This window comes from Streptomyces sp. NPDC052236 (assembly GCF_044548015.1).
In the GTDB taxonomy this organism is placed as follows: Bacteria; Actinomycetota; Actinomycetes; order Streptomycetales; family Streptomycetaceae; genus Streptomyces.
This window is the reverse complement of the sequence record NZ_JBIUBL010000024.1, coordinates 1-112,829: the sequence shown is the minus strand read 5'-3', so window position 1 is coordinate 112,829 and position 112,829 is coordinate 1. Positions and strand designations below refer to the sequence as shown.

The following is a 112,829-nucleotide window of genomic DNA, read 5'->3' as shown; positions in this document are numbered from 1 at the left end:
GATCGCCCGTCATCTGCCGCGGAGCGCCGAGGCGCCCGCGCCGTCCGCGCTCCCGCTCCCGGAGCGCGAGCCCGACATCGCCCCGCCGCCGAAGGCGGCGCGGCTGGACGGCCCGGAGGACGACACCCCGGAGGACGTCGCCGCAGCCCTCCGTGTCTGGTGGCGCCGCCACCAGGACGACGGCCTGTTCGAGGACGCCCTGCTGGACCGCCTGATTCGCCACGCCCACCGGGACCGCGAGGGGCTCGCGGCCGCGCTGCGGGCGGGGATCGCCGATCACCTCGATTGGTTCTCTCAAGCCGGGCACGAACCGTGGAACCTCCTGGGGGTGGCGGCGGCCGTGTGCGGGGTGCGGTGTCCGAGTAGCACGTCGATGTTCGACACCATGGTGGAGATTCGGGGCCGGGAGCTGGTCGGACGGGTCCAGAAAGGTGTCACAACGCCATTCCCTCTGGCCACCGCCACACACGACGACGGCACGGTGGCGGCGGCCGAACTCGTCGCACGGATCGCCGAGTACGAGCGACTGGAGGTCGAGCCCGGGCCGGTGGATCTGGCGCAGGCGCTGCTGCGGGTCGCCCCGGAGGACGATCCGGACGTGCGGGAGGCCGCCGACGCGCTGGCCTCGTCCGCGGGGCGCCGCCTCGCGGACCGGTTCCGGACGGGCGGACGGGACACGGATCCGGCCGCCTACCCCGAGCCGTTCGCCACCCTGCTGGCCGGACCCGGCCCCACCAAGGGGCGCAGCCCCGTCCATGCCCGCTCGGTGTTCCCCTGCCGCCCGGAGGACCTCCCGTGCGACCCGGACGTCCAGGCCGACTGGGCGTGGTACATCGCGCGCCGCAGCGGCGCGCGTATGGACTGCCGGGCCCTGGAGCGGCTTGCGTCGCTGCCCGGCCTCAAGGGCGAGGCGGTGCACCGTGCACTGGCCGTGGGGCTGAACGATGACCGCCGCGAGCACCGGGCGGCCGCGGTGGACGCACTGGTCGTCATTGTCTCGCGTGGGGAGTTGGACTCGGCTCGGCTGGCCGCGGCCCTCGCGGAGCTGACGGTGCCGGTGGCCTCCCGCCTCGCGTCCGGGCTGAGGGACGCCTCGGCGGCGGTGGGGGCGAGGGCGGTGTGGCCAGTGCTGTCGGGGCTGCTGCCGCGGCTGCTGCCGTCCGGCGCGCGCATCCACGGCCTGAGCGATCTGCTGGCGCTGGCGACGGACCTCGCCGCCCGAGCCGGGGCGTGCGCCGAGATACCCGGCTTGGCGGAGGTGGCGTCCCGGCCGCCGAAGTCCCGCCTGGTGAAGGAGGCACGCCGACTCCGCGGCGCCCTGGCCGGGTGACGGGCCGGGGGTGCTGTGGCGCCCCCTCCCGCGTCCTCAGTGGTGGAGGGACTCGCTCGTCGCCCCGGACTGCCGCGGCCGGTCCCGCCACTTCGCAGCTCCTCCATACCCGAACGAGGTCCTTTCAGGCAGCACACCCTCGAACTGCTGCCGCAGCCGCTCGGGGCACGGGCCATATCCGGCGATCGGCAGATATGGCCCCGTGAACTCCCATTCCTCGTCCGTCGGCTGCACTCGTGTCACGCCAGAAGATCTATCGGTCCGGGCCCCGCCGCGTGGGCGAACCCCAGGGATTGATCACGACTCGATAGGCGTTCTGACCCCGGCAAGCTTCAAGATCACCCGTTGCCCCTTTGACGCGTACCTGGTGCCGACGCCAATTGCGTCGGATGCGAATAGGCGACACTCGTCCTGGAGTCCAGTCCGGAGCCGTAATCGGGCGGTTCTACCAGGGATGTTGACCTCGGCACTGCACCTGACGGCACCTGGTCGACGGTTTGCCGCTGCTGCGGCCGGAGGAGCAGGTCTTCGAGGCGATGGTGAAGGGCTGGCGCAGTCAGCAGCTCGCCCGGAATCTCTCGCTCGGGTACGTCGGTGATCAGGAGCGTACGCTCCGGGCCTTCGCACGGCCCGAGCTGGAGGCGTTCTTCGATCACGCCGACGAGGAGGTCCTGCCTGTTCGGGGCAAGACCGAGGACATGAACGGCCCGGGACGCTCCTCGCCTCACTTCGTTGGCGTCGGCGCAGCTCGCTCGTCCTGCGCGACGACGAGGAGGACGGGGCCCCGCCGCACCGCACCAGCATCGACCTGGACGGAGGCGCGGCGGTGGTGCGTCTCCCCTGAGGCGCCACGACTGCCGCAACCAGGGTGGCGTGCCTGCCGCGCGCGCCGGAAAAACCAGGTGCGTGCGGCGGGCACGCCACCTACCGTGCCGTGCATGCGCGTCGTTTTCACTAAAGGTCCCGGTACGAGTTACGACATCGCCGTGCACCGCGAGACCGGTGCCGCGCTCGCCCCGCGCAACGGGCCCGGCGGGCATCCGTATCTCCCGCACGACCTGGTGCACTTCCTCGTCGAGGCGGAGGCGGGCATCAAGCTCGGGGTCTACGGGCGGCTGGCCGCCGGTGACAACGGCCTGTTCTGGCCCGCCGACCCCGTGGAGCGCGCCAAGGCCGCCCGGCGCCGCAAGTCGAAGCGGGTGAAGTCGTCCCCCCGGGCGAAGGCCGACATGGCCAGGTCGGAGGAGCTGGCGGGCATCGCCGTACCCGTGTGGGAGGTGCGGCACGGCCACGCGCGGGAGCTGCCGGCGTATGTGACGGCGGGGGAGATCCCCCCGGTGGTCGACCGGATCGTCTCCCGGTTCGACGACTGCACCGACCGCTGGCACACGCTGCCGGTCGGAGGTTCGCTGACCCTGACATGGTGACGCCGACTCAGCCAACCTGGCCCAGCTGCCACTCATCGGCCTTGGCGAGGACGACGAGGGATGGGGGAGCCTGGATGTCGCAGGTGTCTCTCGATCTGCCGGATTATTGTCAGGGGTGAGGCGCCGGACCCGGGAAGGCCTGGACGAAGGTTGGTTTCTGACGCGTGAGCAATTGCCGAGATCTCTGGATCGATAGCGATCTGCGGTATCTGACTTCCTCATCGTCGTGGCCGGGCAGGGTCGTCAGGCGAACTCATTGAGGAAGTCCGAGAGCAAGGTGTGCAGAGTTTCGGGCTGTTCCAGGTGCAGGTCGTGGCCGGTTCCGGGGATGCTGACGCCCACGGTGGCGGGTCGCTGACGCAGCATGTTGTCGGCTTCGTGCGGAGGGATGATGCTGGACTGGGCCAGTACGACCAAGGTCGGGCACGTGACTTGTCCCCAGTCCTCCCAGAAAGAACGCCGGGCGTTCTCCGCCAGTGAGCGGACCATCACGTCCCGGTCGAAGCGCGGCCACCAGGAACCGCCGCGTTCTTCCAGACCGGCCGCCCAGCCTTCGCCGACCGGTCCACCGCCGAGAAACTGTGCTGCCGCCTCGCGTGAGGTGAAAGGCGTCGGCCACGAGTCGAGCCATCCGCCGATCCGGACGGGACTGTTCGCATCCGCACGCCTGGGCCGGCTTCGATGAGTACGAGCGCGCGCACCCGTTCGGGGTGTGCGGCGGCAGTGAGCATGGCCGTGTGCCCGCCCAGTGATTGGCCGACCAGGACCGGCCGGCGCAACTCAAGCTGATCGATAGCGGTGATGACGTCGGCGACGTAGGCAGCGCGGGAGGTGTCCTGCGGGTGGCGTTCGCTGGCGCCGTGCCCGCGTTGGTCGAGTGCGACGACTTGATACCGGGGGCTCAGGCGCCGGGCCGTCGCATCCCACTCACCTGCGTGGCCGGCCAGGCCATGCAGCAGCACGATGGGCTGCCCCGGACCACCCCAGTCCCGGCAGGCGATTCGGACACCGTCTCGCACCACACTGCGCTCAGACCAGTTCACGCGGGATCTCCATGGGATCGGCTGGCCTTGATCATGCCGCAAGCTTCTCCGGGAGCTCGACCAGGTGGCCGCGTTCGAAGCGGGCTCCGGCGCGGACGAGCGCGACGAGGTGGGGTGCGTACACGGCCCACCAGCGAGCCTGGGCCGACTCGACCAGCTTGAAGACCATGGCCGGCCCGGCGGCCCACCTTCGGCGCCCTTGGTGACCTTCGTCCGCAGTCGCACGGTTGCGAAGGCCGACTGGAAGAACGCCAGCAGTTCGTCCTCGTCATCGGTGATCTGCTTGACAGCCTTGGGATACTTTGCGCCGTACTGCCGCGCGAACGCGACGACGGCCTTGCGGGCCGCTTCGTTGTCCTCGGCGTTGCAGATGTCCTGGATCGGGCGCTTGGCGGCGGGCTGCTCGGACTTCGCAAACGTGTCCAGGACATTGGCGGTTTTGTGTACCCAGCACCTTTGTTCGCGGGTGTCGGGAACACCTCGGCCAGCGCCTTCCAGAAGCCGAGTGCGCCGTCGCCGACGGCCAGGACCGGGGCGCGCATGCCCCGGTGGGCGCAGTCGCGCAGCAGGCCCGCCCATGCCTCCGTCGACTCGCGGTAGCCGTCGGCCAGGGCGATCAGCTCCTTGGTGCCGTCCGCCCGCACGCCCATCACCACCAGCACGGCGGCCTTGGCCTCCTCAGCATGTACGGGGTGGACTGGAAGGACCTGTCCCGACTGGCCGGCCACAAGCCCCTCCGTTTCCTGGACATCACCGGCTTGGACGACCTGGAGGACGTCAGCGCCCTGACCGGGCTGCCCGACCTCGCCGAAGTCCGCTTCCGCGACAACGCCGTCCTCACGGACTGCCGCCCGCTGCTTGACATGCCGTCCCTGAAGCGGGTCACGATGACGCGCCGGATGAACTCGAAGGCGTACTTCGGCAATCCCGATCCCGTCATGGTCGGACTCGAGGCACGGTGCCCGGTGACGAGCGCTACGAGCGGGTTGTGACTGTGCCTTTCGGTAAGACGGTGACGTTGCCCAGCCATCTGCAAGCCGTCAACCCCATGCCACCACTGGGCGAGACACACCCAGTCCTCGGGGCGTATGTCCGTCTCGGATTTCGGCAGCTCGCCTCTTCCCTCAATGCCACCTGGCAGGGCATCACGATCATGGCGGCAAGCTCCTCAGGACCGTTTAGCATGCCCAGGTTTGAGGAGATGGGTCTGTCACGTTTCGGGTTCTTCGGTGTACAGGAATTCGGGGCCGTAGGTCTTCCCGCTGCCGTCAGGCAGTTCGAGCGTCATCAGGGCCCGCGCCTTGGGGCTCATCCGGAACATGTGCCCCACGGCCGCCCGCACGTGTTGGGTGGCCGTGTTCGGATCGTCCGCCTGCCATGCCCTTTCCAGAGTCCGCAGCATCGAGCTGAATTCCGTGTTGAACGCGTCCAGGGCCTGCTGGACCTCGGGGCTGGGCACGTTTTGTTCGTCGTTGGCCCACCCGCCCTGGGGGACCCTGCCCATGGGGTGGGCTGGGGGCAGCGGGATCTCGTCACCCGCGTAGTCCCAAACGTCCGGAGATTCGGAGATCTTGATCAGTTTCTTGCCGTGGAACAACTCGCGGAACACGTAGAAGTGCGCCAGCTCTCCGGAATTTTCGGGGAAGGGGTTTTCGGGTGAGGTGGAGGTTCCCTCGCCCTGTTCTTTGATGATGTCGATGGCATCGCGGACTTTTTCGATCGTGCCGAGCGGGACGATGTCGTTTCCCTCCCCGTGGTGGGCCATGGGGAAGTCGACCTGCCGGGTGCCCTTGATCAGGTGTTGGTGCTTCTCGAACGCCTCTTCTACTGCGGTGTAGAAGGCGCCGATGGTGGTGAAGGACTCGGACTGGGCGACGGGTTGGTCCGGGCGCTCGATCTCGGAGAACATCTCGACTGAAGCCTTGCTCAGGCCCTCAAGGAAGACGATCAGCTCGGGCCGTACGCCACCCGGCAGCGGGCGTTCGTACTTCGGCACCACCTTCGGGTCGGCGATGACCGGAGATCCTCCGATGCTGGTGAGCATGTTGCACACCAGCCCCATGTGGGTCATCTCGTCGAAGATGACCCGCCGGATAGCGTCGTAGACCGGTCCCGAGCCTTCCCGGATCGACCAGAGGGCACTCGCGTAGGGGCCGATGGTCGCGACCTCGACCATGATCGCCTGCTGCAGGGCGTTCTTCAGCCACTCCTCGTCGCGGTCTGGCGGGAGGACCGCCATCAGTTCGACGATGGCGTTGCTTTCGTATGCGAGGATTTGGTTCACGCCGCACCCTTCTCATTCATATCTGGACCGCATTGCGTGGCATGAGGTACGTACGTTCACTTACCGACGGCGGCAATCTATGTCGGCCTGCGGTCCGGACGGCGGATGCGCCCATGTGGTTCACCTGATCGAGTTTGCCGTTTGCCGTGGGGCGTTACCTGTGTCGAGCCCACGGAAAGGGTGACGGCGGACAGTCCGCCGCGACAGCAGGAAGGAGCGCGAGATGATAGTGCGCTTCATGCGTGGCCCGCTCGGTGGCCGTGAGCTCGTGACCGGCCCGAGCCCGTGGGCGGGCGGCTGGTTCCAAGTCGGTGACGGCGACTGGACGCTGTACGTGCCGACGCACCCGGCGCAGTGCGGCGTGCTGCTTGTGGAGGAGTACAGGCCGACCCGGACAGCAGACGAAGCAGAACTGAGAGAGACAACAGGGCCCGCGCCTCCGGCGGATTCCAGGAGTCGTTGCAACACGTGGTTGGTTGATCAGGCCGCAAACAGTTTAGACAGACGCTCGGCTGGGGTTTCCCAGCCGAGCGTCTTGCGTGGGCGGCGGTTGAATTCGGCTGCGACGGCGACGTTCGACACTGACCTTCGTCGTTACAAGCTCCGTTGAACAGATCAAACTTCGCGCTCATGGCTGTGCGGAGGATTACTGGGGCCGGGATTTCGGCCTCCGGGGTGCCCTCTCCCTCCTGTTATCCCCTCCCCCTGGGGCAGCAGCGCCTCCAGGGCCAGCGGCTGGTGTGGGATGAGCCGCTGGTCGTACGGACCGTAGGGGATGAGTTCGCTCCACCACTGGGCGGCGGGGTCGTAGCGGGCATGGGCGATGGCGCCGACCAGGTCGGAGTCGCGGGCCTGGAGAACCCGTAGTGCGAACGCGGGGCCGTCGGGCAGGTGGGCGATCCCGTCGATCACGAGCTTGCCGAGCTCGGTGGACATGACGGGGCCCGTGCTGTCCGGGCGAGCCCGGAGACCTGCCGTACGGCGTCCGCGTACACGTTCACGGTCCGGGCCAGTGGGAGGCCGAAGTAGCGGCGCGGGCCCGTGTCCCATTCCACGAACATGTAGTACGGGACGATGCCCAGCTCCACCTGTTCCTGCCACATCCGGGCCCAGATGTCCAGGTCGTCGTTGACGTGCCGGATGACGGGGGCCTGGGTGCGCAGGACCGCGCCCGTTTCGCGCAGCCGTCGCAGGGCCGGCGGGCGAGTGCGGGGTGGAGCTCGCGGGGGTGTGAGACGTGGAGCATCAGGGCCAGGTGGCGGCCGGAGGCGACGACGCGTTCGAAGAGGCGGAGCAGGTCGTCGGCGTCGGGCGCGGTGAGAAGGCGTTGCGGGGAGAAGGAGGCGGCCTTGGTGCCGAGGCGGACGTACGGATGCGGGGGTATTTGTGTTGAAGTCCCCAGCCGTCGTTCGGCACGTTGAGCCGGAGCTGGCCGCCCGGGTGTGGGTTGAGCCGGTCGCGCAGGGTGGCCACGGTCGTGCGCAGCGGCTGCTCACCGGCCTTGTGCGCTGCCTCGACGGCGGCGGGCGTCGGTGAGCGCGGATTCACGTTCCCCGACCCCGGTACGGCCGGTCACGGGGGCGTCCATCGGTCGTACCCGGCCGTCGTGACCGGCTGGTTCCGGTTCCGGATCCGGATGCGCTTTGCGGGCGGAGCCGGCCCGGGTCCGACGGACCGGTCCGTTGCCGTGCGGAGCGCGGATGACGGCGGGCGCCTTATCCGGCGGCCGACGTGTCCGGGACCGTCTGCGACGGCGAGGTTACGGGTGGGGACGCCTCGTCGGTGCGCCAGCGCTGGGACCTGCGGATCCTGTCCTGCGGGACGGGCTCCAGAAGGATGATCGACCCCTCGACCCGGAGATCGGGCGTCACGGCGACTCCGGGCTCCTCAACGGAGGTGAGCAGGCCGTCGGCTGCCAGGTCGAACCGCGTGTCGCCGGACTCCTCGCCGTCCGGGCCCGTCGAGGCGCCACATGGGCGCAGTGCGAGGTTGCCGTTCAGCTCGGCGTGCAGGCACAGCCCCGGGTCCGCCCGGCTCCGCAGTCGGCCCCTGTCTTCCAGCAGCCACACCTGGGTCGCCGATCCCCCGCACTGCGCCGTCACCGCGGGCGCGCCCGCCACCGCGTTGGAAGCGGCTATGTCGAGGCACAGCCCCGTCCTGGAGTTCCGCAGCCGCGTGACCAGAGCCTCGCCCGCGCCGGGCGCCGCGGACGTGCCCGGTGACCGGGTGGGAGCGGCGGACGACCCGGTGGCGGGGGCGGAGGGGTTCCGCGTGGGTCCAGGCGCCGGACCACCCGTCTGTTCCCCGTCGTCACCGGTTCCGCTCAGGGCCATCGGGATCGCCACGATCACCCCGAGCAGCACCACGCCCATGGCGACGAGTAACGGCAACCGGCGGCGCCGCCGCCGTGTGGGCTCGGTCGCGGCGCCCGCGTGCTCCAGGACGGACTCCGACCGCGCGCGAGCCGACGCGATCGCCGGGCGGGCGGGCCGGGTCGCGAGGTAGTCCGCCGCGCGGAATCCCACGACGGCGTCGGCGAGCAGGGTGCGGAGCCGGTCCGGGGACTGGTCCAGTTGGTCCACCGCCGCCCCGCAGTAGGCGCAGCCGTCGAGGTGTTCGAGCACCTCCGCCGGCGTCCTCCCGGACCCGGGGCGGGAGTGGACGTCGATGAGTCGGTTGTAGCGGCGGCAGCGCTCGTCGGGCGCCAGGTCGAGGTGGGCCCGCACGCACTCGTCGCGCAGCAGGGTTCGGGCGCGCGCCGGGTTCAGCAGGGAGGGCTCGGCGTCGAGCAGGGACGCCACCGCCTCGATGTCCTCCGCCTCGACCTCGGTGTGCCACAGCAGCACCTGGGCGCGGTCCGGCAGGTTCCGGTAGGCACGCCGGAGCAGGTTCCTGTCTCCGGTCCCATGGTCCGTGGCGGACGCCGCCCGGTATGCGGGACGGGTTGCGCCGTCCCGCAGGTCCGGATGGAGGGACGAGCGCCTGTCGTCGGCGCTCCATTCCCGGGCGGCATCGAGGACCGCCGCGAGTAGCCGTGGCCGCCACGGGAAGCCGGCACCGGCGTGCGATGCCGCGTCCCCGTAGGTGTGGCGGAAGGCCTGCCCGGCGAGCCGCTCCGCGGCGCCCGGGCTCGGCCCGGTGCACAGCGCCGCGTAGTCCAGGACGGGTTTGCCGTGCAGCGACAGCAGTTCGTCGACCCAGGATGCCGCATCTCCTGCTTCCTGTTTCCCCGGCTCGGCCTGCTCGGAGACGAAATGCTCTCCGGGCCCGGAGGGGAAAACCTCTCCGGATGCCATTCGCTCTCCTCCGCCGAACGGAGGCTCCGTCGCGAGAGCACCATCCATGAAACCGGTCCCCCTCCCTGTTCCGTACCGTTGACGCGTCCGTCCGCCAGTCCGTACGTCCTGCACCATGACATGGTTCACCGCATCCGGGAGGCGCAGTCCCGGACGCTCTGCTACTCGGCCTTGACGGCGGTCAGGATGTTCAGGCCGACCGCCCGGCGGGCTGCCCAGATCGCGGCGAGCACTCCGACACCGCCGGCCATCACCAGGAAGAGGGCGATCCTCCAAGGCACGACCATCTCATAGCCGGTGATGGTCCCCTGGGCGAACGTCCCGGCCGCCCAGACGAGGAAGATGCCGGTCCCGATGCCAAGCACGGCACCGAAGAGGGAAATCAGCAGGGCCTCCCACCGGATTATCCGTCTGTTCTCGGCGCGATCGAGGCCGACGGCCCGCAGCATGCCGATCTCACGGGAGCGTTCCAGGACGGACAGGACGCGGGTGTTGACGACGCCCAGTACGGCGATCAGCACGGCCATGGCCAGCAGTCCGTAGAGGACGTTCAGCAGGAGGGTGACATCGGTACGGCCGCTCGACTGGGCGATTCGTCCGGGGTCTGGATGCTGATGACCGGGTTGTCGTCCAGCGCGTGGCGGATCGCCGAGCGGGCCCGGTCGCTGGTGCCGGAGGAGGTGCGCACCAGGACGCGGTGGCCCCGGTGTCCTGGACGCGGGCGGTCGCCGCCTCCCACGTCAGCTCGGCGGCTTCACGGGCCGGGCTCTGCGCGTGCCGGTCGTTCGGGATGTCCACCCGGCCACGGTAGTGGCCGCCCCCGGCGGCGGCCTCGCTCCGGGGCTGGGTAGCCGTACCGGCTGGGGCGAATCTTGTGGGGCCGTATGTCGAGCTGTCGTACATGGAAGATGTACGCGAGCGCCGTCGGCGTCCGCTGCTGGACTGTGTGACGGCCCGGTTCGAGGACGTGGCTCCGGTACGGCCGTTTCGCCGGGCGCATGGTGAGCGTCATTTCCCGGGCCGGCGCTGGTCGGCTACGACCGGACGGCATGTGGGCGCCATCGCCTACCACCTCCGGCACACCGAATCCTGGAAGGCACGCGTCAAGAGCTCATCGATCTCGAAATGGGATTGCTTGAGAGGGTGTCGACCGAGTTGTTGCTGACGATGCTGACAGGCTTTACCGGCAGCAGCGTTGAGACGTCAGGCATCTCGGACGAGGGTGTCAGCGTCAGCGCTGACTGAATCCCCGGCCAACCGGGGCCTTCGGCCGTGCAGTGCCACAAGGTGGCGGGCCAGGGGGAGTGCGGCGAGCAACGCCACGAGCGCGCACACGCCCCGCCAACCGCTCTGGCTGTAGGCGTGTACCCCGAGCCAGGAGCCCGCGCTGCCGCCCAAGTAGGCGCAGGTCATGTAGGCGGTGTTGAGCCTGCTGTGGGCGTCAGGACGCAGGGTGAAGACCCGGGCCTGGTTGGCGACCATGCCGCACTGCATCGCGACGTCGAGCAGCAGCGTGCCGAGGATCAGGGCGGTCAGACCCAGCGCGCCGCCCCGGGCCCCTACGGTGAGGACCGCGGCCGAGACAAGGACCCCCAGTGTGCAGACGAGGTTTACCGGATCGGGCCCCCGGTGGTCCACCAGGCGTCCGGCGAGCGGGGTGCAGAGCATGGTCGCCGCGCCGACCAGGGCAAGTATCCCGACCGCCTGGGCGCCCAGGCCGTAGGCCGGACTGGTGAGGAGGAGCGCCAGGCAGGTCCAGACGGCCGAGAACCCGGCGAAGATCGTCGCCTGGTAGAGGCAGGAGCGGCGCAGGTCCGGCTCGGTGCGGAGTAGGCGCAGCGACTCGGCCAGGAGCGCCGGGTAGGGCCGGCGCGCGGGCGGGGTGGTGACCGGTACCGCGAAGGCCAGGACGGTTGCGAGAAGCAGTACCAGGACCGCAGCCACCAGGTAGGGGGCCCGCCACCCCAGCCATTCGCCGAGCGTCCCGCTGAAGGTGCGGGCCAGCAGCATGCCGCCGATTGACCCGCTCAGCAAGGTGCCGATCACCGCTCCGCGGCGATCGGCTGCCACAAGCCCGGCCGCCAGCGGGGCGATGATCTGCGCGGCCACGGTGGTGACGCCGACGAGAGCGCTGGCGGCGACGAGGGTGGTGAGGGTGGGTGCGAAGCCTGCGGCGAGCAGGCCTACGCCGGTGAGGGCGAGCAGGGTCACGAGGAACGTACGGTGCGGGAGCCGGTCGCCGAGCGGCACCAGCAGGAAGATACCGGCCGTGTAGCCGACTTGGGTAGCGGTCACGACCAGCGCGGCGGAATCGGGGGACACCCCCAGCCCGGCGGCGACCAGGGGGCTGACCGCCTGAGGGAAGTAGATGTTGCCCACGGCCACGGCGCAGGTCACGGCCAGGATCAGGACCATTCGGCGGCTCATCTCAGTCCACCGGCCCGCCGGCGACGTAGATGACTTGGCCGGAGACGAACCCCGCCTCGGGGCTTACGAGGAAGGACGCGGTGTGCGCGATGTCCTCCGGCTGCCCCACGCGACCGACCGGGATGGATCGCGCCGCGATGCGCTGGTGCTCTTCGAAGTCGCGGCCGAGGCGCCGGGCCGAGGTTCTGGTCATGTCGCTCGCGACGAAGCCCGGGGCGATGGCGTTGGCGGTGATGCCGTGCTGTCCGAGCTGTAGGGCGAGCGATTTGGTGAAGCCGATCAGACCGGCCTTGGCGCCGGCGTAGTCGACACGGCCCGTGTCACCGAGCGCGGAGATGCTCGACATGTTGACGATCCGTCCCCAGCCCGCCGCCCTCATATGCGGGCCGATGGCACGGGTGACGAAGAACGGGCCGCGCAGATTGACTCCCAAGACCGTGTCCCACTGCTGCGTGGTCATCTCCGCGATGTCGGCATTGGGTCCGCCGACGCCGGCGTTGTTGACCAGCACCGTCGGCGGCCCCAGCTCGGCGGCGACCCGGGCGACGGCGGCGGTCACCGCGGCCTCGTCGGCGACGTCGGCGGCGACTGCTGTCGCTGACCCGCCGTCGCTCGTGATGGCCTCCACCGTGGCGGCGCAGTCCGCCTCGTCCAGGTCGATCACGCCGACCGCCAGTCCGTCGCGCGCCAGCCGTTTGGCCACTGCGGCGCCAATACCGCGTGCCGCGCCTGTGACAACCGCCGTGCGCTGCCCATGAGTTGTATGTGTCATGCGGCGAAGTCCACGGCACCGACGCCCCGGTGCCAATCGATGTAGCGTATGGCTTAATGATCAGCTTTGTGCTTGGCGTCGAGGACCTCGCGGACACGCGATTCACCGTCTCGCCCTTGAACGAGACCGTGCTCAGCCTGCGGGTCCTGCGTGATCCCGGCCTGTCCGCGTTGCACCTCCCGTGGCGCAGGTCCGTATCCGGCGAACTCGATGCGCTCGACACCGGCCTGCTCATGTCCCTGGTCGCGGCAAGGCACACTCTTCCCGACTTCCTGACCCCGCGGCCTGCGAGCTTCGCCCCGGCCTTCGATGAAGAACTGGCTGTCGTCCGCCAGACCTCTCCGGATCTGGTCCGCCGCGACCTGCTGGCCGCGCACGCACCGGACCCGCTTCCCGAAGCTCTGCACGACGCCACCGCTGCCGACGACGCGCCGGTCATCAGACTCCGCGGCGCCATCTGCGAGCTCTTGCGGCAGTACTGGGACGTCGCCATCAAGCCGATGTGGCCGCAGATGCAACTCTTGCTGGAAGCTGACATGACCTACCGTGCGCGGCGATTGGCCATGGGAGGCGCCCGCCTGCTGTTCGCCGACATGCACCCGAATCTGCGATGGCACAACGGCGTGCTGCACATCGACAAGATGATCGGCAGGCACCGCGTCGCGGCCTCCGGTCGAGGGCTGCTGCTGGTGCCGTCCGTCTTCGCTCACAAGCCGGCGCCTCCCGTCAGTCCAGAGGAACCGCCGCTGCTCGCATACCCCAGCCGTGGAGTAGCCACGCTATGGTCCTCGGCGCCACCCGTTGACGCGCCTGCTCTCGTGTCGCTTCTCGGTGCGCCAAGGGTGACGCTGCTCAATCTCCTCGCAGAGCCGCTGCCCACGATCGAACTCGCCCGCCGCCTCAGGGTGACCCCGAGTGCCGTGTCCCAGCACCTGCGCGTGCTGTATGCGACGGGTCTGGTCACCCGGGCCCGCAGCGGACGGCAGGTCCTGTACCGCCGTAGCCCTCTCGGTGACCAGCTGGCCGACCGGCGTCAGCCCCACCAACTCGCGACCTTTGGCAAAGGACATCAGCCGCTGCGAAAAGCAATCGGTCGGCATGGTCCCTGATTCGGGTGGGCAACGTGCGGCCTCCGGGCCGCATCCTTCTGGGCGTGATCGAATCCGGTCTTCTCCGACCGTCGCGTGCCTGCCCCGGGCGCATCGTGACCATCGACGTCGCCGAAGACGATCTCGCAGGCCAATCAGCAGGTCAAGGGCGCCCAGGTCCGTACGATCCACGTCCTTCCGCCCTCACCGTGTACGGCCACCGACAGCACAGTCATCGCCAGTCCGGAACCGGCGACCATGCCCGCTGGGCCGGTCCGGACGCGGGAGAGCGCGTCGGCCGGCTACCGCCGCGCCCTGGCCGCGCACCAGGCGACCAGCCCGGGCAGGAGAGACAACCCGGCAATCCAGGCCGCATTGGAGCGAAACCGCCCGAGGCCGAGCATGCGCCCCAGTGAGCAAGTCCGGGACAGCCCGCCGAAGGTTGGTGGCCCAGCGATGAGTTTCGGGGCGGGCTGGGTCAACGAGTACGAGGAAGACCGACGACAGGAACGACCATGGACACCGCAGAGACCCCCCAGAGGACCAGCATCACGTCCACCCCGTCACTGGCGGACACGGAACGACAGGCTGCCGGGGGGGAAGGTGCTGTGGCACTTCACCATGTCGCTGGACGGGTTCGTGGCAGGGCCGAACCATGCGATGGACTGGATGACGGGTTTCTCGTCCCGGCCCGGCCTCATCGAGGAGTATGCCGAGACGACCGGCACCGTGCTGGGCGGTCGGGACGGCTGGGATGCCTATCCCGATGCCGGCAACATCTACGGCGGCGCGTGGCAGGGTCCGCTCTTCGTCCTGACGTACCACCCTGAAGACGCGCAGCCCGCCGACGGCGTGACGTTCCTGAGCTGCGATGTGGCCGAGGCGGTCCGGATCGGGCTGGAGGCCGCCGGCGGCAAGAACCTTGAGGTCTTCTCGCCCACGATCGGGCGACAACTCCTTGAGCGCGGACTGATCGACGAGATCGACCTGCACATCGCGCCGGTGCTGCTCGGCGATGGGATCCGGCTGTTCGACAACCCCGGGGGCGTGCCTGTTCGGCTCGAGCTGCTCAATGGCGGCAATCGCTCAGCGGCGGTGAACCTGAGGTACCACCCGGTCGCGACCAGCTGATGGCTTTCTGAGCCAGTGGTGTCTGATCGCAGGTGTCAGGACGAGGTTGCCCTTCGGAAAAGCCGCCCGCGCCACCCGCACCGTCTCCACCGGGATCTCCTCCGGCTCCATCGGCTGCATCGACATCCTCCCCATACGACAACGCCGGCTCCCAAGACCACAACCAGGCCTTGGGAGCCGACGTCACGCGAGAGCTGGAATTAACCAACAGCGTCCCCCAACAGGAGCCCGGCCCTCACTCGTATGCGCTCGCACCAGCTGCGTACTCGCTTGTGTCAGCTGCCGGCGCAGTAGCTCATCAGCTGGTCGTGGTTGGCCTTGTACTGATCGTAGAGCGCGGCATTGTCGATCTTCAGCAGCGTCTCGTCATTGGCGCGCAGGGCCGGGTAGGTGTAGTTGTGGCTGCCGGTGAAGACCAGCTTCTTCCCGGACGCCCCGTCGTACACCCCGTTGATCAGCAGGTACTTGGAGTGCAGCCCGACCTTCGCGACACCGGTGCCGCGGTCCTCGTAGCACTCCACCCGCTGGGTCAGCTTGCCTGAGATGGTCGACTCCACGACGCTGCCCATCGCGCCGGGGGCGCCGTCGGCCGCCAGGGTGACGGCGCAGCCCGCGTTCTTGAGGGCGACGAGCTTCTGCGCGATGGCGTTACGGGTGAAGAGGTTGGCGGCCATCCGCACCTGGGTGCCGCCCGTGCAGCTGACGTTGTCGAGTATCAGCTTGATGGTGTCCGTGGAGGGATCGTTGTTGAAGTCGGTGCCCGCTGCTTCCTTACGAGGGAAGAAGTACGTCTTGTACGCGCCACTGGACGGGGTCTTGTAGTAGTGGCTCACGCCCGTCGAGGTTCCGTAGGCGAGCAGATCGGCGAAGTACGCCTGGTAGATGTCGTACAACCCGCCGTTGACGATCGTCACGGCATTGTTGAAGAGGTCGGTGCGCTGCAGGCTGGTCATATTGGCCGAGGCCTGCACGACGACCTTGTTGGCACCTCCCACCTGTGAGAACAGGAAGAACTTGTTGTGGTTGATGGTGCCGTCGTCGTCATTCGTCAGCACCCGGCCGCCGATGCAGCCGCGGCGGGCCGGACAGGCCAGTACCCAGGAGGACTTGGTCCGGTCGGTGCCGAGGCCGGCGACCAGGGCGTTGTACTCGCCGCTGTCCATGGTCACGGTGGTGTGGTCGACGATCACCTTGACAGCGACTCCGCGCTGCTTCGCGGCGACCAGCGCGGCACTGACCGTGTCGTCGGTGAAGGTGTACATCGAGACCGTGATCGAGGTGCCCGACCCGGCGTCTTTGATCAGGCTCACGATGTGGTCGCGGACCCTGCTCTGTTCGGCGGAGGTCCCGGCCGGGTTGTTGAAGGTGGCGGTTGTGGTGACCACCAGCGCCTCGGTCTCCGCGGACGCGGTGGCCGTGGAGAGAGTGACAGCGGACATCAACGCGGCGGCCAGACTTAGCAACCATGTGGTGGAACGGCGCAAAAGACTTTCCCTTCATGACGACTTACGGCGCATACATGACAATCAGAGAGGATCCTAGCCACCCACGCGCACACAGAGAGAGGGGGGCCGAGGGCCGGGCCGTGGAAGGGCCTCGGCGTCCGGCCTCCCTCTCGTCTCTTCACGATCTCGACTGCAGGGGAGCAAACTGTGCGCAATGCCGCGGTGACGCACGAGGGCGACCAGATCCGCTGGGTTGAGCTGCCGGGGCAGGAGCCATCACGCGTCTACGCGCATGGTCTGGGCGCCACTTCGCCTGCCTACTTCACGGAGGTTGCGGTTCATCCTCTGCTGGCCGGCCGCCGTTCGCTGCTGATCGACCTGCTCGGTCACGGCATCAGCGACCGGCCGACAGGCTTCGATTACACCTGGAGTCCCACGCGGATGCACTCGCCGTGGCCCTGACCTCCGCGGGCGTCACCGGCGCAGAGCTGATCGCGCACAGCATGGGAGGCTCGGTGGCCATCGTCCTGGCGGCCCGGCATCCGCACTTGGTCTCCCGCCTGGTGCTGGTCGACGCCAACCTCGACCCGATCCCGGCCACGCCCGCCTCTGGAGGCAGCAGCGGCATCGCCGCCTATTCCGAGCAGGAATTTCTGACGGACGGAGGGGAAGAGGTCCGCGACCGGGCCGGCTCCCACTGGTGGTCCACGATGCGCCTGGCCGGCCGTGACGCCCTGCATCGCAGCGCGATCCACCTGACCCGCGGCACCGTCCCCACCATGCGTGAGCTCCTGCTGGACCTGAAGATTCCCCGCACCTACCTGCTGCCCGAGACCGACGGCCCGCTCCCGGGCACCGACGCACTCACCGAAGCCGGGGTGTCCGTCGTCGCCATCCCGGACTGTGGACACAACATCATGCTGGACAACCCGGAGGCATTCGCCCGCGCCAGCGCTGCGGCGCTCGCGAACTGAGACCAGGAAAGGCCAGGCGGCGCGCCACATTGGAGCGTGACGTGGAGATGTCCGCACATGTTTCTTGTGTGTGATGACGAAGGAGTGGGCCCGTGCGGCCTCGTGAAGGCCGAGGTCGGCGAAGGATGCCGGGGCCTGGCCAACGAGTTCCCCGGTCAGGTCAGCGCCCCGCCGAGAAGGCCGAAGGATGACGCCCGCTTGGCGAGTGGTACGCCTGGCGAGAGGCGTGCCGACGGCAGTCGTCTCGCCGGATCTGCGTCGAGCACGCCAACGCCGAACACAAGCAGTGGCGCCCGCTGCAGCGGTACACCAGCCGCCGTGAACGCTTCGCACAGACCTGTCGCGCAGTCGCCAGCCTGTCTCCGACCGCGTCGGCCGCCGGGCCACCCAATGGCGGACAGGCACCGAACTCGTCCTCGCCCGCCCGGCCGCCGACTGATCACTCACCGGCCAAGCCGCCTGGACGCCACCCACCCGGACCTCGGGCGCGGCTGGGAGCGGGCATGATGCGGGGCCAGGTCCTACGCGGTCCTCGGCGCGGCCCGCATGCCGATTGCGACGTTGCCACCCTGGACTGAGAACCAAACGGACACTCCCGTGAGAAATCCTGATCAACGGAGTGAGAGGCAGCACCGTCGGTGAAACGGGGTGACTGTTCACGCGGCGGGCCGTTGATCCCGTTATGGATACATTTGGTTCGGGCGGGCGGGCCATCGTCCGCGCTGTCGCATCACTCCTGCTCCTCGCCGCCACGGCCGTGGCCGGCCCCACCGCCACCGCCACCGCCACCGGCGACAGCCACCCGCCGCCATCGGCGGACCCCGCCGCGATCCGCGAGTGGAACGCCATCGCGACCGACACCATCACCACCAATCTCGGCACCCGCCCCTCCGGGCAGGCCGTCATCTGGCACGGGTTCGTCTCGGCCGCCGTCTACAACGCCGTGGTCGGTATTGAGGGGCGCTACGCCCCGTACAAGTGGCATGCGCACGGGCTCTCCACCGCATCCCCCGAGGCAGCGGCCGTGACCGCCGCGCACCACGTACTGCTCACCTACTTCCCCGCCTCCCGGGCCCCGCTCGATGCCGCATACGCCGATTCACTCGCCAAGATCCCCGAAGGCGAGGCAAAGAGGCAGGGCGTGGCCTTCGGGGAACGCGCCGCCGACCATCTCATCGAACTGCGCGAAGGGGACGGCCGGTTCGCACCGGTGGAGTTCACCGCTCCGCCCGCGCCCGGCGTCTGGCGGCCCACCCCGCCCGCCTACCTGCCCTTCATGGACACCTGGCTCGGCAGGCTTCGCCCGCTGCTGCTCACTTCCCCGGATCAGTTCCGTCCGGGCGAGCCGCCCGCCCTTTCCTCGGCCCGCTACGCCGAGGACGTGAACGAGGTGAAGACCATGGGGGCGAAGATCGGCTCGTCCCGCACTGCCCTTCAGACCGAAACCGCCCTGTTCTTCGGGGGCGGTCTGGTGGTGCAGCTCCAAGAGGCGTTCCGGGACTACACCGCCCGGCACCATCTGGGGATCGCCGAGACAGCGCGGCTGTTCGCCGCGGGGAACGCGTCGGCGACCGACGCCGTTGTCACCGCTTGGGACGCCAAACTCCACTACGGATTCTGGCGGCCGATCACGGCTGTTCATCTGGCCGACACCGACGGCAATCCCGCGACCGAAGCCGACCCGCAGTGGCAGCCGTTGCTCGTCACACCACCGCACCCCGACTACATCAGCGGCCACGCCGCGGTCGCCGGCGCCGTGACCCAGACCCTGACCGGGATCCTCGGGACCACACGCCTCGACCTCAACATCTCCTCCGAGATCACCGGCACCACACGGCACTACGAATACGCCGATCAGTTCAACGAGGACATGATCAACGCCCGCGTCTGGTCCGGAATCCACTCCCGCGCGGCGGACACCGCCGGCTGCCGGGCCGGCAACCGCATCGGCGTCTGGACACTCACCCACTACTTCCAACCGCTGCGCCCGCCACGCCCGCAAGCCACGCCGCCGGTCCAGCCGACGTGCCCGCACGGCAGCGCGAGCTGACGAGTCCCGGCTCGACGCACCTGGGTTTCTGGGGCGCCTTCCACGAACCAACCCCGCGGGAGGGCCCGTCCACGGCGAGCCGGCGGGTCAAACGCTTAGCCGACGCCCCCGAAGACCTCTTCCAGGGGCAGTGGCAAAACCGCCCCACCGGCCTCGACGAATGCAAGCCCTACCTGGACGACCGCTGGAACCAGGGATGCGCCAACGCCTGGAAGCTGTGGGAGGAGATCGTGCCTTTCTGCTACAAGGGCAGCTACCAGCGAGTTCGCACCTACCTGCGGGAGAAACGTCTCTCGCCTGGACCGGTTTCCGCCCGGCCGCCGACCCCTCGGACGGTCTCCGGGTGGATTCTACATTGCCTTCTGATGGCTTCCGAGCCCTTCGCGGGTGTTGGCAGACCAGGCTTACGCCGCCATGAAGCGGCCCAGTTCGCGTGACTTCTGCTGAAGGGCGGCTGCCCAAGCCCCCTCACAGGAATCCGGGACCGTCGGGACCAGAACATCCTTGAGGCCGCCGACCTCGGCGAAGCCCGTCGGCTGCCATTTCACCTCGATGCCTGCTCGCTCCGCCAGGACCAGCACCGTGGCAACGAACCCCTCGGACAGGGCAGCCATGACTGCGTGACTCGTTTTCCGGTGCCACGCGAGCAGGACGTCGACGAACGTTTTGAACACGAGGGGGTCGATCTGGCACTCGTCAGCCTGCATGGGTCCGATGCCGGACGGCAGACCCAGTTCCGCTTGGTAGACGCTCACCTGACTCATGAACAGCCGGGATGCCCCGTTGGACGGGTTCCATAGGGTCTGGTCACCCATGTCGTAGTACTGGCTCAATGCAGCCCCTCCCTGCTGGTCATACCGGCCAGCGTCGACGGAAAGTGAGCCAGAACCCAGACTGACGAAGCGGCTGCCGCCCTTCTTGCTCTGACGGCTTGCAGAGCCGGGCTCAGCCACCGAACACCGCCTTGATGTCGTCGGGGTTGTAACCGGCGGCGTAAGTGCGCTGCAGTTCGTGCCGAGCTTGGGGCGCTTCCGCAGATCGTCTGTGGCGAGTACACCGAACCGAGGTTGGACGCCGTCACTCCCACTCCGTCTGAGGTTCACAAGGGCACGAGCGTTCAACGCTTTCACGCACTACAGAGTGCGAGCCGGTTGGCATGGTGCTGCTGAAGGGCTTGCCTGGAACTGAGGCCACGAGGCCAGGCGATGCGATTCCCTACACCCCCAAGGAGGACTGCCGTGCACATTGAGGACGCCCACAGCGAGGAGATCGTTCAAGCGCGGCAGCGACTCGACGCACTGGACATGCAGATTATCCGGATCGTCAAGGAACGGGCGTCGTTCTTTGCCCTGGTGCGGTCGGCGCGTACGGCAGGGGCGGATGCCGCACGGACAGCAGCCGGCGTGAGAGCGTGATCGTCACGCGTTATTGCGAAGGGCTCGGCCCTGTCGGTCGCGAATCGCGCTGAGCCTCTTGCGCCTGTGTCGTGGTGCTGATCCCGGCCAGGTGGCCAACCGCGCTCGGGAACCGTTCCGTCGTTCCTTTGTACCGACCTTCAACTCGTCATGCTCTGCAGCGTGTTGGATGCCCAGTGTGAGCGAATGCGGGTGGTGGCACGTACCCCGCCACCGCTGATCGCGGCCCTCGACTACCAGTCCCGAGACAGCTCACGAATCGTCCGGCGGCGCGTTTCGCACCCCTGGCTGCGGCTGGGACACGCAATTGGCCATTGACAGCACCTGCCGTTTCCGTTCAAACCCTCATTTCCTGTCTGGGAGATCATCCATGGCAGTAACCGAATCACCATGTGTCTGGCGCAACGATGCCCCGTACCCGCGGGATGCCTCTCTGGAGGTGTTGTTCTCTCGTCGTGTGGCACTGGCCGGGGACGATCCTGCGGTGGTGGACGGTGACCGTGTCGTCAGCTATCGGGAGCTCGACCGGATTTCCGGCGCTATCGCCCAGGCGCTGGCCGTGAGAAAACTTCAGCCGGGCACAGCCGTTGGTGTACTGGGGACCCGGTCGTGGGAGGCGAGTGCCGCGTTCCTGGGCATCCTGAAAGCTGGCGGCGTCTGTGTGCCCTTCGACGCACATTACCCGACCGCGCGGCTGAGCAGCATGCTCGCCGATGCGGGCGTGGACACCGTGATTCTGCTGCCGGGCCAGGCCCCGGTCACCGAAGCCGAGGCGGGTGCAGCCTGGCTGCCCTTTACCCGTCTGCTCGACCACCCCACCACCGATGTCCAGGTGGGGCGGCCACTTCGGTCGGCGCAGGACGGTGCCTATGTGCTGTTCACCTCCGGCACCACGGGCCGGTCCAAGCCCGTGCTCTTCCCGCACCGCGCGGTGACCCGCCTGGCCGGGGACGACGTCCCGTGGAGCGCAGGTGCCGACGGGCGGGTGCTGCAGACGTTCGGGCTGTCCTTTGACGGTTCGCTGTTCGAGACCTGGGCGACCCTGTTGCGGGGCGGATGTCTCGTCGTAGCCGACCGGGCCACCATGCTCGACACCGCCGCCCTGCGCTCCCTGCTGGCCGCCCAGCGCATCAGCCACGCGTTCATGACCACCAGCCTGTTCCATCACACGGTGCGGACCTCTCCCGATGCCTTCGCCCAGCTGGAGATGGTGCTGATCGGCGGCGAGGCCATGGACACCGGCCTGGCCCGGTCCGTGCTGGCGGCCGGCCCTCCCCGCTACCTGATCAACGGGTACGGGCCGACCGAGGGCGGGATCATGGTCAGCGCCTACCAAACACGTCTCCTGGCCCCGAACGCCGTCTCCGTACCCATCGGACGCCCGGTGGCCGGCAGCTCATGCCACGTGCTGCGCGCGGACCGTACCCCGGCACCGCCAGGAGAGGCGGGAGAACTGTTTCTCGGTGGAGACGGCCTCGCCCTGGAATATCTGGGTATGCCCGAGGAAACCGGGCAGGCCTTCGTGCACCTGACCGTCGACGGCCGCCGGGTGCGGCTGTATCGCAGCGGGGATCGGGCACGCTGGAATCAGGACGGCATGCTGGAGTTCCAGGGGCGCACCGACCGGCAGGTCAAGATCCGCGGCTTCCGTGTCGAACTGGACGCTGTCGAGGCTCAGCTGCGTTCCCACCCCGATGTCGCCGAAGCCGCCGTTCACCTGCGCGGTAACGACGGTATCGGCAAGGGCATCGCCGCCTACGTCACCCACTCTGATCCCGCGCGTCCCGCTGATCCTGTTCGTCTGCGCGCGTACCTGGCCACGCGCCTGCCCACGCACAGTGTGCCGGCGCCGATCACCGTGCTGCGGCAGTTCCCGCTCACCGCCAATGGAAAGATCGACTACGTCGCGCTGCGTGCCCTGACATCCTCCGACACCGATGACACGGCCCCGCAGGCCTCGGGTGACGATCTCGCGGCCCGTATGTGGAACAGCGTGCTCGGCACCACGGTCGGCCCGGACACGAACTTCTTCGATGCCGGCGGCAACTCGCTGCTCGCGGCACAGGTCGTCACGCGCACTCTGAAAGGCCTCGGGCTCGGGCCGCGCGCTTTCAGCGCAACCCTGCAGAAGCTGCTCGCCCAGCCCACCCTCGCCCACTACCGCACTGTCGTCGACGGCCTGAGCGACGGTGGCTCCGCCGATGGTGATTGCCTGATGGTCGACCACGAGCAGCAGGCCCGCGTGGAACTCGCTCCCGTGGCAGTCCGCCAGTCGCCCCCATCGCCGCGCAACGCCAGGAACATCCTGATGACCGGAGCCACGGGCTTCGTCGGCGCGTTTCTGCTCGAACGCCTTCTGCACCACAGCGATGCCGCAGTGCACTGCCCCGTGCGGGCCGCCACAGTTGACGAGGCAGCCGACCGGGTCCGCGAGAACCTACGCCGCCACGGCCTCCCGCTCCAGGACCTCGACCGGGTAAACGCCTTCCCCGCCGACCTGGCACAGCCCGACCTGGGCATGGACCCTGGCACTCTCAACCGGCTCGCACGGCGGCTCGACCTGATACTCCACAACGGGGCCCGCGTGAACTTCCTCTACCCCTACCACCGGCTGCACGACAGCAACGTCACAGGCACCCGCACCATCATTGACATCGCCGCGCCCCGTCGCATCCCACTGCACCACGTTTCCACCACCGCGGTCCTGGCCGGCAGCGGTGTAGGTGGTATCACAACCGTGGACGAGACGACCCCGCTCAGCCACCCGCATCTGATCAGCATGGGCTACGCGGAGACCAAATGGGTCGCCGAACGGATGCTGCAGCACACCACCGCCGACGGGCTCCCTGTCACCGTCTACCGGCCCTACGAAATCGCCGGACACAGCAAGACCGGCGTATGGAACACCACCAGTGCCATCTGTGCCGTCTTCGGCGCGATGACCGAACTCGGTCTCGCTCCCGACATCCCCCTGCCCCTGGACCTGGTTCCGGTCGACCACGTGGCGGAGACCATCGTCGGTACAGCCCTCCGCATGCCCCACCTCGGCGGAGTGCTGCACCTGACCAACCCCCGTCCGGCACACCTGACCGACATGGCCCGGCGCATGCGCGCAGCCGGCTACCCCCTCAACGACGTGCCCTACGGCCACTGGGTCAAGGCCATGCTCGACCACGTCGACCAGCACCCCCAGGCCCCGATCGCCCCGTTCGCCCCGCTGTTCGCCACCCGGGTCAACGGCAGCGACATCAGCATCAAGGAGATGTACTTCGACAACGTCTTCCCCGCCATCCACCGCAGCCGCACCGACGAGGTCGTACCCGACTGGCAGGCCAACTGCCCACCGGTTGACGACGCCCTGCTCGACCACTACATCACCTACCTGACCAGCCAAGGCTGCCTGGCAAGAAGGGAGCTTGTGCGCGAGGGGGTGCGTTGACCCCAACGTGGTGCACCGGCCCTGTCCGAGCTCTGGGCTGGACATAGGCCGAGCAGTGACATCGACTCCGGCACCACATCCCGGGCGGCTTGACCGCGCGAAGCATTTTTCAGCCGCACTGACCCCTGGAGATGGCCCCATGACAACAAGCGGCATCACACGTGCTCCCGGTGCACTTCCGGCCGTTGGGCATATGCTGCGATTGCTCCGCGATCCATTGGATTTCCTCACCTCGCTGCCGCGCCACGGTGATCTGGTGCGCATCGAGTTGGGACGTGTTCCCGCAATCGTGGTCTGTGCCCCGGAGCTGACCCAGCAAGTCCTCGTAGACGATCACACCTTCGACAAAGGCGGACCGCTGTTTGACCGGCTCCGGGAAGAAGTACTCAAGGATGGACTCGTCAGTTGCCCGCACAGCCGCCACCGGCACTACCGGCGGCTGATCCAGCCCACCTTCCACCCCGCCCGCCTGCCCGGATACGCACTGACAATGACGCGGCAAACCGCCGCCCTGGCGAACGTCTGGCATGACGGCGAGATCATCGACGTGCTTGCCGAGTTGGTCACTCTCACCAGCCGGATCCTGGTGGAAGCGATGTTCTCGGACGCGCTGCCGCCCAGGAAGCTCCAGCAGGCCATTGACGATCTCGCTACCATCAACCGGCGCCTCTACCGACGAGCGGTCATGCCTGCCCTCATGAACCGGATTCCCACATCGGGAAACCGCCAGTACCGCAGGGCACTGTCCAGCCTGCAGCAGACCGTGGGCAACGTCATCGACGACCGCAGGGCTTCACGCAGCGACAGGGGAGACCTCATATCAGCCCTACTGGGCAACTCCTCAGACGCCGAGAAGGACCTCGGTCAGGGCCTGTCGGATGCCCAAATCGCCGACCACGTCCTCAACTTCTTCATCGCCGGATCGGAGACAACCTCCAACGCCCTGGCGTGGGCCGTTCTCCTCCTCGGGCAGCACCCCCAAGTACAGGCACGAGTACACGCCGAGGCGGACTCGGTGCTGGCCGGATCACCAGCCACCCTTGAGCATCTGCCACGACTGGAGCTGGTGAACCGCGTCGTCAGCGAAACACTGCGAATGTATCCGCCGGCATGGATGCTGACACGAACAGTCACCACCGACACCAAGCTGGGCGGAGAACTGCTCCTATCGGGTACCGCCGTGATCATCAGCCCCTATCTCATCCACCACCGTCGCGACATCCACGACGCCCCTGACCTCTTCGACCCTGATCGATGGGCCAGCACAGCAACGGCGGGAACCACTCACCACTCCTTCATCCCCTTCGGAGCAGGTGCCCGCCAATGCATCGGTGACCAGTTCGGCCTCGTCGAGGCCGCCCTGGTTCTTGCAACCCTTTTCGCCCAATGGCACTTCGAGCCCATGCCGGGAGAACACCTACGCCCCTCCGTGGCATTCACCCTGCCACCGAAGGGCACGCGAATGCGCGTAACCGCACGGTGAGGCTGTGCCCCTGGCTGACTCCAAGAAGCACTGACCGGCTAGTAGTGCAACGACACTCCGTGATGGCCTCTGCGTTTGTAGTGGCTGATGCGGGCTCGGGCTTGGCTATTTCTTCGCCATAGGGACCAGGCGAGTCACCACGCGGTGTAGCCGCGGACCTGGTAGTGGTGGAGTCCGGTTTCGTTCTTCGCGGTCTGGAAACATTCCTCGACCATCCACCGGGCTCCTGCAATCCGTGCAGGTTCCTTCAGTGGGGTTCCGGCCGGGCAGAAGCAGATGTTTACTCGGGCAAGGCCGTCCACCGGGTCTTTGCCTCCTGCGGCCAGGAAGCCTTCTTCGAAGAGCACGTGCACGCGCTTCGCACGCTGGGGCGGCGTCCCGCGGAGCAAGATCCGCTACGACAACCTGAAGTCAGCCGTCGCCCAGGCGCTGGGGCTGAACCGTCGCGTCCAACGAGTCGTTCGGTGGGTGGACAAGGACGTTCACCGATCCCCGACTCTGCGCGGCCATCGTCGACCGCCCGACGTTCAACGGCACGATCATCGAGACCTGGCACCGACTCCTACCGGCTCGCCCCCACCAGGGCACGAGCTGAGGAAACCGCCAAGGCCGGCTGACCGCCCGAGGCGCGACTCGACGGCCCGCCTCAGGGCGGCCCCGGGAAGCAAAACAGCCGGCCGGGGCCAGCCCTGAGGCCCGGTCACTTTCGCCAGAACAGGTGGTGCGTCACCCCGCTCGGGCTGGGAACGACCTCCAGGTGGAACCGGTCGAGCAGCTCATCGGGGGACTCCCAGAGTCGTACTCCGGACCCGAGCTTCACCGGCGAGACCGCCACGTGCATGGTGTCGACGAGGTCGGCGTCGAGAAACTGCCGGATGGTGGTAACCCCGCCGCCGAGTCGGACGTCCTTGCCCTGCGCCGCCTCCCGGGCCTGCTCGAGGACCGTGGCAGGGTCGCCATCGACGAAGTGGAACGTGGTGTCGGAAAGCGTGAGCGAAGGACGCTTGTGGTGGGTCAGGACGAATACCGGGGTGCGGAACGGGGGCTCGTCACCCCACCAGCCCTGCCACTCATGGTCCTGCCAGGGCCCGCGCTGGGGCCCGAACTTGTTGCGGCCCATGATCTCGGCGCCGATGTTGCGTGCGTAGTCCCGCGTGAGGTAGTCGTCCAGGCCCCGGCTCCCCCCGGGGTCGGTGCGCATGGGCCAGCTGGCCGTGGCGCCGGCCCAGGCGAGCAGCCTCTCGGGATCGACATGACCGAACGGCCTCTCGAGGGTCTGGTCCTCACCGGCACCGATTCCGTCACTCGAGACGTTGAAGTTCTGGACTCTCAGTAGCTGAGCCACGCGTTCCTCCTGTGATGGGGCGATAACGGTGGTGAGACTCTCCGGGCCGGGAAAACTCATCGCTGCGTCCGTGACCGGTCAGAAATTGGGCTACCCAGTGTCCTGATCTGTGAGGTTTGCGCGGTTTGGGCAGAGCTCCTGTGGTGAGGGGGCGTCGCCCCTGCGGAGCCGTTCACCATCTGCTCGGACATGGAGGAGGCTTGAAGGAGCTGTCACAGACGGCGGGCGGCCCATGCAGTGACGTCGTGAACATTCAGGCCACCGTCGACCGCCACCTGACGCCCGAACCGATGGACAAACGCTGCCGCTTGAAGTGAACGAAGCCACCCCCCACAGCCGCCGCGCTTAGCGGAACCTATCCATAGGCCAGCCGCCGTAGAACCGTCGTGTCCGCTTCGGGTGCGAGGTGCCGGGACGGCTCACCGAAAGGGCACGAGCCGTAGGCGACCTTCTCGTTGAGGACACGCCGGCTCCTTCGGTACGCAGCGTTCCTGGCACCGTCCGGTGCCAGGAACGCTGCGTACGGCGTCGATCGGTGCTGCAGGGTGGGGTGACGCGCATACCCGCTGGGGTGCCGAACCTGCCGCGCTGGCGAGGTCAGCCCTCGAGGTGGGCGAGGACGGAGCGCACCGCGTCGTGCACGGCCTGACGGGTCTCCTCGGTGGGGTCCATCGTCTCGAAGCCGTGCAGGCCCTCCGGGACGTCGATCACCTCGATGTCCCGTCCGTGCGTCTCCGCGGCGGTGAGGAACTCCTCGACGGTCGCTGCGATCTCGACGCGTTCCCGCTCCACCCGGGTCAGCACAATCGGCAGCGGACCGGCGGTGGCCAGCGCGGCCGCAGGCCGGAAACGGGCGTCGGTCAGGCCCCAGTTCGGCAGCGGAGCGAGCACCGGGTACGACGCGGCCACGCAGCGCAGCCACGGCGGGGGCACCGCGATCCAGTCCGCCGAGATCAGCCCGCCGGCGGAGAAGAACCAGAGCGCGACGCGGTCCGGGTCGACGCGCGGGTCGTCGCGGACGCGTTCGACCGCCGCGGCGACGTCCTCGGCGGCCCGCTCGTAGTCGGCGAGGTCGTGCAGCCGGTGGTCCACCGTCACGCCGACCGCGCCCAGGCTCGCCACGTACCGGCCGTAGCCGATGAAGGCCGGCCAGTCGCGCGGGGTCGGCGTCACGCCGGCGGGCACGGGACCGCCGTGCACGAACACCACCGCGGGGCGGGGGCCGTCCGCTTCGGGCAGGTAGAGGTCGACGTGTCCCACTCGTTCGCGCGGCCGCTCCGGCACGTCGAGGAGGAACGGCCGCAGATGCGCCGGCCGCTCGCTCGCCGCGGGGTCCAGCCGGTACCCGTCCCCCGCAGCGGCCTTGAGCAGGACAGCGGCGAGCTCGTCCGGGGTGGAGAGCATCGGCCAGTGCCCGGTGTCGAGTTCGAAGAAGGTCACACGGCGGTCGAGGAGCGCCTGGAACCGGGGGTCGCCGAGCCCTACGAAGGCCTCGACCGTGGCGATGCTCGACCCGTTCCCGGTGCACAGGACGCCGGTCGTCGGCAGCTCGGCGCTCACGCCGGTCAGCCGGAGCGGCTGCCTGAGGGTGCCCAGGGGGTGCGGTGCGGCCAGGCGGGTCAGCCGGGCCAGCGCGTCGTCGGGGATGCCGGCGGTGCTGCCCCAGCGCTGCCAGTCCTCGTGTGCCGGGACAGGGATCCGCCAGTCGGCCCCGGCTGCGTCCGCCCCGTCGAGGAGCAGTTCGCGCAGCTTCTGGTCGGGGACCAGGTTGAGGGCGGGCTCGCCGTCCTGGGGGATGCCGGTGTCCAGGTGGACGATCCGGCCGATCCGGTCCGGGCGGCGGTCGGCCGCGCCGAGCACCGGGTGGATGCCGTAGTCGTGGCCGACGATCACCACGTCCTGAGCGTCCACGTGGTCGATCAGCTCGACCAGGTCCTGGACGTGGGTCTCCAGGTTCGTCCCAGGGCCTGCCAGGTGGCGGCGGTCGCCCAGGCCGGTGAGCGTCGCCGGATAGACCTCGGCCCCCGACTCCCGCAACCGGTCCGCGAGTTCCTGCCAGACCCAGCCGCCGGTGTACGTGCCCGACACCAGGATGAATGCCGTCATGAATCTCTCCTCGCGTTCTTCGGTGCGCGGGGCGCCGTACGGGCCGTCCGCGCTTGCCGATACCGTAGGAACTCCCCCTGAGGGAGGTTCAAGCCTTGTCGCCCGACGGCATGTGGAGCATCGGAGAGCTCGCCGAGCACGCCGGCGTCTCCGTCAAGACCGTCCGCTTCTACTCGGATCGCGGTCTGCTGCCCGAGGCCGCGCGCAGCGCCGGGGGGCATCGCCGGTACGGCCCCGAGGCGCTCGACCGGCTTCGTCTGATCCGCTCCCTGCGGACCCTGGATCTGCCGGTGCCGGACGTGGGGCGGGTCCTCGACCAGGAGGACGCCCTGGAGGACGTCATCGCGGGGCAGTTGCGGGCGCTCGGTTCGCAACTCGCCGCCCTGCGCTGGCGCGAGGCGGCCCTGCGCCTGCTGCGGGACTGCACCGCGCAGGAGCGTGCCGAGCGGCTGCGGCTCGTCGGGGCCGTGACCGCCCCACCCAGCACGGAAGCGCTGGCGCGGTTCTGGCGGCGCTGGCTGCCGCCGCGGCTCCCGGCCCGGCTGGTGTCGTCGATCCTCGAACAGACGGTTCCGCAGCCTCCGGAGGATCCGGACCCGGCCCAGGTGCTGGCCTTCGCCCGGCTGCACGCCTTTGTCTCCCGCCCCTGCGTCGGAAATGACCGCGGCCAGCCCGCGGCACACCGGCCGGACGAGGGCTACCGTCCGGTGGTGCTCTACGACGGGCTCGCGGAGGCGTACGCCCTGGCGGCCCCGGCCCTGCGGGCGGGGCGGCCGCCGGACGTGGGCGACGCGCTCGACTGCTTCGTCGCCGCGTATGCCCGCTCGCGCGGGGCGCGCGACACGCCCGCATTCCGGCATCGGCTCGGCGGCGTGCTCGCGGCGGACCCCCGTATCGACCGCTACTGGCAGCTCGTCGCCGAACTGGCCGGTCCCGCGTACCCCACGCCGGGCGCGGCTCACGACTGGCTGCTGGCCGCGCTGGACGGCGACATCGCGGGCTCCGCCGCCTGACGGTGGGGCTCCGCGCGCTCCTCGCCGTGCCGGGGCGGCAGATCGAGGCGGGGGAGGTGGGCAGGGGCGAGCGCCCGGAGGAAGTCTGCGGCGCCGAACGCCTCCCCGGCCGCGACCACGCCCCCCGCCGTCTCCGTCCTGCCCCAGCCGGAGTGGCGAGGTGCTGCGGACCTCACCCCCGCAGGGGCTGGAGGCCGCTTTCTTCGAGCGTTGCAGCGCCGTGCTGTGTCCGGCAGCCGTAGCGCGGCGTAGCCGGCGGCGGAGATGCCCGCGCACTTCATCGCCTTCGACGTCCTGCAAATTGAGGGCCGGGAGCTGCTCAGCGAGCCGTACGAGCGGCGCCGCGGGATCCTGGTGAAAATCTGTTCACCGAGCATGGTCTTGCGCCGCAGTGGACGTTGTGTCCGATGACGACTGATCCGGCCGTCGCTCAGGAGTGGCTGAGCTCCTGGACGGAGGTGCAGGGCGTGGAGGGCATCGTCATCAAGGGCTTGGGCCAGCGGTATGTGAGCGGTGCCCGCGGCTGGTTCAAGGTCCGAAACAGGATGAATTGCATTGGCCGCAACAGTCCGTAGACCCATGCCTCGACCGTTTCCGCTGGTCATCGCCGCTGCCTCAGGAGCGTCCTGAGCCGCCGCTGATGGCGGGCCAGCACCTTCGACCTAGACGCAACAATGATGCGTTTGATACAACGGCGGACATGGTCACTGAGGCACCCGGTTCGGTGCGTCTTGCCCTGGCCCCGAACGTTGTCCTTCTGGACCCGGAGCCAGCGGTTTTCTCTGCAATGAAGGAGGGTTGGGCGCGGCAACAGTCCGCGCGGTTTCTCCAGGCGTCGACGGTCCAGCCTCGGCTGCGCCTGATCCAACGGTTCGAGGAGTTCACGGGGTTGTATCCGTGGCAGTGGACTCCCGCCGATGGCGAGGCGTTCATCGTGCACCTTCGCAGCGGGTCCAAGCCGATCCAGTTGTCTACGGCTCGGGCGTACGAGGTGGTGATCGAGCTGTTCGTGGAGTACCTGCTGGACCGCCGCTATGGGTGGGTTGAGACCTGCCAGGACCGGTTCGGTCTGTCGCCGCAGGTGATCTTCCACGAGGGCAACTCCGTTCTGCACTCGGTGGAGTACGAAGGCGATCCCCGGCGTCGGCCTCTGACTTACGACGAGGTCCAGGCGCTGTTTGACGCCGCCGATGCCCGACCTCGACGCATTCACGGACAAGGTCGCAAGGGCACGCTCACCGCGCTGCGCGATGCTGCCGCGCTCAAGACGATCTACGCCTACGGCACCCGGCGGACCGAGTCCTCAAAGGTCGACCTGGTGGATCTGCGGCGGCACAGGAAGGCGCCGCAGTTCGGTACCGCCGGCAGCATGACCGTCCGGTACGGCAAGTCCTCCAAGGGGACGCCGCCGAAGCGGCGGACCGTGCTTCTGGTCCCGGAGATGGACTGGGTAGTGGACGTGCTCGACGAGTGGGTGCGCGAGGTTCGTCCGAGGCTTTCGCCGGGCCTGCACCCGGCCTTGTGGGTGACGGAGCGGGCTGGCCGGATGTCTCCCCGCTCGATCAACGAGGCGTTCGTGGCGGCGCGCCAGGATGCCGGCCTAGACGAGGATCTCGACCTGCACTGCCTGCGCCACATTGTCTCTGCTTAGTTTCCGTGTGGCGATTGGCTTCAACTGTGTTGTTGGCCTGGTGGTTTGGGCTTTGCGCTGAGCCGTGTGGTGTTTCTACTGTCAGCGCTCATGATCCTGAGCTTCTTCTCGTCCCGGGGCTGGGAGTCCTGGGACATCGAGCATCGGCCGTTGATCCCCGAGGGAATGCCCGTGCTCATCGACGACGACCTGCGCTTCGAGGACGGACCGGCTGCGCTGCGCCCGACGGCGGTGGTGAACCGGTGGCTGCGTGAACTCCCGGTCAGCGGGGCGCCCGCGCCGAGTTCATGGGAGAACTACGCGCGAGTCCTCAAGGAGTGGTTGGAGTTCCTGGCCGTACACGGGGTGGGACTGTTCGACTCGCGGGAGCGGTTGAAGGCAGGGCTGAGCCGGTACGCCGAGCATCGGGCGGCGGGGCCGTTGAAGGCCCGGTTCGCGGCGACGACGTGGGGCCAGCACATGAGCATCCTGTCGTTGTTCTACCGGTGGGCGATGCATGAGGAGTACGCGGCGGCCGAGCCGTTCACCTACCGGGCCGCGCGGGTCCTGTTCGCCGGGACCGGCCGGGAGGTGAAGGTGAATCTGGCGGTTCGCCGCACGCCGAAGCCGCACGTGACGATCAAGTACCTGGAGCCGGACTTCACCGAGCTGTTCCGCAAGGGCCTGCGTGGGCTGGCCCCGGACGGCTCGCAGGACACCGGTTTCCACGGGCGGGAGCTGACCCGCAACGGGGCGGTCGGGGATCACGCGCTGGCCACTGGGATGCGGCTGCAGGAGTTCACCTATCTGCTGCCCTGGGAGATCCCCGCCCTGCCGCCGGAGGCGACCGCGGTTCCGATCCCGTTCCCGGTGCCAGCCGGGATCACCAAGGGTAAGAAGTTCCGCACTACGTGGACCTCTTACGAGGCCCTGGCCGGGTTGCACGATTATGTCGAGTTGGACCGGGCCGCCACGACGGACGGCTCGCTCTGGCGGCCGCCACGACGGTGGGGCGAACCGCTGATGGTGACCGAGCCGGACGCCCGGGGCGGGCTGATCAACGGGGTCCGGCGGCCCTGGGAATCGCTGACTCCGGCCGAGCGGCGTCGTCTGGTCGCGCCGGAGGGCGGTTCGTGCCTGCTGGCGGTGAAGAACGGCGGCGGCCCGTTCACCGCCTGGGGCACGGTCTTCGAGCGGACATCCGACCGGATCCGGGCTCGCTTCGAACCGCGGTTCCCGCACGTCTGGCCCCACCGATGCCGCCACACCTTCTCCATGAGGACCCTGGAATACCTGGTCACAGGGCATTACCGGCAGGCCGCGAAGCTCGTGCGGGACACCGATGCCGACGCCGCTCTGGTCTTCTACCTGAGCAAGGCCGACCCACTGCTGGTGCTTCGTGATCTTCTAGGACATTCCACCGTCCTCACCACGGAAAAGTACCTTCGGCGCTTGGATACGACGCGCATCTTCCGGGAGGCATACGAGGGGGCCGGCGCCGCGGCCGGGCTGACCGACGACGCGGGCGCCGACCGGGAAGCCGCCGCCGAGTTCGACGACGACATCGAGGGCGGGGCTCTCTGATGCCGACCATGCTGATCGGCCAACCCCTGGGAGTCACCTGCGTGTTCAGCGATGGAAGCCGTGCGGCGTTCTCGCTGGACGGCTTGCCGAATCCGCTGCTGGCCCGGCAGTTGGCCACCGGCCTGGTGGATGTGATCCACCCGCACGGAACTGCGGATTCCGCGGGCACGGTCAACCATTACGTCCAGGCGATCCGGGGCATGGTGCGGACCCTGGCTGCGCAGGGTTTCACCGGTGGTCTTGACCAGCTCAAACGGGGCAGGCTGGCCGAGTATTTGATGGGATGCTCGGGCGGCCGGGAGGCGTGCACCCGCGCGATGGTCGAGGCGTTCGGTCAGGCCGGCGGTTCGTTGGCGGACGGGGTGCTTGAGCTCGCGGCCGGACGGAACTTCAACGTTCAGCCCAACCACCACGCCCTGCCTCCCTACTCGGAGAGCGAGTGGCAGCGGCTGGGCGACCTCTGCCGACGGCTCGTCGAGGAGTCGTACGCGGCCCACCGGCAGGCCCTGACCGCTGTCGCTCACGGACAGCATCCCGGCGAGGGCGGATGGACTCCCCAGAATCTTCGCTGGTTGCTGGCCACCGTCGGGCCGGTGAGCATCTCCGAGTTCGGCCGCAACGTCGGCATCTCGGCCGCTTTGGTCCACCGCCGCGGCGGTTTCCACGACGCGACGCAGGCCCTGTTCCCGCACCTGGAAGTGCTCATCGCCTACCGGCTGTTGTTCGGCATCTACTCCGGCATCGTGCCGGACGGCATCGAGGACCTGGTCACACAGGACATTGACTGGGCCGGGGACTCCACGATCCTGCTCTCCTACGTCAAGGGCCGCACTGCGGCCGAGAGCCTGAATCTGCCACGCAGGGCCGTGCGTCTGCTGGAGCAGTGGCTGGCCCACTCCACGCTGCTGCGGAGCTTCGTTCCGCCGGACGAGGGCCGCAAACTGTGGTTGGGCCTGAGCCGGGCCGGCGGTGACCGGCGGGTGAGGAAGTTCGACCGCGTCGCCATCCAGCGGTGGGTCCAGCGCCACCAGCTGGGCGGGGACGACGGAGAGCCCTTGAAGATCCACCGGTCCCGGATCCGCACCACGCACGAGGCGATGCGGGACAAGAGCACGTGGAACGGCAGCGGCCGGGCCACCATCGACCCCAACCACACCCCCGCCGTCGAAGGCGACCACTATCTGACGGCCGCAACCCCGGCCCAGCAACGTGCGGTCGAGGCCGTGATCGAAGACGCCCAGCATGACCTGCTACGCAGGTCGCATCCGCCGACGGTGATCACCGAGGAAGAGGCCGCCGCCCTGGCCGAGGGCTATCCGCAGCTCGTGGCGGACCTTGCCCTCGACGATGAGGTGATCGCCGAACTCGTCGGCGGACAGAGGGATGCGTTCACCGCCGCCTGCGGCGATCAGCTGTCCGGACTGCACGGCCCGAAGGGCAAACCCTGTCCGGCTCGCCCCTGGGTCTGCCTGTTGTGTCCCCTGGCGGTGTTCGCACCACGGCATGCGGTCAACCTGCTGCGGCTGAAGGCGTTCTTCTCCCGGCAGTGGCAGCAGATGCCCGCCGCCCACTTCATGGCGGTCTTCGGCCCCTATACCGCCCGCATCCAGCAGGTCCTGGACCGCTTCGATCCGGCCGTGGTCACCTCGGCCGCAGCCCATGTCACCGACCGGGACGACGAACTTCCCCTGCGGCCCGAGGAGATGACCGCATGAGCACAGCTTTCGATCCGGCCTTCGACGGACGCTCCGCCGTCTTTGCGGGCGCCGATGTCTGCGACGAAGCCGGGCTAGCCCTTCCGGACAACGCCGCTCGCCCCACGTTCGAGGACGGCATCTGGGACTTCACCCACGTCATCGGGCTGCCGACCCAGTTGAGCCCCTCGGTGAGGCGCTTCGACTTCACCCTGATCACGGACTCGCGTTGGCGACTGGTGGCCAAGGAACTGGTCCTGGCGATGCTCGCACCACGCCACCAGACGGTCGCCCCGTTGCCCCGCGCCTTCCGCAACCCGCTCCACGTCACCAGTTGCCGCGGTCGTCTCGACGAACTCGTCCGCTTCTTCAACTGGCTGGGCGAACGGGCGACCAGCAGCCTGCAGCAGGTCACCACCCGGGACTGTGAGGCATACCTGGCTCACCGCCGCTACGTGCTCGACGACGACGGAGCCGTGATCGGCGAGAACAGCCACGCGACCAGGAGATCCGCCGCCCAGGTCGTCGTCGACCTGGTGAACTACTGCGACCTGTTCACCGCCGACCGCGTCCCCGCCGGGCTGCGGCCCTGGGGCGGCGCCACCGCCTCCGCCGTCGCCGAGATGCCCAGCGGCCGAGACGAGAACAAGACCCAACCGGTCGCGGACGAGATCATGCAGCCGATGCTCGCGGCCGCCCTCTATCTGATGTCCACACTAGGTCCGCACGCCGTCGACCTGGCACACAAGATCCGCGAATCCGACCGCCACTCGGCCCGACGAGCACAAGGACTCCGGCGGGTCGGGCCCAAGAACCGCGTCCCGGTCCTGGAGCTCAGCGAAATCCTCGCCGAGTACACGCGAACGTGCACAGCCCTGCCCATGCTGGAGGACCATTACGTCGCGAAGCGCCTCGATAAGGGCTGGGCTGAGGACGACCCCCTTCTCCTGGTGGCCATGGGCACCCTCGCCCGCCGGGCTGGGCTGAGCCAGTTCTGCAATCCGTGGCTGCCCACCATGAGGCCGGCGCTGGAAGCCACCCTCGCGCAGGTCGGCGTCGAGAGACCATTCGGCCGTGATGTCGACATGGTCCCCGCGGCCGACGGGACATCGTCACTGCCCTGGACCCTGCCGGTGTCCCGGCTCCAGGCCGTCGCCCTGGTCGGTATCGTCCGCACCGCCGCGATCATCACCGCTGCCGCTATCTCAGGCATGCGTGCGAGTGAGCTGATGGAATTGCGCATCGGCTGCCGACGACCGCCCGACGAGGCCGTCCCGGGCCTGACCCGCTACCGGATCGCCAGCAAGATCGTCAAAGGGCAGCCGCTGGGCGGCACCAACGACGAGTGGGTCGTTATCGAGCCGGTCTATCGAGCGATCGAACTCCTCGAGCAACTGCACGACGCCCCGGCAGAAGGGGCTTTGCTGATCGGCAGGTTCTCCTTCAACGTCCGCTTCAAGTGGTTCAAGAACTGGGCCAACTCCGAGGCCGGGAGGCGCCTTGGCCTGGCGCCAATCCCCGGGGGGCCAGTCAACTTGCGGATGCTGCGGCGCACTTTGTCCCTCGAAATGGCCTACCGGCCCGGCGGCGTCCTGGCCACCAAGATCCACATGAAACATATCGCCGTGGCCACAACGGAAGGCTATGCCTCGCGCCCCGGCGGGGCCCAGGCCGAGCTGTTGGCCGAGGTCAACAAGCACGAGAGCGAGCGCAATCTCCAGCTGGTACTGGAGGAGTTCCGAAACTACCAGGAAGGCGTTCTGCCCGCCGGTCCCGGCGCCCGCAGCCTCACCGAGTTCTTCGCCGGCATCGACGCCCAACTCGACACCGCCTCGGCCACGGCCCCGAAAACCCAGCGCAACGACCGCGACGTCCTCAACCTCCTGACCAAACGCGCCAACGTCCTGCACCTCGGACCGGCGAACTACTGCTGGTTCACCGACCCTTCCCGGGCGCTCTGCCTCAAACTCGCCGGCACCCCCGCCGCGGACCGTCCGCTGATCGGGATGTGTGACTCCGCCCGCTGTCCGCAGGCCACCCACCATCCCGGCCACCGCCCCGTCTGGGCCGAGCACGCCGACAGAACAAAGATCTTCATCGGCCAACTCGGCACCACCCGCAAGACCGAACGCACCCGACTCCAGGCCGATTACGACCGAGCCCTCCGGGTCATCGCCGAGATCGACGCCGCCAGCGCCACCATGGAGGAGGAGTCCGCATGAGAATCTCCGCAGCCCAGCGCACGGAGAACGAGAACCGCATCCGGGCCGCCATGGACCGGCTCCTGCGCGGCGAGATCCCGCCCGGCGGAAAATGCGATATCAAGACCCTCGCCCGCGAAGCGGGCGTCGACCGCACCGCGTTCTACGGCACCCGCCCCTACGCTCACCTCCGCACCGAGTTCGAACGACGCCTCCAAGCACTCCAAGACGCTGGCGAGATCTCCGACCCCCGCGAGGCCCAGATCGCCCGGCTCAAGGCAGAGAACTCAAAGTTCAAAGAACGGCTGGCCCAGTCGGAACAGGCGATCGGCGAGCTCGCGGACTTCCGCACCCAGGCCCTGGCCCGGCTCGCCGCCCAGCATGACGAAATCGTTCACCTGCGAGAGTCCGCGGCCGGGACAAGCCGGGTGAGTCGCCTTCCCGCTCCGCGAACCACGGTGATCGGAACCTGCAGTTGAAGGGGGGACGACACTGGTGGGCGTCGTCAGCAGGCTGGCTGATGGACCCCGTGACTCTCGCAAGCAGTCACTCCCCGAACTACGCGTCAGGCGAAAGGTCTCACCTCCAAGCGGACCTCATCCCACAGTGGTGCCCATGCTGAACCGAGTAGCCGTCCTGTCCGACATTCACGGAGTCCTGCCCGCCCTTGAGGCCGTGCTCGCCGAACCAGAGGTGAGCGCTGCCGATCGCATCGTGCTCACCGGCGACATCACCGCCGGCCCTCAGCCCACCCAGGTCCTCGACCTGTTGACCAGTCTCGGCGACCGCATCGTCTGGATCAGCGGCAACGCCGACCGCGAACTCCTCGAATACCGCCGCGGTCAACGCGACTCGATCCCCGATCCAATCGCCCCATGGGCTGCCGAACAACTACGCGAAGAACACCTCGACCTTCTCAGTCAGTGGCCGCGATCACTCTCTCTGCCAGTGCGTGGCCTGGGGAAGGTGCTGTTCTGCCACGCCACCCCTCGAGACGATGAGGAAGTAGTCCTGGTCGACTCACGCCTCGACCGCTGGCGAGAGGTCTTCAGCGGGCTCGACAGCGACACCCGCACAGTGGTCTGCGGGCACACGCACATGCCGTTCGTTCGCCTCGCCCACGGCCGACTCGTGATCAACCCCGGCAGTGTCGGCATGCCCTACGGACGGGCCGGGGCCCACTGGGCGCTCCTGGGCCCCGGCGTCGAACTACGCTCCACGCACTTCGACATCGAGGCCGCCGTCACCCAGGTCACTCAAGACTCCTCTTACCCTGAAATCGCTGAATGGGCCGACTACTTCCTTCACGCGCGAGCTACCGATGCAGACGCCCTCGAAGCCTTCGGCCCACGGGACGGACGCAGTCACACACCATGACGCCTCCCGAAGGGTGTGATCTGCATCATGATCGACAGGGCGGAATGCAACACGGTCGACGGACTGCGTCGCGAAAGTATTCGCGCTGACCCGCCTGGTGAATCGCTACACGGGGGTGTCCGCACACGGCCTCTGCGGACACAAGGCACGGCTACGTCACGCATCTGACCGAGTTCGGCTACCCTGCCCGCTTCGTTCAAGTTCTCTTGAGTCCTCAGCAGTGTGTCCACGACGTGCAGCACGAGCCCGTAGTGAGCGGAGATCTGCCTGGTGGAGGTGGTTATCTACCGCCGTCTACCACGCACGTCTCCGGGAGGTTTGATGCTGGTGCAACGGGTGCTGATGCCCGACTCGACGCTTGAGTCGTGGACAGTCCTCGGCGGTGAGGGCGGCATAGTCGAGCCGATCGAGCGCTACCTGGCCTACCTGACCGACATCGAGCGGTCGCCGAACACGATCAAGGCATATGCCCATGATCTGAAGGACTGGTTCGTCTTCCTCGACCGACGCGGCTTGGACTGGCCCGAGGTCCGGTTGGAGGACCTGGGTGAGTTCGTCGCCTGGCTCCGACTGCCGCCCGCGGGCCGCGACGGCGGTGTCACGCTGCTGCCCTCGGCGGAGCATCACTGCGGGGTGACCACGGTCAACCGGAAGCTGTCCGCGGTCAGCGGTCTCTACGTCTTCCACGCACGTCACGGTGTGGACCTCGGAGATCTCGTCACCGAGCTGCAGCCGGTCCGGGCCCGGCGCACGGGCTGGAAGCCGTTCCTGTATCACCTGGCTGGCGGCCAGCCGGAGCGTCGCCGCACGATCAAGCTGAAGGCGCCTCGCACGCATCCGACGCTCCTGACCGCCACCCAGGTCCAGGCGATCCTGGACGCCTGCACTCGGCTGCGGGACCGGTTCCTGTTCGCGCTGCTGTGGGAGACTGGGATCCGGATCGGCGAAGCCCTGGGCCTGCGGCACGAGGGCCTAGCCGTGGCGGAAGGCGAGTTGACCGTCATGCCGCGCGTCAACGACAACCGGGCACGAGCCAAGTCCGCCTCTCCCCGCACCGTTCCTGTCGGTCCCGAGATCGTGCGGCTCTACGCCGACTACCTCCACGGCGAGTACGGCGACCTGGACAGCGACTACATGTTCGTCAACCTCTGGGGCGGCTCTTACGGGCGCCCGCTGACCTACGCGTCCGTCTATGACCTGGTGTTGCGGCTGCGGCGGGAGATCAGGGTCGACTTCGACCCCCATTGGTTCCGGCACACCCGAGCCACCCTGCTCCTGCGGCAGGGGGTGCCGATCGAAGTGGTCAGCACGTTGCTCGGGCATTCCTCGATCGCCACCACGCACGACATTTACGGCCATCTGTCCGTGGAGGATGCTCGCCGAGCCCTGGAGGTCGCAGGGTTCCTGACCGGCGGGGAGGTGAGCTGGTGAGCGACGCGATGTCTGCCGCTCCGGCCCCCGATGCTGGGCTGCTCGGAAAGCTGATGGCCGTCGTCCGGCCGGAGTTCCGCGTGGACGTGTTCATCCCCGCGCCGGGGGAACTGATCTTCGGGCTGGGGTCCTGCCGGGTCCCCGGATGCCCGCGTCAGCCCCGCACCCGTCAGCTCTGCCGAGGCCACTACTACCGCTGGCAGCGGCGTGGGAAACCGGACGTCGAGGCGTTCATCGCGGATCCCGGGGCCGACCCGGTCGGACGGTCGGAACTGACGGCATGTGCCGTCGCCGGATGCCGCTTCGGGGCGGCCCGGCAGGGCTTGTGCGTGCGCCACCACGGCTTTTGGGAGCGAGCGGGCAAGCCCAGCAAGAGGACGTGGGTGGCCAGCCTGCCAGCTGTCAACGACAGCGACCAGTCCCGCTGGTATGCCGTCGGCAGCCCCGAGATCGAGGAGTTCGTGCGCCGCTGCGAGGCCGCCGGGGACGACCGGTTCGACTACCGGCCGCTGAAGGGGAAACGGCAGCTGCGGCTGGAACTGCAATACGCGCTCCAGTGCCGTCACGACGAGCGGCAGGTCAACACCCACAGCTCGGCCGTCGCCCCGGTGATCCGGCTGGTCGCCGCCAGCGGCACCGCCTCGCTGCTGGAGTGGCCGATGCAGCGGTGGAGCGAGTACTACGCCACCGGACGCGGCTCCAGCCACAACCAAAACGGGCAACTGGCCTTCCTGCGCTATGCGTACACACACCTGGAGGACCTCGCTCACGGCGAAGGCTGGGAGAGTGAGTTCCCGCGCGATGTGTGGGAACTACGTCGGCTCGGCATCAAGGGCACCCGGGCCCGGCTGCGGTTCGACCGCATCCTCCAGCCGTGGCTACGCGAGCCGGCCAAGCGGTTCGTGCGCTGGCGGCTGAGCATCGGTCGCAGCGTCAACCAGGCCGTCATCGACATCCTGGCCCTCAACCGGTTCTCCGGATTCCTGGCCGATCCCCGTGTCTCCGCCGACGAGCTGGCCCGCGTGGACCGGGCCGTGCTGGAACGCTACCTCGCCGACCTGGCCCTCGACCCGCGCTCAACTCATTCCCGCGGCCGGGACATCGGCTCGCTGAACGCCTTCTTCCACGCCATGCGCCGCCACGGCTGGGACCACAGCCTCCCGGCGAGCGCGGCCTTCTACCCCGATGACTTCCCCCGCCCTGACAAGCGGCTGCCCCGTGCACTGGCTGAGCACGTGATGGCCCAGGTCGAACAGCCCGCCAACCTCGACCGCTGGCACACTCCCGCCGGCCGGGCGCTGACCTTGATCCTCATGCGCTGCGGACTGCGGGTCGGCGACGCCTGCCACCTGGCATTCGACTGCATCATCCGGGACGCCGACGGCGCCGCCTACATGCGCTACCTCAATCGGAAGATGAAACGCGAAGCCCTGGTCCCCATCGACGAGGAGGTCGAGGGCGAGATCGCTGCCCAGCAGCAGCGTGTCCTTGAGCGTTGGCCCGGCGGCGGCCGGTGGCTGTTCCCGGCGCCACGGATGAACCCGGACGGAACTCGGCCGCTGACCACGCACTCCTACCGGGGCCAGCTCGATCGCTGGCTGGAGCGGTGCGAGGTCCGGGATGAACATGGTCGCGCAGTGCATCTGACGCCCCATCAATGGCGCCACACTTTTGGAACCAGGCTGATCAACCGGGACGTCCCGCAGGAAGTCGTACGCGTCCTTCTCGATCACTCGTCCGGTGAGATGACCGCCCACTATGCCCGGTTGCACGATTCCACGGTCCGCCAGCACTGGGAGAAGGCGCGCAAGGTCAACATCAAGGGCGAGAGCGTCACCCTCGATCCCCAGGGCCCTCTGGCCGAGGCCACCTGGGCCAAGCAGCGGCTCGGTCGCGTGACCCAGGCCCTGCCCAACGGCTACTGCGGCCTACCAGCGCAACGAACCTGTCCGCATGCCAATGCCTGCCTGACCTGCCCGATGTTCGTCACAACCCCCGAGTTCCTGCCACAGCACCATGAGCAACGGCAGCAGCTGCTGCAGATCGTCTCCGCCGCCGAGGCCCGCGGCCAAGCACGCGTGGTCGAGATGAACCGCCAGGTTCTCGGCAACCTGGAGAAGATCATCACCGGTCTGGAAGACGACCCCGGACATCCGGAGGCGACCGCCGATGCGAGCTGACAACAGCCAGCACATCGTCGACGCCGCCCGCCGCCGCAGCGAGTACACCCGAGCCAAGGCCATCCAGGCCCTCCGCACCCTCGACGCAGCGGGCGAGCCGGTCACCTTCGAGACTGTCGCGACACAGGCAGGAGTGTCCCGGTCCTGGCTCTATGCCCAGCCGGACCTGCGAGCGGAGATCGAGCGACTACGGGCAGCACACCGCCGGGAACCCCGGTCGCCGGTTCCCGCACATCAGCGCACTTCCGATGCTTCGCTGCTGCGACGACTCGAAGCCGCCAACGCCCGCATCCGGCGGCTCACCGAGGAGAACCAGCAACTCCGCGAGCAACTCGCTCGTGCACTCGGCAAACAACGCGCCGCGACGACCCGCACCAACCCACAACGGGCAGGTGCAAGCAACCCTGCCGACGGTCACGCAGTTCCCCACCACCAGCGTCAACTTCCCCGCCCACCCGTTCGAGCTGATCGTGTCGAGTAGGCGGGTGCTCGGCGCGGCCCTGCGCCCCCGGCTACACCAACGGCAGGAGCGCCAGCGCCTCTTCCAGGTTGTGCTCAGCGATCCCCTGCATGAACGCCCGGTCAGGGAAGTCACCGTCGAGGAGACGCAGTGGACCGGCTACCAGCGACAGACGCATCGCGAGCATATAGAGGTCGAGGCGCTGCGGATCGAGACCGGGCCGGGCCAAAGCGGTGTACCACTCGCCGAAGCGGAGCTGGAGGAAAACGTGCTCCCACTCAACATCGAAGTACATCAGGCCCTCGATGTCGATCAGGGCAGGGTGACCGTCGCCGTCGACCAGGACGTGGTCGGGTCCGAGTTCTCCGTGGATCAGTCCGTATTCCGCGCGAGGGCTCACCCGATCGGCCAGTTCCTGCAGATGGTCGCGCAATGCCGTGCCGGCTGCCGCGATCCTGCCGTCACGCCCCGCTGCCTCCTCAAGGTCCCGCAGAGCGCGGTCGAGGACCCGTCGCTCGCACGAGATCTCGGATGCGGAGCCGCCCCGCTCCAACAGGTCCACCCTGCCGTAGTGCTGGGCCTGGTGCCGGTGCATCACCTCAAGCATCTCGGCGAGTTCCCCCAGGGCTTCGGCGGCGCGCGTGGGATCGGTTTCGAAGAGCGCTTCGAGCGTGCCGCCGGAGACATCCTCAACAACGGCGACGTCCGCCGGATACTGGCGCCGGCTGTCATCCGCCAGGAGTACCCGTGGAACCCGTGCACCGAGGCTGTTCAAGCTCCGCTGCGCGGTCAGGAACGGGACCAGCCCGGAGGCGGGCGCGAACGGGTCGGTCGGGTCGGCCTCGCGCGCGCCTGGCCAGAAGTTCTCAGCTTCGGCCCAGCTGTAGATGATCACACTCGCCGGGTGGCTTCCATCAAGGCGGACCCGGTACACCCCTTTCTTGCTTCCCCCGCGCAACCGGTCCACCGCGACAACGTGGCATCCCGCTCCCAGTGCGTCACGCACGAGCCCCGACAGGTCTTCGATATCCGCGAATTGCCGCATCCGCAAAACCTACTGAAGAGGCCGCCGCGCGTGCCACTGGATACCTCCTCCGCAGCCTCCGACTGCCGACGAATGGCCGACGCCCGGGAGACCCTCCAAGAGACCGTCGACAAGCAATCCCAGGTCGGTAACGATCGGCCCGTGCTGAAAGGCCCCCCAATGCCCTCATCAGCTACGTCACGGACAATGACCGCAACACAAACGCACAGTTCAACAGCCTGCCAGCCCAGCGAACTAAAGATAATACAGGAGCAGGTGGGCCACAGCCACGCTGCTACGACGGCCATCTACATGGGTGTCTCCGATGAGTACCGGAACCAGCTACTGGAGGCTTCGCTGAAGCGTCGGCTGGGTGACGACTGGGATCTTAAATGATCAAGAAGATGGGCTACGAGTGGTGTCTGCGGGCCACGATGGCCGAGCATCAGATGTTCCAGACCTCGGACCTGGTGCCGCTCCTGGCGGAACGCGGCGTGAGCTTGTCGCGTGAGCAGGTCTACCGCTTGGTGACGCAGCCGCCCCAGCGGATGAGCATGGACACCTTGGTCGCGCTGTGCGACATCTTCGAGTGCACGCCGAACGATCTCATCAAGCCGAAGGTGGTCAACGCACAGGTCAAGAAGACCGCGGACGGACAGGCCGAGCCACTGCCGCTCAAGGAGCGGCGTACCACGATCCGGCGCCCGGGTCAGCCGTGAGGCCACTGACACCGGACCAGATCCGCTTACGCGCCGAACTCTCCGCCGCCCGGGGACAGATCATCGCGCTGCTGAGGACAGCGGTGGGCGAATCCCTTGCCCCCGAACACGCGCAGGCCGTGGCGGAGGAAGCCCGGGCATGGCGTGGTGCTAACGCCTTTCGCCTGGTGCGCTATCTGTCCGACAGGCCCGACGCTTTGAGCATGCCCAGTAGCGACTGCCCGACCTGCGTGGTGCGTTTGCTGGCCGCGCTCACCGCCGCCGGGCACGGTGACAAGGTCGCCCTGGTGCCCTGCGGCGACTGCGGACGGACCGACCCGCTTCCCACCAACAACGGACCGGAGGGGCGACTGTGTTCACGCTGCGCCGGCCGACGTGCTAAGAAGCCCTGCGCCCGCTGCGGCAAAGTGGTCAGCATCTACGCCCGCCGACCGGAGGGCGGCATCTGCAATCCGTGCAGGAACAAGGAGCCGGATGCCAAGGAGGAATGCGCCGACTGCCGCCGGATGATGATCTCGTACCGGCGCCTGCCCGACGGCACCAGCCTCTGCCAGACCTGTGCTCCCAAGAACACTCAGACGTGCTGCCGTTGCGGACGACTACGCCGGGTCAACGCCCTGACCTCCGACGGGCCGGTCTGCGGCGGCTGCTACTCCAGCCCTGCCCGCCTGTGCGGTATCTGCGGACAGATTGTTCCCATCGTCGCCCGAGCCGACGGCACCAGGCCGGACACCTGCGACCGGTGCTATAAGCGACACGAGAAGACCTGCGCCATCTGTGAAAGGGTCCGCCCCGGCCACCACATCAACGGTGGCCGGGGCCCCTTCCACTGCGACACATGCCGCCCTCGCGAAGAGCGCGCCTGCGCCCTGTGCAGCCAGGTCGCGAAGGTCAAGGTCCTCTGGCCGCGAGGGCCGGTGTGCAACTCCTGCTACAGAACAGCCCTGTCGACCCCTGCACCGTGCGCCTCGTGCAGTCGGCATCGCATTCTGATCGGCCGGACGGCGGAGGGAGCCCTCCTGTGCAAGGCGTGCTCGCTGCCCGACGAACCGGTCGAGCGCTGTTCGGCCTGCGGTGAGCCGGCGGATCTCTACTCAGGCCACCGCTGCCCCCGTTGCATCCTGGCCGCCCGCGTGAGCGATCTGCTCTCCGCAGACGGCGCGAGCATGGCCCAGCCGCTCAAACCCCTCGCCGTTGTTCTGACCGGCGCGGAGAACCCCTACCGCGTCCTGCAGTGGCTGCGCCGAAGCCCCGCCGCCCACCTCCTGCGACGCCTTGCCCTCGAGCCCGAAGCACTGAACCACGACTCCCTCGACACGCTGCCACAACGGGCTGCCACCGCCTACGTACGCGGGCTACTCGTGACCGCCGGCATCCTGCCGCCACGCGATGAGAATCTCGCCCTGCTCACCAACTGGGTCGCACGGACCGTGGCCGAACTCCCAGCACGGCACGCCCATCTCATCCGTCCCTTCGCCGAGTGGCACATCATCCGCGACGCCCGCCGACGCTCAGCCCGCGGCCGCTACACCTACGCCGCGCACAAAGGCGACTGCGGCAACGTGCTCGCCGCCATCGACTTCCTGAACTGGCTCGACTCCCAACACCTGAGCCTGCGCCAGCTTCGACAGCGGCATTTGGACACCTGGGCGACCGACCGACCAACCCTGCGCTCCCGCTCGATCCCCTTCCTCCGCTGGAGCACCGCACGACGCCTCTGCCCGCCCGGTCTGAGCATCGATCGCCCCGCCTCGCAACTCCCCGGCCACTTCCAAGCCGAGGACGAGGCCCGAAACGAACTGCTGCACTGCCTCAACGACACCGCGTTGCCCCTGGACGTCCGCGTCGCAGCTGCTCTCGTCCGTCTCTACGCCCTTCCCCTGACCCGCATCGTCGAGCTCACCGAGGACCACATCAGCCGCGACGATGAGCACACCTACCTGACGGTCAACCAGCACCCATTCGTGCTCCCCCCGAAGCTCGCTCGTCTCATCGACGATCAGCTCCGCCACAGCATGCCCCGGCACAGCACCGCAGCCGAGCATAGGTACCTCCTGCCGGGCCAAAGCCCTGGACGCTCACGTAACCCCCTCGGCCTCGCCGATACCCTGAGACACCATGGTCTGCCCGCCCGCGCAGCCCGGAACACCGCCATGATGGACGCCCTGGTAGACCTGCCGCCCATGGTCATCGCCGACCTGCTCGGCATCCACCCCAAGACAGCCGAACGCTGGGCCACGCTCGCCGGCGAGAACTGGTCCGAATACTTGTCCTCGCTGACGTGACGGGGCCGGCGGGGAGGACTGCTCGGGGCAGCTCTACGAACGCTACGAGGACGCGGCCCGTCTCTTAAGTACACGGCGCCGCCGAAGGAGCTCGCAGAAACTCCGTCATCGCAGGTCAGGGTGTGCAGGCGCTGTCCGAGAAGATCTCGATCTTCACGCCGACTTCGCGCCGCTGCTGATCTGCTGGGTGAGCTTGAGCAGTTCTTCGACGTGTCGGCGTGGATCTCCTTGATCCGCTCGGTCAGCTCGACGTCGCGACGCCGCCGTTCGCAGGGCTCCTTCTCTGCGCGGCGCCAGCGGTAGTAGGTGGAGGAGGGGATGTGGAGTTCCCGAAGTACGCACTCGACTCCCAGGCGGGGATGCTCGTCGACGAGCGCCGTCACCTGGGCCGGGTCCGAGTTGCGCCGCGAAAAACGCCGAAGCCGTCCGCAGGACGTCGTTGGCCCGCTTGAACTGGGTGTTCTCCCTGCGCAGGGCCGTGAGTTCGGCGCGTTCGTCGCTGGTGAGACGGTCGTCGCGCTCGCCGGCGTCCGCCTCGGCCTGGCGGATCCAGCCACGCAGTGCCTCCGGGTGCACGCCGAGGTCGACGGCCAGCCTCTTGATCTGGGGCTTCGGCTCAGCGGTGCGATACATACGTACCGCACGCTGACGCAACTCGAGCGAGTATTTCCGGGGTGCAGCCATGGTCACAGGTCCTCTCATGAGTCCCATCTGACCTGCTGTCAACTTCCTCCGCATCCCGGGGAACCTCAGTTCGGCCTGGGACGGCTACAAGGGCCACTTCACCGAGACCTGCGACGCCCGGGAGACCAGCCGACCGCACCTGATCACCCACGTGGTGACCACGGACGCCACGGCCGGCGACCCCGTGGTCGTCGACGAGATCCACGACCGGCTCGACGCCAAGGGCCTGCTGCCGGGCGAACACCTCATGGACGCCGGCTACATCTCCGCGGAACTCCTGCTCACGGCGCCCAGCCAACGAGGCGTCCGCGTTATCGGCCCGGTCCGACCCATGACCCGTCGCACCGTCCAAGCAACCGGCTACGACAAAGCATCCTTCACCATCGGCTGGGACGCTCATCGGGCAATCTGCCCCGACAGCTCCCATAGCCGTTACTGGACCGAGGGCCTCGACAACAACCAGCGATCCGCGATCCGCATCCGCTTCGCTACCGAGACCTACGCGCCTGCCCCTCCCGCGGACAGTGCACCAACTCGACACGCTACGGTCGGCAGCTCACCGTCCGCCTGCAAGATCAAGACGCCGTTCTCGAGCACGCCCGCGCCGAGCAGTCCACAGAGGAATGGAAGGCCGTCTACGCGATCCGCTCCGGCATTGAGGGCACAATCCACCAGGCGGTCACAGCCACCGGCGCACGCAGAACCCGCTACGCAGGACTGGGGAAGACCGCCCTCGCGCACATCCTCACAGCCACCGCCGTCAACCTGCTCCGACTCGACGCCTGGTGGACCGGACAACCACTCGCCCCACTCGGACATCACACCTCGCTGCCCTCGACCTCGCCGCATAAGCAATTGGGCAACGGGGTCATCGATGGGTTCTACAACTCCCGGCGCATCCAGAAACTGCTCGGCTACCTCAGTCTGATCGAGTTCGAGGAGAAGCACTACGCCGACCAGGCAACGGCCGAACGAACGAATCCGAAACCCCGTCAACCCACCCTTACCGGCTGAATCACCACCCCCCGCACGCCGGGGGATCCTCAATCCGCAACTCAGCCCCAACACGGCCTGCACGACTCCGAAACGATCAACCGGGAATCAAGCCGGTGGATCCGGGCTGAAGCCCAGCCAGGGACAACTTGTCCGCGGTTAAAGTGGGCCTTCATCTGATTTTCGGTTCGGGCCAGGATGGGTGTGTCGAACAGGGGAGGTCGGACGATGGACCGGGCGTTGCTGGCGGATTTTCTTCGCGCGCGTCGTGAGGTGTTGCAGCCGGAGGATGTCGGGCTTCCTCGTGGGCAGCGGCGCCGTACCGGTGGGTTGCGGCGCGAGGAGGTGGCGGCGCTGGCCGGCATGTCGGCCGACTACTACAGCCGGATCGAGCAGCAGCGTGGTCCGGCGCCCTCCGAGCGGATGCTCGTCGCGCTGGCCCGGGCGTTGCGGCTCAGCCTGAGCGAGCGTGACCATCTCTTTTCCCTCGGCGGGATCGCGGCGCCCCGGCGGATCGTGCGTGATGACCATGTCGGTCCCACGATGATGCGGATCGTCGTCGGCCTCTCGGACGTGCCGGCCATCGTGCTGTCACGGTTCGGTGAGGCGTTGCTGCAGACGCGTCCGGCGGTTGCGCTGCTCGGTGACTTCACCCGGTATTCGGGTCTGTCCCGGTACCTGGTCTACCGCTGGTTCACCCATGACCCGCAGGTCCGCGGCTTGTACCCCGTCGAGGATCATTCGCTGCGGGGCAGGGTTTTCGCCGCGGAGATCCGGGACGCGTACACGGCGGACCCCACGGGGAAGGCCGGTGAGATCGTCGCGGCCCTGCTCGAGGCCAGTCCCGAGTTCGCGGAGGTCTGGCGGTTGCATGAGGTGGGGGTGACCCATCACCACGACCTCAAGCGCTACCTGCACCCCGAGCTGGGGGAACTGGAGCTCTACTCGGAGATGTTGATGGATCCCGAGCAGTGCCAACAGCTGCTGGTGTTCACCGCCACGCCCGGCTCCCCGAGCCATCACAAGCTCCAGCTCCTGGCCGCTGTCGCCCCTTAGCGGTTTTCGGCTCTCTCGCACCCCTGAGCATTGTTTCGAAGTCGAAGCGTGCTCCAACCACAAACTGATTCATATCTGAATCAGTTCCCGCATTGTGAAAGTTGAGGCATGCCATGAAGGCAGTGCGTTTCCACGAGTTCGGCACCCCGGACGTCCTGCGCTACGAGGAGATGGAACAGCCGGTCCCCGGGATCGGAGAAGTCCGGATCCGGGTGGCTGCGACATCGTTCAACCCGGTCGACGGCAACATCCGCGCCGGCTTCATGCAGGGCCCCATCCCAGTGGCTCTGCCCCACACCCCCGGCATCGACGTCGCCGGCACGGTCGACGCGCTCGGCGAGGACGCGGACGGCGTCGAGGTCGGTGACCGGGTTGTCGGTTTCCTGTCGATGACCGGCGCCGGCGCGGCCGCGGAATACGTCCTCGCACCGACTGGGATCCTGACGCGGGCGCCCACGAGCATTCCGCTGGCCGATGCCGGCGGGCTGCCGTTGGTCGGCCTCACCGCCTGGCAGGCCCTCTTCGACCAAGCCGGGCTGACTGCCGGCCAGCGCGTGCTGATCAACGGCGCGGGCGGCGCGGTCGGCGGCTACGCCGTACAGCTGGCCAAGCACGCCGGCGCCCACGTGATCGCCACGGCCGGGCCGGGCAGCAGTGAGCGTGTCAAGGCGGCCGGTGCCGACGAGGTCCTCGGCCACGGACTTCCCGAACTGGCTGAGCCGGTCGACGTCGTGCTCAACCTCGCGCCGGTCGACCCGGCGCAGCTGGCCGCGCTGACCGATGTGGTCCGCGACGGCGGTGTCGTGGTGAACACGACGGTGTGGATGCCCGCACCATCCGACGAGGAACGCGGTGTGCGCGGCATCGACCTCTTCGTCAACAGCGACGCCGCCCAACTGGCGCGGCTGGTGGCACTGGTCGACTCCGGCAAGCTGCGCGTCGACATCGCCCGGCGGGTGCCACTGGCCGACCTGCCGGCCCTGCACGCCGAAGCCGCCGCGAGCCCGATCTCCGGAAAGGCCATCGTCCTTCCCCCCGCCGCGCTCGCCTAGGCAGCATCACCCTTTGCAGCGTGCTGCCGTCAGCCTGCTCCCTGCGTGCGACGCGGGCCTGGGGTGCCCGGACAGGCCCGGCTGGACTGGCAGGCCCGGCTGGACTGTACGTCGAGGCGATCAACAGCTGTCCCTTCGACGGACGGTTCCGCGTCGCCAGGCCATGGGCGGCGCCGTCCCGCCAGCGATCTCCCGGATGACAGCGCGGTCATGACCGCGTTCGGCGAACGCGGAGCAGGCGGCCCCCAAGACAGCCGCCTCACTCGCCTCAGAATCCCGCCTGCGCCTGAGCCTGGGTCTGCGTCTCCTGATCCGGTTCTCCGCGCTCGCCGGCCAGGCGCACAGCCGGCCCCAACAGCCCTGAACCTACTCGTTCTGCGACGGCCATCAATAACATCGCCAGCCATCGGAGCACTTCATGAACCTCGAACCACTGACCCCCGAGAACACCACGATCGTCCTGGTGGACCACGCCGTCGGGTTCGCCAACGTGCTGCGGTCGCACGACACGGCGGAGCACATCAACAACGTGGTGGGACTGGCGAAAACAGCCTTGTGGTACGAAAGCGGCCTGGTCGTGACGAACGGTCAGCCCGGTAAGCCGTCCGGGCCGCTCTACCCGCAACTGAAGGAGACGATCGGGGACCACCCCGTGATCGAGCGGGGCGGCAACTTCAACGGCTTTCTGGACGCGGACTTCGCACGAGCTGTACGCGAGACCGGGCGCCGCAACCTCGCCATCGCGGGCGTGTCCACCGAGGGATGCGTCCTGCAGACCGTGCTGGGCGCGCTGCGCGAAGATTACGAGGTCTACCTGGTCGTGGATGCCACCGCGAGCCTGACAGCCGAAACCCACGCCGTCGCGGTCGAGCGCATGGTGCAGGCCGGCGCCTCCCCGATCACCTGGTTCTCCCTGGCCGGGGAGTTCACCGTGGACCACCGCGCCGCGACCGCACCCCACTTCCAGCGGTTGATGCGCGAGCACGTACCGACCATGGCCATGGGTGTCCAGTCCTATCTGTCCGCCCTCCAGCAGGTCGGGCCGGGTTCGGCATGAGGCATGTCGACCGGGGGCGGACGTCGGCCGGCCGACTGTCTCTGCTCACCGCCGTCGGCCCGTCCAGGGACAACTTGTCCCCTGATGAAGTGAGCCTTCATCCGCTCTCCCGTCCGCGCCAGGATTGCTTTGTCGAACAGGGGAGGCCGGACGATGGACCGGGCGTTACTGGCAGATTTTCTCCGCGCGCGTCGTGAGGCGCTGCAGCCGGAGGACGTTGGGCTTCCTCGTGGGCAGCGTCGCCGTACCGGCGGGTTGCGGCGCGAGGAGGTGGCGGCGCTGGCCGGCATGTCGGCCGACTACTACAGCCGGATCGAACAGCAGCGTGGCCCGACACCGTCCGAGCGAATGCTCGTCGCACTCGCCCGGGCATTGCGGCTCAACCTGAGCGAGCGCGACCACCTCTTCGTCCTCGGCGGGATCCCGGCGCCCCGGCGGATCGTACGTGACGACCATGTCGGTCCCACGATGATGCGGATCGTCGCCGGCCTCTCGAACGTACCGGCGATGTTGATGTCGCGATTCGGCGAGGCGCTCTTGCAGACGCCTCCGGCGGTCGTGCTGCTCGGCGACTTCACCCGGTACGCGGGTCCATCGCGGTACTTGGCCTACCGCTGGTTCACCGGCGAGGCGCAGGTCCGCAGCCTCTACCCCGTCGAGGACCATCCGCTACGGGGCAGGGTCTTCGCCGCGGAGATCCGGGACGCGTACACGGCGGACCCCACGGGGAAGGCCGGTGAGATCGTCGCGGCCCTGCTCGAGGCCAGTCCCGAGTTCGCGGAAATCTGGCGGTCGCGTGAGGTGACGGCGACCCATCACCACGGCTTGAAGCGCTATCTGCACTCCGAGTTGGGGGAACTGGAACTCTACTCAGAGGTGCTGGTGGATCCCGAGCAGTGCCAGACGCTGCTGGTCTTCACCGCCGTGCCCGGCTCGCCGAGCCAGGGCAAGCTGCAGCTGCTGTTCGCTGTCGGTCCCTAGCGGCAGGCGCCGCCCTCGCACCCTGACATGTCGCTTCGAAACCGGAGTGTCCTTCGACCTCCCAACGCTTCAAAACTGAAGCACATTGCACGCAGCGAACGTTGAGGTCGCCTCTCCCGGGCGGCGGTCGAGCCGGCTCGGCGTCGAATCGGCTCGGGGCTCCGAACGACCAGCTCAGACCCATCCGACCAAGAAGGCAGGACAGTCATGTCACTCAGTTTCGACCCCGAGTTCGCCCAGGTGTTCGCCGCCATGGCCGAGGCCATGGCAGGTGCCACCCCTCCGCCGGTAGGCGACGTCGCCGCGCGCCGCGCCATGTGGGAACCGATCATTGGTGCCGCCTCGGCGGCCCAACCGGTCCCGGCCGACGTCACGACCACCGAGTACTACGCGACCGCCGACGACGGTACGAAGATCACCATGCGCTGGTACGCCAAGACGGGCGCCCCTGCCGGACCGGCCGCGCTGTTCTTCCACGGCGGCGGCTACATCTTCGGCCACATCGACCTGTTCGACGGCCCCGTTGCCCGCTACGTCTCCGCCAGCGGGGTGCCGATGCTGTCGGTCGAATACCGCCGAGCACCCGAACACCCCTTCCCCACACCGGTCGAGGACGCGTACACCGCCCTGCTCTGGCTGCACGAACACGCCGACGAGCTGGGTGTCGATCCCGCGCGGATCGGTGTGATGGGCGACAGCGCCGGAGGCGGGCTGGCCGCGGCGCTGTCGATCCTCGCCCGGGAACGCGGCGGCCCGCAGATCGCGCGGCAGATCCTGCTCATGCCGATGCTCGACGACCGCACCACCACGCCCGACCCGCACATCGAGCCCTACCTGCTGTGGTCCTACGACGACAGCCGCACCGCGTGGCCCGCCCTGCTCGGCGACGCCGCGGGCGGCCCCGACGTACCCGCCACGGCCGCCCCGGCCCGCCTCGAGGACGCGAGCGGTCTGCCTCCCGCCTACATCGAGGTCGGCCAGCTCGACGTCTTCCGCGACGAGGGCCTCGCCTACGCCCTCAAACTCAGCCAAGCCGGCGTACCCGTGGAGTTCCACCTCCACCCCGGCGTGCCGCACGAGTTCGACTCCATCGCCTTCACCACCGATGTCGCCCGCCGCGCCATCGCCGACCGCGTACGCGCCCTCGCCTCCCTCTAGCCCTTCCCCACCCTCTTCGGCCTCTGATCCCTCTGCAGCAGAAAGTGCTCACCCATGACTGTCTGGACCCCCGTCACCGTCGGCGCCATGAAGCTGCCGCACCGGCTCGTCATGGCTCCCATGAGCCGTGACTGCTCCCTGGCGGACGGCGCTCCCAGCGAGCTCAATGTCGAGTATTACCGGCAGCGGGCCTCCATGGCCCTGATCATCACCGAGGGCACTCAGCCGTCCGAAGACGGTCAGGGCTACCTGCTGACGCCGGGAATGCACACCGACGCGCACATCGCCGGCTGGCGCAAGGTCACCGACGCCGTCCAGGCCGAGGGCGGCCGCATCGTCGTCCAGCTGATGCACGCCGGCCGTATCTCCCACCCTGACAACACCCCGCACCACCGCACGCCCGTCGCCCCCTCGGCCGTACAGCCCAAGGGCGTCATGTTCACCGCCACCGGCCTCCAGGAGATGCCCGTCCCCCGGGCCCTCACCGTCGACGAGATCACCGGTGTGGTCGACGAGTTCCGCCGCGCGGCGGCGGCAGCCGTCGCCGCCGGGTTCGACGGCGTGGAGATCCACGGCGGCAATGGCTACCTCGTCCACCAGTTCCTCTCCTCCAACGCCAACGAGCGTACCGACCGGTACGGCGGCTCCGTCGCCCACCGCATCCGCTTCGCCACCGAGGTGACGTCCGCGGTGGCCGCCGAAATCGGCGCCGACCGCACCGGCCTGCGCATCTCTCCCGGCAACCCCGACAACGACATCACCGAGCACGACATGCACGACGTCTACCAGGCGATGCTCAACGCCATCGACCCGCTCGGCCTCGCCTACCTGCACCTCATCCAGGGCCCCGACGAGGAACTCCTGCAGCACATACGCCGGCAGTGGACCACGGCGCTGATCGTCAACCGCGGCGGCACCCAGCTCGACAACCGCTTCGCCGACCTCGACTCCGCTCTGGCCGACGCCGTCTCGGTCGGCGCCACGGCACTGGCCAACCCCGACCTGCCCCACCGCCTCCGCACCGGCGCCCCGCTCAACGAGCCCGACCCGGCCACCTTCTACGGCGGCGACCACCGCGGCTACACCGACTACCCCACCCTCCCCATCACCACCACCACGGAGAGCTGAACCATGACCACACTCCTCATCGGCCCGGCCGACAAGACCGTCACCATCACCGTCCAGCAGCGGACCCGCACGGCACCCCAGGACGCCTTCCGCATCCTGGCGCCCATCGACCTCCCCACCGTCTTCCGCCCGGTGGCCCCGTTCCCCGGCGTCAGCAGCGTGAAGAACCAGACCGAGGCCTGGGACCACGCGGGCCCGCGAAGAAACCCGCAGTTCGACGACGGCTCCCAGGCCGACGAAGAACTCACCGAGTACGTACCGGGCTCCAGCTTCGCCTACCAGCTGACCGGCTTCACCAACGTCCTCTCCCGCCTCGCGGCCGGCATTCGGGGCGAGTTCAACGTCAACCCCGACGGTGACGGCACCCTCATCCGCTGGACCTACGAGTTCAAGCCGCTGCCCGGCCGCCGCTGGATCCTCGCCGGCCCCTTCGTCCCGCTCTGGCGCCGCTACATGGTGGCCGCCCTCGACCAGTGCGTCCACGTCATCGAAACAGCGGAAAACAGCGCGCAGGTGCAGCTCCGAGCCGGGTGACGGCCCGAAGCAGCGGCACCAGAGTTCCGACCTGGCCGTTCCGGCCGAGCTGAACTCGTAGGAACCCGTCCTCGAGGCCGGGCCTCCCACGGACTCCAGTCCCGACGATCAGCTCGGACGCGCCCCCGAGGTCCACGGCACGAGACCCGCGGCAGGGCCGGAAAGAGCGCCACAGCAGTGATGGACGCCCTGGTCCGGCGGATGCACGAGGTGAACACACCCATCGCCTCCGAGCACTGCCGGCATCCCGAGGTGGGCGTGCTGGAGCTGCCCTGACAGTGACTGGCAGACCCTGCTCGGGCCCGGAAGCTGCTGAACAGCCCCGGGCGCGGGCAGGCGGCCCGAAGTTCCGTGGCTCCAGCCCGCGAACGAGCCCATCCAGCAGATGTTTGGCTAGCCACATGATCGGCGTCACGTTTTAGGTGTCCAGCCACCTAATTGGTTTCGCCGGATCAACTCATCGAAGGAGACACAGTTATGAAGGCCATCGTTTTCGACACGTTCGGCGGCACCGAGGTCCTGCACGAGGCGCAGACCGAGATCCCCGAGCCCGGCTCCGGCCAGGTCCGCGTGCGTGTACAGGCGGTCGGCGTCAACCCGGTGGACGGAAAGATCCGATCCGGGATCATGGAAGCCATCTTTCCCACCACCCTGCCCGCCGTCCCCGGCGGGGAGATCGCCGGGATCGTCGACGCCGTCGGCGAGGGCGTCGACCAGCTGCAGGTGGGCGACGAGGTGCTGGGCTGGTCCGACACCGGCGCCTACGCCCAGTACGCCCTCGCCAGTGCGGCCGTTCTCGCCCTCAAGCCGGCCGGTCTGGACTGGACGCACGCGGCCGCCCTGCCGGTGGCGGGCGACGGCGCCGACCGGGTCCTGGACCTGCTCGGCGTCAAGGCCGGCGAGACCCTGCTGATCCACGGCGCGTCCGGCGCGCTCGGCACCGTCGCCGTCCAGCTCGCCGTCGCCCGCGGCGCCCGCGTCATCGGCACCGCCGGCCCGGCCAACCAGGAGTACGTGACCTCGCTCGGCGCCACCGCGCTGGTCTATGGAGAGGGTCTGGTCGAGCGGGTGCGCGCGCTCGCCCCCAACGGCGTGGACGCGGTGCTCGACGCCGCGGGCAAGGGCGCGCTGGAGGACTCCATCACCCTGCGCGGCGGCACCGACCGGATCGTCACCACCGCCGACTTCCGGGCCCGCGAACTCGGCGTCGTCTTCGCCGAGGGCCCGGCGCGGCGCTCGGCCGCCCGGCTGGCCGAACTGGCCCGGCAGGCCGCCGCCGGCACACTGGCGATCACGGTCGGCGCGACCTACCCGCTTACCGACGCGGCCAAGGCCCAGCAGACCAGCGACGCCGGCCACAGCCGCGGAAAGCTCGTCCTCACCGTCGGCTGACCTCCTCCCGCGGGGCCGGCCCCGCGGCCGCCCGCAACCAGCCGGTCCTCTCCATCTCCAGTCAGTCCGTATCCACGCGATATGCGGATACGTCGTGTGCGGCCCACACCGTCCCCTGCTCCGCCCATGTCCCCCTGTGTCCCTCCCTCACCGAAGGTGAACGCCCGCTTCACACGGGTGCGGTCGCACGCACAAACTCACAGCACCACCAGTCAAGTTCAGGCCTGCGAGTCAGAGCACCGGGATTCACTCTGGGGGGGCGAATCCCGACCCCTTGCTCCGCTCCGCAGGAGTCCGATTCCGCGCCGGCTTGAAGGCCGGAGTTTCCTTGGAGGTCTCCGATGACCATGGCCTATCTGGCGCAGCCCGAACAGCAGCAGAAGCTCGAATGGCTCGACGGGGGAACGTTCTCCGTGCTGCTCGACAAGGAAGCCACCGAGGGCAAGCTGACCGTGGGCCGCTTCGATGTCGCCAAGGGCGAAGCCCCGCCGTTCCACCTGCACACCCGCGAGGACGAGGTGTTCATGCTGATCAAGGGCACGGCCCTGGTGTGGTCCGGGGAGGAGGAACACGAACTGAGCGAAGGCGGGATCGTCTACCTGCCCCGCAACGTCCCGCACGGCTACCGCATCACCTCCGACCGCGCCGACCTTCTGATGATCGCCACGCCCGGCGGCATCGAGGGCATGTTCCGCCACGCCGGACGCGACCTCACCACCCCGCGCCCCGACGACTTCGAGATCCCCAAGTCCCTCCTGGCGGAAGCATCCGAACTCTACGGCGGTGTCATCCTCGGCCCGCCGCGCTGAACCGCTCACGGACCAGAGCACCCGTGCCGCGACAGCCGCCGCCCCCGGCTGCCGCCTGCTCTTAAGACGTCATCTCATTTGGTGAGTCTGCGGTAGCAGATGAGGGTGCAGGCGATGCTGGTGAAGGCCAGAAAGTGCTCGGCTTTGCGCTCGTAGCGGCGGTGCAGTCTGCGGCATCCGGCAAGCCAGGACATGGTGCGTTCTATGGTCCAGCGGTGGCGGCCCAGGCGGGTCGAGGACTCGATGCCTCTGCGGGCGATGCGGTGGCGGATGCCGCGTCCGCGTAACCATCGCCGCAGGTGGTCGTAGTCGTATCCCTTGTCGGCGTGGAGCTTTCCCGGTCTACGTCGCCGGCGTCCGCGCCGGGAGCGGATCGGCGGTATCCCCTTCACCAGTGGGATCAGCACCTGGCTGTCGTGCAGGTTCGCTCCAGAAATTCCGGCGGACAGGGGCAGACCGGTCCGTTCGGTGATCAGGTGGATCTTCGAGCCGTACTTGCCCCGGTCCACAGGATTCGGGCCTGTCAGCTCCCCCTTTTCAGGGCCCGCATGCTCACGGAGTCGATCGCGCAACGGGACCAGTCCAACTCGCCGCGGGAGCCGAGTTCGTCGAGGACCAGGCGGTGGAGCTTGGCCCACACGCGAGCCTTGGACCACTCGGCAAAGCGCCGGTGAGCCGTCGTTCCTGACGGACCGAACGACGTCGACGGAAGCTGCTGCCACGTGCAGCCCGACGTGGCCACGAACACGATTGCGGCCAGTACCTCCCGGTCACCATGCCGACGCCGACCGCCGCCCTGGGGCCGCGACGGTGCCTCTGGGACCACTCGCTGGAACAACTCCCACAACTCATCCGGCACCAGCCGCTCAACGATCGAAACCACGACCAACAGGCTACCGAACCAAATGAGATGACGTCTCAGTGAGCGGGAACTCGAGCAGGCCCAACGCTGAACTCGCTACCCGTATCCGGACCGCGATCCTCATCCGTCCCCGTCACTACGACCCGGCCGCCTGGCTCCGCGGAACCAGCCTGCTCCACACCAGACGCCGAACCGGTTGATCCGCATCGTCTGGTACGGCGGCAGCACGGCCAGATCCTCCGGTTTGATCTCCCAGCCCTCGGCGGCGAGCTGGCGCAGCACGTTCATCATGTCCAAGGTGGTGTGGAAGATGACGGCGTCGGTCAACAGGGTGGAGAACTTGATGTGCTTCTCCTGCTCGGCGGGGTCGTTGTCGCGGACCCGGCCCTCGTTGCCGAACCGGCACCAGGCGGAGAAGTTGTTGTAGGACTCGACGTTGTTGGTCGCCGCCGTGGTCCGCCGGCGTAGCTGCGGATCCGACAGGTAGCGCAGCTATCTGGCCGATGAGTCGTACCGCCGGCGCATCGCCCGGCAGTTGAACAAGGGCGAGAACCTGCACGCCCTGCGCCGGGAACTGGCCTACGCCGGCGAGGGAGCGGTCCGGCGCCGGCACCACGAGCAGCAGTCGGAGCAGATGTGGTGCCTGACGGTGGCCACCAACGCGATCGTTACCTGGAGCACCGAGTTATTACGGCCTGGTGGTGACCGCGCTGCGTCGTGCCGGCCGGCCCATCGACGATGAGCTGCTGGCGCACATCTGGCCCAGCCACCACGCCAACGTCAACTTTTACGGAACCCACTCGGTGGACATCGACGGCGAGTTGGCCAAGCGGGACACCGACGGCTACCGGCCGCTGCGGCTACCCAGGGCCGCCCGCGGCTGATCTGTGCTGTGGCTGCTCGCCTTACAGGCATGGCCAGCGAACTGCACGATGCCTACACCGGCCGGCTGCGTTCGTTCCTCAACAACGCACGCACCAGCATCGGACCCGGTTCCTTCGTCGTCCGCGGCCGCCGCGGTGGCGGCGATTCCACGACCAAGCCGCGGCGCCGATGACCCGCCTCGCCAACCGCGTCGTGCGCTCTGAACCCGCCCAGGGTCCGCTGCAGCTGCACCGCCTCGACCGCAAGACCGGGATCGCGTGCAGCCGGTGCGGCACCCGCAGCCAGACCACGGTAGTCGCCACCCTCGACGCAGACTGGACCAGGTCCCGCTGATCCCGAGGCCGACCACCAGGGCCCGCTGTCGCGATGTCGTGTTCTTGTCCATGGGATTGCGCGTGTGGGACAGCAGCACCACGCTGCCGTCCATCCAGGCGGCCGACCCGGAACGGGTCAGGCAGCACGGCCTGGAGATCGCTATGGCGGTGTCCCAGACGTTCTGTGTCCAGCGGGAACCGGTGGGCAAGCGGATCACCGCGGCCATCGAGCTGGCCCGACGACCCCGGTGGAGACCCGGCCGGACGGCAGCCCTCCTGACCCGAACCCGGCCAGCGTGGCGCCCCCTGGAGGACCGGCTTGAGTCCCGCCGAGCCGACGACAGCAGTCGGCGGTTACCAGACCCGCCGCGCAGCACCCGCATCCTTCGGCTCGGGTGGCGCCTGTCAGGGGGGCCAGGATCAGAGCCTGCCAGGGTTGCCCACTGCGCAGGCGAATACTGCAACTCTCGAATACCGACGCTTCACCAGTGCCACCGCCAGACCATCGAAGCCGTCATCGGCGCCGTCACCGGCACACTGCGCCGCCCGCAGCTGCTTGTCCTCCGGCGGCCTGCTGCGCGCGGTCGGGCGCACCACGCCGCTGAAGCCGGACGCCGCCCGCCGGCTCGCCGAGCACCTCACCCAGGCCGGTCCCGACCATCCATGGACCGGCGTGCGGTTCACCACTGCTTGGGGCAGCCGTGACGCCCTCGACCCGACCCTGGTCGTCCCCGACCTGGTCGCCGAGTTCAGCGCTGACACCGCCATCAACCGGGGCACCTGGCGTTACCCGCTGCGCTTCGTACGGCTGCGCCTGGACGTCACGGTGGCCGACGTGCCGCCCTTCGGGGAGAGCATGGCCCCTGCAGCTGGATGAACGGGGGCACGGCCGGTCGGATCGGCACCGGGTTCGGGACCGGGGCGGGTGCGCGTCAGCCGACCGGGTCGGTCGGCTCCGGCGACGGGGCGGGCGACGGCTGGGGGATCGCGGGCGGCTGTGCCGCCGGGGCCTGGGGGGTTAGCTGCTGAACTGTCGGTGCCGTGACCGTCGGCGGCTGGACCGCGGACAGCGGAAGCGTCTGCGCCGGGATCGTCGGCGCCGGGAGGACGCCCACCGGCGCCTGATACGTCGGCGCCTGCTGCTCGGCCAGGATCAGGGCGCTGGACGGGACGGCGGCGCGCATTTCGTGCAGGCCCAGAAGGGCGATGTGCAGATGCTCGGCGCCCTCGTAGGCGTCGTAGGCCAGGACGAGCCTGGCGCGCGTCTCCAGACTCTGCCAAGCGTAGCGTCTGCGGAGGTTCGTCATGTGGCGGGCGTCCGCCCGCAGGAAGGTCGACCCGGCCGAGAACCCGGCGGCCAGGAGGGCCAGGATGGCCGCGGGCACCCGCGCCCCGGCGGAGGCCAGACCCGCCGCGCCCGAGATGCCGGCGAGGACCGCCGCGGGGAAACCCAGGCTGAGATAGGCCGGGTGCCAGAGCTTGGCGCGGCGCTGCGCCCGCCGCGCACCGATCTGGGCCTCGGTGACGATCTTCTCGACTTCGGCGCGCAGCGCGAGCAACCGTGCGTCGCCAGCGGCACCCTGCACGGCTCCGGCGGAGGCGCTTTCGGCCACGAATCCCCCTGTCTGGAAAGGGAGTTGGAGGTCTCGGTCGGAGTGTAGGGGCTGTGCCCGGGTTGGCGACAGGGGACGCACCCGCGTCACCCGTAGAGGATCAGCCGCTGCCGAAGGTCCTGTGCCGGTGCACCCGGTACCGCTGACGACCTAGTGCCGTATCAGGCAACGTTCGCCTCGTAGTTGGGGACGTGGTTCACGCCGTGGGTCTGTCGGTGTCTGCCAGAATTGGCGGATGCTGAGCATCGGAACGATCGTGATGGGGGCCGCTGATGTGCGGCGGGCCGCGGAGTTCTGGAGTCGGGCACTGGGCTACGTCCCTCGCGATGGTGAGGTGAAGGACGACTGGGCGGTACTGGTGCCGGCCGATGGCTCCGGTGCCGCACTGGCCCTCGACCTCAGTACGACGCCCGTGCAGGAACACCCGAGAATTCACCTCGACCTCTATGCCGGCGACGCCGCCGATCAGGAGGCCGAAGTGGCGCGACTGATTTCCCTTGGCGCTGAACGCGTCGACTGGGACTCTTATCCGGACGACGCCGACTTCGTCGTGCTCGCCGATCCCGAGGGCAACCGCTTCTGCGTCATCGACACCAGTCACAGTTGACGGACACGGGGCCTCGGATGGCGGAGCGCGTGCGGGTGCGGGAGATCGACGGCGACGAGGGGCGGCGGCTGCTGCGGATCATCCGCCGCGGCACCGGTCGGTGGTGACCTGGCGGCGGGCCCAGATGGTGCTGCTGTCCGCGCAGGGCATGCCGGTGGCGAAGATCGCCGAGGTTACCTTCACCAGCGACGACCGGGTCCGGGATGTGATCCACAACTTCAACGCCGACGGCTTCGACTCCCTGTATCCGAAGTACAAGGGCGGGCGGCCGAAGACCTTCACACTGCCCGAGCGATGCGAGACCAAGAAGATCGCGAGGTCCAAGCCGGCCGAGCACGGCCTGCCGTTCTCGACCTGGAGCCTGACCAAACTGGCGGACTTCCTGGTCGCTGAGGGGGCTTCAACCTGAGGTAGACGACGACGGAGTGGAGCCAGGATCATCCTGGCTCCACTCCATGGTGCGGGCGTGTCACTGGAACTGTGCGAAGAACCGCCAGATCTCTCCCTTGGTCCAGGTGGCGACGCCGCTCTCGGCGGGGGAGCCGTCGACCGGACCGGGTCCGTGGCCTCCGTCGAACGCGGCCCACTGGACCGGGTACCCGGCACGGCAGCCCGAGTAGGTGGTGGTGATGTGCGTCCGGCTACCCGGCGCGGGCTCGCGCGGGCTCTGGGGAGTGCAGCCGTTGTTGCTGACGAATTTGTCGCGCAGGGACCGTCCTTGCCCGATGTTGAGGACGGAGTCGCTGATGCCGTGGATTCCGAAGTAGGCGCTGGGCTGGGTGCCGCCGCTGCACCCGCTGATCTGGCCGCCGGAGATGACCGCGACAGCCCTGAAGACGTTCGCCCGGGTGCATGCGAGTGCGTAGCTCATACCGCCGCCCCAGCTGAAGCCCGTGGCGAAACGCTGTGCCGGGTTGACGCAGAGGCCGCCCTCGATTCGCCGGATCATGTCGTCGACGAAGGTGACGTCCTCACCGCCCGAATTGGCCCAGCCGTTGCCGAGGCCCTGGGGGGCGACGAGGATCGCGCTGTTGTTCGACTGTTCCTGTTGGCCGTAGTAGGACCAGGCGGTCCCGCTCGTTCCGCCCGAGGAGACGTCGCCGGCGGTTCCGCCCCGCCAGTGGAACGCGAAGATCAGCCGGTAGGGGTTGCTGTTGTTGTAGTTGGCGGGAACCCTGAGAATGAAGCTGCGGCTCTTACCGTTGCTCTGAATCGTGTGCGTACCGCTCGCCAGGGTCGGGGCGCTGCCGCATCCGCCGCCGCCGCCACCGGACGACAGCTTGATCATCTGCCATTGCTGGTTGGCGCCGCTCCAGTCGGTGTACTGGACGACGTTGCCGCCGTCGGCGGTGGAGGCGCCCTGCACCTCCACGGCCTTGCCGCTGTTGCGGTTGATCAGCCGGACGTGGCCTGCGTCGGAGTCGGCCAGGCGGAACTGCTGGTTGGCCCCGTTGCCGTCGGCCCACTGCTGGATCGCGGCACCGTCGGCGGTCGAGGCGCCGGCCACGTCGAGAACCTTGCCCGAATGCCGGGCCTTGAGCCGGTAGAAGCCGCCGCCGGAGTCCACGAACTGCCACTGCTGGTTGGCTCCGTCGCTGCGCGTCCACTGGTTGACCCGCGCGCCGTCGGCGGCGGACACGCCAGAGACGTCCAGCGCCTTGCCACTGTTGCGATTGACCAGGACGTACGAGGCATTGGGGTCTACCGTCGCCGCCTCGGCGGGCGTCGGCTGCACCGCGACGAGCATGCCGGTCGCGAGGGTCGCCGCCACCACGGCGGCGATCCGGGACCACCAGCGATGTCTTTGTGGAGGGGCGGGGGAAGCCGCACCGTAGGTCTTCATCGGTTCACCCTTTCGCTGTTGTGACAGGTCAGGTGCGGGTCCAGCGTTGGTTGCTGCCGTTCGAGCAGGAGTAGAGCTGGATCAGGGTGCCGTTGGCGGTGCCGTTGGCGGCGGCGTCAAGGCAGAGGCCGGACTGGACGCCGACGATGGATCCGTCGGAGTTGAGGCGCCATTTCTGGTTGTCGCCACCCCAGCAGCTGTAGATCTGGACTTTGGCGCCGTTGCCGGTGCCGGCGGCGTCCAGGCACTTGTTGCCGTAGACCCTGAGCTCGCCTCCGGCGGTGGAGGTCCACTGCTGGTTGGTGCCGTTGCCGCAGTCCCGCAGGTTGAGCTGGGTGCCGTCGGTGGTGCTGGCGCCGGGCACGTCCAGGCAGCGGCCTGAACCGACGCCCTTGATCTGTCCAGAACCGGGCGAGGGGGTGGTGGCGTTGAGTGCGTTGAGGACGGCGGTGTAGGCGGGCTTTTTGCTTCCGTTGCCGTTGAACAGCAGCGGCGAGTGCTCCGGTCGCCAGGAGTCGGTGTCGCGCACACCCCAGACGGTGATGCCGAGGCAGCGCGGGACGGCCAGGCAGTCGTTGGTCACATTGGCGAAGGTCGTGCCCGAGGCGCCCTGGATGTCGAGTTCGGTGATGGCCACATCGACGCCGAGGGCGGCGAAGTTCTGCAGGGTGGTGCGGAAGTTGCTGTTGTAAGGGCTGCCGCTGTTGAAGTGCGACTGGAAGCCGACGCAGTCGATCGGCACGCCGCGCTGCTTGAAGTCTCGGACCATGCGGTACATGGCCTGGGTTTTGGCCCAGGTCCAGTCCTCGACGTTGTAGTCGTTGTAGCAGAGCTTGGCGGCCGGGTCGGCGGCGCGCGCGGTGCGGAAGGCGACCTCGATCCAGTCGTTGCCGGTGCGCTGCAGGTTGGAGTCGCGCCGGGCTCCCGAGTTGCCGTCTTCGAAGGCCTCGTTCACGACATCCCACTGGACGATCTTGCCCTTGTAGTGGGACATCACGCCGGTGATGTGGTTGTTCATCGCCTGGCGCAGCGGACTGCCGCTGAGGCTCCGCATCCAGTTGGGCTGCTGGGAGTGCCAGGCCAGGGTGTGGCCGCGCACCTGCTTGCCGTTCTGCACCGCCCAGTTGTAGACGCGGTCACCGGCGGTGAAGTTGAACCGGCCCTGCTGGGGTTCGGTGGCGTCGATCTTCATCTCGTTCTCGGCCGTCACCGAGTTGAACTCGCGGCCCGCGATCGTCGTGTACGCCGAGTCGTTGAGCCTGCCCGAGGCGATGGCGGTGCCGAAGTAACGGCCGCTCTGCGCCGCCGCGGCGCCGAGCGTGCTCTCGGCGGCGTGTGAGGTCTGCGGCGCCACCAGCACGGCGGCCGAACCGAGGACGCCGACGACCAGCGCCATACACAGACCGACGATCTTCCGGCGGACGGTGGGTGGGGGAATGGCATTTAAGCCCATGACTGAGCCTCCAGGACAGAAATCACGGAAGGAATTAGAGCGCGGCAGAATGAATTCGCGTTAGCGACGCCCGCGTCCATTGGCAAAGGACGCTCACTACCAGGGCGTAACGATCCAAGGCTGGCGCCCGGCACTTGCACAGACGGGCGACACCGCCTCGGGACTCAGTGTGGAAACCCCGCCGAAACATGTCAAGAGTTTCGAAAGGATTTCGAGAATCCTTCCCTCGAAGGTAGCCCAGTAGCGGCTTTCGGTGCACAAGGGTCATCGAAACTCTTTCGGTGAGGATGCCCGAGCTGGCTGCCGTTGAAAGCTCAGGCAAAATTAGATGATCACGTGACGTCCCCTGCCGTCTCGTGTTGGCTCCTGGACATCCATCACATTCACTTTCGGACAAAGAAAGAGGAACCCGGGCCGGGCACGGATGTCAGCGCCAACAAGTGGGCGCTGGATCTGAACGGCGCGCTCCTGAGGAGAGATCCCGCCATAAACGAGTATTTCCTTCAGTTCGCATCTCTGAGACGCCGATATCCGTCGCCCCAGAGCGGCCACCCCATTGAAGCTGGGAGGGTGACTTCACGTGCAATCCGTACACGGCCCGCGCAGATGGACGGTCATCGGGACCGCCGTCGGCGTAGCGGCGCCACGGGTCACCGGCGATGCCCGGGGCCGCCTTGAGCTGTCCGTGAACGGGACCCGCGCTGCCGTACCTGACTGTTCGTCGGGAACGACGTCCGGCGAGGTGGGGGCCTCGGTCAGCGCAGGACTGTGTTGAACTTCAGGGTGGGGTTGGCGTTCCGGAAGGGGGACTTGGCCTGCTCCGGCCACCACACGCCGGCCGCGGGATCGACGATGCCGTACTCCGGGTCGATGGTGCCGCCCGGGATGCTGCGGTTGTACTGGCCGTCGGACCGGCCGACGGTCTTGATCCACAGGTAGGCGTCGACGAGCGGGACGCCGGTGTTCGCGGTCGGGCGGTCGCCGATGCCGCGACCGGGAGTGTTGCACCAGGTCTGCGGGTCGCCGCCGTACTTGCCGGCGGGCGGGCTCCAAGCGCCCCGGCCGTTGCGGCTGGTGTCGACGACGAGGTGGGTGAGCTCCTGCGCGGGCGGGGTGCCGACGTTCTGCTGGAACCACAGGTAGGTCCAGTGCCAGGTGGACGGGTCGTCCACGTTCACGGAGTTTCCCGGCTGCCCGTCGTTCGGTGCTGCAGGGGAGTGGTACTGGCTCGCGCACCAGTCGGGGTGCCCCTTGGCCCAGTCCGGGCCCTTGGTGGCGAAACCACAGGCACTGGGAGACCCAGGTGCCGTAGTGGGTGGACAGGTCGGTGGTCAGATAGTTGGAGACGTTCAGCGAGAAGCCCTGGGTGCGGGTGACACCGGCCTGGAGGAGGCGTTGCGCGATGTCGCCGACGCTGCGCCAGTGGCTGTTGCCGGCGTCCAGGTAGACGACGCTGTTCGGCTGCCGCTCCAGGGCGTCGATCGTGTGGTTGAGGTCGGCGAAGCGTCCGGTGGTGATCGCGCCGGTGGGGTCGCTGTCGGGACCGCAGCCGGGGGGGAGGTTGGCCAGCCCGTCCGGTTCGAGGATGACGACGGCCTTACCGCGGCCGAGCCCCCGGGCGAAGGCGCTGATCCAGGCCTGGTACTCGGCGTCCGACTGCGCACCGCCGGAGGAGTACTGGGAGCAGTCGCGCAGCGGGATGTTGTAGGCCACCAGGACGGGAACCGTCCGGGTTCGCTCGGCGCGGCGTACCAGGTCGCGTACGCGAGATTCGACCTGGTCCGGATTGCCGTCGGTGAACCAGGCAGCCTCCGGCCAACTGGCCAATTCCGCCATGGACTTGGCGGCCTCGAAGTCCCGGTGGAGGAGGTCGGTGACGGCCTGGTGGGCCGCGTCGCTGCCGGGATCGACGTAGAAGCGGGTGTTTGCGGGAAGTGTGTGGGAGGCCGGCGCGGAGCTCGCCTCGGCAGAGGCCGGGCGGCGGCGCCGAGGAGCAGCGTGAGTGCGCTCGCGGTCAGGACGGATCGGTACAGGGGGATACGCACGGAGTTCCTTCGGCATGGGTGTTCGGTGTCGCGGGCCCTGGCGTTAGGACCGGGTGGGGGTCGGCCCGGCGCCAGGGCCCGGCCTTCGGCGAGGGAACGGGTCAGTAGCCGTAGATCATCTTGTAGGCGACCTCCGGCAGGAACTGTCCGGCCGAGGAGCCGGCCCCGACGCCGCAGTTGCCGTCGGACTCGCCGGGGATCTTGATCCACAGCAGCATCTCGGCACCGCCGCCGTGCTGGCTGGGAGTACCGATCCGGCGGCCGGCGGGGTTGCACCACTGGCCGTTGGAACCGTTGCCGTTGCGGCTGGTGTCGACGACGAATGGCTTGGTGTAGCCGTAGGAGCCCAGGGCGGAGTTGACCGCGTTGCCGTAGGAGGTGTTCTGGTCGGCGGTGAAGTAGTTGGAGACGTTCAGCACGAAGCCGTGTGCCCCGCTGACACCGGCGGCTGCGAGCTGCTGCGCCATGGTCGAGGCGCCGATCCAGCCGGGGTTCCCGGCGTCGAGGTAGACCCAGGTGTTGGGTGCCTTGGCCTTGAACTGGGCGATCGCGTTCTTCAGCATGGCGTTGCGCTCGGCGATCTGACCGGCCGTCATGCAGCTCTCGTGGCCGAGCGCGTCGGGTTCGAGGACGACGACGGCCGGGCGGCTGCCGATGCCACTGGCGAAGGCGGCGATCCAGGTGTCGTACGCGGCGCGGCTCCCGGCGCCGCCGCCGGAGTGACCGGCGCAGATGTCCCGGTTGGGGATGTTGTACGCGACCAGGATCGGCAGCTTGTCGTAGGAGTCCGCGCGGCCGACGTAGGCGCCGGCGGCCGTGCCGATGTCGCCGCTCCAGTTGCCGAACCAGCGGGCTGCCGGGGTGTTGGCGATGGACGTCCGGATCGCTGCCGCCCGCCCGTCGCCGGGGTTCGCGTTGGCCCACCGCAGGGCGGAGTTGTCGGGGTCGGCGTAGAAGCCGCTGGTCATGGTGGTCGGGTCGGCGGCGTGCGCCGGGCCGGCGTTGATCGCGGCGAGACCGGTGGTGAGCACACCGGCCAGCAGGGCGGATGCGGCTCGGACGGACTTGCGCATGGTTCTTCCTCCGGTGGGTGGGGGGCGGGGAAGTGGAAGCGCTTCCAGTTTTGACGTGAGTTGGACCGCGTTGATGGGATGATTGGGTCCGTCGGCAGGGTGTGTCAAGAGGTTGAACACGGCAGTGTCACGGTGGCTGGTATGGCGCGATAGGTTGGAAGCGCTGCCAAATCGAGACAAGGGCATCATCCGCGTGCAGGTCCGAAGTCGGGACGGTGCATGGGATCATGGCCCCTGTTCGCCGTCCGCGTGAGCCTGAGGAGCAGTTTTTCCATGGAGCCGCCACCCAAGCGCATGCCGACTCTCGACGAGGTGGCTGCACGAGCCGGCGTGTCGCGCACGGCGGCCTCCCGGGTGATCAACAACGCCCCGCACGTCAGCCGCGCCAAGCGGGAGGCGGTCCAACGGGCGGTGCGCGAGCTGGATTTCGTGCCCAATCCGTCCGCGCAGGCCCTGGCGACCCGCAGGGTCGGAGCGGTGGTGCTGGCGGTCTCCAGCGACGAGCCGGGGCTGTTCGCGGACCCGTTCTTCGCGGAGGTCATCGTCGGCGTCAGCGCGGCGCTGGAGCAGACGGAACTGGAACTGATCCTGCTGCTGGCCAACACCCCGCGCGGCCGGGAGCGGTTCGAGCGGTTGCTGCGCTCCCGCCGGGCCGACGGCGTCATGCTGATGGCGCTGCGCGGCGACGATCCGCTGGGACGCCTGGGCGAGGAGGTCGATCTCCCCGTCGTCTTCGGCGGACTCCCGCTCATCGGGGAGCCCACGTGGTACGTGGACGCCGACAACCGGGGCGGTGCCCGCCTGGCCGCCGAGCACTTCGCGCGTACCGGCCGCCGACGGCCCGTCATGATCACCGGACAGGTGGACGCCAGGGCCGCCGTAGCGCGGGAGCAGGGGTTCACCGATGGTCTGACGTTGTCCGGCCTGCCGCTGCTCGGGGTCGAGCCCGGGCAGTTCACCGAGGACGGCGGCGCCGAGGCGATGGAGCGACTGCTCCGGGCGCACCCCGATCCCGACGCGGTGTTCGCGGCCTCCGACGCGATGGCCATCGGCGCTCTGCGCACCTTGCGAGAACGGGGGCTCCGGGTGCCCGAGGACGTCGCGGTGATCGGCTTCAATGACCTGGCGAGCGCCCGGCACACCAGCCCGCCGCTGACCACGGTCCATCAGCCGGTGCGGGCGCTGGGGCAGGAGATGGCCAGGATGCTGGTCAGTGCCATCGAAGGACACCGCCCCAGCCCGCTGATCCTCCCGACCCGCCTGACCGTGCGCGAGTCCGCCCCCGACCTGCCCGCGTCGGCCTGATCGGTGGGCGCTTCCGTCAGGGTCGGCCCACGCCCGATCTGACCGGGTGCGCTTCCCACTCGTTTCCCGGCCATTGCCGCCTCAAGTCTTGACATCATCCCCTCGTGCGGCGGAAACTTCCCGGCGTGATCGCCTGGAAGCGCTTCCAAAGCCCAGGGGCCACCCTCTTCGAGCTCCTCGGTCTCTCCCGCTGGGAGGCTCCACGAGCCAACACACCGTCAGCATGCGAGCGCTCCCGCATGACCCCATCAGTCCAGGCCCCCGTCGCCGCATCGCCGCGAGCCGGCGAGCAGGAAGCCTCTGACGGACTTCTCCGCTTTCCCGCGGGCTTCCTGTGGGGCAGCCTCACCTCGGCGTACCAGATCGAGGGAGCGGTCGGCGAGGGCGGGCTTCTCTGGGGGCCAGCCCGGTGTGGTGTGACGTTGTGTGGGGGCAGTAAGTTGATCTTCTGAGGCTCGCTCTCGGGGGGTGTGGCTCCGGGTCAGCCAGGAACGACGGCGCGAGGCCGTCGACCGGGTCACCGCCCTGCAGTTCGACCGTCGCGGCAACCGCGTCTGGCGCAAAGCACAGGCAATGCTGGACTCCGAACACGTGCGGCGGGCCATTGGAGAAGTGGCCACGGCCTACGGCATCTGCCTGGAACCGCACAACGTCGCGGCCGGCGGGCAGAGTTGCCCGCTTCGCTTCCGCTGCGTCGGCTGCGACCACTTCCGCACTGACGTCTCCTACCTTCCCGACCTGGAGCGCTACCTCTCTGACCTGCTCCGCAGCCGCGAGCGGCTCATGTCGGCGTTCGAGGCCGACGACTGGGCCCGCAGCGAGGCCATACCCTCCGAAGAGGAGATCCGTCGCGTCCGCCGCCTGATCAACCGGGTCAAGGCGGACCTGGACGACCTGTCAGAAGAAGAACGCGCCCAGATCGAGGAAGCCGTCGCCGTGGTCCGCCGCGGCCGCGTGGTGATGCTGGGCATGCCCCGCGTCGGCCAGCCACTTCCCGATGTCAGGCCCTGGAGGCTGCCGTGATCCCCGCCATGCGCGACGGCCGTCAGGCGGACACCGACCGCCGCCGCCAGCGGGTGGCAACAGCGGTGAAGAACGCCGCGAAGAACGGCACCCCGATCAGCGTCTCGGCCATCGCCCGGCAAGCCGGAGTCGACCGCAGCTTCCATTACCGTCACCGCGACCTGCTCGAAATCGTCCACGCCGCCGAACTCGAACCGGCAGCCCAGGACCCGGCCGGCGGCTCGCCGGTCAGCCGGGCCTCGCTCCAGGCCGACCTCGCCAACGCCCAGGCCCGCAACACCCGCCTGGCCGCCCGCGTCCAGCAGTTGGAGAAACGGTTGTCGCAGGCGCTGGGAGCTCAGGCATGGCAGGAGTCCGGACTGGGAGCCCCGATGGACATCGACGAACTCCAACGAAAGATCACCAGGCTGGAGCAGCAAAACGTCGAGCTCACCGCCAAGTTGGAAGAGGCTCGGTCCGACCTTGATGCCGCACGAGCGGCCAACCGGGACCTTACGAGAGTTCTGAACCAACGCGGCTGAGCTCGGAGACGAGGCGATCCGGTCACCACGGTGGCCGGCCCTCGCCCGTGTCAGCGGATTCGGCCGCCTTCCGTGACCAGCCATTCGCCGGTTTCCCAGTCGGACGGGCCGTTTTCGATCTGATAGCACAGGTCGAATCGGATATCCAGACCCGGCCAAGGGCTGAGGACTGGTACGACGCGGAAGATCTCCTCAAGCTCAGGGAACGTGATCCCTTCGGGCTCGGGAAACATCTGCTCCAGTTCTGCGCGGGTCAGGTCGGTCCAGAGCGCAAACTGCCACTGGGTCTGCGTCAGCCACTGGTCGTAGACCAGCTCGAACCTGGGCTCGCGGCCGACGACGAAGTCACGGATGTCGCCGAGGAGTTCATCCGATGTCGATGGAAGGACGAACGGCCAGTCCTCGCCGGTGGGATAGCGGTACATGGTGGACGCCGAGGCGAGTGCGGTCGTGAGGTCGCGCCACTGCTCGGGCGAGGTGGCACAGGCGGGCACGTTCACGCCCGTGTGATCAACGCGCTGGACGTGCCCGGCAAGGCGGCGGGTCAGGTCCGCCATCTCGACCTGGGCCGGCAGGGCCCGCGTCTCGTGCGTGTCAGCGTCACCCCACATACCGATGGAGTGCCCTGTGTCGAGTGCGATCTCAGGCGCACGAACGTTGGCCAGCTCAAATATCGTCACGGGACGGGCTTCGGCGGGCTGCGGTGGGGTGAGGGTCAGGCGGTCACCCACCCTGCCGGCCGTGCCCGCAGAACCGGTGAAGTCGGCGTACGCCACCTCGGCGAACAGCAAGCGCAGCTCATCGAGGAAACTACGCGATTCCGGTGCGTCGGGCAGAAGGAACGTGATCTCGGACAGGCGATCCATGCGCCTGACCGTAGCCGAATTCGCGTGAATCCCCGGGGGTGATCTGCCAGCCCGCCTGGCGGAGACGAGTGCCACTGCTGAACCTCAGCGAGTCTCACGACAAGTAGCGCCACACATGTTGCGCACGATACTGTCGTTCACACCGGCGCTGAGCTGCACAAAGTGGTCCCACTCGCCTCGCGCCACACGGTTACCCCCAGAGAAGACGGCGCACCCCGTCGACCTGGGACACCTTCAGCCGCACCCCCGGCAAGGTGCACCGGGGCGACACCGGTGACATCGCGGTCGACCACTGCCACCGATGGCGCGAGGACGTGGCCTTGATGAAGGACCTCGGGCTGAAGGCCTACCGCTTCTCGGTGGCCTGACCGCGGGTGCAGCCCACCGGCCGGGGCCCGGCCGCGGAGCGCGGACTCGACTTCTACGCCACCTGGTGGACGAGCTCCTGGCGGCCGGGATCACCCCGGTGCCCACGCTCTACCACTGGGACCTCCCACAGGAGTTGGAGGCTCCGTCAGTCAGCGGCTCCGCCAGGGGCGGCGGCCGCCCCGCCCGGGACACCGCCGAACGCTTCGGCGAGTACGCGGCCCTGGTGGCCGACGCCCTGGGCGACCGGGTGCCGTACTGGACCACCCTGAACGAGCCCTGGTGCTCGGCCTTCCTCGGCTACGGCTCCGGCGTGCACGCCCCCGGCCGGACCGACCCCGTCGACGCGCTGCGCGCCGCCCACCACCTGAACCTGGCGCACGGCCGGGGGGTGGCCTCGCTCCGTGCCGCCCTGCCCGGTACGGCCCAGGTGTCGGTCTCGCTCAACCTGCACCAGGTCCGGCCTCCGACCAACAGCCCCGAGGACCAGGAGGCCGTCCGGCGGATCGACGCGGTCGGCAACCGGATCTTCCTCAGCCCGTGTTGCGGGGGCCTGCCGGCTGTGCTGGACGCCCTCGCGGAGATCAGCGGCGGGTACCTGCCGCTGCCCGTCCCACCCCTGCTGTGGAGGGTGGCGCCTCCAAGTCCGGCGGACCCGGCCGCCTTGCGGTGAAATCCGCGGCTTGCGGGCACGCGGTCGGGGCGCGGCACGGGGGCCCGGCATGCCCGGGATGACGGTATGTCGCCCCGCCGCCGTCACCGGGACCGGAAGGCCTGACGCACAGACGGCCAGACGCAGTGACAGGTGGGGCGGGACCGGACGAGCGGTTCCGCCCCACCGCCGTGCGCGCCGCCACACCCCATCGGGGTGGAACATGCCGCTGCCGACGGCCGGCACGCACCGGACCCGGCTTCTTCCGCAGGCCTGGCCTGAGGGCTCCGGTCCGCCGCGGTGCGCCGTCGAGCACGTTGCCGGTTCTCTCCGGGGACAACCGGGTGCAGGGAGGAGGAACGTGGACTGTGCCAGTTCCGCGAGTTGGCCGCCCCGGTCGACGAAGTGCTCGCTGCCGGTGACGAGTTCCTGCGCCTGCGGGTCGAGCGTGCGGATGCGCTCTGGTCGGGGATCGTCCGCCCGCCGCGGGTCGGGGCAGAGGGGTAGGCGAGGCTCTCGCGTCAGGACGACCCTGGTGGAGCGGACCTGTCGGCTGCACGCAGCGCGGAACCGGCGTGGGGTGGGTGTACGGCGATTCCGACTTCCTGTCCTCCATCGGGCGGAACCGGGCGCGTGGGGCTTCGGCGGGCCCCAGAGCCGGGGCCCGCCGGAGGCCGACAGGGTGGAGAGGGAAGGCTTCCTACGTGTCGCCGCGATCGGCCTGTGGCGATCGAGGGACTCGGCGCCGGCAGACGGACGGGTCGGGCCGGAACCCGGGCAGCACGGGATCACCGAACAACGTGGTCATGGAACCGGGACGATCTCGACCGGCACGGACAGCACCCGGTCGGCCGCCGGGTGACGTACGGGGCCATCCAGAGTGAAGGAGCCCTGGAGCGGAAGATCGCCGCTGGACCGTCCGACGGCTACGCCGATCTCCCCGGGCTCCACTCTTCTCCGCAGGTCGAGCCCGGTGAAAGAGGTCCGGTCGGCATGGACGGAGAAGGTGATCCGGGCGGCCGCGCCCGGCTGCAGCTCGACCCTGCCGAATCCGGCGAGCCACCGCTGCGGCCGGACGACGGAGGCCACAGGGTCCGAGAGGTACAGCTGGACCACCTCGGTCCCGGCCACCTCGCCGACGTTGCGTGCGGTGACCGAAACGGCGACGGCCCCGTCCGTCGCGGCGACGGGATCCACCGAGAGCTCCGAGCAGGTGAAGCTGGTCCAGCTCAGCCCGTGTCCGAAGGGGAACAGCGGGGTCGGGTCCACCGAGCTCCAGTCGGTGTGCCCGCCCAGCCTGGCGTGCAGGTAGGTGCCGGGCTGGCCGCCGACCTGGCGGGGGATGGAGACGGGCAGCCGCCCGGACGGTTCCGCGGCCCCGCTGATGATCCGGGCCAGCGCCGTCCCGCCCTCCTCGCCGGGGAAGAAGGCCTGCACCACGGCCGATGCGCGCTCGGCCAGCGTGCCGAGCGCGTAGGGCCGTCCGGAGACGAGGACCAGGATGGTCGGCACCCCGGAGTCCAGAACGGCGGAGGCGAGTGCGGCCTGGTCGCCAGGCAGGTCGAGGGTCTCGGCGTCGCAGCCCTCTCCGGAAGTGCCCCGGCCGAGCATGCCGGCGCGGTCCCCGAGCACCAGCACGTTCACGTCCGGATCGTCCGCGGTGACCGTGAACCCGGCAGCGGTCATCGCCTCGCCGAGCGTCGGGATCTCCAGCCCGAGGTCGCCGGGCAGCGCGACGTGGTTGGGGAAGGAATAGCAGCCGAGGAAGGACTGAGGGTCGTCGGCGTACGGCCCGCTGATCGCGACCCGGCACGGCTGCAGCGGCAGGGTGCCGTCGTTGGCGAGCAGCACGGTGGACCGTTCGGCCAGGAGCCTGGCCAGTGCCCGGTTTTCCGGCGGGTCGAGGTCGACCGGCTCGGGCTTGACGGATTCCCAGTCGGGGTCGAGCAGGCCGAGCTCGGCCTTCTGCAGCAGGACCCGTTCCGCGGCCCGGTCGATGAGCTCCTCGGGTACGCCTCCTGACCGCACGAGTTCGGTCAGCGGCTCGCCGTAGCAGCGGGCTGTGGGCAGCTCGACGTCGATTCCGGCGGTCAACGCCAGCGCGCCGGCCGCGCCGCGCGATCCGGTGACGCCGTGCCGGGTCTCCAGGAAAGAGACGGCGTAGTAGTCGGCGACGACCACACCGCTGAAACCGAGCTCACCCCTGAGCAGCTCGGTCAGCAGCCGTTCGTCGGCGGCCACCGGGACGCCGTCCACGTCGGTGTAGCTGTTCATCACCGACCGGGCGCCTCCCTCGCGCAGTGCCCGTACGAAAGGCTCGACCAGCACGTCAGCGAACTCGCGCGGCCCCGAGGCGACGGGGGCCATGTTCCGGCCGCCGCGCGAGGCCGAGTACCCGGCGAAGTGCTTGAGCGTCGCCACGATCCCGGCGCCTTCCAAGCCCTGCACATAGGCGGTGCCGATCGCTCCGACGAGATAGGGATCCTCGCCGATGCACTCCTCGGTCCTGCCCCACCGGTAGTCGCGGACCACGTCGAGCACCGGAGCCAGCCCTTGGTGGACGCCGACCCGCCGCATCCCCGCGCCGATGGCGGCGGCCATCTGGCGCACGAGCCCGGGATCGAAGGACGCACCCCAGGCCAGCGGCCCGGGGAAGACCGTCGCCCCGAACGTCATGAACCCGGTCAGGCACTCCTCGTGAGCGACCGCCGGGATCCCGAACCGGCCGGATCCGGTCACCTGCTGCTGGAGCGAGGCGAGCCGCTCCATCCCGGCTTCCGCGGTGATCGGCGCGGTGCCGTACACCCGGGTGAGCTGGCCGAGCCCGTGGGCGACGATGTCGTCGAGGCTGGGCGCGGACTCGCCGGAATCGTCCTCCATCGGCGCGACAGGTGTACCCGGATTCGAGGGCAACGCCCAGAAGCCGGCGAGTTGCCCCGCCTTCTCCTCCATCGTCATCCGTTTCAGCAGATCGGCGACTCGCACGGACGCGGGCAGGAGGGGGTCACGCCAGGGCTCGGTCAAGGGGTTCTCCTAGGGACGGGGCGGGGCGGTGGAGAGCCGGACCTTGAGCTCGGTCGAGAGCTCCATCCGGGGGCTGACCAGGGGCTGGTCCTCCAGAAGCTGGAACAGTGTGCGGGCGGCGAGCCGGCCCATCTCCTCCAGCGGCTGGCGCACCGTCGTCAGCGGCGGTGACAGCCATTCGCACATCGGCAGGTCGTCGAAGCCGACCACGCTGAGGTCCTGCGGGATGCTCAGCCCGCCCTGCCGGGCGGCTTCATAGACGCCCATCGCCTGCTGGTCGCTACCGGCGAAGATTGCGGTCGGCGGCTCGGGGAGGGCGAGCAGTTCCTGGGCGCGCTGGAACCCGCCCTCGTGCTGGAAGTCGCCGAACCGGATCAGGTCGCGGTCGACCTCGATCCCGGCCCGTTCCAGCGCGGCCCGGTACCCGTCGATGCGGGCCTGGCTGCAGAGCATCTCCTTGCGCCCGCCGATCGTGGCGATCCGGCGGTGCCCCAGCTCCAGCAGGTGTTCAGTGGCGGCGAGGCCGCCCGCCCAGTTGGTCGCGCCGATGCTCGGCACACCGTTGCCCGGCAGGTCGATCGGGTCGATGACGACCAGCGCCACCCCGGCCCGTTCGACCTGGGCGCGCTGGGCGTGGGTGACCGAGGCGGTGACGAGGATGACGCCGTCGCTGTGGTGCAGGACCGGCAGTGCGGCCCAGCTCGACGGCGTGGCCTCGCCCGGCGGGACGAGCGACACGACGGTGCCGACGCTCCGCTGGGCGCACTCGGCTTCGACGCCGCGCAGTATCTCCACCGCCCACGCGCTGTCCAGACCGCCGATGATCAAGTCGACCAGGCCCGACCTGCGGGCCCTGCCCTGCCGACCGGGGTGGAGGTAGTTGTGAGATCGCAGCAGGCTCTCAATCCGTTCGCGTGTCGAGGGTGCGACATCGGAGCGGCCGTTGATCACCTTGGACACGGTGGCCTGGGAGACCCCTGCCTCGGCGGCGATGACGGCCAGGGTCGGACGCTGCTCGCTCAACTTCTCTCCTCTGCGCGGACGCCTTGGGTTGGCGACAGGTATCGCAAACTTTCGAAGAGTTTCCGGTCGGCGCGACCTGCTGTCAAGCCCAAAAAGAGCTGCTGTTTTTGGATAAATCGGCGACAGGTCTTGACCGAGAAGCCTCACGTTCCTAGTTTATGGCAGCACAGAATCCGAGAGTATTACGAAATGTTTTCGAGGCGAATCGGCATTCCCCACCCCCGGAGGTCCCATGGCCAGCACTCCCCCGAGCCGACGAAGCTTCCTGGCGCTCTCGGGCCTGACCGCACTGTCCGTCCCGCTGGCCGCGGCCTGCGGCGGTGACGACTCCGGCGACAAGCCGGCGGCCGACGGCAAGGTGACCTTCGCGTGGTGGAACATCGCCACGACGGAACCGGGCAAGTCCCTCTTCCCGCAGATCTCCTCGGCGTTCACGGCCGCTCACCCGAACATCACGATCAAGACGACCTCGTTGGAGAACGAGGCGTTCAAGTCCAAGCTGACCGCCACCACCTCTTCGGGCAAGCTCCCCGACGTCTTCCAGACCTGGGGCGGCGGCGTGCTGCAGCAGCAGGTCGACGCGGGGCTGGTCGAGGACCTCACCGACGCGTTCGGCTGGTCGTCCGACCTCACCCCGGTCTCGCTGCAGGCCTATCAGTTCGGGGGCCGGACCTACGGGGTGCCCTACGACGTCGGCATGGTCGGCTTCTGGTACAACAAGAAGCTCTTCGCCAAGGCCGGGATCACCGCGCCGCCGGCCACCTGGGCCGAGCTCCTCGAAGACGTCAAAAAGCTCAAGGCGGCGGGCGTCACTCCGATCGCCCTCGCGGGCAAGGAGAAATGGCCAGGCCACTACTACTGGGCCTACCTCGCGATGCGCGTCGCAGGCCTCCCCGCGCTGCAGCAGGCCGCGGCCACCAAGGACTTCACCGGCGCCGGCTTCGTCCAGGCAGGCACCCACCTCAAGGAGCTGGTCGACCTCCAGCCGTTCCAGACGGCCTTCCTCGGCGCCGGCTACGCCACCCCCGGCGGCCAGGCCGCGACCATGGGCAACGGCAAGGCCGCCATGGAGCTGATGGGGCAGTGGGGACCGTCGGTGCAGAAGGACGCGGGCGCCGACCTCGGAGCGGACCTGGGCTTCTTCCCCTTCCCGACGGTCGGCGGCGGTGTCGGCCAGGTCACCGAGGTGTTCGGCGGTGGCAGCGGCTTCGCGCTGCGCAAGGGCGCCCCGAAGGAGGCGCTGGATTTCCTGAAGTTCCTCGTTCTGGAGAACGAGTCCAAGCTGCTGGCCTCCAACGGCTTCCTGCCGGTGGTCAAGGGCGCGGAGCGCCAGCTCACCGATGCCAACAAGAAGGTGGTGGCCGACAGCCTGGTCAAGGCGACGGGCTTCCAGCTCTTCCTCGACCAGGCCTACCCGCCGGCGGTCGGCCAGGAGGTCAACGACAGCGTCGCCGACCTCATCGCGGGCAAGAAGACGCCCGAGCAGGTCACCAAGTCGATCACCGAGGCTGCGAAGGGTGCCTAGCTCCGTGTCCACCCCGACCAAGGAGCGGACGGAGGACGCCGTGCCGGTGCGCCCGCCCGCTCCGGCCCGGTCGCTCCGGCGCGGGTTGGGAGGCTGGGCGTCGGTTGCCTGGTTCCTCGTCCCGGCTCTGGTCCTTTTCCTCGTCTTCGTCCTCGCCCCGATCGCTGTCGCCGTCTACACCGCCTTCTTCAAGTGGGGCGGGATCGGCCCCATGGACGACTTCGTCGGCTTCGAGAACTACGCCAAGCTGTTCGACGATGAGGTCTTCCTCGGCGATCTGGGCCGCGGGCTGTACCTGATCGCCCTGTCGATCACGGTGCAGTTGCCGTTCGCGCTGTTCACCGCAGTCCTGCTCAACCAGAGGCTGCGCGGCCGGGCCGTCTACCGGATGCTGTTCTTCGCGCCGTACATCCTGTCCGAGGTGGTCACGGCGGTCCTCTTCACGATGATCTTCCTTCCCGGTGACGGCATGGCCGACCATCTCGCCGGCGCCCTCGGCCTGGAGTGGCTGCAGGGCAAGTGGCTCGCCGATCCCTCGACGGTCATGCCGACCCTGTTCGTGGTCATGACCTGGAAGTACTTCGGTTTCCACATGATGCTCTTCCTCGCCGGGCTGCAGAGCATCCCGGGCGAGATCCTGGAGGCCGCCTCCATCGACGGCGCCGGCGCCTGGCAGCGCTTCCGGCACGTGACGCTGCCGCTGCTCGGCCCGACGATCCGGATCAGCGCCTTCCTTTCGATCATCGGGGCCATCCAGCTCTTCGACCTCGTCTGGGTCATGACCGCGGGCGGGCCCAACCACTCCTCCGAGACGATGGCGATCTCGATGTTCCAGTTCGGGTTCAAGCGCTACCAGGTGGGCTACGCCAGTGCGATCAGCGTGGTGTTGTTCATGATCAGTCTGGTCTTCTCCCTCTTCTACCAGCGTTACGTGCTCCGCCGTGACCTGAGCGGGGCCGTCACCTCGGGAGGTGGTCGATGAACGCCCGCAGGACGGCACGCGGCCTGTCGCTGCACGCCGTGGTCTGGCTGATCGGCGCGTTCGTCGTCGTGCCGCTGATCTACGCGGTGATCTCCGGGTTCAAGAGCACCGGCGAGCTGACGACCAACCCGTTCGGGCTGCCGGAGCACTGGAAGACCGGCAACTACACCGGCATTCTCAGCGACGGAATGTTCTGGCGGCAGATCGCCAACAGCGCGGGCATCGCGATCGGCACGACATGCTGCACGGTGGCGGCCTCCGCCATGGCGGCGTTCGTGCTGGCCCGCTACGCCTTCCGGGGCAGGGAGCTGTTCTACACGCTGTTCACGATCGGGCTGATGTTCCCGTTCGCGGTGGCCGTCCTGCCGCTGTTCCTGCTGCTGCGCAACTTCGACCTGCTCGACAACCCGCTCGGAGTGATCCTCCCGCAGGCGGCCTTCGGGCTCCCTATGACGATCATCATTCTGCGCGGTTTCTTCCGGACCATCCCGGCGGAGATTGAGGAGGCGGCCATCGTGGACGGCTGCGGCAAGCTCCGCTTCTTCTGGAAGATCCTGCTGCCGATGGCGCGTCCCGCGCTCGGCACGGTCTCGGTGCTGGCGATCGTCGCGAGCTGGAACAACTTCTTCCTGCCGCTGCTGGTGTTCAACGACCCGAAATGGCAGACGATCCCGGTCGGCGTCCAGCAGTTCCAGGGCCAGTACTCGACCGACTACGCGCTCGTCCTCGCCTACATCGTGCTCGCCATGGTCCCCGCCCTCGCCTTCTACGCCGTCGCCGAGCGGCAGCTGATCGGCGGCCTCACCGCGGGCGCCACCAAGGGCTGACCCGTTCCGCGTGACCTCCACCCCGAGGAGACGTTGTGAAACGCCTGACCGCACTGACAGCCGCACTGATGTTCGCGTTACCGTCACAGGCCGTGGCCGCCCCCGAGCGACCCGGCATCGACTTCCGCGCCGAGCTCCAGCCCATAGACGGATTCGGCTTCTCGATGGCCTTCCAGCGGGCCGACCTGCTGCACGGCGCGCGCGGCCTCAGCCCAGCCAAGCAGCGCGAGGTGCTCGACCTGCTGCTCAGCAAGGACAAGGGCGCGGGCCTTTCGATCCTGCGCCTGGGCATCGGGTCGTCGACCGACAGGGTCTACGACCACATGCCGACGATCCTGCCGGCCGATCCCGGCGGGCCGGACGCCACGCCGAAGTACGTCTGGGACGGCTGGGACGGCGGCCAGGTCTGGCTCGCCAAGGAGGCCAAGGCCTACGGCGTCAAACGGTTCTTCGCCGACGCCTGGAGCGCCCCGGCCTTCATGAAGACCAACGGAAGCGAGAACGACGGCGGCGAGCTACTGCCCGAATGGCGTCAGGCCTACGCGAACTACCTCGTCCAGTACGCGAAGTTCTACCGGCACGAAGGCATCAGGATCACCGATCTGGGATTCACCAACGAACCCGACTGGACGGCGACCTACGCCTCGATGCGGTTCACCCCGCAGCAGGCCGTTGACTTCCTCAAGGTGCTCGGGCAGACCGTTCGCGCATCCGGATTGAAGACCGAGCTGGTCTGCTGCGACGCCGCGGGCTGGGACCGGCAGGTCGCCTACACCGAGGCCATCGAGGCGGACCCCGCGGCCGGCAAGGTCGTGCGGACCATCACCGGCCACCGCTACAGCGGTCCGGCCGAGGTCCCGCAGCCGACCAACAAGCGCGTGTGGATGTCGGAATGGTCGCCGGACGGCTCCACCTGGAACGAGAACTGGGACGACGGCAGCGGCTACGACGGTCTCACCGTCGCGGCCGACATCCAGAACACCCTGACCGTCGGCAACGCCAATGCCTATGTCTACTGGGTCGGCGCGTCCCTCGGCGCGACCCGAGGGCTCATCCAGCTCGCCAACCCCGGTGACAACTACCGGGTGTCCAAGCGGTACTGGGCGCTGGCCGCCTTCAGCCGGTTCATCCGCCCCGGCGCCGTCCGCGTGCCGGTCACGAACGCCGACCCGGCACTGCAGATCACGGCCTTCCGCAACACCGACGGCAGCCGCGTGATCGAAATCCTCAACACCGCGACCACCGAAAGCTCCGCCGAGTTCTCTCTTCGCGGCGGGCATGACCGGCACCCCGACGGCTACGTCACCGACGAGACCCGCTCGATCACCCCGGCCGACATCGTCTCCACGCATGGCACGACCCTCACGGCGACGCTTGCCCCGCGCGCGCTGACCACGATCGTCCTCGACTGAACCGCCCAGCACCCGAGGAGTCTGTCATGTCCATGTCCCGGATTCTCACCGCTCTGTCCGCCGCCATCTGCCTCGCGGCCGGTCTCGCCGCCGAGCCCGCAGCCGCCGAGCCCCGTCCCAGGACGCTCGGCGAACTGGCCAAGAAGCACCACAAGTACTTCGGCTCCGCCACCGACAACCCCGAGTTCACCGACGCCGCCTATCTGAAGCTCCTCGGCAGCGAATTCGGGCAGACCACCCCCGGCAACGCCATGAAGTGGTACGCCACCGAGCCCGAGCGCGGCGTCTTCGACTTCACCGCCGCCGACGAGGTCGTCGTGTTCGCCAAGGCCCACCGCCAGAAGGTCCGCGGCCACACCCTCATCTGGCACAACCAGCTCCCCGCCTGGCTCACCGAGGGCACCTGGACCGCCGACGAGCTGCGCGCCATCCTCAAGAACCACATACAGACGGTGGTCCGGCACTTCAAGGGCCAGGTGATCCACTGGGACGTCGTCAACGAGGCCTTCAACGAAGACGGCACCTACCGCGAGACGCTCTTCTACAAGACGCTCGGCCCCGGCTACATCGCCGACGCCCTGCGCTGGGCCAACGAGGCCGACCGGCACGCCAAGCTGTACCTCAACGACTACAACGTCGACTGGATCGGCCCCAAGAGCGACGCCTATTACACCCTGATCAAGCAGTTGAAGGCGGACGGCGTCCCGGTGGAGGGCTTCGGCATCCAGGGCCATCTGGCGCTCCAGTACGGCTACCCCGCCGACGTCCAGCAGAACATGCAGCGCTTCGCCGACCTCGGGATCGAGGTCGCGATCACCGAGCTCGACATCCGGATGATCCTCCCCGCGACCACGGAGAAGCTCGCCACCCAGGCCACCTGGTACGCCGACTACGTCAAGGCCTGCCTGGCAGTCAAGAAATGCGTCGGCATCACCATCTGGGACTACACGGACAAATACTCGTGGATCAACACCTCCTTCCCTGGTGAGGGCGCACCGCTGCCCTACGACGAGAACCTGCTGCCCAAGCCCGCCTATTACTCGATCAAGAAGGTGCTGGGCGGATGACAAGAACGGTGATCGTCGGAACGGTCGGGATCGCGGGCATCTGCCGCGTTCCCGCCCTCCGGGCGCAGGCGCACCGGGCCGTGATCGTGGCAGCCGTCGACGTGGACGCCGCGCGCGCCGAGGCGTTCGCGGCCGAACACGGCATTTCCTCGGTCTACACCGACCTGCACACGATGTTCGAGGAGCAGAGGCCGGACCTCGTGCACCTGAGCACGCCTCCGTTCCTGCACGCCGACCAGGCCGTGGCCTGCCTGGAGCCGGAGGCGTGGGCGTGGTGCCGCAGCCGTCACGACCGGCCGTCAGCTGGAACAGCTGAAGGCCGGAGACTCTCTCACCTCGGCCACGGCGAAGTGTCACGACTGGAGCGCCCGGAGCACCAACTCTTCGGCATGCGCGGCCGCCTTCACACCTATCCCGTCCCTGACCCCCCAACGCGGCCGCTCTGCGGTTCGTTGGGGTCACCTCACCCCCACCCCCCAAAGGAGCTCTTCTGATGTGGTTTCGCCATCCGTCCCCGGTCCACCTGAAACGCCTGCTCGCCGTCCTTGCGCCATTGCTGCTCCTGGCTACTTTCCTCAGTGTCCAGCCCGCCGCCGCGGCGACCATCGACACCAACGCCTCGTATGTGCTGGTCAACCGCAACAGCGGCAAGGCCCTGGACGTCTACAACCTGGCGACCAACGACGGCGCCCGCATCACCCAGTGGACCAGAAACGATCAGAACCAGCAGCAGTGGCAGTTCGTCGACTCCGGCGGCGGTAACTACCGCATCAAGTCCCGCCACTCCGGCAAGGTGCTGAACGTCCAGAACGGGTCCACCGCCAACGGCGGCGCGATCGTCCAGTCGACCGACCTGAACAGCACCAACCAGCAGTGGCGGCTGGCCGACAGCTCGGACGGCCACGTGAGGTTCATCGCGCGCCACAGCAACAAGGCCCTCGAAGTACAAGGCGCCTCCACCGCCGACAACGCGAACATCGTCCAGTACGACGACTGGGGCGGCAACAACCAGCAGTGGCAGCTCGTCAAGGTCGGCGGCGGCAACCCCGGCTCGTGCGATCTTCCGTCGACATACCGCTGGACATCAACGGGCGCGCTGGCGCAGCCCAAGGCCGGGTGGGCCTCGCTCAAGGACTTCACCGTCGTCCCCTACAACGGCAAGCATCTCGTCTATGCGACGACGCACGGCGCCGCGGGAACGGGAGTGGGCTGGGGTTCGATGAACTTCGGCCAGTTCACCAACTGGTCGGAGATGGCCTCGGCCAGCCAGAACACGATGTCGAACTCCGTCGTGGCGCCCACGCTCTTCTACTTCGCGCCGAAGAACATCTGGGTGCTCGCCTACCAGTGGGGGGGTGGGAGCGCCTTCTCCTACCGGACGTCGAGCGACCCCTCCAACCCCAATGGCTGGTCCGCACAGCAGGTGCTCTTCTCCGGAAGCATCACCGGCTCCAGCACTGGCCCCATCGACCAGACGCTCATCGCTGACGGCCAGAACATGTACCTGTTCTTCGCCGGTGACAACGGCAAGATCTACCGGGCCAGCATGCCGATCGGGAACTTCCCGAGCAGTTTCGGCTCGACCTACACAACGATCATGAGCGATACGACGAACAACCTGTTCGAAGCGCCGCAGGTCTACAAGCTCCAGGGCCAGGACCGCTACCTCATGATCGTCGAGGCGCAGGGCTCGCAGGGCCGCTTCTTCCGCTCGTTCACGGCCACCAGTCTGAACGGCTCATGGACACCCCAGGCCGCTACCCAGAGCAACCCCTTCGCCGGCAAGGCCAACAGCGGCGCCACCTGGACCAACGACATCAGCCATGGCGAACTGATCCGCACCAGTGCCGATCAGACCTTCACCGTCGATCCCTGCAACCTGCAATTCCTCTACCAGGGGCGCAACCCCAACATTGGCGGCGACTACGGCCATTGGCCCTACCGGCCGGGTCTGCTGACACTGCAGCGCTAACGACGTGACACGGGTCCGGCTCCGGAGTGGAGCCGGCGTGGCGGGCTCGGCGGAAGGCCGAGCCCGCCCTGGTCACGCGAAAACGTCAGCGCTCACACGGCGACGGAGCGCGGGGTCGGGCAACGCTCACCAGCCCGAGGGCCATCCTCGAAAGGATCACCATGAGATCTGCACCATCACGCCGGCTGGTCTGGATCATGAGCGTGCTCTGCCTCATGACCCTGCCGCCCGCGACACCGGCCAGGCGGACAACCCGATCGTCCAGACGATCTACACCGCCGCCCCCGCGCCGCTCGTCCACAACGGCCGCCTCCACCTCTACACCGCTCCGGCGCGACCGGCGCCCGTGACCTCTACCGGCGTTTCGCGGACGGCAGCGGCTACCCGCTCAACCTCAATTGGTGGCAGTTCACTCCGTACGGCAACGGCGGCGGGAACCTCCTGACCAACGGCACGATGGAGGACGGCACGACCGGATGGACGAGTTCCGGCGGCACCCTCACCTCCGCGACCAACGTGGCCCATGGGGGCAGCCGGTCCCTGCTCAACGCCGGCCGCACCTCCGCCTGGCAGGGCCCACATCAGAACGTGACCGCCCGGCTCACCAACGGCAAGAGCTACACCACCAGCTCTGGGTCCGCTCGCAGAGCGAAACTCCCAGTGCGAAGGCGACCCTGCCCCTCACCGCGAACGGCACCAACGCCTCAGTGAGACGTGACATTATCGGCCGCCGCGAAAAGTATCGGTCGGCGTGATCCCTGATACGGGTGGGCAACCTGCGGCCTTTGGGCCATCGTGGCGGTGGCCCTTGCCGCCCGCAGCGCTGTCAAGCGGGGCAGCGGCCCTGCGAACGGCCTCCAGCAGCGTCACGAGCTCGTCCGCCTGCGAGGGGGAGAACCTGGCCCGGGAAGGCAGCTCGCACACCGTGAAGCGCGCGGTCACCGCATTACGCTGGTGCTTGCTGATGCGGGACAGCTCTTCCGCGTACGCGTCGTGCTGCTGGGTGCACATGCTGCTCCTCCCCTTGTCCTCTGAGGCAGTCACGACGCCCACTCCAGCCCGAGTGCCGCCAGCGCCTGGAGCTTGTCGGCGGTCAGCTTCGCGCGCCTGCTCTTGCTGTTCGACAGGAACACCGCGAGCTTGACCTCAGCCCCGTCCTCCAGCCGCTCTACGTGGGAGCGGCTGACGGGCCCTACGGAGCCCATACGCGCCTTGTACTGCGCCCAGAGGCAGCAACGCCCCGCTCGAACGCCCCAGAGGTGCCCTTGGACGGCTTGGCGGGCGCTTCCTGCTCCGGGGCAGCGGGAAGACACCGAGCTGCTCCAGGCGCTCGCGCGCCTGTCCATCACCCCCTGCCAGACGGCGTGCTGACGCTGCTGCGCAGCCACCGGCCGACGTTTATGCCGTGCACGGTGACCCCGGGTGCCCGCCAGCGACACACGGTCGGGTACGCGCGCTCGTCCAGGGAATCGGTGCCTACGCGCCGGTGGTGCGGGGAGCAAGGGCGCGACGCGCTCCCACAGGTCATCAGGGACAAGATCGTCAATCACGTGTCGAGATTTCAGCCTTGTCAAAGTCAGGTGAGTGATGTGGCGCCGGCCGGTCTCAGGCGGTGTGCCTTGCCCGCTCGGCCGGGACGTGTGAGGGCTGATGTCGTCGTCGATGATCTCCGTAGAGTTGCAGTACAACCATGCTGGTGGGGACGAGGAGGATCATCAGTGCACCGCAGCCGACGAGGATGGCGGGGGCACTGGTCCGGTCGAGGAGGAAGCCTCCGAGCGCCGCTCCCAGGGGGGAGGCTGTCAGGAGTACGGCGCTGCGTGCAGCCAGAACCGTGGTGAGCAAGTCGGCGGGTGCGCGGTCCTGGATCAGGGTGTAGGAGAGTGCGGAGTAGGGGCCGTAGAGGAGTCCGGCGAAAGCGAAGCCGATCAGGGAAGGGAGGGCGGTGTGCGTGATGGCAAAGGGGAGCACGCCGACGCCGTGACCCGCGATGATGCCGAGCATGGTCGGCCACAGGGGAAGTCGTCTGGCCGCGCCCAGCGCGAGAGCGCCGATGACGGCTCCGATCCCGAAAGCGGCCCAATAGGCACCGAGCAGCCCCGCGCCAGCATCGAGGTTGTCGGAGACGAACAAGGGAAGGGCGACTTCGACGGGGCCAAAGGCGAGGTTGAACACCCAGGTGACGACGAGCAGGCCGAGGAGTTCCGGCTGACGCCGCAGAATACTCAGCCCCTGCCGTGTGCCACCAGCCACCGGCCCTGATGCCGGTGACCAGGGCAGGGTGATGCGGCCGGCCTGGATGGCGAGCACGGCGAACGTGGCAGAGTCCAAGCCGATGATCCATACCGGGGACACCACTCCCACGAGCAGGCCCGCGAGAGCTGGGCCCGCGATCATCGCGCTCCACAGACTGGTGCTGAGCACACTGTTGGCCGCCAGACGCTGGTCGTCGGAAGGCAGAGGAGCGAACAGAGCATACTTGCCGGCCCTGCCCCAGGCGTGAAGCAGCGAGGAGGCACCCAGGAGCCCGACGTACACGGCCGGTGTGAGCACTCCCGCCACGTGCGCGACCGGGACCGCCCCCAGCAGCACGGCCCGTAGCGCGGAGTCGGTGACCAGGAGCCGCTGCGCGGGAAGCCGCCGCATCCATCGGCCCAGGACCAGCGCGCCCAGGGCGCCGGGCAGGACGTAGGCGGCGACAGCGACGCCGGCCAGCGCGCCTTGGCCGCCGTCGGGCCCCAGAGCGAGCGCGAGCCACGCGACGGCGACGACGGTCATGCCGTCGCCCAGGTCGGACAACGCGAAGACCGGCATCAGCCGCCGAAAGGTGCGGTCGGCGAACAGGGAACGGTAGGGGCCGGGCATCAGGCGTCCCGGTGCTGCTGAGAACATGCAGGCCACAGTCGTCCTTCAAGCACGCTTGAAGTCAAGGCCGGATCGGGAAAGGGGCGGGCATGCGGTATCTGCCCATCAGTGAGATCGCGAACAAAGCCCGCGTACGCGCTTCAGCACTGCGCTACTGGGAGGAGCGCGGTCTGCTGCCCGGCGCGCGTCGCGAAGGCGGACGCCGAGTGTGGCCCGCGACCACCGTCCGCCGGGTCGCCCTGATCAAGATGGCACAGCGGGCCGGGTTCACCCTCGCCGAGATCACGCAACTGCTGGCCGGCGACACCACACCATCCGCTACCCGCCAGTGGCGGGACATGGCCACGCGCAAGTTGCCCGAACTCGACCAACACATCGCACAAACCCAGGCTCTGCGGCAGGCAGTCGCGGACTGCCTGGAGTGCGGCTGCATGAACTTCGATAAGTGCGTACTACTCGACACCACGGACGGGGCACCCTGACCGCAGGCGCTCACGACGGCCTTGCAACTGCCGAAGCACCAACGCTCGCCCGCATTTCAAAACGACCTCAAGGAGGTCGTTTTCATCTTCAATGACCGTTTGCATCCAGGTTTTTGACGTGCAGGGCTGTGGTGTTGGTGCGTCTGCCGGTGCGGTCGAGTCTCGATGGCCGGGTGAGGTGGCAGCTGGGGCGGGATGCGGCTCGCGCCTGTCTCATCCCAAGACGCCCTGTTCTCGGCCGTGCTTCCATGGCCGGGACTGCACGCCTGGGCGCACTCGCTTCCGGGCGGTACGTCCAGGGCATGAGTGAGCGACGCCGGTATCCGAGCGATCTGTCCGATGCCCGCTGGGAGCTGGTCGAGCCGGTCCTGGCGGCCTGGCGCTTCGAGCGTCGCGGCCGGGCACTGGCCTTCGGGCGCCCGCCCGAGCACGACCTTCGCGAGATCCTGGACGCGATCTTGTACGTGGACTGCACCGGGGTGCAGTGGCGCTACCTGCCACACGACTTCCCGCCCTGGGAGACGGTCTACGGATACTTCGCCACGTGGCAGAAGGAGGGCGTGTTCGCCCAGCTCAACGGCCTTCTTCGGGAGTTGGTGCGACTGAAGGAGGGCCGGAACGCGCAGCCGTCGGCCTGCGTGATCGACGCACAGAGCATCAAGACCTCAACCAACGTGCCGGCGTTCGGAGGCTCCGGTCGGCATCTCACACAGCTCTTCGGCCGTGATCGTCTCAAGACTCCACTCGACGCCACGGAGGTCGATGACTCCGTAATCACGCAGGAAGGAAGCGTTGTCGCCATGATCGAAAAGGAACTGTTCGACGACTTCGTCGGGCCACTGAAGTGAGGCGATCGCAGGGTCAGCGCGGAAATCGACAAAGCTGAGTCCGCCGTCACGACGGCGCACCATCAACGGATCGAGGTCAGGGAGCTTCATGCTGCCATCCTCCTCGACTGTGTGTTAGGCATTGAGCACACTGCGTACGCTGCGAGTGTTGGGCTGTTTTCAGGAGGAGTTGACCGGATGATCGACGACCCGTCTGTACCCGGGCCGCGCTCGGACATGGCGATGCACAACGACTGGTGGGCTGCGGGCTGGGATCACGTGTTGCCCCGCCAGGGCTTCCCGCTGACGATGCTGATCGGGACCGCGAGCCAGTCTGGTTTCACCGGTTCCCTCGACGACCTCCTCCAGGGGATCTTCGGGGGCAGCTGGGACATGATCGGCGGCAGCCTCGACGGTGCGCTCTCGTTCTCGTGGCCTGACGAGGAATGGGACTACACCGAGGCGCCGGAGGGGCGCGAGGCATACGAGGCGAGCCGCTGGGAGAAGTTCGGCGCGCTGCTTACGGCCGCCGGCTTCCCGGTGCCCACGACAGTGCGGGATTTGTCCGAGCTCTACCTGACGTGGGGTCTGGCTCGCCGAGAGGAGACGCCGACCGGTACCCGGTGGTCGATGCCCGTCGCACTGCCGTTGCCGCGCGACCTGCTGCCTCTGGGTGCCGACCTCACCAAACGGCTCGACCAAATCCGATGGACGTTGCGCACCGGCCCGCTCGTCGACGGGTTCATCAATTATCTGGTCGATGATCTGGGCGAGCCGCAGGAGGTGCTCACATCCCTGGACCGCCTGGCGGCTGCCACCGGCCAGGCTGCGGACGATGCCCGTATCGCCATTGCGGAACTCGTCCAGGCCGGTGACGCCCTGGTGTATCGAGGCCAGCAGCTGGCCGACGCAGAGCGGCTGGAGGCGCATCGGCGATTCCGCCTGGTCATGAACTGGGACCACCTCCACGCGACACGGATCGCGTTGATGAGAGCAGAGCCGACGGCGGGTGATTGAGACGGCCCAACCGCATTCCTGAACTGCGGTAACACCCCCGATAGGAAGCCCATGTCGCACCTTGTGCTACGGCCTCGCGCCGCCGTCAGCCCGGCGGCGGAGCCGGGACGGAAGTCGCCGGCGCCCCGGTGCTGTCCTTCCGGTGCCGAGGCCCACCAAGGGGTGAGGCGGGAGAGTCCCGCTGGGAGGATCCGCCAGTTCTTGAGGTGGGCGAAGCCGTGTTCGACCGGTGCACGGCCGACGGCGATGACGCGGTTGGCGGTCTTCTGGCCGGGGGTGAGCTTGTGGGTGCGGCTGGCGTGGAAGCCGGTGACGATCACGGGATCGAGTACGTCGCTGTCCAGGCCGCGGAAGCCGAGGTCCGCCAGGGCCCCGAGGCCGGCGGCGCGCAGGTGGGCCAGGACGTGATCCTGGCGGGCGGCGGTGTTGTCGTGGGTGCGGCCGGGCCGGGCGGCGGATATCCAGATCAGCCGACCCCTCTCGTCGGTCAGGGCGAGGAAGTGCAGGCCGTGATGGTGGTGTTTGCCGGAGTAGTTTCGCCGGTCGGCCTTTCCGGTGCGGCGCTGGGTGGCGATGAGGGTGCCGTCGATCAAGACCACCTCCCCGCCCTGCCTGGCGACCTTCTTCAGGGCGCGGTCCAGGCGCGGCGCCTGCGCGGCGAGCAGGGCGATCAGCTCGTCGCGCCAGCGGCGGACGGTGGACTCGGACACGTTGTTTCCACCGGCCATGTCGGCCAGGCGCTGGTCGTGGCGCAGCACGGCCAGGACGATCACCGCGATCTTCCCGGGCGGCAGGATCCGCCACCTGGACCGGATCACTTTCAGGTGACGTCGCAGCAGATCGGCGAGGTGGTTGACGGTGCGCGTGGACAGCGGCAGACGGCACTGGCAGACAAGCGGGCAGGTTTCCTCGGCGTGCTTTTTGGTTTTCGTCACACAATTCCAACGGCCGCCGGGGGCACCCCGGTTACGCCCGCGCCGCGCTGCCGCAGACGGCAGATCAGGTCACAGGCGGGTGGTGAACCGGCCATCGGACGCTGACGTCGATTCCCAGCGCGTCGCCGACCTGCCGGGCCATGACCGGACCGGCGGCCTGCCGCACGGCGGCGAGAATGCGCTGGTAGTCCGGCGGAAGGGTGGTCTCCTCCACGCCTGAGGTGCGGTGCGGGATCAGCATCACCGCACGTCCGCCCACCTGCCCGGGCGCCGGCGCGACAGAGGCGCGCTCGTCGGCGAGCTGTTCGCTCATCCGCTCAAGGACCCGCTCTGCGACGGCGAGCTCGTCCCGCTTGGCCCGCACCTCCGCCAGCTGCTTGGCCAGCTGTTCTTCGAGTTCGTCCAGCTCCGCGCACCGCGCGGTGATCCGTTCCAGCAGCTCGGGATCCAGCATGCACCGGATCCTAGAAGGCCGCCCGGTCACGGTGAGTGCGAACCGACAAGCTGGTCCTGGAGCGAGAGATGGCGCAACCGTCTTTGGCGTGACTGGTTGCCAGGCTATTCGCCGGCCTGGGCATGGATGGGGATCTTGGTGATGTCAGGGCGTAACGGGGAGGCTAGCGAGGTGCCGCGAGTACGTCCCGGAGTACGTTCTCGAGCGTGACGCGGGCCAGCTCGTGTCTCAGGGTCTCCTCGATGCCCTCGTAGATGCTCTGCATTGCCGGCTGGATGCCGTAACCCACCACGCATTCCTGGTCCGGGGTGGTGCGGTGCATCGCGAACAGCGGGCCGGGTTCCACTGCCTCGTACACGTCGAGCAGGGTCATCGACTCCAGCTCGCGCGCCAGCGACCAGCCCGCGCCCACGCCCCGCCGGGACTCCACGAGTCCGGCCCTGCGCAGCTCGCCGAGCAGCCGCCTGATCACCACGGGGTTTGTGTTCGCGCTGGTCGCGATCTGCTCGGAGGTGGCGACCTCATGGCCCTGGCGCTGGTAGAGACCGATCCAGGCCAGCGCGTGGGCGGCAATGGTCAACCTGCTGTTGGCACTCATGAACCCCTCCTCTCGGCCGCAACGCTTTATGTTACGACAGCACAGTCGTAACAGCGAAGGTTGCAACAGGTTGTCGTAACAACTAGCGTTGCGACTATCGGGGAAGGGTCAATCAACGAGGAGAGAAGAATGAGCAAGCCACTCACGGGCAAGGTCGCCCTGGTCACCGGGGGGTCGCGCGGACTGGGAGCCGCGACCGTACGACTGCTGGCCGAGCAGGGCGCCGACGTCGCTTTCACCTATGTCAGCTCCGAGAAGCAGGCGCAGGCTGTCGTCGACGAGGTGCACGACAAGGGAGCGAAGGCCGTCGCCTTCAAGTCCGACCAGGCGGACATGAGTCGGGCGCCGGCGCTGATCGACGACGTGGTCGCGCACTTCGGCGGCCTGGACATCCTCGTCAACAACGCGGCGATCTCGGTGGAGCAGGGCCGCACGGTGGACGACCCGGACGCCGACACCGCCGCACTGGACCGAATGCACGCCACCAACTACCTCGGCGTGATCGCCGTCATCCGGGCAGCCTCCCGAGTGCTGCGCGCGGGCGGCCGCATCATCACGGTGAGTTCCGGACTGGGCTCCCGGGTCGGTGCCCCGGGCCTTGCCGACTACTCGGCGACCAAGTCAGGGATCGAGAGGTACACCATGGGGGTCGCACGGGACCTCGGGCCCCGTGACATCACGGCCAACGTCGTGGAGGCCGGACTGATGGAGGGCGGCATGCAACCGCCGGACCCCGAGACCCTCAAGGCCCTGGTCAGCTCGCTGTCCCTGCAACGCATGGGGCACCCCGACGAAATCGCCGCGGCGATCGCCTTTCTCGCGAGCCCCGCCGCGTCGTACGTCACGGGCGCGGTGCTGGACGCCCACGGCGGCTACAACGCCTGAACCGGAACCCCTGCCGCGCGCCCCGAAGGGCATCGCGCCTTCGGGGCGCGCACCGCCGACGACCCGCGCGTGCGTGGACGGCTCCCACGTGCGCGCGAAAGAGGCCCCTTGATGGGGTTACCGCCTTCCGCCCTTGCTCGCTTCACTGGCGGGTGTCCGGTCCAATTCCCGGGCCGAGAGAGCTGGACTTCGAGGGGCGAGTAACGGTTTTGGCCGTGAACGATATCCGAGCGTCGGCCACTGCGCTCACCTCCCTTGGGGTGACTCCGCACCGGCTGGCGGATCGGTCACAGGTCCCGCTGCCGGCCGGGGCGATTGGGCTTCCGCTTGTCGTTGCAACCGCAGGAGAGCCCACCAGATGGCCATGACGCAGGGCGCCCGGTACGTACGTACTGGCTGAACTCGATGCGACGACTGCGGTGTGTGGGGAGGCGGCGACAAGGATCCGCATGGCGCTGTGGCCGTTGAGCCCGCAGTCACCCAGTTCTTTTGCCGACATCCATGCCGCTGACGGTCATGCCGGAGAACAGGTCGTTCAGGTGATTGCCTGGAGGCCTGAGGGCCACAGCAGGGTGGTGGCTGCCCAGGTGAAGCCGGCGCCGAAGGATGCTACGAGGACTCGGTGGCCGGCCGCCAGCTGTCCCTTGACTGCGGCATGGCTCAGCAGCAGGGGGATGGAGGCCGCGGATGTATTGCCGACGTGGGCGATGTTGGACGGCACGTGCTGCGGAGGAACTCCGAGGGCGTTGGCCACGGCGGCGTTGATACGCGCGTTCGCTTGGTGGACGATCAACCGGTCGATGTCCTGGATGGACCACTGTGCTGCGGTCGCTGCCTCTCGGGCCACTTGGTCCATGCGGCGCACCGCATGGCGGAATACTTCATTGCCCTTTATGTATACGTACCGTTCTTCGCGGGCGGAGGCTGAAGGGTTGCGGGAGCCGCCTGAGGGGATCTGGACAGCGTCCGCGTGCTCGCCGTCACTGCCCCAGGCAACTGGCCCGAGAGCGCCGGGTTCGCCGGCGCGTCCGGAAGCGAGCACGACTGCGCCTGCCCCGTCTGCGAAAATCGGGGCCGTCGACCGGTCAGCGGGGTCGATGATGGCCGACATCTTCTCCGCTCCAATGACCAGTACGGTACCGGCGGTGCCCGCGTGGATGAGCCCCGCTGCCACGGTCGTTGCATAAACGAAGCCCGAGCAACCGGCGCCGACATCGAATGCCGGGACGTGGCTCAGTCCAAGCCTGTGCGCCACCAGCGGGGCGGTGCCTGGCACGTGATGGTCCGGCGTGGCGGTGGCCAGGACTACCGCGTCGACGTGTTCGACTCCCGCTGCCTTCATCGCCCGCAGCCCTGCCTCTACCGCCATGTCGCTCGTGGCCATGCCCGGATCGGCGATGTGCCGGCTGGCGATGCCGATTCGCGTTCGAATCCACTCATCCGACGTGTCCAGGCGTTCGGCCAGGTCGGCGTTGTCCACCTGGCGCGGCGGAAGCCACGAACCCAGGCCAATCAGTCGAGCGGCACGTGGTGGCAGGGCAGAGGTGGCGTCGCTGGAAGAGATCACCGGTGCAACGTAAGCCTGGGGGCGTGAGCGTGTTCGCCGCATTTCCCGTGGTCATCCGTTCGTGTAACCGCCAGCAGCGAAAGGCCCTGGGCCTCGTGTCCCAGGACCGACCGGTCACCTGCGAAAAGCCTGCTTCAGCACGAGCTTGCTGCTCGACGGGTGCAGCGGGTGAAGGCACGCCCCGGCAGGGGAGCCGGGCCCGTGGCGTGTGACTACCTCTGGTTCTCAGTGTGGCGCCGACCTCACTCGGGGATGGCGAGGCCCCCCGCCTCCGCTGTACTGTCCCCGGCTGTGGTTGGTGACTGGGCGTGTGCCGCTGCCCGTTGGGACACCAGATCGACGACGGCGGTCACTGTGGGCGCCGTCGCCAGATCGTGTTCGGTGATGAGAACGCCTAGTCGGTCTTCGAGGGTCATGGACAGCACGGTCACGGCCATGGAGTCGATGCCTGCCTGTGCCTGAGTGGCGTGTGGGGTGATCGGCGCGGCCGGAAGGGCTGCCTGATCGACCAGAATGTTCTTGATGAGCGCGAAATCAACGGTGTCTGCGCTCTCACCATTGCCCACCGGGGGACCCTGGAGCGTCGCGCCAACGTCTGCGGGTTGGATGGGCATCAGATGGCCCTCTGGCTGGGGGAGTTCTTCAAGGGCGTCCTGGAACAGGCTGGGCAGTCGGCGGATCCCGGGCAGGGCTGCGTCGGTGACGAAGCAGACGCTGGTGGTTCCGTTGTAGCTGCAGGCCACGACCGAGGCCGGCTGGTTGCGGGGAAGCCAGTTGAACGGCTGGACGCGGGTGACTGGGTCCTGTTCGTAGCGAAGGGGCCGGTGGATGGCGATGTGGGAGGTGGTGATGGTAGCCCGCTCTGGTGTGGTGAGCCGGGTGGCCAGGGCATGAAAGGCCCGTGCGGGGGTGAGATCCATCAGGGAACGCATGGCCTTGTGCCGGGCGGGGTCTTTGGCGGCCCGGGTGGCGGCGATGACGTGGTCGAGTCGGCTTTCGGCCGATGGCTCGTGCCACGGCAGGGGGGCCGAGGCGAACGTGCACAGATTCCCGGGGCGGTCGCGCTCCTGGGCTCGGCGCAGGTTGACCAGCGTGACGGCGGGCAGCGGCCCGCCGGTGCCTCGACCCCAGTAACTCGAACTCCACGCGCGCAGGGCTCCACTCAGGGTGGCCAGGAACCCGTCGTTCGTGTCGCCGCCACGCACGGTTGCCGCCGCCCGCAGGAGCTGCGTGGGTACGTGCGCCCAGTTGACGTCGCGCTCTCCGGTCAGAGGCCGTGCGGCGTCGTTCCACACGCCATTGGCGGCGGAGGCGGCGATCATGCCGCGCGCCGTATCGAGGTGGGTCCCGGCACCAGCCGGCGCCCTCAGGTCGGCGGTGAGTGTGGGGCCGGTGCCGAACAGAGTGATCAGGGTGCCGATCAGGCCCATGCCGTCCTGTGTACTGTGGTGCGCCCGATAACAGATCACGTAGCGGCCCGGGGCGTAGCCGGACAGCAGCCAGACGTCCCAAAGCGGGCCCATATCCGGCAACGGGCGAGAGACCAGGCTCGTCAGGGCGGTGCCGAGGGACTCATCACCTGGCGTGACGTGCTGCTCGCGGACGCGCTTGTTCAGGTCGGGGGCCGGGTCGTGGTGCCAGCGGGCTTTGAGCCCGGGGCCGTGGAGATAGTGGGTGAGGCGCGGCTCGTGCTCCAGGTGGGAGGCGATATGGCCGCGGAGTTCTCCGATGGGGGGAGGAGTCCCTTCCAGGTGGAGGATCACTCCGATGGTCTGGGCGATGGAGGGGTGGGTCTGGGCCATGTGGTGCATGGTCAGATCCATGGGGGTGGGGCGAAGGGGGACGCGCATGTGTGGTGTTCTCCGGGCTGGTGTTGGCAGTCGTCCGTGTCCGGGCCGGGGGGCGTCAGGCCGGGGTGAGTCGGAAGACCCGCAGGCAGCGGCCTGAGCGTTGGGCAAAGGAGACGTAGGCGGGCCAGACCTGGACGAGGTGGTCCCAGGCGGCGGTTCGTTCACTTCCCTCGAGGAGGGTGGCGTTGACCGGCTGGGTGTGTCCGCGGCGAGTGATGCTCGCTCGGGGTGTGGCCTGCAGGTTGTGGGACCAGGCCGGGTGGTGGGTCCGGCCGAAGTTGCTGTCGACGACGAGGTAACTTCCGTCCGCTTCCAGGTGGCACAGCAGGGGAGTCTGGCGGGGTTGCCCGCTGAGGCGACCGGTTGTGGTGAGCATCAGCGAAGGCAGCATGGCGGGCATGAGGAGCATCCGGCCCCCACTGAGGCGGTGAGCCGCCCGGTCGATGCCCGGCGCGACATGCGACATGACGCGTACGAAACGGACGTTTTCCCCGGCTTTCTTTAATACGCGCAGCGCGATGCCGTCCGTCCTGGTCCCGCCGAGGGCTTCGCGGTCCGACCGGGCGGATGTAACGTCCGCAGGGCGGGGGCGGGGGAGCGCGTAGTCGCGGCGGCTGCTTCCGCCGGTTGAGGCCGCCTTGCGCGTGAGTTCGGGAGCCATGGCGTAGGCGCGGTAGAACGACGGCAGGTAGCCGGGAATGTCGACCGTGGGCCGGCGGCTGCCGATCGCCGCCACGGTCGCGGCCGCGACCTTCTCCGGCGATGTGGCTGGCAGGAAGTCGGTGATCCTGGGCATACGGGACGAGGGGACGTGGACCTTGAAGAAGTCGGTGCCGGCGACCGTGGCGGGGCGTACCAGGGTCACGCCGATGCCAGAACCTGCCAGCTCGATGCGCAGCATCTCGGTGTATGCCTCGATGGCGGCCTTCGCCGCGGCGTAGGCCGCCGACGGTCCCTTGACGAAGACCCGCCCCGCGGCCGAACCCATCGCCACGATCTGCCCACCGCCGCCGGCCCGCATCAACGGCAGCACCGCTTTGACCGAGTACACCAGGGCGTCGTAGGCGGTGCGCATGGACAACTGGGCCTGCTCGACGCTCATCTCTTCGACATCCGCCCATTGGATGTAGGCGGCATTGTGGACCAGCACGTCGATCCGCCCCCGCTCCGCGTGCACTTCGGCAATCCACCCCTCGAGGGCGGCGCGGTCGGTCACGTCCACTTCCGCGAACCTGACGGACGCCTTGCCGGGCAGCTGGGCGAGGTCGGCAGCGGCTCGCTCAAGGCCGGCCCGGGAGTTGTCGCACACGTGCACATGGGCGCCGGCCGTGACCAGGGCACGCGTCAGGGCCCAACCGATGCCGGCCGCACCTCCCGTGACCAGGCATACGCGCCCGGACAGTGATGCCAAGGCCGACTTGGATCGGAACGGATTCATGGGGGTGTCCTTTCGGCGGGCCGCGCACCGCTGTGACTGCGCCTGGGCACGACGATGTGCGAGGGCCGGATGCGGCGGGTGAGGTGGCCCAGGGCGATCAGGGTGAAGGCGTCGGTCAGCAACGGGACGTGATACGGGAAAGGACGCGGGCCCAGCATGTCGGGAACCGAGGTGATGCTGCCGTCGGGACGCTGCTGAGCAAGCAGGTAAGCCGTGGCACGCACAGCCGGAGCAGGGTCGAACTGCCCGGCAAGGACGATCAGGGCATAACCGGTGCTGATCGCATCGCTCGGGGTACCCTCCTGCTGCCCGAAGCCCCCATCCGCGTTCTGGCTGTCCCGTACCAGACCGGTGATCCGCTCGCTCATGCCATGGAGGGTGGCGGCGGATTGCCGCACATGCTGGTGGGCGAGGTGCGCTCTGAAAGGGGTGTGGAGGCGGCTGCTGCTCCAGCCGGGAGGGAAGGAGCCGTCGGGTCTTTGGCAGTCGGCGAGGAATCGCAGAGCAGGCTGCAGGAGATGCTCGTGGCGCCGGCCTTGTGTGCTGAGCGCGCTGATGGCGGCGGCGGTCATGCAGGCCTCGGAGGGAGTGCCCGACCCGTACGTAGGGAACCCGCCGTCCTCGCCACGGACCGCGATCAGAGCGTCCAGACCGCGCCGGATCGGCCCACGGTAGGCGTCCGCGTCCAGGCGATGCAGGAATTCGATCGCGACGGTGGTGCAGTCCGTATCGGCAAGCTGAGCTTGATCGCTGTAGGACCAGCCGCCGTTTTCGTGCTGGACGTGCAGCAGGTGTCGGGCGATGCGGTGCAGCACCCGGCGCGGTGCGCCGGCGACGCACAGTGCAAGCCCTGCGGTGACCGTGCCCCATGTATCGGTGTCCGTGACGAACGGCATGCCACCGTCCTCACGCTGATGGATGAGCGCGGTACGCAGACCGTCGGCAACGAGGTTTTCCAAACCCGGCACGTCCACCAGGGCGTGCAGAACCGAGAGATGGATGAAGAGGTTTCCCTCCCAGACAGCCCCTGGCCGCTGGGTAGACGCCAGCAGGGCGACATCCTTGTCAGCGACCGGGGTCCTACCAGCCTCCTTGCCGAGGATGGCCTTGACGGCAACGGCCTGCACAGCAGCCCAGGGATGCAGAGCCCTCACGCCGAAGGCGCTGGGTGCGGAGGGGTCGTGCGCGGTGGCCGCGCCGAGCACCGTGAAGATGGAGTGGACGAGGGCGCGCTTACGGGCCCCGGCGAAGTCTGGTACTCGGCTGACGATTTCCTCCAGCGCCTGGTGATGCGCCGGATACCCGGTGCCCCGGCCCAGAGCGGCGGCGGCCACGGCCGAGTCCATCAGGTCGCCGCTCTGCCCATTGCGCTCCAGGAAGCGCACGATGCGCTCCCGCGCGTCACGGTGGCCGTGCCCGCACCGGCCAAGAAGTGCCAGGGTGAGTGCGGATTCAAGGACCCGGCTGCGGCAGGCGTCGCGTACGGCACCGTCCGCTCCGACCCGATTCAGCAGATGCGCCAGAAGCCGGTTCCGTCCAGCAGGCAGCGCGACGGGGAACTGCGACGGGAGCCAGGCAGGGGGAAGCTGGTTGGCAGCAGGCGGTCTCATCAGCGGAACAGTCCTTGAGTGCACGACAAGAGCGGTGGAATGCGGACAGGCAGGGGGCCGGTCAAACCTGATCGGTCACATACCTCGCGACCCCCCGTCGGCGACCAGCGCGCGTCGAAGCGGCCGGTGAAACCGAGCCAGTGCAGCGTCGCGGCCACAAAGGATGCGAGGGCGGCCACGTAGCGCCGCACCGACTCTTGTTCCGGCCCGGGAGCAGCCCCAGCAGTCAAAGAGGCGGCAAGCGCGTGGAAGTCTTGTAGCCGCTCGTCTCGCATGCTCGTCGCCCACTTCCGTGCCGAGGGCAGGGAACAGCCGTGTTCACGCCCCAGCACGGTCACCAGGTTGTCGCGTCCCTGCCGCAGGTCGTCCTTGGCCGAGACCAGGTCATTGGTCCAGCCCGCCACATCAGCCGCGGCCAGCCGTAACGCCTTCATCCGCCGTTCCTCGCCAGGCAGAGTCGGCCAAGGAGCGCCGGCGGTGCACTCCACGATGTCCGCCATGGGCAGTGCGGTAATGGTTCTGCGCCGCAGCTTGACGTAGGCGCTCAGCTCCAGCCTGGCCCGCTCTCGACGGCTCGTGGCCTCCTCATACGTAGCGAGGGCGAAGTCTCGGTAGTCGGCGATGAACCGGTTCCGCCACTGCGCGGACATCCGGGGAGCCGTACGCGCCCACAGGTCGCCCAAGGCGGACTCGATCGCGCCGCCCGAACCGCCCGCGCCGCCCGAACCGCCCGCGCCGCTCCGGGAGATCACGTCCAGCAACCGGCTGAACAGCGCCTCGACCTCCTGTGGGCGGCTGCCAAGCCCGCCACGGTCGAACCGGTCATCGATCAGACAGATGAACGCAGCCCACTGTGCCGTCAATTCCACGTCACAGGCGCGGGCACCCGGCACCATCAGGACAGCGAATTCGCCCAGCCGCATGGCAGCCAGACGTTTCTCCTCACGAGCTCCAGTAACCAGCCCCAAACCCCGCGCCCACGCCAACACTCCAGCGCCGCCCCCTTCAACACGGACACCACTCGAGGTGACCGGATTAGCCCGATCGGCGCCAGGCTGCACTGACATCGCACTCAGCCGAGAGCCGGAACCACATCGACACGGCCTGAGACCGTGGCCAGACTGCTCCCGCTGGGCACGGGCGGCGCGCTGAACGCCCGGGTGAATACAGTCGCGGCGTCCGGCGTGAGCATCGTGTTGAACGGCCTGCCCTCAACTGCGCCAGGTGACTCCAGTGACGGCATCGTGACCGTGATATCCCTCATGTCGATCTCGTACGTCGACAGAACAACAGGCTGTGCTGCTTCACGTCCGACAGCGGCGTCCACCGACATCGTCCGCCGGGCCAGATCACCGTGCGCCTGAGTTAGGCGCAGACTTTGCCCGTCCGAGGCCCTGGTGAAGGTCACTTCCCCATCCGCCGTCCAGGCCCCTTCGGACACGTCGAGGCTGATGTCACCCCTCATGGGCCACTGCACGCACGGTGTCGGCCCCGAAGAGTCCAGTACAGCCGGAGCGCCGGCCGAGACGACGACACCGTCCGCTGCCAGGTGCTGGGCAGCGGCAGGAGACAGGCACCAGGTGACCACCCCGGCGACTGGCATCACGGGTCCCGCAGCCACGGCAACGGATACGGCCGCAGCGATGGCGGAGACGGAAACCAAAGCAGTGGTCAGCACAGCACGACGCCGCATGAAGAAGCCTTCCGTAGGGGGCCCGTCAGAATCGCGCACGACCACTTCGGCACTGAGTGAATAAACGTTTACGCACCTGGAAGTTCACCTGAAGGAGAGCTCGTCCGAAGCACAACGGCCGCGCCGAGGCCGCCATCCACCCGCCTTCCGGTTACTGTTTCCCACCTGCCCTTGGGACGGTGTCCACGCAGTCGATCGCTGTCCAGTCCTGTCCGTGGCGTGGTTTCTTGCCCCTCGACCAGCCGACGGGGGCGCCTTTACTGATGCGTTACCAGTTGATCAGCATGATGCCGCCGCCGGCTCCGCTGGCCAGGCCGAACAGAGCGGATTTCGGGCCAGGCCGTAGCCGGCCCTCTTCGGTAGCGAGGGCGAGTGCCGCAGCACCCATGTTGCCGCGGGGGAAGGGCCGCCGCTGCGCTCGGCTTCTGCTGGGGGCTCGGGCCGGAGGCAGCAGCGGCCCAAGGGGCCACGCCTGCCCCGGCGCTAGAGCGTCGGCTCGCTCTGCGCGGCCGGGGGATGCCGTCGTAGGTCTGCGTACAGCAGTGCCGTCACCCCCGGCTCGCCGGGCACCCGCCGCAGCGCCGTGCCGGAGGTCGCCCACCGGCGGTCCAGCTCAGCCATCGCGGCGAGCACGGTTGCTTCGTCGGCGGCGGTGATATCCAGAACCAGCAGGCCCGGCTCGGACACGTGCTGTTCGTCGACACGGTCCATGACCCGCACGACGCGGGTCGGTACCAGGCCGGTTCGCCGATGGCCCGCGCACCAGCCTCACGAGTGATCGTCGGCGTAAGGCGTACGGGGGGATGTCGTCGCCCTCGTCATCCTTGGCTCAAACATTACGGACATGACGCAGATCGGTCTGGGTGCTGGCAGTGTGGGGGTGCGTCCGTCGCTCGCCCACCCATGCTGGGAGGTTCCATCGCATGGCTCACACGGCCCGTCCTGACTCTCGTAGCCCGGCCCTCCGCCCCGACCTCGCCCTGGCCCAGGACTGCGAGCAATGCTATCGATGGGCACTGTCGTCACACCGGAGAACCGCCACGAGCTGTGCCCGGCCTGCCAGCACCCCATCAGCGCCTCTTCTCCAGTGTTCACGTCCCCGCAGCGGCTGGAGGGCGGTGGGCTACCGGGCGTCCGGCCGCTGTGGCGCCGGCTCAGAGGTTCTTGCACCGAGTCCTCAGGCGCTGTGCGGTCCGCGGCCCTTCGCCTTCTTCGGCGCGGCGTTCCTGGCCTTCTTCGCGGCCGGGCCGGTGCGGCGGGACTTCGCCGCTTTCACGCTCTGCTCCAGGGCGGCCGTCAGGTCCACAGCCCCGCCGTCTTCGACCGGCGCGGTGTCCGGGGCGCGGGGCGGCTCTAGGCCCTCCAGCCGGGCGGCCACGGCCTCACATCGAGTTCGACCTGTAGGTCCCCGAACAGCCGTGAGGGCCCGAACCGCCCCACCCCGCCCGCACGACAGCGCCCCCGTCCCGGCAGCTTGAGTTCTAACGGTCGTCGCAACACCCGACCTTCGGGAACGCGATGGACTTCGAGATCCACAAGATCCGCTCATCTCAGGGACGCAAGAAGCTGGTTCGTGAGCGGGAGGAATACTTACGGATCATCGGCATCAGCCGGCGGAGCGGCAAGCGATGGCGCAACGGAACAGCTCCAACGAAGAACAGACCCGGCTTGCCGGCGCACACAGTGCGGGCAAGCCGGGTCGTTTCATCGTCTCGGTACCTGACACAGGAGGAGCGGCTCTACATCGCAGACATGGTGCGGGAGAAGAGCACGGTCCGGAAGATCGCGGCGGACCTGAGGCGGAGTCCCTCGACCATCAGCCACGAGATACGCCGCAACCGGACTCCCATCAAGGGCCAGTACCGCCCTTACGTGGCGCAGGCCCGTGCCAAGTCACGCCGGCCTCGCCCGAAGCCGCACAAGATGAGCTGTCGTTGCAGGCGCGGAGGCAGCAAATCGCGCACCTGTCTAAACAGCGGGTTCGCCAGCGGAGGCTGCGTCAAACCTGTCGGTGTGGGCTGCCCCCGGTCAGGCGCCGGTGGCGGCCGGGACGGGGTCCGGACCGGGTCCGGAGCCGATGATCTCTGCGAGCAGGTTGAGGCCGGGACGGTCCACGGGGCGGGCGTTGGCGTTGAGGATGACGACTGCAGCCTGGTGTTCGGGGGCTATGGCCAGCAGGCTGCGGTAGCCGCCGGTGCCGCCGCTGTGGAACAGGATCCGGTGCTGGCTGCGGGGCAGGTTGGCCGAGAGCCAGCCGGGATGGACGGCGGCTCTGGCGTTGATGCGGTGGGCGGTGGTGTGGGTGAGTGCGATGGCTTCGGTGAGTTCTTCGGGTGCGGGGCCGATCTGGGCCCGGGCCAGCGCGAGCAGGTCGGGCACGGTGGAGTGCAGGCCGCCGGCGCCGGCGAGGGCGGCCAGGTGCCAGGGCGGGAGGGGGCGGCCGGTGCGGGAGTGGCCGGCGGCCAGTCGTGCGGTGCGTCCGGGGTCGAGAACCACGTGAGTGTCGGTCATGCCGAGGGGCCGGCAGATCTCGGCCTGAATAAGCGTGTCGTAGTCGGTGCCGGTGTGGCGTGCCAGGGCGAGCCCGAGCAGGCCGGCGCCGAAGTTGGAGTAGCGGAAGCGGGTACCGGGCACCGACCGCAAACGGGTGCGCCGCAATCCGTCCAGCAGGAGCTCGCCCGTGCAGCCGGCGTAGGGGTCCGACCGGAACAGGCCTCGCGGCAGGAGGCCTTTGGGCAGCCGGGGCAGGCCGGAAGTGTGGCAGGCCAGGTGAGCCAGCTTGATGACCTCACCGCCGCGTTCGGGAGCCGTGATGTCGCGGGGTAGCAGGTCGCGAAGCGGTTGGTCCAGCCCCACGGCGCCACGCACGGTGAGCTGGGCCAGGGCCAGCGCGGTGAACGTCTTGGTGACGGAACCGATCTCGAACAGCGTGCCGGGGTCTGCGCCGTGCAGTGCGGACTGCCCGTCCCGGACGGCACCCACCACGACGACGCCACGCTGTCGGGCGCCGAGCCGCTCCGCCGTTCGTCGTACCAGATCATCGAAGAGCGAGGTCATGATCGTCAGGCCTCCGTCCGGCCGAACAGGCGTCGGCCGCCGTACTTCTTGTGTACGGCCTGCTTTGAGACCCCCAGCGCCTCGGCGATCTGCGTCCACGTTGTCCCTGCCACCCGCGCCCGGTGCACCAGAACCTCTTCCTGTCCTTCCAGGCGGTGGCGCAGCGCGGCTGCCTCGCGCAGTGCTTCGATGGGATCGGTGTTCTCGGTGATCGACGAAATATCAACTTTGATCATGCGTCAACCTTAGTTGACCTTCCCCTCGATCGTCAACCTAAGTTGACGGCATCGGTGAGGTGCCGAGAGTTGTCGCAGTCGGCTCTTCCCCCGGCATTGCAGCGACACTGTTGGCGAATTCAATCCGTCGCGTTGTGCGTCAGCACTGCCGTGCGGCTCTTCAGGATGACCGTTGCCGCCGGGGTGGGCGGCTGGGCCTGACGGCTTTGCTCACTGAGTGGATGACGGCATGGGTAGTGTCATCGGGCGTGGCGGCGACGGAGGGGGAAGGCCGTGTCTGATGAGGTGACGAGTTGGTTGGCTCGGACCGCTTTACCGCTGAGCGGCCTGACCGCGGGCGTGTCCACTGCTGACCTCCAGCCGCTGACGAGCATTCTCGACGGCGTGCGGATCGTGGGCTTGGGGGAGGCCACCCACGGGACGAGTGAGTTCTTCCAGCTCAAGCACCGCCTGCTGGAGTTCCTCGTCGAAGAGATGGGATTTTCGGTCCTGGCCATGGAGGCCGGCGCATCGGCCGGCCCAGCAGTGGACGCCTACGTCCGCCAGGGCGTCGGTGACGCCGCGGGGGTGCTGGCCGGGCTGGGGTTCTGGACCTGGCGGACCCGTGAGGTACTCGGGATGATCGAATGGATGCGCGAGTACAACCGGGGGCGCCCAGAAGGGCGAAAGGTGCGTTTTGCAGGTATCGACCCGCAACAGTGTGGCGGCTCCCTGGCTGTGCTCGGCTCCTTCCTGCGCAAGGTGGCACCAGATCGCGAGGCCGGACTTCTCTCCCCGCTCCGCGTGCTCGCCAAGGCATATCCGGGATCGCAACCTGATCCTCAGCGGCGCCTGGTGCACGATGCAGAAGAACTGCTGGGGTTCCTCCGTGGACGCGGCCCCGGAGCGGCCGACGCTCTCCGGCATGCCCGAATTCTGATGCAGGCCGCCGACTTGGTGACGCGAGCCAGGCAGCACACGGACCCGGAGCAGACCGTCTTCGCCGCACGCGACCGGTCCATGGCCGAGGCCGTCGGGGAACTCCTCAATGATCCATCCACCAAGATCGCCCTCTGGGCTCACAACGGGCACATCACCAAGAGCCGTCACGGTGGCGCGGTACCAGCGATGGGACAGCACCTGCATACACGGTACGGCGACGCCTACTACGCACTCGGCCTGCTGTTCGGCAGCGGCTCCTTCCGCGCCCGTCGGATGTGGCCCGGCCCTTGCCCTTGGTCTCGTCCCCGAGCCGGCGCCCTCGTCACCAACCGGATCGGCCCCGCCCGCCCTGACACTGTGGAAGCCCAGCTCGCCACCGCCAGTCCGGGCAACCACCTCGTGGACCTGCGCAGCGCAGCCAACGCGCCGACGGCAGTACGGGAATGGCTCAACGGTCGGCATCGCATGCGAAGCTTCGGCGCCATGGTGCCGCGCTGGATTTATCGCTTCAACCTGAGCCCTGCCTCCCTGGCCGAGGAGTACGACGGACGGCCTACGTCGCAGTGTCGACCGGTTCCTAACCTCTCCCGACCCCCTAGACGCCCCCATTCCCGGCCGAAGCAAGCTCAAGAGCAGACTGCGGAAGCAACGCGGACCGCTGATCCGCTGTCACAACGGCTACTCAGTGGGCTGGAGGGCTCATCCATCCGCCCCTGCCCTGCCCGAGGATGACCCGTTCGTCCTACACGCGCGGAGTCTGCGTCGCGGCTTCCGCCTGGAGGGCACCTCCCGCTACAGCGACGACATCTGGCGGCTCTATGCGGCCCAGCACAAGGAACACGAACGCGCGCTGATCCTGAACTTCCCAACCATCCCGTCGCGGTTCCGCCCCGCGGCCAAGAAGCTCTTGTACAACCTGCTGTCGGGACCGCTGCCCGAAGGTGAGGACCGCATGGAGATCGCTTCAGTGTGGGGGACCTTCACCGCCATCAAGCGGTTCCTGGTCTGGTGCGACAAGCGGTGGCCCGACGACCGGACCGATCTGTCCGAGCTGACCGGCCGGGACCTGGACGACTACCGAAAGCACCTCCTGATCGCGATCCCCGACTCGACCGACCGGCGGCAAACTGTCAGGGCCGCCCCGCGGCTGCTCTGGCGCTGGCGCACCAACCTGGGCGTCGACGCCCTGCTGTTCGACCCGTTGCACCTCGACGGCTGGAGCGATTCCAGAAAACGGCGTCACCGCGAGAACGCCACCCACCGGCTGCCCGAGCTGGTCCTGGGCCCTCTCCTGGGCTGGGCTCTACGGACCGGATCGCTCTACCGGCGACTCACCGAGGACGGCCGCAACCGCAAGATCCTGCACGCCTTCCAGACCGGCCTGGATCAAACGCCCTACGCCGTCTACGAGATCCGCCGCATCACCTTCGTCGGCCGTACGAAGGACTGCCGCCGCTGGCACGGCAAGAAGTGCACCGAGCCGAAGTGGTGGTGCGGCCGTGACCGCACCGCCCGGTGCCGTCGTATCCATACCGTCGTAGACGAGAACGGTGTCCCGGTCGAGGCGGAGCCGTACTGCCCGGGTCCGGACCGCTGTCGCGGAAAGCAGAAGAAGGGGCATACCTGGCGATCGGTCCGCACGGTCTACGAAGGTCGCCGCGAAAGGGCCGAGCTCATCGTCAGCCGCTTCGCCGAACGCTCCCAAGGGCGCGTCCGCCTGGTCACCGGGGCGGCCTCCGAGATCCGCCGCGCCCACTACCTGCCCGCCACCGAAGGCTTGCCCCAGTATCGACGCGTTCATCGTCGCCGCCCCGCCGGAGTCGCCGACAAGCAGCGCCCTGGCTTCGAGAAGAAGTGGACCGAGCGCACCGGCCGCGACCTCACCCGCTTCAGAAGCTGTGTCTGAGCGTTGCATGACAAGCCGAGTGGGGCTTCGACACAGGTCAGGACCTTACCGCAGTTAGGCGGATCTATCTCCTGACCTGCTCAGGTGTCAACGGGTAGCAACGGCCAAGCTGACTACGTAGTGCTCCTCGACCGTTCCGGTCGGGAAGACTTCAGCCAGGAGGTCACGCTCCACAGCCAGGAACCTGGTGGTGGCGTTCTTGTCGAGGACAAGGAAGTCGGAGTAGCTGGCGAGGTTCGCGAGATGTGTATCGAGTGGGATGCTCCTGGTCCACGACACCTGGCGTGTGGTGAAGCTGAGTTCGGGCGGCAGGCCGCGGAATCGGGCCATTGGGTCGGGTTCGTTATCTTCTGCGCCGAAAAGGCGGCGCAGGCGGGCGTCTTGGTCGGCAATCCAGGGGACAGCGCTGTCCGAGTCGTTCCACCAGAGGGCGAGTGCACCGCCAGGGTGCAGTACTCGGAGGGCTTCCGGGACGGACTTGTGCGGGTCAGTCCAGTGCCAGGCCTGGGCATAGACAAGGATGTCGATGGACTCGGCGGCAAGCGGCAGGTTGTTGCCGTCCCCGAGCACGAGAGGGACGTCGGGCCGTTTGAGGCGGAGCTGGGAGGCCATGCCGGGGCCGGGTTCGACCGCGATGACGCGCGCACCACGGCTGTGGAGGAGGGCGGTCGCCAGTCCGGTGCCAGCACCGATGTCCGCGACGCGGGCGCCCTTTAAGGGGCAGTTGGCGAGTTCCTCAACCGCATCGAGCAGGGCGGGCGGATACGAAGGGCGGTTCGCGGCATAGCTGGCGGCGGCTTTATCGAAGGAACGGGCCTGCGAAGTGATCGTCATGCGACCATCCTCGGCGGTTCGAATGCGCCTGGCACAGTTTTTTTGACGTCTCTTCTCCCCGGCACGGCGTCCGGGGTCCCGACGGTGGCTTCGTAGGTGTGAACGGACACCGCCTGTCAACGAGTTTGGACACCACTTGTCGATCACAGGTCCGCGAAATGTCGCTGAGAAATGACACCACTCCCGCAGTGATCTTGCTCGTCCTCGGGATTGTGATGATGACCGCCAGTCGGCCCACATTCCTCTGAACGACGCGGTTCGGCGTCGCTGGGTCAGTTGTCGGTGTTCACATGAAAATGCTCAGCCCGGTACGTGCGAACGTGCACCGCTCGCCATGTCGAAGCACAGCCGGAGCGGCGGCCACAAGGTCCTGGTTCCAAGGTCGCTGTCGAGGTAGGCCTATCAGCCGATGTTCGCCCCGCCCATCGATGTGATCATGAGGGCTGTTCGATCGAGCTGAGGAGAAATCCATGCGGGTGGAGCAGGTGGACTGGGTTGAAGTCCCGGCCGGGTTGCTGCGTCGAGGTACGCCGATTGACGAGGTGGCGGAGGTGGCCCACCGCTATGCCGACACCGGGGTGCCAGTGGAGTGGTACCAAAAGGAAGCCCCGCGCGCAGAGATCCACCTCCCGGCATTTCGGATCGCCCGTACCCAGGTCACGGTCGGCCAGTGGGCACTCTTCGCGGCAGCCACCGGCAGGCCGATCCCGCAGGAGCCGGCGGGCCATCCGGTCATCGGGGTCACCTGGGACGCTGCGACGGCCTACTGCCAGTGGCTCGGGGAACAGCTCGTCGGCCTGGAGGTGCGGCTTCCCACGGAGGACGAGTGGGAGCGCGCTGCCCGTGGCGACGACGGCCGGGAGTTCCCGTGGGGTGCGCAGTACCACACCGGCCTGGCCAATCTGGCGGACCTGGGCATCGGCACCACGATGCCGGTCGGCTCGTTCCCCACGGGCGCGAGCCCTTTCGGGGTGTTGGACATGGCTGGCAATGCTGACGAGTGGACCTCCACCCTCTTCGCCCCCTATCCGGGGGCTCCCACCGAGGTGCCGGACACTGAGGACTGGGCATTTGATCCGCACGTTACTCGAGGCGGGGCGTTCCGCCACGACCGGGATTTGGCCCGGTGTGCCCGTCGGCACGGTGCTTACGAGCAAGATCTGGCGGCGATAGGTGTGGGCTTTCGCCTGGCGGCACCGACCGAGTAGAACGGCACGCCGTATACGCGAGCACCGCATGACGCGCGGCATCTCCTCAAACCTGTGCACTTTCGTCTGTACCGGCCGGTGCACATTCAGGTGTACGCCGACATCCCCTCGCGTCGAGCTGTGCAATCTTCTCCTCGGCCGCGGCGCGACTGACAGATAGCCCCTCGACGTCACCAAGCCAACCCTCGCGTTCGGCCTCTTCGATCCGCTCCGTGAGGTTGTCGCGAATTTCAATAAGGCGCTGCTTTTCCGTGAAGTCGACGATGAGATCTGGGCATCGGGCACACGCATGTTCATGAGCGCAGTCGGTGCCATAAGCTCGCCCGCAGTCACCAAGGGCGAGTTTGCGCCGCTCAAAGTGTCCCAGGAACTCCTGCCACTCTTCCGGCGTGACGGCCCTGTATTCTTCAACGGGGCGAAGTGCACGACGGCGAGCAATGAAGGCCCGGTGAGCCTCGATGGCGTCCGATGGGTAAATAGCTAATGGTGGAGTCGGGTATTGGAACTGCCTGAATGCCTGCCTCATGGGTCCGTCCTGTTGTTTGACGTGGTGTCATATAGCGATGTATCTCGGGCGCGCGGGTGGCGTGCGTATGCCCTGATCTCGCCGGAGGCGCTTGCCCTCGAGCTACTTGAGGGCCTTAGCGTCAGCGGCCATGGCATCCCTTGACACCGCCCGGCCCGTCTCAGCGCGCCCGGCCCTTCCTCGCATGTATCTCGTCTGGCTCGTCGGTACCCGTGCCTCGCTGCTCGGTGATGCTGTTCTGTACTTCGCACTCGGCTGGGCAGCCAGTGCCCATGGTGGCGGGATGGGCGCTCTGGTCCTGACCGCCATTACCCTTCCGCGCACCTTGCTGCTGTTGCTGGGTGGTGCCGTCGGTGACCGGTTCGGCGCTCGCCGGGTGATGATCATCGGGGACGCCGTGATGCTCACGGCCACGCTCATACTGGCCCTGGTGGGCTTGCGCCTGGGAGCATCTCCCTGGCTCCTCGTCATGGTCGCCGCCGTGATCGGCACGGTCGATGCGTTCTATCTGCCGGCCACCGGGTCCATGCCCCGCCGTCTGGTGGGGAAGGACCAGCTCCCCCGGGCGTTGGCCCTGCAGCAGGCCGGCGGCCAGATCGCCTCATTGCTCGGGGCTCCGGTGGGCGCCGTACTCGTCGCGGCCGCCGGGCTGACCGGTGCGGCAGTCGCCGATGCAGGCACCTTCGCGATCGTCCTCGTGGTGCTCGTATGCGTCCGGCCGGCCTTCGACGTCGAACGGTCCCCTCGCGGGGCGGGTCTCCTGGCGGGGGCGGTCGACGGCGTGCGGATCGCCGTGGGGGATCCGGTCCTGCGGCCCGCGTTGCTGCTGACGGCCGCTGCTGCGTGCTTCCTCCTGCCGGTGGTGTCCCTGCTGAACCCGCTCCTGGCGCGGGAGCACGGCTGGAGTGCGGGGGTGGCCGGTCTGGTTGCCGGTGGTCAGAGCCTGGGGATGGTCTCTGTGGCGCTGGTGCTCTCGCGACGGGGCACCCTGGGCCGGATCGGCGTGGGTGCGGCGTTGGGGCTGTGTGTTTCGGCGCTGGGAATCGCTGCGGTGGCCATGGCTGAGACAGCCGCCGTGGCCGTGGCTGGAGGAATCGTCGTCGGTGCGGGCTCCGGGATGTTCGCCTGCCACATCGGTCCGCTGGTGCTGACCAACATCCCCGACACCCACCTGGCCAGGATGCAGGCGTTGCTGATTCTCGTTCAGAGTCTGGCGCTGGTGGTGGGCAACAACGCGCTCGGCGCACTCACCGACGCCCAGGGGGCCACGATCGCTGCGGCGGTGTGCGCGGTGGGTGTCTGCGCCGCAGGGATCGTGGGTCTCGTCTTGAAACCGATCCGTTGCCTGCGTCAGAAATGAAGTGGGGCAGGTCATCTGGTTCGCGGTGTATCGCGGCGGCTGACGTCGGCGGCGTAGGCGGCCCAGTCTCCGGCTGATGCCTTCTGCCACTGGACGGCGACTTGGATGTGGACGCCGAGCATCCGGGCGAGGATCGCGGCAGGAATCTCGGTGGCGAGGGTGAACAGGGCGGTGGAGCGGTCTTGTTGGGGTTGGATCCCGATCTCGTGGAGGCGCTGGCCGATCCGGTCGTCGCCGAGGGGGTGTCCGGGGCGGCCTCCGGGGAACAGCCAGGGGACGTCGTCCGGGGTGCCGATCTTGGCTTTGCCGCGGCGGGTCGTGATGAGTTCGCGGATCAGGGATGCCAGCGGTTCGGGAAGGACGATCGGCGAGGTGCCGAACGCGATGGTGACGGTGTCGTCGGTGATGTGGACGTCGGTGACGGCGAGGTGGCTGATGGTGGCGATCTTCTGGGCGTAGAGGATCAGCAGCAGGCCGGCGACGCGGTCCGGGGTGGGCAGGGTGTTGTCGTGGAGGAGGCGTCGGGCGTCGGCCCAGCGTTTCTCGCTGTCGATTGCGCTGCGGGGGCCCGTCCAGCGGACAGTGCCGTAGGTCAGGTCGCGGGCCGGCCCCGTGCTGGGCGACTACCCATTCGCGCGCGGTATCGCCGAGGGCTACCTGGAGGACTACCGCATCGCCGTCATCGGCATACGGGACAGCCAGGCCCGAGCGCTGCTGGCCAAGAAGGGCGTCTGAGCAGGACGCGAAACTGTCTGACACGGCTACTCAACCTCCTGCACATCCCTGGGTACCCCCACATCACGGCTGCGGCAAAATCGTTCGGCATCCCTCCAGCCACCCTCCGCAAACAGGTTCGGGACATCGAAGCCGCCCTGGGCACCACCGTGATCGCCCGGACCAATCCGCTGTCCATCGCTCCGACAGGAGCCGCCTTCCTCGGTGAGGCGCGGCATCTCATTGCTTTCTCGACAACGGAGCGACACCAAAGTCGGTCATGCCCGGTTAGTGAGACCGGGGGATCACCACGCCCCAGTCGGTGCGCAAGATCCCCTTCAGGAACCTGCGGTTAACGGACTCCACCTGTTTGGTTTCATGGCGGAGCTTTCGCTCCCTGCACGGCCAAGCGCACTACTCGCGACGAGACGCGTCAGGGACGATGGACGGGGCGTGGCCGAGAGTCGGTTGGAACTGGCCCGTCTACTCTTAGACCCAATGCTGGTGACTTAGATGTCCTGGGCTCGTTGGTTGTGGTGTGGCGAGGGTGGGGCAGGTCAAGTCGCCTGCGGGTGAGCGTTTGTCGGACCGGATCGCGATCGGGGTGCTGACGCGGGCGTTTCCGCCGGAGTTGGTCGATGAGGTGATCGCGGAGACCGGGCGGGTCGAGCGGCGCAGTCGTCTGCTGCCGGCCCGGGTGGTCGTGTACTTCGTGCTGGCGATGTGCCTGTTTTTCGGCCAGCCCTATGAAGAGGTCGCACGTCTGCTGGGTGAGGGGCTGAAGGGCGGGCGAGGGTCGTGGCGTGTGCCGACGACCGCGGCGATCGGGCGGGCGCGTCGGCGCCTGGGCCCGGAGCCGCTGAAGGTGCTGTTCGCGCGGGTGTGCCGTCCGGTGGCCGTGCCCGAGACGGCCGGCGCCTGGTATCGGCGGTGGCGTCTGGTGGCCGTGGACGGCACAACCCTGGACCTGGCGGACACCGTGGCCAACGACGACTTCTTCGGCCGCCCGGGGTCTGGGCGCGGGGTGGGTGCGTTTCCGCAGGCAAGGATGGTGGCAGTGGCCGAGTGCGGTACCCACACGGTGTTCGG

Annotated in this window: 102 protein-coding genes and 13 pseudogenes (1 of these 115 running past the window's edge); 68 read left to right on the top strand and 47 right to left on the bottom strand. The window is 68.4% G+C overall.

The annotated features are described in order from the left end of the window. Positions 1-1,330 carry the 3' portion of a hypothetical protein gene (locus ACIHCQ_RS32395; protein WP_399670391.1) on the top strand. 1,106 nt of this gene lie to the left of the window's left edge, so only the last 1,330 of its 2,436 coding nucleotides appear in the window; its start codon lies off the left edge, out of view; it ends in the stop codon at positions 1,328-1,330. 36 nt (positions 1,331-1,366) lie between these two features. Here ACIHCQ_RS32395 and ACIHCQ_RS32390 read toward each other — a convergent pair whose 3' ends face one another. Next, entirely contained in the window at positions 1,367-1,573 is a 207-nt protein-coding gene (locus ACIHCQ_RS32390; protein WP_399670388.1) for a hypothetical protein, read from the bottom strand. 496 nt (positions 1,574-2,069) lie between these two features. Here ACIHCQ_RS32390 and ACIHCQ_RS32385 point away from each other — a divergent pair. After that, positions 2,070-2,174: pseudogene (locus ACIHCQ_RS32385) on the top strand (DUF6191 domain-containing protein); the annotation flags it as partial. 826 nt (positions 2,175-3,000) lie between these two features. Here ACIHCQ_RS32385 and ACIHCQ_RS32380 read toward each other — a convergent pair. Continuing rightward, a pseudogene (locus ACIHCQ_RS32380) lies at positions 3,001-3,800 on the bottom strand (alpha/beta fold hydrolase). A gap of 31 nt (positions 3,801-3,831) precedes the next feature. Further along, positions 3,832-4,489, bottom strand: a pseudogene (locus ACIHCQ_RS32375) (transposase); the annotation flags it as partial. A 3-nt stretch (positions 4,490-4,492) separates the two neighbouring features. Between ACIHCQ_RS32375 and ACIHCQ_RS32370 the strand changes: the two are divergent. Then, positions 4,493-4,792 carry a hypothetical protein gene (locus ACIHCQ_RS32370; protein ID WP_399670385.1) on the top strand — a complete coding sequence of 100 codons (300 nt, stop codon included), beginning with the start codon at positions 4,493-4,495 and terminating at the stop codon, positions 4,790-4,792. Positions 4,793-5,010: 218 nt separating this feature from the next. Here the strand turns inward: ACIHCQ_RS32370 and ACIHCQ_RS32365 are convergent, their stop codons facing one another. The 3 genes from ACIHCQ_RS32365 to ACIHCQ_RS32355 form a co-directional block, all read right to left on the bottom strand. Then, on the bottom strand, positions 5,011-6,084 hold the full coding sequence (locus tag ACIHCQ_RS32365) for a ferritin-like protein (protein WP_399670382.1): 1,074 nt from the start codon (positions 6,082-6,084) through the stop codon (positions 5,011-5,013). 615 nt (positions 6,085-6,699) lie between these two features. Continuing rightward, positions 6,700-7,020 (bottom strand): hypothetical protein, encoded by a 321-nt coding sequence (locus tag ACIHCQ_RS32360; protein ID WP_399670379.1) that lies wholly within the window; start codon positions 7,018-7,020, stop codon positions 6,700-6,702. Continuing rightward, on the bottom strand, positions 6,993-7,187 hold the full coding sequence (locus ACIHCQ_RS32355) for a hypothetical protein (protein WP_399670376.1): 195 nt from the start codon (positions 7,185-7,187) through the stop codon (positions 6,993-6,995). Before ACIHCQ_RS32355 ends, ACIHCQ_RS32360 begins: the two co-directional genes overlap by 28 nt. 134 nt (positions 7,188-7,321) lie before the next feature. Between ACIHCQ_RS32355 and ACIHCQ_RS32350 the strand changes: the two genes are divergently transcribed. Further along, entirely contained in the window at positions 7,322-7,477 is a 156-nt protein-coding gene (locus ACIHCQ_RS32350; protein WP_399670373.1) for a hypothetical protein, read from the top strand. Positions 7,478-7,799: 322 nt separating this feature from the next. On the opposite strand, the gene ACIHCQ_RS32345 is transcribed toward ACIHCQ_RS32350, so the two are convergent. The 5 genes from ACIHCQ_RS32345 to ACIHCQ_RS32325 form a co-directional block, all read right to left on the bottom strand. Then, positions 7,800-9,380 (bottom strand): ricin-type beta-trefoil lectin domain protein, encoded by a 1,581-nt coding sequence (locus ACIHCQ_RS32345; protein ID WP_399670370.1) that lies wholly within the window; start codon positions 9,378-9,380, stop codon positions 7,800-7,802. Positions 9,381-9,541: 161 nt separating this feature from the next. After that, positions 9,542-9,907, bottom strand: a complete 366-nt coding sequence (locus ACIHCQ_RS32340; RefSeq protein ID WP_399670367.1) for an ABC transporter permease — start codon at positions 9,905-9,907, stop codon at positions 9,542-9,544. A gap of 23 nt (positions 9,908-9,930) precedes the next feature. Next, entirely contained in the window at positions 9,931-10,068 is a 138-nt protein-coding gene (locus tag ACIHCQ_RS32335; protein WP_399670364.1) for a hypothetical protein, read from the bottom strand. Positions 10,069-10,583: 515 nt separating this feature from the next. Beyond that, on the bottom strand, positions 10,584-11,807 hold the full coding sequence (locus ACIHCQ_RS32330) for an MFS transporter (protein WP_399670361.1): 1,224 nt from the start codon (positions 11,805-11,807) through the stop codon (positions 10,584-10,586). A gap of 1 nt (position 11,808) precedes the next feature. Further along, on the bottom strand, positions 11,809-12,579 hold the full coding sequence (locus tag ACIHCQ_RS32325) for an SDR family NAD(P)-dependent oxidoreductase (protein ID WP_399670358.1): 771 nt from the start codon (positions 12,577-12,579) through the stop codon (positions 11,809-11,811). 56 nt (positions 12,580-12,635) lie between these two features. Here ACIHCQ_RS32325 and ACIHCQ_RS32320 point away from each other — a divergent pair, with 56 nt between their 5' ends. Further along, the gene (locus ACIHCQ_RS32320; RefSeq protein ID WP_399670526.1) at positions 12,636-13,688 is read left to right on the top strand and encodes an ArsR/SmtB family transcription factor; all 1,053 of its coding nucleotides are present in this window, start codon (positions 12,636-12,638) and stop codon (positions 13,686-13,688) included. Between the two features lie 600 nt (positions 13,689-14,288). After that, positions 14,289-14,798, top strand: coding sequence for a dihydrofolate reductase family protein (locus tag ACIHCQ_RS32315; RefSeq protein ID WP_399670355.1), 510 nt, complete (start codon positions 14,289-14,291; stop codon positions 14,796-14,798). Between the two features lie 275 nt (positions 14,799-15,073). Here the strand turns inward: ACIHCQ_RS32315 and ACIHCQ_RS32310 are convergent, their stop codons facing one another. After that, positions 15,074-16,237 carry a phosphatidylserine/phosphatidylglycerophosphate/cardiolipin synthase family protein gene (locus ACIHCQ_RS32310; protein ID WP_399670351.1) on the bottom strand — a complete coding sequence of 388 codons (1,164 nt, stop codon included), beginning with the start codon at positions 16,235-16,237 and terminating at the stop codon, positions 15,074-15,076. A 281-nt stretch (positions 16,238-16,518) separates the two neighbouring features. Between ACIHCQ_RS32310 and ACIHCQ_RS32305 the strand changes: the two genes are divergently transcribed. Together ACIHCQ_RS32305 and ACIHCQ_RS32300 are read left to right on the top strand one after the other, a co-directional pair. Then, a complete protein-coding gene (locus tag ACIHCQ_RS32305) occupies positions 16,519-17,217 on the top strand; it encodes an alpha/beta fold hydrolase (RefSeq protein WP_399670523.1) in 699 nt (232 codons plus the stop codon). A gap of 682 nt (positions 17,218-17,899) precedes the next feature. Further along, positions 17,900-19,267 (top strand): vanadium-dependent haloperoxidase, encoded by a 1,368-nt coding sequence (locus ACIHCQ_RS32300; RefSeq protein ID WP_399670348.1) that lies wholly within the window; start codon positions 17,900-17,902, stop codon positions 19,265-19,267. A gap of 404 nt (positions 19,268-19,671) precedes the next feature. Here ACIHCQ_RS32300 and ACIHCQ_RS32295 read toward each other — a convergent pair whose 3' ends face one another. Further along, positions 19,672-20,220, bottom strand: a complete 549-nt coding sequence (locus ACIHCQ_RS32295; RefSeq protein ID WP_399670345.1) for a DUF6086 family protein — start codon at positions 20,218-20,220, stop codon at positions 19,672-19,674. 285 nt (positions 20,221-20,505) lie between these two features. On the opposite strand from ACIHCQ_RS32295, the gene ACIHCQ_RS32290 reads away from it, so the two are divergent. The 3 genes from ACIHCQ_RS32290 to ACIHCQ_RS32280 all read left to right on the top strand — a co-directional run bounded on the left by ACIHCQ_RS32290 (position 20,506) and on the right by ACIHCQ_RS32280 (position 25,604). Then, positions 20,506-20,682: a hypothetical protein gene (locus tag ACIHCQ_RS32290; protein ID WP_399670342.1), complete on the top strand. Its 177-nt coding sequence runs from the start codon at positions 20,506-20,508 to the stop codon at positions 20,680-20,682. Between the two features lie 457 nt (positions 20,683-21,139). After that, the gene (locus ACIHCQ_RS32285) at positions 21,140-24,121 is read left to right on the top strand and encodes an amino acid adenylation domain-containing protein (RefSeq protein WP_399670339.1); all 2,982 of its coding nucleotides are present in this window, start codon (positions 21,140-21,142) and stop codon (positions 24,119-24,121) included. A gap of 139 nt (positions 24,122-24,260) precedes the next feature. After that, positions 24,261-25,604, top strand: coding sequence for a cytochrome P450 (locus tag ACIHCQ_RS32280; protein ID WP_399670336.1), 1,344 nt, complete (start codon positions 24,261-24,263; stop codon positions 25,602-25,604). A 137-nt stretch (positions 25,605-25,741) separates the two neighbouring features. On the opposite strand, the pseudogene ACIHCQ_RS32275 reads toward ACIHCQ_RS32280, so the two are convergent. After that, positions 25,742-25,882: pseudogene (locus ACIHCQ_RS32275) on the bottom strand (IS701 family transposase); the annotation flags it as partial. A 164-nt stretch (positions 25,883-26,046) separates the two neighbouring features. On the opposite strand from ACIHCQ_RS32275, the pseudogene ACIHCQ_RS32270 reads away from it, so the two are divergent. Then, positions 26,047-26,221: pseudogene (locus tag ACIHCQ_RS32270) on the top strand (ATP-binding protein); the annotation flags it as partial. An 83-nt stretch (positions 26,222-26,304) separates the two neighbouring features. Here the strand turns inward: ACIHCQ_RS32270 and ACIHCQ_RS32265 are convergent. Both ACIHCQ_RS32265 and ACIHCQ_RS32260 read right to left on the bottom strand, forming a co-directional pair. Then, positions 26,305-26,949 carry a dihydrofolate reductase family protein gene (locus tag ACIHCQ_RS32265; protein WP_399670332.1) on the bottom strand — a complete coding sequence of 215 codons (645 nt, stop codon included), beginning with the start codon at positions 26,947-26,949 and terminating at the stop codon, positions 26,305-26,307. Positions 26,950-27,546: 597 nt separating this feature from the next. Beyond that, positions 27,547-29,055 (bottom strand): alpha/beta fold hydrolase, encoded by a 1,509-nt coding sequence (locus ACIHCQ_RS32260; RefSeq protein WP_399670330.1) that lies wholly within the window; start codon positions 29,053-29,055, stop codon positions 27,547-27,549. Between the two features lie 95 nt (positions 29,056-29,150). Between ACIHCQ_RS32260 and ACIHCQ_RS32255 the strand changes: the two genes are divergently transcribed. From ACIHCQ_RS32255 to ACIHCQ_RS32200, 12 genes are all read left to right on the top strand, one after another. Then, complete coding sequence (locus tag ACIHCQ_RS32255) at positions 29,151-30,068, top strand: MerR family transcriptional regulator (RefSeq protein WP_399670326.1); 918 nt, start codon at positions 29,151-29,153, stop codon at positions 30,066-30,068. 264 nt (positions 30,069-30,332) lie between these two features. Next, a complete protein-coding gene (locus tag ACIHCQ_RS32250; protein WP_399670323.1) occupies positions 30,333-30,479 on the top strand; it encodes a hypothetical protein in 147 nt (48 codons plus the stop codon). Then, positions 30,476-30,643, top strand: a complete 168-nt coding sequence (locus ACIHCQ_RS32245; RefSeq protein ID WP_399670321.1) for a hypothetical protein — start codon at positions 30,476-30,478, stop codon at positions 30,641-30,643. The genes ACIHCQ_RS32250 and ACIHCQ_RS32245 overlap by 4 nt, the downstream gene beginning before the upstream one ends. 125 nt (positions 30,644-30,768) lie before the next feature. Then, a complete protein-coding gene (locus ACIHCQ_RS32240; RefSeq protein ID WP_399670318.1) occupies positions 30,769-31,719 on the top strand; it encodes a tyrosine-type recombinase/integrase in 951 nt (316 codons plus the stop codon). Positions 31,720-31,809: 90 nt separating this feature from the next. Beyond that, positions 31,810-33,282 (top strand): site-specific integrase, encoded by a 1,473-nt coding sequence (locus ACIHCQ_RS32235; RefSeq protein WP_399670315.1) that lies wholly within the window; start codon positions 31,810-31,812, stop codon positions 33,280-33,282. An 8-nt stretch (positions 33,283-33,290) separates the two neighbouring features. Beyond that, positions 33,291-34,997 (top strand): hypothetical protein, encoded by a 1,707-nt coding sequence (locus tag ACIHCQ_RS32230; RefSeq protein WP_399670313.1) that lies wholly within the window; start codon positions 33,291-33,293, stop codon positions 34,995-34,997. Continuing rightward, the gene (locus ACIHCQ_RS32225) at positions 34,994-37,198 is read left to right on the top strand and encodes a site-specific integrase (protein ID WP_399670310.1); all 2,205 of its coding nucleotides are present in this window, start codon (positions 34,994-34,996) and stop codon (positions 37,196-37,198) included. Before ACIHCQ_RS32230 ends, ACIHCQ_RS32225 begins: the two co-directional genes overlap by 4 nt. Then, a complete protein-coding gene (locus ACIHCQ_RS32220; RefSeq protein ID WP_399670308.1) occupies positions 37,195-37,656 on the top strand; it encodes a hypothetical protein in 462 nt (153 codons plus the stop codon). The genes ACIHCQ_RS32225 and ACIHCQ_RS32220 overlap by 4 nt, the downstream gene beginning before the upstream one ends. Before the next feature lie 136 nt (positions 37,657-37,792). After that, positions 37,793-38,554: a metallophosphoesterase family protein gene (locus tag ACIHCQ_RS32215; protein WP_399670305.1), complete on the top strand. Its 762-nt coding sequence runs from the start codon at positions 37,793-37,795 to the stop codon at positions 38,552-38,554. Positions 38,555-38,875: 321 nt separating this feature from the next. Continuing rightward, positions 38,876-39,985, top strand: coding sequence for a tyrosine-type recombinase/integrase (locus ACIHCQ_RS32210; protein ID WP_399670302.1), 1,110 nt, complete (start codon positions 38,876-38,878; stop codon positions 39,983-39,985). After that, positions 39,982-42,165, top strand: coding sequence for a tyrosine-type recombinase/integrase (locus ACIHCQ_RS32205; protein WP_399670299.1), 2,184 nt, complete (start codon positions 39,982-39,984; stop codon positions 42,163-42,165). Before ACIHCQ_RS32210 ends, ACIHCQ_RS32205 begins: the two co-directional genes overlap by 4 nt. Next, positions 42,155-42,646, top strand: coding sequence for a DUF6262 family protein (locus tag ACIHCQ_RS32200; RefSeq protein WP_399670297.1), 492 nt, complete (start codon positions 42,155-42,157; stop codon positions 42,644-42,646). Before ACIHCQ_RS32205 ends, ACIHCQ_RS32200 begins: the two co-directional genes overlap by 11 nt. A 31-nt stretch (positions 42,647-42,677) precedes the next feature. On the opposite strand, the gene ACIHCQ_RS32195 is transcribed toward ACIHCQ_RS32200, so the two are convergent. Then, complete coding sequence (locus ACIHCQ_RS32195; RefSeq protein ID WP_399670294.1) at positions 42,678-43,670, bottom strand: phosphotransferase family protein; 993 nt, start codon at positions 43,668-43,670, stop codon at positions 42,678-42,680. Between the two features lie 371 nt (positions 43,671-44,041). On the opposite strand from ACIHCQ_RS32195, the gene ACIHCQ_RS32190 reads away from it, so the two are divergent. Further along, positions 44,042-44,368: a helix-turn-helix domain-containing protein gene (locus tag ACIHCQ_RS32190; protein ID WP_399670291.1), complete on the top strand. Its 327-nt coding sequence runs from the start codon at positions 44,042-44,044 to the stop codon at positions 44,366-44,368. Further along, positions 44,365-46,653: an XRE family transcriptional regulator gene (locus ACIHCQ_RS32185; protein WP_399670288.1), complete on the top strand. Its 2,289-nt coding sequence runs from the start codon at positions 44,365-44,367 to the stop codon at positions 46,651-46,653. The genes ACIHCQ_RS32190 and ACIHCQ_RS32185 overlap by 4 nt, the downstream gene beginning before the upstream one ends. 153 nt (positions 46,654-46,806) lie before the next feature. Here the strand turns inward: ACIHCQ_RS32185 and ACIHCQ_RS32180 are convergent, their stop codons facing one another. Further along, on the bottom strand, positions 46,807-47,337 hold the full coding sequence (locus tag ACIHCQ_RS32180) for a transposase (RefSeq protein ID WP_399670285.1): 531 nt from the start codon (positions 47,335-47,337) through the stop codon (positions 46,807-46,809). A gap of 435 nt (positions 47,338-47,772) precedes the next feature. Here ACIHCQ_RS32180 and ACIHCQ_RS32175 point away from each other — a divergent pair. The 11 genes and pseudogenes from ACIHCQ_RS32175 to ACIHCQ_RS32125 all read left to right on the top strand — a co-directional run. Then, positions 47,773-48,102, top strand: a pseudogene (locus tag ACIHCQ_RS32175) (transposase); the annotation flags it as partial. Between the two features lie 90 nt (positions 48,103-48,192). Continuing rightward, the gene (locus ACIHCQ_RS32170; RefSeq protein ID WP_399670282.1) at positions 48,193-48,351 is read left to right on the top strand and encodes a hypothetical protein; all 159 of its coding nucleotides are present in this window, start codon (positions 48,193-48,195) and stop codon (positions 48,349-48,351) included. A gap of 207 nt (positions 48,352-48,558) precedes the next feature. Next, a complete protein-coding gene (locus ACIHCQ_RS32165; protein WP_399670278.1) occupies positions 48,559-49,386 on the top strand; it encodes a helix-turn-helix transcriptional regulator in 828 nt (275 codons plus the stop codon). A gap of 113 nt (positions 49,387-49,499) precedes the next feature. Beyond that, positions 49,500-50,438 carry an NADP-dependent oxidoreductase gene (locus tag ACIHCQ_RS32160; RefSeq protein ID WP_399670275.1) on the top strand — a complete coding sequence of 313 codons (939 nt, stop codon included), beginning with the start codon at positions 49,500-49,502 and terminating at the stop codon, positions 50,436-50,438. 418 nt (positions 50,439-50,856) lie between these two features. Beyond that, positions 50,857-51,495 (top strand): isochorismatase family protein, encoded by a 639-nt coding sequence (locus ACIHCQ_RS32155; protein ID WP_399670272.1) that lies wholly within the window; start codon positions 50,857-50,859, stop codon positions 51,493-51,495. 153 nt (positions 51,496-51,648) lie between these two features. Beyond that, positions 51,649-52,476: a helix-turn-helix transcriptional regulator gene (locus ACIHCQ_RS32150; protein ID WP_399670269.1), complete on the top strand. Its 828-nt coding sequence runs from the start codon at positions 51,649-51,651 to the stop codon at positions 52,474-52,476. A 207-nt stretch (positions 52,477-52,683) separates the two neighbouring features. Then, positions 52,684-53,634, top strand: a complete 951-nt coding sequence (locus ACIHCQ_RS32145; RefSeq protein WP_399670266.1) for an alpha/beta hydrolase — start codon at positions 52,684-52,686, stop codon at positions 53,632-53,634. 54 nt (positions 53,635-53,688) lie between these two features. Beyond that, entirely contained in the window at positions 53,689-54,762 is a 1,074-nt protein-coding gene (locus tag ACIHCQ_RS32140; RefSeq protein WP_399670263.1) for an alkene reductase, read from the top strand. A 3-nt stretch (positions 54,763-54,765) separates the two neighbouring features. After that, the gene (locus tag ACIHCQ_RS32135; RefSeq protein ID WP_399670261.1) at positions 54,766-55,296 is read left to right on the top strand and encodes an SRPBCC family protein; all 531 of its coding nucleotides are present in this window, start codon (positions 54,766-54,768) and stop codon (positions 55,294-55,296) included. 477 nt (positions 55,297-55,773) lie between these two features. Further along, positions 55,774-56,688 (top strand): NADP-dependent oxidoreductase, encoded by a 915-nt coding sequence (locus ACIHCQ_RS32130; protein WP_399670258.1) that lies wholly within the window; start codon positions 55,774-55,776, stop codon positions 56,686-56,688. Positions 56,689-57,029: 341 nt separating this feature from the next. After that, on the top strand, positions 57,030-57,497 hold the full coding sequence (locus tag ACIHCQ_RS32125) for a cupin domain-containing protein (RefSeq protein ID WP_399670255.1): 468 nt from the start codon (positions 57,030-57,032) through the stop codon (positions 57,495-57,497). A 74-nt stretch (positions 57,498-57,571) separates the two neighbouring features. Here ACIHCQ_RS32125 and ACIHCQ_RS32120 read toward each other — a convergent pair. After that, positions 57,572-58,371, bottom strand: a protein-coding gene (locus ACIHCQ_RS32120) for an IS5 family transposase (protein ID WP_399670520.1) whose coding sequence is annotated in 2 segments (ribosomal slippage) — positions 57,572-58,023 and positions 58,023-58,371 — 801 coding nt in all. Because the reading frame shifts where the segments join, the coding sequence is not laid out codon by codon here. A gap of 108 nt (positions 58,372-58,479) precedes the next feature. Continuing rightward, positions 58,480-58,842 carry a Tn3 family transposase gene (locus ACIHCQ_RS32115; RefSeq protein ID WP_399670517.1) on the bottom strand — a complete coding sequence of 121 codons (363 nt, stop codon included), beginning with the start codon at positions 58,840-58,842 and terminating at the stop codon, positions 58,480-58,482. Between the two features lie 13 nt (positions 58,843-58,855). On the opposite strand from ACIHCQ_RS32115, the gene ACIHCQ_RS32110 reads away from it, so the two are divergent. The 4 genes from ACIHCQ_RS32110 (at position 58,856) to ACIHCQ_RS32095 (ending at position 60,435) form a co-directional block, all read left to right on the top strand. Further along, positions 58,856-59,101: a Tn3 family transposase gene (locus ACIHCQ_RS32110; RefSeq protein ID WP_208616884.1), complete on the top strand. Its 246-nt coding sequence runs from the start codon at positions 58,856-58,858 to the stop codon at positions 59,099-59,101. Beyond that, on the top strand, positions 59,061-59,243 hold the full coding sequence (locus tag ACIHCQ_RS32105) for a hypothetical protein (protein ID WP_399670252.1): 183 nt from the start codon (positions 59,061-59,063) through the stop codon (positions 59,241-59,243). The genes ACIHCQ_RS32110 and ACIHCQ_RS32105 overlap by 41 nt, the downstream gene beginning before the upstream one ends. Before the next feature lie 29 nt (positions 59,244-59,272). Beyond that, positions 59,273-59,416, top strand: coding sequence for a hypothetical protein (locus tag ACIHCQ_RS32100; protein ID WP_399670249.1), 144 nt, complete (start codon positions 59,273-59,275; stop codon positions 59,414-59,416). Between the two features lie 698 nt (positions 59,417-60,114). After that, positions 60,115-60,435 (top strand): hypothetical protein, encoded by a 321-nt coding sequence (locus ACIHCQ_RS32095; RefSeq protein WP_399670246.1) that lies wholly within the window; start codon positions 60,115-60,117, stop codon positions 60,433-60,435. A gap of 55 nt (positions 60,436-60,490) precedes the next feature. Here the strand turns inward: ACIHCQ_RS32095 and ACIHCQ_RS32090 are convergent, their stop codons facing one another. Further along, the gene (locus ACIHCQ_RS32090) at positions 60,491-61,171 is read right to left on the bottom strand and encodes a hypothetical protein (RefSeq protein ID WP_399670244.1); all 681 of its coding nucleotides are present in this window, start codon (positions 61,169-61,171) and stop codon (positions 60,491-60,493) included. Between the two features lie 235 nt (positions 61,172-61,406). Between ACIHCQ_RS32090 and ACIHCQ_RS32085 the strand changes: the two genes are divergently transcribed. Next, entirely contained in the window at positions 61,407-61,778 is a 372-nt protein-coding gene (locus ACIHCQ_RS32085; protein ID WP_399670241.1) for a VOC family protein, read from the top strand. A gap of 17 nt (positions 61,779-61,795) precedes the next feature. Beyond that, positions 61,796-62,175: pseudogene (locus ACIHCQ_RS32080) on the top strand (transposase); the annotation flags it as partial. A 72-nt stretch (positions 62,176-62,247) separates the two neighbouring features. On the opposite strand, the gene ACIHCQ_RS32075 reads toward ACIHCQ_RS32080, so the two are convergent. The 5 genes and pseudogenes from ACIHCQ_RS32075 to ACIHCQ_RS32055 all read right to left on the bottom strand — a co-directional run bounded on the left by ACIHCQ_RS32075 (position 62,248) and on the right by ACIHCQ_RS32055 (position 68,192). Then, the gene (locus ACIHCQ_RS32075) at positions 62,248-63,552 is read right to left on the bottom strand and encodes an RICIN domain-containing protein (RefSeq protein ID WP_399670514.1); all 1,305 of its coding nucleotides are present in this window, start codon (positions 63,550-63,552) and stop codon (positions 62,248-62,250) included. 97 nt (positions 63,553-63,649) lie between these two features. Next, a complete protein-coding gene (locus tag ACIHCQ_RS32070) occupies positions 63,650-65,074 on the bottom strand; it encodes an endo-1,4-beta-xylanase (protein ID WP_399670238.1) in 1,425 nt (474 codons plus the stop codon). A 755-nt stretch (positions 65,075-65,829) separates the two neighbouring features. Then, positions 65,830-66,252 carry a glycoside hydrolase family 6 protein gene (locus ACIHCQ_RS32065; protein ID WP_399670235.1) on the bottom strand — a complete coding sequence of 141 codons (423 nt, stop codon included), beginning with the start codon at positions 66,250-66,252 and terminating at the stop codon, positions 65,830-65,832. 190 nt (positions 66,253-66,442) lie between these two features. After that, positions 66,443-66,910: pseudogene (locus tag ACIHCQ_RS32060) on the bottom strand (glycoside hydrolase family 6 protein); the annotation flags it as partial. Positions 66,911-67,220: 310 nt separating this feature from the next. Continuing rightward, entirely contained in the window at positions 67,221-68,192 is a 972-nt protein-coding gene (locus ACIHCQ_RS32055) for a glycoside hydrolase family 6 protein (protein WP_399670232.1), read from the bottom strand. Positions 68,193-68,465: 273 nt separating this feature from the next. On the opposite strand from ACIHCQ_RS32055, the gene ACIHCQ_RS32050 reads away from it, so the two are divergent. The 4 genes from ACIHCQ_RS32050 (at position 68,466) to ACIHCQ_RS32035 (ending at position 71,041) form a co-directional block, all read left to right on the top strand. Continuing rightward, the gene (locus tag ACIHCQ_RS32050) at positions 68,466-69,497 is read left to right on the top strand and encodes a LacI family DNA-binding transcriptional regulator (protein ID WP_399670229.1); all 1,032 of its coding nucleotides are present in this window, start codon (positions 68,466-68,468) and stop codon (positions 69,495-69,497) included. Between the two features lie 239 nt (positions 69,498-69,736). Continuing rightward, a complete protein-coding gene (locus tag ACIHCQ_RS32045) occupies positions 69,737-69,949 on the top strand; it encodes a family 1 glycosylhydrolase (RefSeq protein ID WP_399670226.1) in 213 nt (70 codons plus the stop codon). A gap of 16 nt (positions 69,950-69,965) precedes the next feature. Next, a complete protein-coding gene (locus tag ACIHCQ_RS32040) occupies positions 69,966-70,520 on the top strand; it encodes a hypothetical protein (protein ID WP_399670223.1) in 555 nt (184 codons plus the stop codon). Next, positions 70,517-71,041, top strand: a complete 525-nt coding sequence (locus tag ACIHCQ_RS32035) for a DUF6262 family protein (protein WP_399670221.1) — start codon at positions 70,517-70,519, stop codon at positions 71,039-71,041. Before ACIHCQ_RS32040 ends, ACIHCQ_RS32035 begins: the two co-directional genes overlap by 4 nt. A gap of 50 nt (positions 71,042-71,091) precedes the next feature. Here the strand turns inward: ACIHCQ_RS32035 and ACIHCQ_RS32030 are convergent, their stop codons facing one another. Beyond that, positions 71,092-71,907, bottom strand: coding sequence for a hypothetical protein (locus ACIHCQ_RS32030; RefSeq protein WP_399670218.1), 816 nt, complete (start codon positions 71,905-71,907; stop codon positions 71,092-71,094). A gap of 209 nt (positions 71,908-72,116) precedes the next feature. Here ACIHCQ_RS32030 and ACIHCQ_RS32025 point away from each other — a divergent pair. After that, positions 72,117-72,826: pseudogene (locus ACIHCQ_RS32025) on the top strand (glycoside hydrolase family 1 protein); the annotation flags it as partial. A gap of 903 nt (positions 72,827-73,729) precedes the next feature. Here the strand turns inward: ACIHCQ_RS32025 and ACIHCQ_RS32020 are convergent. Together ACIHCQ_RS32020 and ACIHCQ_RS32015 are read right to left on the bottom strand one after the other, a co-directional pair. Continuing rightward, positions 73,730-75,949 carry a glycoside hydrolase family 3 N-terminal domain-containing protein gene (locus ACIHCQ_RS32020; RefSeq protein ID WP_399670215.1) on the bottom strand — a complete coding sequence of 740 codons (2,220 nt, stop codon included), beginning with the start codon at positions 75,947-75,949 and terminating at the stop codon, positions 73,730-73,732. 9 nt (positions 75,950-75,958) lie between these two features. Next, positions 75,959-76,972, bottom strand: coding sequence for a LacI family DNA-binding transcriptional regulator (locus ACIHCQ_RS32015; protein ID WP_399670212.1), 1,014 nt, complete (start codon positions 76,970-76,972; stop codon positions 75,959-75,961). Between the two features lie 232 nt (positions 76,973-77,204). Here ACIHCQ_RS32015 and ACIHCQ_RS32010 point away from each other — a divergent pair, with 232 nt between their 5' ends. The 8 genes from ACIHCQ_RS32010 to ACIHCQ_RS31975 all read left to right on the top strand — a co-directional run bounded on the left by ACIHCQ_RS32010 (position 77,205) and on the right by ACIHCQ_RS31975 (position 85,468). Continuing rightward, the gene (locus tag ACIHCQ_RS32010) at positions 77,205-78,497 is read left to right on the top strand and encodes an extracellular solute-binding protein (protein ID WP_399670209.1); all 1,293 of its coding nucleotides are present in this window, start codon (positions 77,205-77,207) and stop codon (positions 78,495-78,497) included. After that, the gene (locus ACIHCQ_RS32005) at positions 78,490-79,479 is read left to right on the top strand and encodes a carbohydrate ABC transporter permease (protein ID WP_399670206.1); all 990 of its coding nucleotides are present in this window, start codon (positions 78,490-78,492) and stop codon (positions 79,477-79,479) included. Before ACIHCQ_RS32010 ends, ACIHCQ_RS32005 begins: the two co-directional genes overlap by 8 nt. Further along, a complete protein-coding gene (locus ACIHCQ_RS32000) occupies positions 79,476-80,306 on the top strand; it encodes a carbohydrate ABC transporter permease (RefSeq protein ID WP_399670203.1) in 831 nt (276 codons plus the stop codon). The genes ACIHCQ_RS32005 and ACIHCQ_RS32000 overlap by 4 nt, the downstream gene beginning before the upstream one ends. A 35-nt stretch (positions 80,307-80,341) precedes the next feature. Continuing rightward, positions 80,342-81,718 (top strand): glycoside hydrolase, encoded by a 1,377-nt coding sequence (locus ACIHCQ_RS31995; protein WP_399670201.1) that lies wholly within the window; start codon positions 80,342-80,344, stop codon positions 81,716-81,718. Between the two features lie 26 nt (positions 81,719-81,744). Continuing rightward, positions 81,745-82,785, top strand: a complete 1,041-nt coding sequence (locus ACIHCQ_RS31990; protein WP_399670198.1) for an endo-1,4-beta-xylanase — start codon at positions 81,745-81,747, stop codon at positions 82,783-82,785. Then, positions 82,782-83,279 (top strand): Gfo/Idh/MocA family oxidoreductase, encoded by a 498-nt coding sequence (locus ACIHCQ_RS31985; RefSeq protein ID WP_399670196.1) that lies wholly within the window; start codon positions 82,782-82,784, stop codon positions 83,277-83,279. Before ACIHCQ_RS31990 ends, ACIHCQ_RS31985 begins: the two co-directional genes overlap by 4 nt. After that, on the top strand, positions 83,279-84,757 hold the full coding sequence (locus tag ACIHCQ_RS31980; RefSeq protein ID WP_399670192.1) for a non-reducing end alpha-L-arabinofuranosidase family hydrolase: 1,479 nt from the start codon (positions 83,279-83,281) through the stop codon (positions 84,755-84,757). Before ACIHCQ_RS31985 ends, ACIHCQ_RS31980 begins: the two co-directional genes overlap by 1 nt. A 441-nt stretch (positions 84,758-85,198) precedes the next feature. Then, on the top strand, positions 85,199-85,468 hold the full coding sequence (locus ACIHCQ_RS31975; protein WP_399670511.1) for a carbohydrate binding domain-containing protein: 270 nt from the start codon (positions 85,199-85,201) through the stop codon (positions 85,466-85,468). 329 nt (positions 85,469-85,797) lie between these two features. Here ACIHCQ_RS31975 and ACIHCQ_RS31970 read toward each other — a convergent pair whose 3' ends face one another. From ACIHCQ_RS31970 to ACIHCQ_RS31960, 3 genes and pseudogenes are all read right to left on the bottom strand, one after another. Then, a complete protein-coding gene (locus ACIHCQ_RS31970) occupies positions 85,798-85,962 on the bottom strand; it encodes a hypothetical protein (protein ID WP_399670529.1) in 165 nt (54 codons plus the stop codon). A gap of 219 nt (positions 85,963-86,181) precedes the next feature. Continuing rightward, positions 86,182-86,307, bottom strand: a pseudogene (locus ACIHCQ_RS31965) (IS5/IS1182 family transposase); the annotation flags it as partial. A gap of 55 nt (positions 86,308-86,362) precedes the next feature. Then, positions 86,363-87,649, bottom strand: coding sequence for an MFS transporter (locus ACIHCQ_RS31960; RefSeq protein ID WP_399670189.1), 1,287 nt, complete (start codon positions 87,647-87,649; stop codon positions 86,363-86,365). 62 nt (positions 87,650-87,711) lie between these two features. Between ACIHCQ_RS31960 and ACIHCQ_RS31955 the strand changes: the two genes are divergently transcribed. The 3 genes and pseudogenes from ACIHCQ_RS31955 (at position 87,712) to ACIHCQ_RS31945 (ending at position 89,948) form a co-directional block, all read left to right on the top strand. After that, positions 87,712-88,104 (top strand): MerR family transcriptional regulator, encoded by a 393-nt coding sequence (locus ACIHCQ_RS31955; RefSeq protein WP_399670186.1) that lies wholly within the window; start codon positions 87,712-87,714, stop codon positions 88,102-88,104. Between the two features lie 302 nt (positions 88,105-88,406). Next, positions 88,407-88,835, top strand: a pseudogene (locus ACIHCQ_RS31950) (transposase); the annotation flags it as partial. Positions 88,836-89,129: 294 nt separating this feature from the next. Then, positions 89,130-89,948 carry a DUF6042 family protein gene (locus tag ACIHCQ_RS31945; protein WP_399670183.1) on the top strand — a complete coding sequence of 273 codons (819 nt, stop codon included), beginning with the start codon at positions 89,130-89,132 and terminating at the stop codon, positions 89,946-89,948. A gap of 233 nt (positions 89,949-90,181) precedes the next feature. Here ACIHCQ_RS31945 and ACIHCQ_RS31940 read toward each other — a convergent pair. The 3 genes and pseudogenes from ACIHCQ_RS31940 to ACIHCQ_RS31930 all read right to left on the bottom strand — a co-directional run. Beyond that, positions 90,182-90,676 (bottom strand): annotated as a pseudogene (locus tag ACIHCQ_RS31940) (transposase family protein); the annotation flags it as partial. Positions 90,677-90,947: 271 nt separating this feature from the next. Continuing rightward, the gene (locus ACIHCQ_RS31935) at positions 90,948-91,337 is read right to left on the bottom strand and encodes a hypothetical protein (protein WP_399670180.1); all 390 of its coding nucleotides are present in this window, start codon (positions 91,335-91,337) and stop codon (positions 90,948-90,950) included. A gap of 163 nt (positions 91,338-91,500) precedes the next feature. Beyond that, positions 91,501-91,935, bottom strand: a complete 435-nt coding sequence (locus tag ACIHCQ_RS31930; RefSeq protein ID WP_399670177.1) for an Rrf2 family transcriptional regulator — start codon at positions 91,933-91,935, stop codon at positions 91,501-91,503. 129 nt (positions 91,936-92,064) lie between these two features. On the opposite strand from ACIHCQ_RS31930, the gene ACIHCQ_RS31925 reads away from it, so the two are divergent. Continuing rightward, on the top strand, positions 92,065-92,820 hold the full coding sequence (locus ACIHCQ_RS31925; protein WP_399670174.1) for an SDR family NAD(P)-dependent oxidoreductase: 756 nt from the start codon (positions 92,065-92,067) through the stop codon (positions 92,818-92,820). A gap of 535 nt (positions 92,821-93,355) precedes the next feature. On the opposite strand, the gene ACIHCQ_RS31920 is transcribed toward ACIHCQ_RS31925, so the two are convergent. From ACIHCQ_RS31920 to ACIHCQ_RS31885, 8 genes are all read right to left on the bottom strand, one after another. After that, the gene (locus tag ACIHCQ_RS31920; RefSeq protein WP_399670171.1) at positions 93,356-94,429 is read right to left on the bottom strand and encodes a beta-ketoacyl-ACP synthase III; all 1,074 of its coding nucleotides are present in this window, start codon (positions 94,427-94,429) and stop codon (positions 93,356-93,358) included. Between the two features lie 200 nt (positions 94,430-94,629). Further along, entirely contained in the window at positions 94,630-96,237 is a 1,608-nt protein-coding gene (locus ACIHCQ_RS31915; protein ID WP_399670168.1) for a wax ester/triacylglycerol synthase domain-containing protein, read from the bottom strand. 55 nt (positions 96,238-96,292) lie between these two features. Beyond that, positions 96,293-97,675 carry an SDR family NAD(P)-dependent oxidoreductase gene (locus tag ACIHCQ_RS31910; protein WP_399670165.1) on the bottom strand — a complete coding sequence of 461 codons (1,383 nt, stop codon included), beginning with the start codon at positions 97,673-97,675 and terminating at the stop codon, positions 96,293-96,295. Continuing rightward, a complete protein-coding gene (locus ACIHCQ_RS31905; protein WP_399670162.1) occupies positions 97,672-99,285 on the bottom strand; it encodes a prenyltransferase/squalene oxidase repeat-containing protein in 1,614 nt (537 codons plus the stop codon). The genes ACIHCQ_RS31910 and ACIHCQ_RS31905 overlap by 4 nt, the downstream gene beginning before the upstream one ends. After that, on the bottom strand, positions 99,285-100,208 hold the full coding sequence (locus ACIHCQ_RS31900; RefSeq protein WP_399670159.1) for a terpene synthase family protein: 924 nt from the start codon (positions 100,206-100,208) through the stop codon (positions 99,285-99,287). The genes ACIHCQ_RS31905 and ACIHCQ_RS31900 overlap by 1 nt, the downstream gene beginning before the upstream one ends. A 149-nt stretch (positions 100,209-100,357) precedes the next feature. Beyond that, complete coding sequence (locus tag ACIHCQ_RS31895; protein ID WP_399670155.1) at positions 100,358-101,023, bottom strand: hypothetical protein; 666 nt, start codon at positions 101,021-101,023, stop codon at positions 100,358-100,360. Positions 101,024-101,461: 438 nt separating this feature from the next. Beyond that, positions 101,462-101,689, bottom strand: a complete 228-nt coding sequence (locus ACIHCQ_RS31890; RefSeq protein WP_399670152.1) for a DUF6207 family protein — start codon at positions 101,687-101,689, stop codon at positions 101,462-101,464. A gap of 466 nt (positions 101,690-102,155) precedes the next feature. Then, positions 102,156-102,356, bottom strand: coding sequence for a hypothetical protein (locus tag ACIHCQ_RS31885; RefSeq protein WP_399670149.1), 201 nt, complete (start codon positions 102,354-102,356; stop codon positions 102,156-102,158). A 140-nt stretch (positions 102,357-102,496) separates the two neighbouring features. On the opposite strand from ACIHCQ_RS31885, the pseudogene ACIHCQ_RS31880 reads away from it, so the two are divergent. Further along, positions 102,497-102,805: pseudogene (locus tag ACIHCQ_RS31880) on the top strand (helix-turn-helix domain-containing protein); the annotation flags it as partial. A 201-nt stretch (positions 102,806-103,006) separates the two neighbouring features. Here the strand turns inward: ACIHCQ_RS31880 and ACIHCQ_RS31875 are convergent. Beyond that, positions 103,007-104,035, bottom strand: a complete 1,029-nt coding sequence (locus ACIHCQ_RS31875; protein WP_399670146.1) for a serine hydrolase domain-containing protein — start codon at positions 104,033-104,035, stop codon at positions 103,007-103,009. A 5-nt stretch (positions 104,036-104,040) separates the two neighbouring features. After that, a complete protein-coding gene (locus tag ACIHCQ_RS31870) occupies positions 104,041-104,271 on the bottom strand; it encodes a hypothetical protein (RefSeq protein ID WP_399670143.1) in 231 nt (76 codons plus the stop codon). A gap of 273 nt (positions 104,272-104,544) precedes the next feature. On the opposite strand from ACIHCQ_RS31870, the gene ACIHCQ_RS31865 reads away from it, so the two are divergent. Next, on the top strand, positions 104,545-105,924 hold the full coding sequence (locus ACIHCQ_RS31865) for an erythromycin esterase family protein (protein WP_399670140.1): 1,380 nt from the start codon (positions 104,545-104,547) through the stop codon (positions 105,922-105,924). Next, a complete protein-coding gene (locus tag ACIHCQ_RS31860; RefSeq protein ID WP_399670137.1) occupies positions 105,878-107,098 on the top strand; it encodes a hypothetical protein in 1,221 nt (406 codons plus the stop codon). The genes ACIHCQ_RS31865 and ACIHCQ_RS31860 overlap by 47 nt, the downstream gene beginning before the upstream one ends. An 87-nt stretch (positions 107,099-107,185) precedes the next feature. On the opposite strand, the gene ACIHCQ_RS31855 is transcribed toward ACIHCQ_RS31860, so the two are convergent. After that, on the bottom strand, positions 107,186-107,932 hold the full coding sequence (locus ACIHCQ_RS31855; protein WP_399670134.1) for a class I SAM-dependent methyltransferase: 747 nt from the start codon (positions 107,930-107,932) through the stop codon (positions 107,186-107,188). Between the two features lie 470 nt (positions 107,933-108,402). Here ACIHCQ_RS31855 and ACIHCQ_RS31850 point away from each other — a divergent pair, with 470 nt between their 5' ends. Further along, complete coding sequence (locus ACIHCQ_RS31850; RefSeq protein WP_399670131.1) at positions 108,403-109,140, top strand: formylglycine-generating enzyme family protein; 738 nt, start codon at positions 108,403-108,405, stop codon at positions 109,138-109,140. Between the two features lie 46 nt (positions 109,141-109,186). On the opposite strand, the gene ACIHCQ_RS31845 is transcribed toward ACIHCQ_RS31850, so the two are convergent. Continuing rightward, the gene (locus ACIHCQ_RS31845) at positions 109,187-109,666 is read right to left on the bottom strand and encodes a hypothetical protein (RefSeq protein WP_399670128.1); all 480 of its coding nucleotides are present in this window, start codon (positions 109,664-109,666) and stop codon (positions 109,187-109,189) included. A 130-nt stretch (positions 109,667-109,796) separates the two neighbouring features. Between ACIHCQ_RS31845 and ACIHCQ_RS31840 the strand changes: the two genes are divergently transcribed. The 4 genes from ACIHCQ_RS31840 to ACIHCQ_RS31825 all read left to right on the top strand — a co-directional run. After that, positions 109,797-111,026: an MFS transporter gene (locus ACIHCQ_RS31840; protein ID WP_399670125.1), complete on the top strand. Its 1,230-nt coding sequence runs from the start codon at positions 109,797-109,799 to the stop codon at positions 111,024-111,026. 297 nt (positions 111,027-111,323) lie between these two features. Then, on the top strand, positions 111,324-111,485 hold the full coding sequence (locus ACIHCQ_RS31835) for a hypothetical protein (protein WP_399670122.1): 162 nt from the start codon (positions 111,324-111,326) through the stop codon (positions 111,483-111,485). Between the two features lie 153 nt (positions 111,486-111,638). Continuing rightward, entirely contained in the window at positions 111,639-111,761 is a 123-nt protein-coding gene (locus ACIHCQ_RS31830; RefSeq protein WP_399670118.1) for a hypothetical protein, read from the top strand. 526 nt (positions 111,762-112,287) lie between these two features. Beyond that, on the top strand, positions 112,288-112,829 hold a 542-nt coding region (locus tag ACIHCQ_RS31825), incomplete at its 3' end, for a transposase domain-containing protein (RefSeq protein WP_399670115.1).

What these genes read in the sequence shown, in the direction of transcription:
- ACIHCQ_RS32360 (WP_399670379.1), bottom strand. Translation starts at nt 7,020, where the DNA reads ATGTCCACCGAGCTCGGCAAGCTCGTGATCGACGGGATCGCCCACCTG.
- ACIHCQ_RS32355 (WP_399670376.1), bottom strand. Translation starts at nt 7,187, where the DNA reads ATGTGGCAGGAACAGGTGGAGCTGGGCATCGTCCCGTACTACATGTTC.
- ACIHCQ_RS32345 (WP_399670370.1), bottom strand. Translation starts at nt 9,380, where the DNA reads ATGGCATCCGGAGAGGTTTTCCCCTCCGGGCCCGGAGAGCATTTCGTC.
- ACIHCQ_RS32340 (WP_399670367.1), bottom strand. Translation starts at nt 9,907, where the DNA reads ATGGCCGTGCTGATCGCCGTACTGGGCGTCGTCAACACCCGCGTCCTG.
- ACIHCQ_RS32330 (WP_399670361.1), bottom strand. Translation starts at nt 11,807, where the DNA reads ATGAGCCGCCGAATGGTCCTGATCCTGGCCGTGACCTGCGCCGTGGCC.
- ACIHCQ_RS32325 (WP_399670358.1), bottom strand. Translation starts at nt 12,579, where the DNA reads ATGACACATACAACTCATGGGCAGCGCACGGCGGTTGTCACAGGCGCG.
- ACIHCQ_RS32320 (WP_399670526.1), top strand. Translation starts at nt 12,636, where the DNA reads ATGATCAGCTTTGTGCTTGGCGTCGAGGACCTCGCGGACACGCGATTC.
- ACIHCQ_RS32315 (WP_399670355.1), top strand. Translation starts at nt 14,289, where the DNA reads ATGTCGCTGGACGGGTTCGTGGCAGGGCCGAACCATGCGATGGACTGG.
- ACIHCQ_RS32310 (WP_399670351.1), bottom strand. Translation starts at nt 16,237, where the DNA reads ATGTCCGCTGTCACTCTCTCCACGGCCACCGCGTCCGCGGAGACCGAG.
- ACIHCQ_RS32300 (WP_399670348.1), top strand. Translation starts at nt 17,900, where the DNA reads ATGGATACATTTGGTTCGGGCGGGCGGGCCATCGTCCGCGCTGTCGCA.
- ACIHCQ_RS32280 (WP_399670336.1), top strand. Translation starts at nt 24,261, where the DNA reads ATGACAACAAGCGGCATCACACGTGCTCCCGGTGCACTTCCGGCCGTT.
- ACIHCQ_RS32260 (WP_399670330.1), bottom strand. Translation starts at nt 29,055, where the DNA reads ATGACGGCATTCATCCTGGTGTCGGGCACGTACACCGGCGGCTGGGTC.
- ACIHCQ_RS32250 (WP_399670323.1), top strand. Translation starts at nt 30,333, where the DNA reads ATGCCCGCGCACTTCATCGCCTTCGACGTCCTGCAAATTGAGGGCCGG.
- ACIHCQ_RS32245 (WP_399670321.1), top strand. Translation starts at nt 30,476, where the DNA reads ATGACGACTGATCCGGCCGTCGCTCAGGAGTGGCTGAGCTCCTGGACG.
- ACIHCQ_RS32240 (WP_399670318.1), top strand. Translation starts at nt 30,769, where the DNA reads ATGGTCACTGAGGCACCCGGTTCGGTGCGTCTTGCCCTGGCCCCGAAC.
- ACIHCQ_RS32235 (WP_399670315.1), top strand. Translation starts at nt 31,810, where the DNA reads ATGATCCTGAGCTTCTTCTCGTCCCGGGGCTGGGAGTCCTGGGACATC.
- ACIHCQ_RS32230 (WP_399670313.1), top strand. Translation starts at nt 33,291, where the DNA reads ATGCTGATCGGCCAACCCCTGGGAGTCACCTGCGTGTTCAGCGATGGA.
- ACIHCQ_RS32225 (WP_399670310.1), top strand. Translation starts at nt 34,994, where the DNA reads ATGAGCACAGCTTTCGATCCGGCCTTCGACGGACGCTCCGCCGTCTTT.
- ACIHCQ_RS32220 (WP_399670308.1), top strand. Translation starts at nt 37,195, where the DNA reads ATGAGAATCTCCGCAGCCCAGCGCACGGAGAACGAGAACCGCATCCGG.
- ACIHCQ_RS32215 (WP_399670305.1), top strand. Translation starts at nt 37,793, where the DNA reads ATGCTGAACCGAGTAGCCGTCCTGTCCGACATTCACGGAGTCCTGCCC.
- ACIHCQ_RS32210 (WP_399670302.1), top strand. Translation starts at nt 38,876, where the DNA reads ATGCTGGTGCAACGGGTGCTGATGCCCGACTCGACGCTTGAGTCGTGG.
- ACIHCQ_RS32200 (WP_399670297.1), top strand. Translation starts at nt 42,155, where the DNA reads ATGCGAGCTGACAACAGCCAGCACATCGTCGACGCCGCCCGCCGCCGC.
- ACIHCQ_RS32195 (WP_399670294.1), bottom strand. Translation starts at nt 43,670, where the DNA reads ATGCGGCAATTCGCGGATATCGAAGACCTGTCGGGGCTCGTGCGTGAC.
- ACIHCQ_RS32190 (WP_399670291.1), top strand. Translation starts at nt 44,042, where the DNA reads ATGATCAAGAAGATGGGCTACGAGTGGTGTCTGCGGGCCACGATGGCC.
- ACIHCQ_RS32180 (WP_399670285.1), bottom strand. Translation starts at nt 47,337, where the DNA reads ATGGCTGCACCCCGGAAATACTCGCTCGAGTTGCGTCAGCGTGCGGTA.
- ACIHCQ_RS32165 (WP_399670278.1), top strand. Translation starts at nt 48,559, where the DNA reads ATGGACCGGGCGTTGCTGGCGGATTTTCTTCGCGCGCGTCGTGAGGTG.
- ACIHCQ_RS32160 (WP_399670275.1), top strand. Translation starts at nt 49,500, where the DNA reads ATGAAGGCAGTGCGTTTCCACGAGTTCGGCACCCCGGACGTCCTGCGC.
- ACIHCQ_RS32155 (WP_399670272.1), top strand. Translation starts at nt 50,857, where the DNA reads ATGAACCTCGAACCACTGACCCCCGAGAACACCACGATCGTCCTGGTG.
- ACIHCQ_RS32150 (WP_399670269.1), top strand. Translation starts at nt 51,649, where the DNA reads ATGGACCGGGCGTTACTGGCAGATTTTCTCCGCGCGCGTCGTGAGGCG.
- ACIHCQ_RS32145 (WP_399670266.1), top strand. Translation starts at nt 52,684, where the DNA reads ATGTCACTCAGTTTCGACCCCGAGTTCGCCCAGGTGTTCGCCGCCATG.
- ACIHCQ_RS32140 (WP_399670263.1), top strand. Translation starts at nt 53,689, where the DNA reads ATGACTGTCTGGACCCCCGTCACCGTCGGCGCCATGAAGCTGCCGCAC.
- ACIHCQ_RS32135 (WP_399670261.1), top strand. Translation starts at nt 54,766, where the DNA reads ATGACCACACTCCTCATCGGCCCGGCCGACAAGACCGTCACCATCACC.
- ACIHCQ_RS32130 (WP_399670258.1), top strand. Translation starts at nt 55,774, where the DNA reads ATGAAGGCCATCGTTTTCGACACGTTCGGCGGCACCGAGGTCCTGCAC.
- ACIHCQ_RS32125 (WP_399670255.1), top strand. Translation starts at nt 57,030, where the DNA reads ATGACCATGGCCTATCTGGCGCAGCCCGAACAGCAGCAGAAGCTCGAA.
- ACIHCQ_RS32100 (WP_399670249.1), top strand. Translation starts at nt 59,273, where the DNA reads ATGGCCAGCGAACTGCACGATGCCTACACCGGCCGGCTGCGTTCGTTC.
- ACIHCQ_RS32085 (WP_399670241.1), top strand. Translation starts at nt 61,407, where the DNA reads ATGCTGAGCATCGGAACGATCGTGATGGGGGCCGCTGATGTGCGGCGG.
- ACIHCQ_RS32070 (WP_399670238.1), bottom strand. Translation starts at nt 65,074, where the DNA reads ATGGGCTTAAATGCCATTCCCCCACCCACCGTCCGCCGGAAGATCGTC.
- ACIHCQ_RS32055 (WP_399670232.1), bottom strand. Translation starts at nt 68,192, where the DNA reads ATGCGCAAGTCCGTCCGAGCCGCATCCGCCCTGCTGGCCGGTGTGCTC.
- ACIHCQ_RS32050 (WP_399670229.1), top strand. Translation starts at nt 68,466, where the DNA reads ATGGAGCCGCCACCCAAGCGCATGCCGACTCTCGACGAGGTGGCTGCA.
- ACIHCQ_RS32045 (WP_399670226.1), top strand. Translation starts at nt 69,737, where the DNA reads ATGACCCCATCAGTCCAGGCCCCCGTCGCCGCATCGCCGCGAGCCGGC.
- ACIHCQ_RS32030 (WP_399670218.1), bottom strand. Translation starts at nt 71,907, where the DNA reads ATGGATCGCCTGTCCGAGATCACGTTCCTTCTGCCCGACGCACCGGAA.
- ACIHCQ_RS32010 (WP_399670209.1), top strand. Translation starts at nt 77,205, where the DNA reads ATGGCCAGCACTCCCCCGAGCCGACGAAGCTTCCTGGCGCTCTCGGGC.
- ACIHCQ_RS32000 (WP_399670203.1), top strand. Translation starts at nt 79,476, where the DNA reads ATGAACGCCCGCAGGACGGCACGCGGCCTGTCGCTGCACGCCGTGGTC.
- ACIHCQ_RS31990 (WP_399670198.1), top strand. Translation starts at nt 81,745, where the DNA reads ATGTCCATGTCCCGGATTCTCACCGCTCTGTCCGCCGCCATCTGCCTC.
- ACIHCQ_RS31985 (WP_399670196.1), top strand. Translation starts at nt 82,782, where the DNA reads ATGACAAGAACGGTGATCGTCGGAACGGTCGGGATCGCGGGCATCTGC.
- ACIHCQ_RS31980 (WP_399670192.1), top strand. Translation starts at nt 83,279, where the DNA reads ATGTGGTTTCGCCATCCGTCCCCGGTCCACCTGAAACGCCTGCTCGCC.
- ACIHCQ_RS31970 (WP_399670529.1), bottom strand. Translation starts at nt 85,962, where the DNA reads ATGGGCTCCGTAGGGCCCGTCAGCCGCTCCCACGTAGAGCGGCTGGAG.
- ACIHCQ_RS31960 (WP_399670189.1), bottom strand. Translation starts at nt 87,649, where the DNA reads ATGTTCTCAGCAGCACCGGGACGCCTGATGCCCGGCCCCTACCGTTCC.
- ACIHCQ_RS31955 (WP_399670186.1), top strand. Translation starts at nt 87,712, where the DNA reads ATGCGGTATCTGCCCATCAGTGAGATCGCGAACAAAGCCCGCGTACGC.
- ACIHCQ_RS31945 (WP_399670183.1), top strand. Translation starts at nt 89,130, where the DNA reads ATGATCGACGACCCGTCTGTACCCGGGCCGCGCTCGGACATGGCGATG.
- ACIHCQ_RS31935 (WP_399670180.1), bottom strand. Translation starts at nt 91,337, where the DNA reads ATGCTGGATCCCGAGCTGCTGGAACGGATCACCGCGCGGTGCGCGGAG.
- ACIHCQ_RS31930 (WP_399670177.1), bottom strand. Translation starts at nt 91,935, where the DNA reads ATGAGTGCCAACAGCAGGTTGACCATTGCCGCCCACGCGCTGGCCTGG.
- ACIHCQ_RS31925 (WP_399670174.1), top strand. Translation starts at nt 92,065, where the DNA reads ATGAGCAAGCCACTCACGGGCAAGGTCGCCCTGGTCACCGGGGGGTCG.
- ACIHCQ_RS31920 (WP_399670171.1), bottom strand. Translation starts at nt 94,429, where the DNA reads ATGCGGCGAACACGCTCACGCCCCCAGGCTTACGTTGCACCGGTGATC.
- ACIHCQ_RS31915 (WP_399670168.1), bottom strand. Translation starts at nt 96,237, where the DNA reads ATGCGCGTCCCCCTTCGCCCCACCCCCATGGATCTGACCATGCACCAC.
- ACIHCQ_RS31910 (WP_399670165.1), bottom strand. Translation starts at nt 97,675, where the DNA reads ATGAATCCGTTCCGATCCAAGTCGGCCTTGGCATCACTGTCCGGGCGC.
- ACIHCQ_RS31905 (WP_399670162.1), bottom strand. Translation starts at nt 99,285, where the DNA reads ATGAGACCGCCTGCTGCCAACCAGCTTCCCCCTGCCTGGCTCCCGTCG.
- ACIHCQ_RS31900 (WP_399670159.1), bottom strand. Translation starts at nt 100,208, where the DNA reads ATGCGGCTGGGCGAATTCGCTGTCCTGATGGTGCCGGGTGCCCGCGCC.
- ACIHCQ_RS31890 (WP_399670152.1), bottom strand. Translation starts at nt 101,689, where the DNA reads ATGGACCGTGTCGACGAACAGCACGTGTCCGAGCCGGGCCTGCTGGTT.
- ACIHCQ_RS31875 (WP_399670146.1), bottom strand. Translation starts at nt 104,035, where the DNA reads ATGACCTCGCTCTTCGATGATCTGGTACGACGAACGGCGGAGCGGCTC.
- ACIHCQ_RS31870 (WP_399670143.1), bottom strand. Translation starts at nt 104,271, where the DNA reads ATGATCAAAGTTGATATTTCGTCGATCACCGAGAACACCGATCCCATC.
- ACIHCQ_RS31855 (WP_399670134.1), bottom strand. Translation starts at nt 107,932, where the DNA reads ATGACGATCACTTCGCAGGCCCGTTCCTTCGATAAAGCCGCCGCCAGC.
- ACIHCQ_RS31850 (WP_399670131.1), top strand. Translation starts at nt 108,403, where the DNA reads ATGCGGGTGGAGCAGGTGGACTGGGTTGAAGTCCCGGCCGGGTTGCTG.
- ACIHCQ_RS31845 (WP_399670128.1), bottom strand. Translation starts at nt 109,666, where the DNA reads ATGAGGCAGGCATTCAGGCAGTTCCAATACCCGACTCCACCATTAGCT.
- ACIHCQ_RS31840 (WP_399670125.1), top strand. Translation starts at nt 109,797, where the DNA reads ATGGCATCCCTTGACACCGCCCGGCCCGTCTCAGCGCGCCCGGCCCTT.